We start from the raw sequence: 115,343 nt of genomic DNA on the forward strand, positions 1-115,343 counted from the left end.
GTGGCCTGAATCTGCTGGTGCTCCACCTGCCAGCGCTCCTGACGGATGCGGGCGTAGAACTCCGCATGCCCGGTCTCGACAAAGCGGCCCGGCCAGTCGTAGACGTCGATGCTGCCCGGCTTCGGCGACGCCGGGTTCTGCTGCGCCTGGAACAGCCACGCGTTCGGCTTGCGGAAGTCATAGTCGTCGAGGCTGTAAATCCCCGGCGTCACGCTGTCCTCCAGCGCCCACTGGCTGATGCCCTCTTCGTCCGTGCTGCCGCCGGACGGCGTCTGGTGATACGGAATCACCTCGTAGCCGCTGAACGGCTGATGCTGGGTGGCGGCGTCGGTCAGCACCAGGGTGTGCTTGTCAGCCTCGTGGCTGAAGTAATACGCTATCCCCTCCAGCTCCATCAGGCGGCTGATGAAGTCCAGGCTCGACTCCTGATACTGCACGCAGTAGTCCCACACCCGGTAGCTGCCGGTGAGTTTGTCCTCCACGTTGACCTGATGCTCGCCCAGCAGGGTTTTTACTATCTGCGGCACCGTCTGCCCCTGGAAGATACGCAGGTTGCGGTCGCGCTTCATCGGCCACAGGTCCGGCTCCACCGTCAGCTGGTATACCGCGTAGCGGGTGCCCGTCAGCTCAACGGCGCTCACCGCCACGCGCGTGACTTTGCCGTTGATGTAGCGGGAGGTGAGCAGGTTCTGCGTCGGGATGGTCACCGTGACTGGCTGCCCGAGCAATTTGCTGCGGTCAATGCGCGCATCCGTGCCGAGCAGGGTCAGGGTCAGGGCGAACGACTCGGACATCGCCTCGCGGCCGGAAAGTTTCCAGAAGAGCAGCCCCTCGACCGGGAGCTGGACGGTAATTCGGTTGAGCATAATCTGTATTCCGTATGGTTTATGCTGAAAACGTGTTTGAACGTAAAGCTAATTTTGACTAAGTGGTTTTGGATATGCACCGGTGCTTTTATGCGTCAGAAACGTTAGAGAAAGTTATCCTCAGGTGCACTGTGAAATAGCTCCCCTGCCATGCTGACGAGACGTTCGTGTTGGACCAGTTTATCTTTCCACTTCTGCGGAATACCTGAATAGCCATATAACGCACCGGCCAGTTGACCTGCCGTTGCCGCAACGCTGTCGGCAGCATCCGCCAGATTGGCGGCAAGGAGGATCGCATCACATCAATATGCCTTTAAACCTCAACAAGAGAATCCCTTAATTAATTATTCGGGAGAGGCCACCTTTTCGTATTTATAAACCCACAGAGAATAAATTTTGAGACACTCCGACACACCAAACAAAACACTGCTCAGCCAGACGGTCGCTTCACCCGCGATAGCCAAAAACAGGGGGAAAAGTGCAACAGAGCACCGGAAGGAGACCAGACGCAAAACTTCCTGACAAAGCGCCAGTTTGCTTGCGAAGTGCCTCCTGGTAATAAAGCACCATGCAGAGGCAAAAAATGACAGCAACAATACGAAATCGAGACAAAAGAATAAGATAAGTAGAGCGCTATATCCGCCAGCAGAAAGCGTGTTCACTGCTGTACTAAAGGAGAGCATATCGGCAATAAAGGGGATCCTGTCATGGCGCGCGGACTGAGCACAGTAAAGCACAACAGCCAGCGCATCCATGCATCCCCAGAAAATGAAAACCTTATCTCTGGCTCTCATGGATGCTAATAATTACCTAACAGGCTCAGGTGGCCATTTATCACCTTTCTGGATGAGCTTCTCTTTAATTTCGTTTAATTTCTCGTAGTGCTCGCTGCCTTTTTCAAGCCCACTCAGTGCATCCGCAAGCGCGTTGCTCATTGACCAGCCATTTTTTGCCTTAATTGACGGATCCGCTCCACGGTCGAGCAACAATAAAACATGATCGTATGACTGATTATCCAGCGCGTCGAATACCAGCGTTTTGCCTAATGAATTGGCTGTATTGACGTCAGCACCGCGATCGAGCATCGCTTCCAGCGTCTCCGTATTTTTCGCTTTAATCGACTGGAAGATTATCGGCTCGTGGAAAACCTTATCTTTCACATCGGGCGACAGGCCACCGTCCAGCATCGCGTTAATCCAGTCTGCACTGTCCCCTTTCAGCGCGAATTCTGCGGGGCTGCTTTTCCCTTGTGGCCGAGGCTGTAGCGGATCCGCACCGGCCTCAACAAGCAAAGTGATGACCTTCAAATGGGGAGATGTTTTTTTATCATTAATTGCATTGCCAAGCGCCCAGAAAAGGAGCGTCATATCCTGCTTTCCGGGCTGGTTAAGGTTGCTATCGGGTGCAAGCGTCTTCACCACGTCGACATTGCCTTCTTCAATCGCTCTCGCCAGTTCAAGCTGCTGACCGCTGAAGTAATCCTGTGGATTGAGTTCCATATCCTGCTTACACCCCTGAATCATGATTAAAAAACATAACGCTACAAAAGCCATCAAACGTTTTTTCACAACCGACTCCCGATTATCGAAATATCCTCATCCTTTTGCTGCTCAATGCAATTTATCGCCTGATTAATACCATGCCGGTCGAGCGCGCTTCCGGTCCCACCGGGAAGATCGTGGGCGATACCCGCAGCATTCGGGCTCAGCGCAGAAATTTCCTCTTTGAGAATTAAAGCCGGGACATGCCCCTTCACCGTTTTCAGATCTTCCCAAAGATTAACTTCCTGAATCTTCGTCAGCAGTTCTCCGTTAACCCGATACGCCTGAATATTCTCCGTGCTGCCCAGGATCTTACCGCCGTATTTTTCTACCGTCCCGGCGTTAAGCCCTGCGGCATTAAATGTCCATCCTGCTTTACCACTTCCCATTGAAGCTGCAGACGCGAGACCGCCTCCCAGCGAGTGTCCGGCAATATCAATATTCTGGCCTGACCTTGCCAGCTCCTTACTAATATTCACGGCTTTTTTATAATAATCAGATGCCATCCCCATGCCCTGGGAGAAGTTATTAGACCAGTCTGCACCGTTTTTAACGGGTGCCAGCTCCCCTTTGCTAAGCAACGAGGAAACATTATCAGACAGCGACGCAAAACCCGGCTCCCTCGAACCGCGGAATACCACCGTGGGATTCATATCATTCCCAAACACATCCGGTTTAGGCTGATAGACGCGAGCAAGAAAATTGGGAGAGGTGTCATCATCGAAGAGCATCGATTTATTCAGGCCATACTTGCCCAGGAGCGCATCATCATTACTAATATCCGTCCACCCCTCCGGCACGCCCGGCGTCGTTTCCAGCGGGTTTACGGTCTTATAAACATTTTCCGCAAGCTTCGCTTTCTCCACGGCAATGTTATTCGCCGCTAGCCGTTTAGCCGCGATCTGCGCATCCGGGTAGAGGCTGTTGCTGCCCTTCGCAATCAGGTCCTTACGAGCCTGCCAGCGTTCGGCTTTGGTCATATTTTGCAGCTGTGCCGCATAGGTTTTACCGTCTTTGCCCGGCGTCGGCTGGTCAGGCACCTGCGCCGCTTTGGATTTCACCACCTGCGTCGGGAGCTCTGTAGGCGCAGGGCGGGCACCATAGGTGCGCACCATCGTTTCGTAACGATCGACGATAGTGCTTACCGGGTACCAGCCCAGCCCGGTGAGCGAGGCGGCCTGAAGCCGCCCTTTGGCATTGATGTAAAAGATTTCCGTTACCGATGACCAGCTGCGAAAACTTTCGTCAATTGCAACGATTCTGCCCATATCAAGATCCTGTGCTATCAGCTTGCGCGTATCGCGCCCGGACTGATAGGGATTCGCACCGGTGATGGTTCGCAGCAAATCGTAGCGCGTGAACAGCGAGCGCAGCGAATTGTCGGGCACCGACATAATCCACTGCCCGGCAACGGACGGGCGGATAATTTTCGCAAAAAGCGCTGGCGAGACGTTCTCGCTGAAAAGATAGACAAACTTAATGTTATACATTCGCTCCGTCCTGTTCCCTGTCCCTGCCTGACTTACGGATTCACCAGCCAGGTGCCCGGCTTGGCGATATCCAGCGTCTGGGTACGCGTTCTCCCGTTGCCCTGCAGTTCAATCTTCACCTCGCCGGCTGGCAGCTTGAGCGACGCGTAGCCGTTATTTGCCGGAGGCAGCGCTTTTGGCTCGCCGTTCACTTTCAGCGTTTCGCCGTCGAGAATACGGATATAAACCAACGCAACCGGGCTGGCCTCGACAGGCGGTGGCGTCTGCTGCGCCGCTGCTGGCGCAGTCGCCTGCTCGTTCACCGTCGTCGTTTCTGGCTTCACGTCCGGCGCGTTTGCGGCTGTTTCAGCCGGACGCGTCTCGGCCGGTGCCTGCGCAGTATGCTCAGGCGCGTCATGACTACCGCCGCTGAACAGCATCGCGCCGGCAACAACGCCCACCAGCACGCCCGCGGCAACCATGCCCGGGATCTTGTAGCGACGCCAGTCGAGTGCCGAAGCCGGGCTTTCGTCTTCGACCGGAACCAGCATCGTGCCGGGCTTTTTCGCCGTCAGCACGTCGTTAATACCGGCAACCGGCATCTCAATCAGCGCGGCGAACTCGTCGATAGACTGAGGGCGGTCCTCCATGTGCAGCGCCAGCGCGCGGTCGATGGCCTGCAGCAGCGGAATGGAATAGCCCTGCGGCATCAGTTCGACCAGCGGTTTACAGGTGTCCTGAATGGAGCGCACCACGCTGACCGGCGGCGGCGAACCCACAATCAGGGTACGCAGCACGGCGCCGAGGGCGTAAATGTCCGTCCACGGGCCCTGCTCGCTTTCGTTGTCGTCGGTGTACTGCTCAATCGGCGCAAAGCCCGGGCGCAGCATGGTTTCAGTTTCGTCAGAAAGGTTACCGATCGTGCGGCGCGCGGAGCCGAAATCGAGCAGCACCGGCAGGCCGTTATCCTGGATCTGGATGTTATCCAGAGAGATATCGCGGTGCAGATAGCCTTCGTCGTGGATGGTCTTGATCGCGCCAAACAGCATCGGCAGCGTGCGGCGGATCCAGGCTTCGTTAATCAGCTCCGGCTTTTGTTCGCGCAGGCGCGAAAGCGTGGTGCCGCTGTAAAACAGCGTCCCCATGTAGGCCGTGTCGTTTTGCACCCAGAAACGCAGGACGTGCAGCAGGTTCGGGTGGTTAAAGCGCGCCAGCAGACGCGCCTCCTGAATAAAGCTGTTCAGGCCGGCGGAAAAGGCTTTGCCAAAGCGCTCGCTGCGCAGCACCAGGGTCATGTCGTCGCCGCGCACGGCGAGCGAGGAAGGCATAAATTCTTTGATAGCGATAGTGCGTTCGAGCTGGTGATCCCACGCGCGATAAACGATGCCAAAACCGCCGCCGCCGATCACCTCTTTGATTTCAAACTCGTTGAAGCGGTACCCGACCGGGAGCGCGTTTGGGACAGTCCGATTGTTATCATTATCCGTCATCTTTTACAGTTCTCTTGATGATTATTACGCGGCAAACTGACAGTGAAACTCGCCCTGCTCGCAGGTGACGTGCAGACGTCGGTACTGCTCGTCGCTGCGGCTGGCGGTAAGTAATATCTGGCTCATCTGGGGCAGCAAGGTGTTGGTGAGGATCGCATCTACCATGCGGCCGCCGGACTCCACCTCGGTGCAGCGCTGAACAATTTGTTCCACCACGCTGTCGTCAAACTCAGAAATGATGTTGTGATTCTCTTCCAGACGACGCTGGATGCGCTTGAGCTGCAGGCGAACAATCTGCCCCAGCATATCGTCGCTGAGCGGGTAGTACGGCACCACCAGCAGACGGCCCAGCAGCGCGGGCGGGAACACCTCCAGCAGCGGCTGGCGCAGCGCGCCGCTCAGGGCGTCCGGCTCTGGCATCAGCTCCGGATCGGCACACATGGCGCTAATCAGGTCGGTGCCCACGTTGGACGTCAGAATAATAATAGTGTTGCGGAAATCAATGTGGCGCCCCTCGCCGTCCTCCATCCAGCCTTTATCAAAGACCTGGAAGAAGATCTCGTGAACGTCCGGGTGCGCTTTTTCAATTTCGTCCAGCAGCACTACGCTGTACGGGCGACGGCGAACGGCCTCGGTTAATACCCCGCCTTCACCATACCCTACGTACCCCGGAGGTGCACCTTTTAAGGTGGAAACGGTGTGCGCTTCCTGGAACTCACTCATATTGATGGTGATGACGTTCTGCTCGCCGCCGTACAGCGATTCCGCGAGCGCCAGCGCGGTTTCCGTTTTACCGACGCCGGACGGGCCGCACAGCATAAAGACGCCCACCGGTTTGTTCGGGTCGTCGAGCTTCGCCCGCGAGGTTTTGACGCGGCGGGCAATCAGATCCAGCCCGTGACGCTGGCCGATGACCCGCTGGTTCAGCGTGTCGGCGAGGTTCAGCACCGCGTCGATCTCGTTTTTCACCATCCGGCCCAGCGGGATCCCGGTCCAGTCAGAGACCACCGCAGCGACAACGTTTTCATCCACCGCGGCAAACAGCAGCGGTTCATCGCCCTGTAAGGCGTTCAGCGCCTGCTGCTGCTCCGCCAGCTGGCCGCGCAGTTCGGCGGTACCGTCATCGCCCGCCGCGAACAGCGCCGCGCGCAGGCGAATAATCTCCTGCACCAGGCTGCGTTCTTCTTCCCAGCGCTGGGCCAGGGCTTCGCGTTTGGTTTCATACGCGTCGCGTTCTGCGCGCAATGCCGTGACGCGCCCGGCGTCACCGGCTCCCACGCGCGCTTCGCGTTCGGCTATCTCGATTTCCACGTCCAGCGCGGCGAGATGGCGCAGGCAGTCTTCCAGCTGCGCCGGCGGCGCGCTCTGGCTGACCGCGACGCGGGCACAGGCTGTGTCGAGCAGGGCAACGGCTTTATCCGGCAGCTGACGCGCCGGAATATAGCGATGCGACAGCTTCACCGCCGCGCTGACCGCTTCGTCGAGAAGCAGGACCTGGTGGTGCGTCTCCAGCGGCGACACGGTGCTGCGCAGCATCAGAACGGCTTTCGCTTCGTCCGGCTCGTGAACCTGCACCGTCTGGAAACGACGGGTCAGCGCCGGATCTTTCTCGATGTATTTTTTGTATTCCGCCCAGGTGGTGGCCCCAATGGTGCGCAATTGTCCGCGCGCCAGGGCCGGCTTCAGCAGGTTGGCGGCATCGCCAGTCCCCTGCTGGCCGCCTGCGCCAATCAGGGTGTGGATCTCATCGATAAACAGAATGATCGGCGTGGCGCTGGACTGCACCTCATTGATTAACGCCTGCAGTCGGGCCTCGAACTCGCCTTTCATGCCAGCGCCTGCCTGCAGCATGCCGATGTCCAGCAGCCACAGCTGAATGTTTTGCAGCGGCTCCGGCACATCGCCGTCGGCGATACGCAGCGCCAGCCCTTCCACCACCGCCGTTTTGCCGACGCCGGCTTCCCCGGTCAGCAGCGGGTTGTTCTGGCGGCGGCGCATCAGGATATCCACCATCTGGCGGATCTCTTCATCACGCCCGACAACCGGGTCAATCTTCCCTTCGCGGGCGCGGGCGGTCAGGTCCTGGCCGTACTGGGCCAGCGTCCCCTGCGCAGCCGGGACCGCACCCGCCGGTGCGTCAACCGCGGCTGCGGCCTGCTGCGTCTCTTTGCTGTTGGCGCAAATGGCATCAAACTGCTCAATCAGCACCTCGACGTTAAGACGGGTAAACTGCGCCGAGATGCTTTTCAGCACGTTGGCCAGGTTCCAGGTTTTGAGCAGGCCGATCAGCAGGTGGCCGCCGCGAATACGGCTGACGCCAAACTTCAGCGAGCCATAAACCCAGGCGCGCTCCACGGCGCTGTCGATATGTTCGGAGAGGTCGGAAACGGAACTCGCCCCGCGCGGCAGGGCGTCCAGCGCGGCGACGATATCGCGCGTCAGCTGCTGTTCGTCGAGGGCAAAGTGGCGGATAACCTGCTGCAGATCGCCCTCCTGCTGCTGCATCAGCTGATGCAGCCAGTGCACCAGCTCCACGTACGGGTTGCCGCGCAGCTTGCAAAACGCGGTGGCGCTTTCCAGAGAGGTAAATAACAGCGTATCCAGTTTGCCGAAAAGCACGGCACGGCTAATTTCTGACATGTTAGTTTCCATTAACAATGATTCGGTATACGGAAGGATTACCGCTCTGCGCGATACACCAGATCGCCACGCGGGACAGGCTGGGGCTGGTGGCCCAGCCAGGTGCTATAGCCTAATCGCCCGGCACCGCCGAGCGTGGTGCCCTGCACCGCGTCTTCGCGCAGGATCACCCGCGTTTCCCACTCAAATTCCAGCCCGGCATACTGGCGCACCCAGTCGCGCAGTTCGGTGACCCACGCCTCGCCCGGCAGGAAGCGGTTGTACTCCTCCGCGCTCAGGGGGCCAATCTCGATGCGAAACTTATGCTGCACGTCGCGCACCGCAACGCCCAGAAAGGCGGATTCGCCCATGCGCGGCATGCGGCGCCCTGCTCCCAGCTGCGCCTGCTCGCGCGCGGAGAGCGGCATCCACTGCGGCACGTTACTTACCAGCCTGACCGGAGCCTTAAAATAGTTGCGCAGGATCTTTTCCAGCCCCTCCGGATCCCGCCCGTTACGGGTCAGGTGCCCGGCGTGGGTAAAGCGGGCATGGGCGCTCAGGCTGCCTTTGCTCATCTGACCCGGCTGCCCCATCCCAATCAGCGACGCCAGATATCCCTCAAAGCGCCTGTTGTCGGCGCGGTCAAGGGAGACGGCGGGCTGCGCATCCGCCCAGGCGCGGTAAAACAGCAGCGTCAGGCGATGGTGGAACAGATCGGCAAACGCGCTCAGGCTACTGTCCTGATGATGATGAATACGCTCGCGGGCGTATTCGGTCATGTGGACCGGCAGCGGGCCGTTTGGGCCAAACAGGCCGAAGCTGAGGATAGAGACCTCGTGCAGCCCGCTCTCCTCCCGCTGCCGTACCTGCGCCAGCGTGGAAGGCGCGAAGCTCATCGACGGCTGCTGGCCGATGCGTAACGGCTCAAATTTCGGCAGCGGCGCGCGTCCCAGCGGATAGCGCTCGCCGCCCTGGGCGTCAATGCGCCTTAGCAGCTGGAACAGGTCATAGCGCCACGGCGTCTCGCGCACCCCGCGCCAGAAACTGTCCGGCAGCGGCGTGAGGCGGTGAACGCGCAGCGGTGCGGCAGCAACGTCACTCATAGCAGCGCCCTTTTACCCATTCGCGGCGCCCAGTAGCCGATTTCGCCGCGCTGCTGACTTTTCAGGGTGAATTCCGTGAAGCTGTTAATCGACACCAGCCGGGCAAACAGGCGCTCCAGCACGCTGCCGAAAAGCCAGGGGCTGGCACCGGAAAACGCCCGCTCGTCCACCGTCAGGGTAATGCCAATACCGCGGGCAAAAACGACCGGACCGGGTTCCGGCACGCGGCGGTGAACCGGCTCCAGCACGCAGTGGCGAACGCCCTCCACCTGACGCGCAACCGGCGTTTCGGCCAGGTTGGCGTACAGGCCTAACAGCTGGCGCAGCGCGGCGGCGCCGTCTTCATTTTCGCTGTCCATCAGGCTGAGGTAGTTCATCTGCAGCTGGCTGATGAGCCGCCAGGTGCTGAACCCTTCGGCCAGCGCCGGACGCGGCGGCGTCGGGCCTTTGCGCAGGGTCAGGGACTTCACCGGCATGGAGTCGGCCATGATGAACTGCCCGAGCTCCTGCTGCAGCATCAGCGGCAGATCGCGGCTGGTGCAGAGCACCTCGGCAGAGATGTAGCGCAGGTTTTCCTGCCACGGCGCGTGCTGTTCATCCACCAGCGAGACAAACACCTCCGAGCCGATATAGCCGGTGCGGGTGCCGTAGCGCAGAGCATGTTCAGAGAGCACGCGCTGCTCCCGGCGCAGCGAAAAATAGGCCCCGTAGTTGCCCGCGTCGCCGCTCCAGGTGCTCCAGAAAGGACGAAACGTCTGGTCGTCGCGCTGTCCGTCGGCGCTGCCGAAAATTTTATTCACGGCGTAAATTTCATAGTCCAGCGGCCGGATGTTATCGACCACCAGATGGTATTCATGCTGGCCTTCGTTCAGCTTCTGACGCGCCGCGACCTTTGGGAACAGGTTGATGACCGGCGTACAGTGCAGCGCCAGATGGCTGGCATCGACCACGCGCTCCAGCTGTTCATCCGACTTATCCAGCAGGATGAAAATATCAAAGGCTTTTTCGTTTTCACAACGCTGAATCAGCTTGCTCAGACCGCTGAGGCTGATAAAGCGGAAGCGGGCCGGGAAAGCAAAATACTCCTGCAGCAGACGATAGCCGTCAAAGTTGCGCAGGTCGTCCGGGAGCAGCGCCTGGTCCGGCGCAAAGCCCTCCTGGCGCAGCGCGTCCGACGCCAGCAACTGTCGCTGCGGCTGCGGGCTGACCGTCTGACAGACGATCCCGGCATGGTGCTCCATCACCAGCTCCAGCAGCTTCAGCGCTTCAATGTCCGGGCCGCTGAGGAAAAACTCGAGCCGGTCAAAATCCAGGTGCCCGAGGTTTTGCGGGCCGTCGCAGGCGATGCGGATCCGTAAGGCGCTGTTAATCCCCCGCTGGCTCAGGCCCAGCTGCGCCAGCGGCAGGTCTGCGGGAACGCCGCCCAGCTCAACCTTGTCGATTTTCAGCGGCAGCAGGTTGACGTCGTGCGCCGTCGTATAGCTGCAGGTGACGCCCGTCTTCTTCAGCGCCAGGCTGTCCATCATGGTGCCGCGTGGCACGATAAAGCCTTTACTCAGGTCGCCCCGGCTGCTGTCGGGCTCAATTTGGGCAATCGCCATCGAGGGCGTGGGCGCGAGGTAGTTCGGCGCAATCATCTCCAGCAGGCGCTGGGAGAAGCGCGGAAACTCCGCATCCATTTTCATCTGCACGCGGGAGGTGAGAAAGGCGAAGCCCTCCATCAGGCGTTCAGTGTACGGGTCCGCCACTTCGATACCGCGCATGCCAAGCCGTCCGGCAACTTTCGGATAGCGTTCGGCAAACTCGGCCCCCATTTCGCGCAGGTAGGCCAGCTCGCGGTTGTAATACTCGAGCAGTTTACTTTCCATGATTACCCCGCATCTTTCAGTTCAAAATGGCCGTTTTCCAGATCGACATCGGTGCGAAACAGGAACTCAAGCGGGTACGGCACGCACCACAAGCGCCCTTTTATCTCGATGGACAGCACGTTGTGCAGATCCAGCGAGGAGGTATCCGACACGCAGCGGACCTGCAGCCCCTGCGGCAAAATACGCGGTTCAAAATTGATGATGGCCTCGGTGAGCTTGCGCTGAATATCGTGCCATTCGATATCCGACATTCGCTTCCCGGCCAGCGGCGCGACGCCGAAGTTAACCACCGAGCGGTTCACGTGCGGCAAGGCGCTCAAATCACCGGAGGCATCATGGTTGATGGTGTTAAACAGCCACTGCAGATCACGCAGGACATTGCGGCGCAGCGCGGCGTGGGTGATCAGATTGCTGTTGGCCGACTCGCGCTTTTTTTCCGGGTCGTTATCGGTGAGACGATCCAGCAGCGAGGGCTGCATTTTGTCGCGCGCCCCCACTTTCTCCTGCTTGCTGCGGGCTTGCCAGCCGCTGCGCAGCAGATCGCCTTCGCCAGCGGGATTACTCATCGGCTCCATCCGTCGCAAACGTTACGAGGCTTAGGGTCAGCAGCGGGCTTTCGCTTTGCTCGCTCAGCCAGGCTTTCTGCCCCATCCCTTCGTAAAGGGTGCCGTCCTCGTCGAGCGCACGCCACTCGGTGGTGCGCGCCAGCCTGACCGCATCGGAAGCATTGTCCGCAAAAGGATAGCGCGCCGGGATCTGACACACCTGCTCCGTGCCGTCGGTGAGACGCACCAGCGCATGGCGCCAGACCAGGTCGGTGACGCTGGCCGGAGCCTGGAAGCGGATCTCCGCAATCGCGCTAAACGGCAGCCAGAAATAGCGGCCGTTTACAATGGTTTCGCACACCGGACCGAGACGAGCATCGCCGTCCATCAGCCAGTCAAAAGCCTGCGTCTCCTCGTTTTCGAGGACGATGCGGCCCGGGTTTGCCTGAGCCTGGTCAAGGGCTTCAAGACGCAGCGCCTGCGCGCGATCGCCCTCCTCGCCCAGCGCTGCGGCAAGGGTGGTCAGCCACGGCCACTGGGTTTCAGGCATGGCAGGACGCTGCGCACCGGCCATCACCTGCGCGCGCTGCAGCTCGCCCTGAATGGACTGCTCCAGCAGCGTGACGGTGGGCTTCGCCTGAGGCTTCAGCGCCAGCCAGCTTTTCAGCTGGGTCAGCGCCCGCGTCCAGTTGCCGCTGAGGGTTAAAAACTGCACGAACGCGGCGCGGAGATCGGCATCCGCCGGACGGGCTTTGATTTCTGCTTCAAGACGCGCCAGCGCGTCGCCGAGCGTCTCACCCGCCAGGTGTTGATAGAGCGTATTCATAGCCACTCCTTAATTCGCCGCGCGCCATGCGCCGATTGCCGGATCGCGCAGCTGCGGGCGCAGGGTGTCAATCAGAACGATATTCAGCGGGGTGCCGGGTGCAACCCAGGCGCCCCACGTTTTTTTCACCGCGGCGATACGCGCCTGCAGTTTGGCATCATCGCTGGCTGTTTCACGCGAAATTTCTACCGCCACCGTGCCGTTGCTCTTCCAGCTGTTGAGGGTGGGATCGTAAGGCAGGATCATCCAGCTCTGGTCGCTGTTCGGGGTGCTGAATACCATGCGCTCTTTGTTAACGGAGGTGATCAGCGCGTTTTCCGGGTCGGCGCTTTGGTTCAGCCCCGCCACCGGGAAGCCATGAATGTAGGTCACCGCCATCTCTTTCTGCCCGCCGTTGCGGGACTGAGAAATGACGGTGTGTCCGCTCAGCCAGCTGCCGTTACCGCAGCGGGTGGTGTCAGAATCCGGAATGAAGAGCGCCGGTGCGGAAGCGCCGCCTTCCCAGAAGGTGCGCAGGTGGCAGCCGTCCTGAAGGGTAAACTCCTGCCACGGCGTGCGGTCGGCGGCAACGGTATTGGCTGCCACGTTCTGGTCTGGCGGCAGTAACGCGCCGCTGGCTGTGGTCGCGGTCGGGGTTGCGGCGGGCTCGGCCTGCGCCTGTTTCACCACCAGCGCCCACTCCTGCGCTTTGCCTGCCGTGCCCTGTGCCAGCGTCGTCCCCGCCGGATCGTTAAGCGTCCAGCTGAGCTTATTCACTTTGCTGCACTGGTGTTCCAGCAGTGAGCCAAGACGCGGCACAAAGTTTTCCAGCACGGAGACGTCTTTCTTGCCGTTCGCCACAATACGCAGCGCCACCTCTGGCTTACACCAGCTTTGTGGGGTGTTGTCTTTGATGTTGTCGATCCAGATATCCAGCTTCTGCGCAGGAGACTGCACGATGCGGAAATTTTCAGCCTGCGCGGTGGAGGTCACCGCCAGAATTGCCAAACCCGATAGCCAAAGTTTCATATCGTTCCTTGTGTGTCTAATCAGTTCCGCAGGGAAGAAATTGTGCTGCATCAGAGAGGGTATGCAGCAAAGTGGTGTCCTGAGGGTTGCCCATCCATACCGCCAGGGCAGTATAGTTATCCTGAGCGTTCCCCTCCTGTTCGCCATTCTTTTGAATGATTTGGTTCATTAAGGTCAGCCACTCCTGCGGCGTATTGACCATATGCAGCGACTGCTTCATTTGCTCTTCGCTGACGCCGTGCCAGAAGCCGTCGGTGCAGAGTAAGAACGCATCGCCGTCTTCGACCTGCACCACGTCGCTGTAGCTGGCTTCTGGCCCACCGTTTTCAATCCCCAGCGCCAGATACAGCAGGTTGCTGTTCAGGTTGTCGGTCTGGTGCCCGGCATCCTTCATCTGCTGTACCAGGCTATGGTCGGTGGTGACGTGCCACAGCCATCCCCGGCGGAACAGGTACAGACGGCTGTCACCCGCGTGCGCCCAGTAGGCCAGGCCGTAATCCCGGTCAATGAACAGGCTGACCAGCGTCGTGCCCATCCGACGATAGTCCTGAACGGCCTGCTGTTCACTCAGAATGGTGCGATTCGCGGTCTGCACGTAGTCGCGAATATGCTGCGCATTAAGATGTTTGTCGCCATCGAAGCGGGAGATAATGCTGTTGCGGGCCAGTTCAGCGGCAACCTCACCGCCCGGCAGGCCGGCAATGCCGTCGCAGACGACAAAGCAGGCTGAACGTTCCCCGATGTTTTCTCCCGTCTGATCCTGGTTGCTGGCGCGCGTCCCCTGTCGGGAGAGAGAAGCCGTTGCGATATTCATTTGTCTTCCGATCCGCTCTGTGAGTCTTTGTACTGATTCACCTCCATGTCATACGCATGAAGGAAGGCTTCGCCAAACAGGGTGTGGAAGTCATCTTCAATCTCGCCGGCCGTCTCACCGTAGCTGCGAACAAAATAGTCCCACAGGGCGGCTTTGCGGCTTCCCGGCAGCGCCAGACGAGAGGTCATCCCGTTCTGCTTCGCCTGCTCTTCGAGCTGTTCCGGGTTAAAGGACTGGAGCATCGCGGCAATAATGGCGCGGATACCGGAGATCATACCCAGCTGGTGCGCCTGCAGATCGATCAGCGCGTCGCGCACGGATTTGGTCGGCGGCATAAAGCCCGGCATCGGCGTGCCGAACATCTGGATGAGGACGGTTTTCCCGGTCGGCAACAGCTTGAACGGGTTGTTGGCATCGTCCAGCACCATGGTCATATCGGCTTTTACGCCGCGTTTGAGGATGGAGCGTGACGAAAGCAGCGCCACGGTCCCCTGGGAGAACATGCCCAGGATCTGGCCCAGCTGACGCATATTTTCACGGTCAAACTGCGGAACCGGCTGCATTTCGCTCAGGCCCATGCCTTCCAGCAGCGCCTCCAGCAGCTCGCCCTGCAGCACGTCGCCCTTCTCACCGCTGTTCGCCGTGGCGGTTGGGGAGGCGGCGTTATTGACCGGGTCAATGCGCAGACGGCCCTTAGGCGTCTGAGCGCTACTGCGCGCAACGGCCTGCGGCGTAGGCATGGTGAAACCTACGTAATCCGGACGCGCGGGCTCTTCTTCAGCGCGCGGGGCTTCCGGCGGCTCAGGGGCGAACAGCGGGGAAGCGGCAAGCACGTCCTCCTCCTGCGCTGGCGCAGGCTCCGTTTTCGGCTCCGGCTTTTCATCGGCAATGTCGTCCGGATGGGTCAACGGCGCGCCGCCCATCAGCCCAAGCGGGTCGTCATTACGCGCGGCGGGTGCGCTGGCCTTACCACCAAACAGGGCCAGCGGGTCGAGCTCATCCGCTGCCTCTTCTTCTGGCTGCACGGGAGTTGTCTCGCTCGGCGGCACCAGCGTTGACGGCGTGACGTCGTCAAAAATACTCTCTTTTTTGAACAGCGCCTCATCGCTGAACAGCGTGTCCGGGTCGTCATTCTTACGCTCAAGCTTCGGATCGCTGTCGTTAAACATCGCCAGCGGATCTTCGGCGTTACGCTCCGGCGCCGAGGGCTGGGTGAAGGGATCGTGCGATGCAGCGGGCTGCGGCTTTGTGCGGTTGCTGGAGATGCTGTCGGAGATAGAGAACTCCTGCATCAGGCTATCCCAGATTTCCGTTGGCACGGCTGTCGGCTCGCTCTTCCCGCGCGGGGCTGCGCTTGCCGGTTTCGGCTGCTGAGCGGGCGCTAGCGCTGCTGGACGAGCCTGCTGCTGCATGCTGGCCGCCATGCGGCTCACCGGCTGCGTGTCGTGGATAAGCTCGGTCACTTCGATGCGGTATTCATCAATTCCGAGAATGTCGCCATCCTGCAGCTCAACCTGACGTCCCCGCTCCAGCGGAATGTCATTTAATACCACGCGGGTGACGCTGCCACGGTTGGTGACGCGGCATTCACCCTGGGCGTCAACGTGAACAATGGCCTGCAGACGCGAGATGGTGCGGTCATTGTCCGGCAATACCAGATTGTTATCCGTACCGCGCCCAATGGTGCCGCCCGGGGCGTAAAAATCACAGCTGCTCTGCGGCGGCTGATGACCGGGTTTCGTAGAAATAATCGTGAATCGCATGGCGTATTCCTGCTGGTATGATTAGCGCTCAAACGCTGCCGCTCTCGGGGATGAAAACGGCGGCGTTTGGGATCAACCCCAAAAAGCATTATTTAAGTCTTCAATGTATAATTAAATTTCATTAACACCTGTTAGTATTAAAAGCAGTACAAACAAAGCCGTGGCAATTTTAACCTTTCTGTTATATGAATTAATCCAGGATAATTCGAAGTTAGATAAAACATTGTTGCAAGATTGAGGTTCAAGCCAGCGTGATTCCGTTAACTTTATACGCTTGCCTCGCATAAGCCTTGATAAAATTGTGGTACGAAAACCAAACCCCCAAAACCCAATATTTTCCCAGGGCTGACAATCCTCTTCCTTGAGCAAATCTTTCTGAATTAGCAATTCATAGATTTTATCAACCTGACCGGTATGTTTCCGGTAATCAATATAGAACGTTAGCACAAGGATTATAAAAACGACAAAAACACAAATAATAAAAGCAGAGTACATATTATCAGCAATCACACTATTCTCCGCTAAATATTAAATTATTCATTTGTTCTCCTACAAATCCTCCAACTTTCGTTCCCCCGGCGGCCCCCACTGCGCCGACGACCAGACCACAAACGAGGGTACCTGTTCCCGCTGTTGGAACGCCTAATGCAAGACAAACAGGAGCCGCAAGTGAGGAGCCTAAGGCTGCACCAGCAACGCCGCCCCCAAATTTGCTATATTCGCTTACTGCAACTTTGCCACATTCATGTTCTCGACCAAGAGTGCATGCATGATAGACTTCGTTAGTCGTATTCGCAAAAGAAAAACCTAACGCAACCCATCCACCTGCTTTCATATAAGCTGTAATTCTGGACGCCCGGTCGATATAGGTTGAGTACCCTGGAATCGCACCAATACCAACCGTACTCCATTCATGAACAATTGATTTTGTGGAAAGTCCTAATGCTCTTTTAAGATCCGCATAATCTCTAAATTTGAGCTGTTTTTTCGTTAGTTTGTTTAATAGCGGCTTGAGTTGTGCAAGGAGGGCATTACGTTCTGCATAAAACTGCTGCCCAATAAGAGCGCCTTGTGTTCGATACTGATTTTGATATGTCTTTTCAATTTTAATCAAAATGCTTTCAATTTGTTTAAAGTAAGACTCCCCCGCACTACTTGCATTTCCTACTAAGGTATCCCCCCATGCAGTTATGGCGGCAATATTATCAAAATTATTCTTTAAAAATTCAGCGGTAGAGCCATCAATAGTTGCAAGCGCGTTGTTTACTTTCTGTTTTGCAATAGCTAACCCATTAATCTGATGTGATTGATTATCATTATGTGGATCTGCAACAATTAATATCTGTCCAGGTTTGACCCAAGCTGTATCTTTGTTCAACTGCATGAAATACTCGGATTTTTCATTGCGTGAACTACCAAACAGTTGTCTTGCCTGAAAATCCAGCGTACCCGGTTGCTGTACTACACAGTAGCCCGGAGCAACCTTTGATTGATTTGCCATGAAAGAACTCCCTGTATCTCAACTAAAACGCATATTTAAACGGTGAAATGCTATTTTTGGGCTTTCAGCGAACGAATCGCGTCGCTATTGACGATTAAGCTGCACTTCAAAACCTGATAACCAATTGGTGCGGTACCGCCCGGCTTCGCGATGAGTAATTTATCAATAACCTTGTCTGCTGTTTCGAAATTCCCGGCAGGCTGATTGCTTGCTTCTAGCCATGCGGCAGCGCTGGCCATCGCATCATCTTTCAGACTCTTGCTATCCGCAATCTTGCCGATGCATCGATTTTGCACCCAGTTTTCAAATATCTGTTGCTCAGAGAAACTCGTCAAGTCCGGGAGCGTTTGCGCATACGCACCACTGACAATTGATGCCAAAAAAGGCATCAGCAAACATTTCATTTCAGGTTCCGGTGTCATGTGCCGGGTGGCGCTACGCTTACCCGGCCTACAATCGACAATAATATCAAACCATTACGTCATTAATGTAGGGGAAGAACAGACAGAAAATCTGGAGTGAGCCCTTTCGGGCTCACTACTATTACGCTTCTTTGTTCTCTTTGATGTTCCAGCCAGCGCTGCTTTCAGCACCTTTACCACCGGCAGTGGTCTGCTCCCAGTACTGCTGTTTCACTTTCGCAGCCTGGAATGCATAGGTCACACCAACGGTATCGCCGTTGTCTGCACCGGTGTACTGAACAGAAGTGACCAGCACATCTTCCAGCGTGATGCGGGTATATTCCACCTGCTGGCCGCCGGCTTTACAGACGGACAACTCAACTTTGGTCAGGTGTTTACCGCTGGCGCAGTGTTTCAGGATTGCTGTGGTGGATTTGTCGATCAGGGCGTTTACGTGCAGATCGTTAAAGTTAACTTTACCGGCACCGCCGCCACCGCCAACGCTCATATTACCCGGCTGGGAAGCGCCCCAGGAGAAGGAGGTAATATCAGTCCAGCCGGTGTGGTTAGAATCTTTAGATTCGCCAGTAACACCCTCGACCTTCAGAAACATATCAATAGCCATAATATCTACTCTTCGTGGATGAACAATATTGCTTTCGAAAAAGCACTTATATGGCAAACAGGAAAGCATGGGGCTGAATAAAACCGTCCATATTTTACCTCTGCCTCACATCAAATGACCCGTGTCATTTGACAGTCTTACATTCCCCCTGAATGAACGGAAAGAATGTGAAGTCTTTTACTACTGCGGGTTATCCTGAATCCAGGTACGATCAGGATCGCCAATGATGACTTGCGGAACCAGTTTGTTCAGTTCGTCGCTATGATAAAGACGTAAACAGTTTAAGGTTACGCCTTTGACATCGGGTTTTCGCTCTGAATGAAAACCGTTAATTTGATTTTTATATTTTCCAATGAGGGCATTCACTTTATCAGTTCCATTTTCGGCATCAAAAGGTATCCACTCAATAAATGCACTCGCACTGCGGGCCGCATCAGCAGAAAACTGGCTGCCTTTATCTGCCACCTGCGCGAGACAGCGCGCCAGAACTAAATCTTTTAAAACCTGCCGGTATGTTTGCTGATGATAAAAATCAGGATAGTTATTTCCGGCACACACATAAAAAGTCATAAACGCGAGGAAAAATAAGAAATGTTTCAACTTATATCCTTTGCCCCAGGCCCCGCAGCGCCTCAACCCACTTAAAATACTAGATTTTCTCTTTCCATTTCTCTGCGACAATGTATATGCCTATCGCTAATGAATTAAGGCCAGCACATAAGAACCCATGCATTGCAATTCGCGGGACATCTTCCGGCCAGCTAAAGATAAAAAGATAGTAGCTGGATACCGTCACAAACAGCATGAATGAAATTATTAGCAACGTATAAATGGTTAAATAGCTGATGAATTTCCGTATTAACGCTTTCACAGTCAAATTCATTAGCTATCTCGTATTCCCCGAAAAGTTGCCGGCCCAATGGGCCGGCAATCATCATCACGCGTCTTTCGTCTTCAGCGACGGCAGTTTTGAAACCAGACGCAGGGAAACGGTCAGACCTTCCAGCTGGTAGTGTGGACGCAGGAAGAACTTCGCGGCGTAGTAGCCCGGGTTGTCTTCAATTTCCTGCACCTGCACTTCCGCAGCCGCCAGCGGTTTGCGGGACTTGGTTTCCTGAGAGGAGTTAGCCGGGTCACCGTCCACGTAGTTCATTACCCAGTCGTTCAGCCAGCGTTCCATCTCTTCGCGCTCGCGGAAGGAGCCGATTTTGTCGCGCACGATACACTTCAGGTAGTGGGCAAAGCGGCAGCAGGCGAACAGGTACGGCAGACGGGAGGCCAGGCGTGCGTTAGCGGTCGCATCCGGGTCGTGGTACTCCGCCGGTTTTTGCAGAGACTGCGCGCCGATGAAGGCGGCAAAGTCAGAGTTTTTGCGGTGAACCAGCGGCATAAAGCCGTTTTTCGCCAGCTCGGCTTCACGACGGTCGCTGATGGCGATCTCGGTTGGGCACTTCATGTCCACGCCGCCGTCGTCGCTCGGGAAGGTGTGGCACGGCAGGTTTTCTACCGCCCCGCCGGACTCCACGCCGCGAATCGAGGTGCACCAGCCGTATTCTTTAAAGGAGCGGTTGATGTTGGCGGCCATCGCATAGGCGGCGTTCGCCCAGGAGTAGCTGTTGTGGTTCGCGCCGTCGGTCTGCTCTTCAAAGTCAAAGCTGTCGACCGGGTTCGTGCGAATGCCATACGGCAGGCGCGACAGGAAGCGCGGCATCACCAGACCGAGATAGCGGGCATCTTCGGATTCACGCAGTGAACGCCAGGCCGCGTATTCGGTGTTCTGGAAGATCTTGGTCAGGTCGCGCGGGTTAGCCAGCTCCTGCCAGGACTCCATCTGCATCACGCCCGGTGCGGTACCGGTGATAAACGGACAGTGTGCCGCAGAACCGATGCGCGCCATTTCACCCAGCAGCTCAACGTCCTGCGGGCTGTGGTCGAAGTAGTAGTCGCCGACGATGCAGCCAAACGGCTCGCCACCGAACTGACCGTACTCCTGCTCGTAGATCTTCTTGAAGATCGGGCTCTGATCCCAGCCCACGCCCTTGTAGCGCTTCAGGGTACGGCCCAGCTCCTGCTTGGAGATGCTCATAAAGCGGATCTTCAGCATCTCGTCAGTTTCAGTGTTGTTCACCAGGTAGCTCAGGCCGCGCCAGGCGCTCTCCAGCTTCTGAAACTCGTCGTGGTGAATAATCTGGTTGACCTGCTGCGACAGCTGCTCATCGATACCCGCAATCAGGTTCTGAATGGTGCGGTAGGTATCGTTTGAGAAGGTGACGGTATTTTCCAGCGCCTGCTGCGCCAGGGTTTTCACCGCGCTTTCTACGGCGGAGCGCGCCTGGTCGGTTTTCGGGCGGAACTCTTTGTTCAGCAGCGCGCTGAATTCATCCTGGCTGAACGCCTGACCCGCCTGCTGCTCATGTTGTTGAGTCTGGTTGCTCATCGATTATTCCTCGCTACCTTTCGCGCTTTCGTCATTTTTCGGCAACTGGCTCAGGGATTTGAGCAGCGTCGGATCCTGCAGAATTTTAGCGATCAGCTCTTCCGCACCGTTTTTGCCGTCCATGTAGGTCAGCAGGTTGGAGAGCTGAGTACGCGCTTCCAGCAGCTTGTTCAGCGGCTCTACCTTGCGGGCCACCGCATCCGGCAGGAAGTCGTCCATGCTGTCGAAGGTCAGATCGACGTTGAGCTTGCCTTCGCCGGTCAGGGTGTTATCCACCTGGAACGCCACGCGCGGCTTCAGCGCCTTCATGCGTTCGTCAAAGTTGTCGATGTCGATTTCGAGGAACTTACGCTCATCCACGGCCGGCAGGTTTTCCACCGGTTTGCCGACCAGATCGGCCATGACGCCCATCACGAACGGCAGCTGAATTTTACGTTCTGCACCGTAGATCTCTACGTCGTACTCGATCTGCACGCGGGGGGCACGGTTACGTGCGATGAATTTCTGCCCACTGTTACTCATTGCCATGATGTTCTCCATCAAAGATGCGCGGTGAAGGTGAAACGGCAGGCTCCATGCCTGTCGTCATAATGCCTGGACGCGTTATTCGCGGCGTCCAAAGATGTTTTCCAGTTGGTTAACGCCGTCTGGCGCCAGGTCGCGAATAATGTCCATAAAGTTAAGTTCTGACAGCCGCTGCACCCGTTCAATCATCAGCGGCGCGGGGTGGCTCGGTTCGTACTGTGCAAAATACTGCTTCGCTTTTTCCAGCATCAGCTGGGCGTCGGCGCGGCTGGTGACCTGCACGCTGCGCCAGTCGGTGACCTGCTGAACGGGTTGCGCTGCCGCAGGCTGCGGCTCGGCGTGCTGTTCAGCCTGCGCCTCCCGGTTCGGCAGGAGCTTGCTGATGTCGGTCACCTGACAGGCGCTGGCAACCAGTCCAACGGTTTTCAAAAGCTGCTCCATCTCCGGCACCCCGCTTTCGCCGAGATAGCCGGTGAGCAGATCGCGAATCGCCAGCAGGCGTTCGTTAATGACGATAACCGCTGCGGTTCCCGGCTGGTCGCCGCGGGCCAGCTCGTCAATCAGCCGTGGACGGCCGCCGGGATAGTCCGGGCATTCCGTCTTACTGCCGTCCAGCAGTGCCTGGGCATCCCGGAGCGAAATTTCATCCCCGTTCGAGCGGAGCAGCGAGGCGTTGCGTACCGCGACGGTGAGGTCAGATTTATCGCTCAGCCCGGCGAGGGCGTTGATGCGGTAGAACGGATCGGTTTCGCCATACTCTTCCAGCAGCGGGTAGAGTTGCTCCCAGTAACGGGTCAGGGCTTCCTGCACCAGTAACAGCCCGTCTGCATAGCCCGCGAGTCCACGGCGACGTGTCCAGGCATGGGTTAATGCCAGCAGGACGCGAAGATCTTTGGTGCGGGTCAGCAGGCTGGTAGCGAATTTTTCTACCGTGTTCCAGTCAGCGGGCTCTGCCGGAATAATGGTGTCGCCAAACTGTTGTTCCGCTTTCCCCTGACTTGCCTGATTCATGATCTGGAAATCAGCATCATACTCCAGGTTTTCGCCACAGGGTTTGTCGGGGCTTATTGGCGCGAGAAATTCTTCGATATTCATAAGATCCCTGCTTATTCAAACATAGGCGGATAAAGACCGTGACGGCCCGGGCGAGCGCCTCCTGCCGGATCGAACAGCAGGGTGAAAAGCTGCCCGGTAAAATTACCGCTGTGAACGTGGGTGTACAGCGGGTAGCCGTCGCAGCGGTTGGTCCACCAGTAGCTGGTCTGACGAAGCGGGTCAAAACACTCTGCCGCCTGAGGCCAGCCCAGCGTGCTTTGGCCGTCCTCGTCATAGCCAATCACATCAAGGATATCGGAACGCTTTTGCGGCTCGACGGGCTGAGGGGCCGGAATGGACATCAGCATCTCGTCCAGCTGCGAGGCGGAAAAACTGTTGCGCACCGCGTGCAGCCCCAGGCGTCCAAGCTGCTGATACCAGCTCTCGGCCTGACTGAGCAGATTAGTCGACCACTCTGACGGGGCGAAGCTCAGTTGCAGGCAAACCGGGTACTGTCGGCCAACGCTGTCGCGGCCGGGCAGCAGGCAGCCCATCTGGATCATCTGGCTGCCCAGCATAGGCGGTACAACAAAATTCCAGACCGGCGCTTTGTGGAACTGTCGCTCGCCGCTGCGCAGCTCTTCCTGCTGCCAGGCCAGCAGACCAACCTGGAACCAGTGGGACCACTGGCGCTGTAAGGTGTCAGGAAAGCGGCGCTGCAAAAAATCTCCGGCGCTGGGTAATTTGCCATACCAGCTGTAGCGGTTCATCGCAGGGGTATTCGTCATACGGCTGTCCTTGCGGTTATGGGCATGAGAAACGAGGAAGCTGGAACGGGTTGCGAATGCTGTTTGGCGCAAACTCCAGCGTGACCTGATGTCCGTCAACGTTGAAGGTGGCCTGACGGCTCAGGCTCCCCGCGCCCGGGCTGGTGCTCGCTTTATCGAAGAAGCGGTTCAGCGCCCAGGCACCGTTCGTCACCAGCGTCGCCGTGCTGCCGTTCGCCAGCCCCAGTTGCATACGGACCTGGTTGGTGCCGCCCGGCCCCGGCCAGTTCATGATCTGCACGGCCTGCGGGCCGTGGCTGTAGCGCAGCAGCTGGCCGTCAACGTCCAGCGTCAGGTTCAGAATGGTGTTATCCATCCGCACGGTGCGTACCGTCACCTTGAAAGACGGCGTGGTTGCGCCGTTGGCAAAGAAGGCGTCGCGAATGGACTGGGCCTGCTGGAACGGTCTCAGCAGCCCTTCGCTTCCCGGCAGCGTTTTACCGTCGATGCCCGGCATAAAGCGCCAGTTTGCCTGCGTGGTATCCACTTTATTGGTCAGGTTGTCGCGGAAGAAGGCGTCCATCAGCCCGGTGCCGGGGGCAAACATGCGCGCGAGATCGTCAGGGGTGACCTCGGTGCTGGCGCTGCGCACCAGCGGGTAGCGACCGGCAATCGCCTGGCGACAGAACCCGCCCACTTCAACGTTGATGCGCTTACGCACGTTTTCCAGGTCACGGCGCTGGGTATCGCTGCTGGCGCCCACCGCCATATTGCTGAACATGGTTTGCAGCCCGCCCGGCAGACGACCGGCGCTGGCCTGCAGGCGGCTTATCGCCTCGCCGCCCGGCGCCGGCATGCCGCTGTTGGCGGCGTCCTGCACGGCGGTCAGATAACGGTAAAGCTCGTCCACCTGCTTGAGAAAATCGTCAAATACGATGGTCTTCCCGCCCTTCTCCAGCGGCTGCGCCAGCTCAATCATCGGCGCATAGTGGTCGGTCACCAGCTGCTCCGGCGCCTGCGTGACCACGGCAGCCTGCGTCGGGGCATTGTCATTATTGCTGAACAGCGCTTCCAGCGTACGGGTGGCGCGGTTGCTCTGATCCTGCGCTTTACCCGCATCTTCTGGCGCGGGCGCATTGCGCGACAGCGTCAGCACCTGGCTCAGGTTCTGCACCAGACGGCGCAGCGGCGAGTTTGCGCCCGAAAGCAGGCGCGCGGTGTTGATGCGCTGGGAAAGGTCGGCGCTGTTGTTCAGCTGAATGTCGGCGAGAAAGCGATCCCAGTTAGCGATAAAGTCGCGCATGTAGAGCTGGCGCACGGCGTTATCGATCTGCTGTTTATCTTCCTGCGTCGTGGCGGCCCCCAGCACCCAGGCGTCGTCCTCGTGCAGGGCGGTGGTGACGCTGTCAATCTGGCCGTTAAAGCTTTTCCAGTAGCCGTCCGGCGTATAGAGCCCCGGCACGCCTTCGCTCACCGGCTTGCCGCTTTTGCGTGAAAACACCAGCTCGCTCTGCGGTCCGCCCAGGTCGGAAAGGGAGACCGGCTTCAGGTTTTCATCATGCTCCAGCAGGCGCTTGAGACGACCGTACACCCGCGTGGAGAGCGGCTGCTGGTTGATCATCGCCCTTTCGCGCGCAACCAGGGATTCATCCTGCGCGTACGGGGAGGCCTGAATCTTCGGCTCCAGCAGCTGCGTCAGGTGCCATTCGAGCTCTTGCAGCTGCGCCTTCGTGACGTTCTGCGGCAGGTTACGCTGCAGGTTGAGCATCACCCACGAGTGCAGGAATTTGCCGTCATAGTGCTTCGGCTGATACAGCATCTGATAGGCTTTCAGCGCTTCATAGCTGTATTCCACATCGCTGCCGTTGTCGTTGCGGAGCCATGTGGTAATGTGCATGGCGACGGCGGGCAACAGCATCTGATCCAGCGCTTTCTGGTACAGAGACTGGGAAGCATCGCTGACGTCATCCCCACGATAAAGCCCCATACGGCGGGAAACGGGCGGATCGTTCACGTCAAACGCGTCGCTTTTCGGCAGGTCTACCAGACCGTTCAGCAGCGGCAGCAGATCGAACAGGTCACGCTGGGTCTGGCTCTGCAGCGCTTTGCTCTGCTGGTCCAGCAGCGGCACCTTCGCATCCACCTCTTCCAGATAGGCCTTGTTTTTGGCATAGCTGGTCAGCCACAGCCCGCCCAGAATCACCAGCAGGGCCAGCAGCGCCGCGTAGCCGGACCAGATCACGGCCCGGTTGCGCAGTTCCCACCAGCGGTTTTCTCCGGCGATCCCGGCTTCCTGGAAAATGACGTTTTGCAGCAGGTTCTTAATGAAGAAGCTCTGGCCTTTCGCCCCCGGGATAGGGGCCTCTTTGCTGACCGAATCCCAGCGATCCGCCTCCGCCCCTTCCGGCAGCGACAGCGCACGGTTCAGTTCGCCCATCACGCGGTCGAACGGCATGCCTTCCTGCGTGCCGCTGGCGAAGTAGATCCCGCGCGGGGAGAATTCGGTTTCGAAGTTGGAGCGGGCGAAGACCGTGCTCAGGTAATCCGCCAGCAGCGGACGCAGCGCGGCGAACTCCTGTGGGAAGAGATACGCTTCGGCACGGGCTTTCGCGTCGTGCTCTTTCAGCATCGTTTCCGGTAGCCCGGCATCGAGGCGCTGCTGTAAAAGCGAAAACTCCTGCTGGAAGTTGCCCATCAGGTCGTAGTCGGCGTGTTTGGTTTGTTCCCACGGCAGCGTAAAGCCCCAGATCTGGTCGCGCTGCGCTTTGTCGTAGTCGGCAAACCAGGCGCGGAAGCCTTTAAGCAGGTCGGCCTTGGTCACCATCACGTACACCGGGAAGCGGATGCCCAGCTGTTCATGCAGCTCGGACAGACGCTGACGCAGATTCACCGCCTGCTGGCGGGACGCCTCGGCAGACTGGGTAAGCAGGTCAGAAATGCTGATGGTAATGATGACGCCGTTGATCGGCTGGCGGCGGCGATACTTGCGCAGCAGGTTGATAAACTCCAGCCATTCGCCGGCGTCCTGCACCTGCTCGCTCTCCTGCGTGGTGTAGCGCCCTGCCGTGTCCAGCAGCACCGCCTCGTTGGTGAACCACCAGTCGCAGTTGCGCGTGCCGCCGATGCCCCGCAGCGCGGTCTTACCGAAACGATCCGCCAGCGGGAACTGCAGCCCGGAGTTGACCAGCGCCGTGGTTTTACCCGAGCCCGGCGCGCCGATAATGACGTACCACGGCAGCTGATAGAGATATTGCGTGCTGAAGCGCTGGGTCCACTGGGCACCCTGTCCCGCTTTGCTGAAGTGCGCTTTTTTCAGCATTTGCGCGGCTTCATCAAAGCGGCTGGCGAGGATCTGCTCCTCGCTGTTCAGCCGCTTCTGCGGATCCGCCGCTTCCGGGCTGGCGGTGTTCTCTTTGAGCTTGTCCATCAGCTTGCGGTTCAGCCAGGCATTGTACAGCCGCGGCAGAATGTGGCCCTGCGCCCAGAGCAGATAGACCACGGCGATGCTGATTATGCGGTTCTGTTCGGACTCAAGCGGCCGGGTGTCCACGATGGACAACAGGGGACCAATCATCCAGATCACCGCCGCCAGCGCCGTTACGCCGAGGAAGCTCCACAGAATGCGGTTGGTCAAAATGGAAAGAAGTGTAGTCAGCATCCTTAGTTTCCTTGCGGCAATCCGTTCAGCTCGGCCTGCGTATTTTCAGGCGACACCAGCAGAGTAATTTCCACACGGCGGTTACGGGCGCGGTTTTCCGGCGTCGTGTTCGGCGCCACCGGGTTAATCTCGCCCCGCCCTTCCGCCTTCACGCGGCCAGGCTGAGAGAGGCTTCCCTGCAGCATTTTCTGTACGGAGCGGGCACGTTCCAGAGAGAGCTCATAGTTAGAGGCAAAGCGCGCGCTGCGGATCGGCACGTTGTCGCTGTAGCCCACCACCAGAATTTTGCCGCTGACGTTATTCATCGCCTGCGCAATGCGGTTGATCACCGGCTCATAGCGGTCACGCACCACGGTAGAGGCTGAGGCAAACAGCCCGTCACCCTTCAGGATAACGACGCTGCGATCCGCTTCGTCTTTCACCGCGACGAGGCCCGCCTCGATTTCCGGTTTCAGGAAGCCGCGCAGGTTCAGCACCGCCGGTAGCTGACGAGCCGGCTGCTGAATAGTGGTTTCCGGCAGCTGGGACTGGTAAATCTTCGCCAGCACCGGGCTGGTGTTATCGCCAAGACGCCAGTTAAGCACGATATAAAACAGACAGGCGATAAACCCGGCCAGCGCCACGCAGGCCCACAGGGGAACCATCGGCCGCCAGAGCTTGCGCAGCACCGGACGATCTTCAGGATGGGGTGAAAGCGGCGGCGGGTAGCTGCCGCGCACGCCGCGGATCATCTGCCACAGACGCTGCTTGATGGTCTCAAGCTGGGTGCGGCCATTGTCCAGCACCCGATAGCGCCCTTCGAATCCAAGCAGCAGACAGTAGTTGATCATCTCCAGCAGCAGGATATGTTCGCGCGGGTTCTGCGACAGGCGCGCCAGCAGCTGGAAAAACTTCTCGCCGCCCCAGGTTTCGTTATGGAACGTCACCAGCAGGCCATTGCTTGACCAGACGCCGCTGCTGCCCCAGGGGGTGAGCGCGGCGGCTTCATCAAGCGCCGTACACAGGCAGTAACGCGCCCCGACGATCACCTCATAAGGCAGCCCCGCCTGCTGGCAGCGGACTTCGAAACGGCGGATCTCATCGATCAGACGCTGGCGTAGCGCCACCTGATCGTCATGCGACACCGAATGACGGATCTGCGGGATCGCATTGAGCAGCGGATTGGCGGCCGCCACCAGCTGATTGTTGCTACTGGCTCCGGTAAACCCGGCATCACTGCCGGTGTCCTGTCGTTCCTGCATATTAAGCGCTCGCTTTATTATTCTGTCGGGCTACGGATGGCCCAAAACTCCATATCCAGCCCCGGGAATTCCCCAGCAAGATGCAGGGCGAATGCGCCGGACTTATCCATCTCGTGCCACAGCTCGCTGCCCTTCTCGAGCTCGAAGTAGCTGTAGCCGGCGTGCCACGGGATCTGCGGCGGCGCGACCGGCATGGCGCGCAGCATAATGCCCGGCAGCTGCAGCTGGACCAGATCGCGAATTTTCGACACCGGCGCGACCTTCATCTGCGCCGGGAAATGGGTTTGCAGGTGTTCGCCCGGCACATTGGCTTTGACCGCCAGCACGAAGCCAAACTCGCGTACCATGCTGGTTTCCGGCACCGTGGCGATGTTCAGGCCGTGAGAGCGCTCGTTGAGCGGCAGCTGAATCGCGTGGTCTTCCATCACCAGCGACAGTCCCTGGCGCAGCATCAGCATCAGCTTGCTAAAGCAGTTTGCCAGATCGTCATGATCGTAAATCGGCAGCACGCTTTCAGCGGTGCGTTGCGACGTCCAGGTGGCGAGCTCGGTGGCAAACGGCAGCCAGCTGCGCCAGAGCGTTTCCGGATGCAGCAGCGGGAGGGTTTTTAAATGAGACACCTCGCCCAGATGACGGTTAACCAGCGACAGCAGCGTAAACTCGATCATTTCAGAGGTGTTAAAGCGGCCAGGCTGGCGCAGGCGGCCGCCAATCTGCTGGCTGCGCTGCACCAGTAAGCCGTGCAGATCGTTGATCATGCTGTAGATCTGCGGGCTGTTATTGGCGTTCAGCATCGGCGGGATGTAGCTGTTATCAAGTCGCACGTGGTTGTCGTTGCGTTTCTCAGCCACAAACGCCACGCCGATGGCGGTCCATTCGGCCGTGAGGTCTTTTTCCAGCATCAGGGTCAGACGCAGGCGGCCAAACTGGACGGTGGCGTCCCCCACCGACATGGCGTTATCGTCTTCCACCTCTTGCTCAAACGCGATAAAGCGCGCCAGCGAGGCCGGCTCTTCGCTGAAAATCACCTCTTCTCTCTCGCCGCGGCGAACCGGCAGCGCGAGCACCACCTTTTCATTGGTGAGGTTGTCAGGAATTTTCAGCGGCACAGGACCGTTGCGCCCGTTACGGACCTGGAAAAAGGTGCCGTCCGGCAGCAATCCGCTGCAGTAGCTCAGGGCAATGCATCCCTGGCGAAGCATCGCTTCATCCAGTTCAACGTCCAGAAAGCCCCAGAGATAAGAGCGCTGCAGCGCACCCCATTCACGAACATGGTTGAGCAGATAACTTTCAGTCCGCTGAAAATGGTGTGGACGCAGGAACATGCCTTCGGTCCAGACGACCTTTTCTGCTTTGGTCATGATGATGTGTTTCCTGTTATGAAGCGCGTTACTGGCTGATGACCCGAATGCCGTTCACGTCGAGGAAGACGTTGGCCTGAAGTTCATCTGCGGACCATTTCCAGAACTGGTAGATATGATTTTCGCCAGGCACGGGCAGAGGGAGAGAAACGCGCCATTTTTTGCCATCCAGCATCTGATATTCCGCCATCACGCCGATGTAGCGCGCCTCCGGAGAGCTTTGCCCGCTGAGGGTTTTCGACAGCTGTCCCGGCATCAGGAAGAACACATCGCTGTTCAGCAGATTCGCGCCAAGCGTGGCTGACGCGTTGTTCTGCAGGGAGTAGAAGTCGCTGGACATGAAATCCGCATCGGATTTCAGCAACAGTACCCGGACCTTAAGCGGCGCAGATTCATTAATTTGTGGATGAGCCTGAAACTGCAGATTGTAGCGGGAGGGGTCGCTGTGTGAAGACGACGTACAACCACCAACAAGGGCGAAAATCACCGCGTAAAAGAATAACCACAGCTTATGAAAATTTTTATTATTCATAAAAATGCGCTCATGAAAGCCGTTTAGTTCAGGATCCAGGTACCGTTAGCGCTGTCTTTGCAGGCTTTGCTGTTGCCGTCGACATCAACGCAAGTCGCTTTTTTACGCGCCTTAGGACGAATGGCCTGCTTACGCACGGTGGCTTCGTACTGATCGGCCTTGATAACGGCGCGCATCGGGACGTAACCAATCAGCTGCTCGTTGCCTTCATCGGCAAGGGCCATCCAGTAGTGTTCAACCTGCCCCAGCACCACATACGTTTTTCCGGTCTCGAGGTTGCGGATAACTTTACCGCCAAAGTCAGGACGGCTCATCAGGGAGGCCGGATACATGGCACGATACGGCTCGTTGACCGGCGTGAACTCCGTCGGCGGCGTAACGGCGTGGCGGTGGGTTAAGGTTACGCCGTTGACCTGGCTGGTCTCGATCGTATCGTCGTTGATCACAGGTTTCTGCGGCGCTTTACAGCCCGCCACCGCCATTACAAACAGAAGTGAAAACAGTACGCGCATTTTCATATGCTTTTCCGTAGCGATATTTCGATGATGGAGATAAGGGGATGAAGTTTGACTTAAGTGCTATTGTTAAAATAGCCAGGATATTTTCAGGGCGTTACTATTTTAAGGGCATAGCTACCGCACGAGCCCTCCAGAATAAGGCCCAGCGTCTTCCTGACATATTTTGACAAACGGTAAACAAGTTTACATGAGCTTCATATCAATTCAATATTTACCGCTGCGTAACTGATGGTAAATGAAGCAGTCGGAAGATTATAGGATTAATCTGAGAAAAAAGCTCAACGCGGCCTGCATCCTCTTATTTCCCCGCCTCAGCTTGACGTAACTTCTTGTTTTATAGATTAAAAAACCAAAAGAGAACCACTTTCATTAACGCAATGTCGCTATTATCGCCACTACCATAATTAGTAGAATTCGCGGATTGGTGATGTCAGAAGATTATATCAACGATGAATTATTTGTTGCACTAACAGGGTATCTTTAATATTCGTCGTGATTCATCGCCAAAATGAGATTATTTCACTTAATGCAGCACGGCGTTAATTTCACGCCTCAAAATAACTTTATATTTCACGTTGTGATAATTACCCACCAGGACATAAATTATATCCATTAATCATTAAGCCTGAGTAAACATTCCTGTCACTCTCGCGTTGCCTAATGCGCCAGATCGCCTGCCAGGCGCGGATATTTTCTTTTTCACCGCGCGAAAGCTTCATTCGAAGTTTAACGGGTACTACATTTTCCTGCGCTCGCCACCATCTATCCCACCTACCGGGTGATAGATAAGATTTATTATTAAAATGATAAAATTTCGTTATAATTTCTTTAAATTTTTATGCGGCATAGCTGATAAATTACTGTAATAAAAAGAATTTAAGATATGGCATTTTGCCGTACCGGATGCGCACAGACACCCGGCCGTCATTGCTGTCGCTTATTGTCTTCTTCAGTGATTTATTGGCTTAGTCGCCGTAAGACCGAACAAATCAGGAGTTGGTATGAACAGTAAAAGACGCTCAGTGCCCGGTATCAGACACTATGATGGTCCTGCCGGCGGCTGGGGCGCGTTAAAAGCCACGGCCATTGCGGTACGTACCCAGATGGATACCTTTGATGCCCCCGCGACGCTGCTGCGCACCAATCAACCTGACGGTTTTGACTGCCCGGGCTGCGCGTGGCCAGATAAAGAACACAAATCCACGTTCCAGTTCTGCGAGAACGGCGCCAAAGCGGTGACGTGGGAAGCCACCAGCAAACGCGTGACTCCCGCGTTTCTGGCGGAAAACAGCGTCTCCTCGCTGCTCGCAAAATCGGACTTTGAACTGGAAGGTTACGGTCGGCTGACGCATCCCCTGCGCTATGACCGCGACAGCGATACCTTCCAGCCCGTCGAATGGGACGAGGCGTTTCAGCGCATCGGCGAGGTGTTGCGCGGGCTCGAACCGGACCAGGTTGAGTTCTATACCTCCGGGCGTGCCTCTAACGAAGCCGCGTATCTGTTCCAGCTGTTCGCCCGCGAATACGGCACCAATAACTTCCCCGACTGCTCGAATATGTGTCATGAAGCCACCAGCGTCGGTTTGCCGCGTTCGATTGGTATCGGCAAAGGCACCGTCTCGCTGGACGACTTCGACAAAACCGAGCTTGTGATCTCCATCGGTCACAACCCCGGCACCAACCATCCGCGAATGATGGGTACCCTGCACGAGCTGGCGCGTCGCAATGTACCGATCATCGTCTTTAACCCGCTGCGCGAGCGCGCCCTGGAACGCTTCGCCGATCCCCAAAGCGTGATTGAAATGGCGACCTACGGCTCCACGGATATCGCTTCGACCTATTACCAGGTGAAGGCCGGGGGCGATGCCGCCGCGCTGAAAGGCATCGCTAAACATCTCCTGGAGATGGAGACCGAACGCGGTGACGTGCTCGACCACGCGTTTATTGCGGCGCACACCCAGGGCTTTGCGGACTTTGCCGCCGATATCGCGCAAACCCGCTGGGACGATATCGAGCGCGAGTCGGGCCTGAGCCAGGCGGCGCTCAAAAAGGTCGCAGAAGCCTATGCGAAATCGAAGGCCACCATCATTACCTACGGGATGGGGATTACCCAGCACAATAAAGGCACGGCAAACGTGCGGCTGATCGCTGACGTGCTGCTGCTGCGCGGGAATATCGGCAAGCCCGGCGCGGGTATTTGCCCGCTGCGCGGCCACTCAAACGTGCAGGGAAACCGCACCGTCGGGATTAGCGAGAAACCCACGCCGGCCTTCCTGAACCGTCTGAAGGAGGTGTTCGGCTTTGAGCCGCCGTCTCACCACGGACACGACGCGGTACAGGCGACGCAGGCGATGATCGACGGCCGGGCGAAAGCGCTTATCTGCCTCGGCGGCAATTTTGCGGTGGCGATGCCCGATCATGAACGCGGTTTTCCGGCGATGGGATCCCTCGAACTGAGCGTCCACGTTGGCACCAAGCTGAACCGCACGCATCTGCTGGTAGGCAAAGAGACCTTTATATTTCCGTGTCTCGGCCGTACCGAACTGGATATCCAGGCTACCGGCCGTCAGTCCATCACCGTCGAAGACTCCATGTCGATGGTGCATGCCTCTTCCGGCAAGCTGAAGCCCGCCTCCCCGCTGCTCCGTTCAGAGCCCGCTATCGTCGCCGGCATGGCGAAAGCCACCCTGCCCGCCACCCGCGTGGACTGGTTAACGCTGGTTGAGGATTACGACAGAATCCGCGATCTGATCGAGCAGACCATTCAGGGCTTTGAGAACTATAATGCGCGGATCCGCGTTCCCGGCGGCTTTCGGATGCCGCTGCCGCCAACGCAGCGTATCTGGCCGACGGCGACGGGAAAAGCGATGTTCTCGGTATTCGACGGCGTTCACGAGAACGCCAGCGGTGAAGGCGAACATGTTCTGCGCCTGATCACGCTGCGCAGCCACGACCAGTACAACACCACCATTTACGCCCTGGACGACCGCTACCGTGGCGTGTTTGGCCGCCGCGACGTGCTGTTTATGAACGAAGACGACATGGCGCAGTCAGGACTGGAGCACGGCGACCGCGTGGATATTGAAACCGCCCTGCCCGGTAGCGCGCAGCGTCTGGAAGACATCACCGTGGTGGCCTACAGCATCGCCCCGGGCTCTGTCGGCGCCTACTACCCCGAGGCCAACGTGCTGGTACCGCTCGACTATCTGGATAAGGACAGCGGAACGCCGTCCTATAAATCCGTTCCGGTTCGCATCACCCTGCGCTCAAAAGAGATCCGCATGCTGTAAGGCTGTTCGCGCGGAGAAAACGATGGATATAAAACAGTTAAAATACTTAATCGCACTCGACCAGACCCGGCACTTTGGTAAAGCGGCCTCGCAGTGCAACATCACCCAGCCGACCCTCTCCATGCGCATCCGCAGCCTGGAAGAGGAGCTGGGACTGGTACTGATTGTGCGCGGGCAGCGCTTTGAAGGGTTTACGCCGGAGGGTGAGCGCATCCTCGCGTGGGCCCGCGCCCTGCTGGCCGCACACGACGGGTTACAGGCGGAAGCCGCGCTGTGTAAAGGCCAGGTGGTGGGTGAATTACGGCTGGGGATGGTGCCGCTGGCGAGCGTGGACCCGATGATCTTTATTCGTCTGCTGACGCAAAAATACCCGGAGCTGACCTACAGCCTCTATTCCATGTCCTCAGCGCAGATTGCCGACGGCGTCAGCCGCAACCAGCTCGAACTGGGGATTTGCTACCTTAACAGCATCGACACCAGCCTGTTCGACGTTATCCAGTTGCCCAAAACGAAGATGGGGCTGCTGCACGACATCCGCCACTTCCAGCTACGCCAGGAGAGTTTGACCTGGCACGATCTGATGGATTTTCCGCTGGGGTTCCTGACCAAAGGGATGCACTACCGGGCGCATATGGAGGCCAGCTTTAACGCGGCCGGTATCGAACCGACGTCCGTTTTTGAAAGCGACTCCACGTTCCAGATCATTCAGGCGGTTCAGAGCGGCGTGTGCTGCGCCGTGATGCCGCTGAATAACGGGCTGGAAGATCTGAACGGTCATTTCCGGATAGTCCCCATCGCCGACGCGAATATTGAGGCCCCCGTTGGCCTGATTATGCGCAGGCAAAAACCCGTCTCCTCGCTGGCGCTGCGCTGTTTTACCGACGCGCAGGAGGTTTTTCATTCGCGCAATGAGGCATAAGCCTGACGCGTCACCGCGCTAAAACCGCCGATGAGCACCGCGTCGCAAACGTCCCGGTGTTCTTGCGCATTCACCAGCGCGCGTAGCGCATCGCGAATGGCGCTCAGCGTTTCAGTCGAGGTGTTGCGCGAGGTGATGAGCGGCAGCCCTGGCGTCAGGGGGGTGTGGTCGATGACCGCCAGCCCGGCAAGCCGCTCCGGCTCGTGACGCTGCAGCAGCGCCCAGGTAACACAGTCGATGGCCGCGATATCCCCTGCCCCGCGTTTGATATCAATCAGCGACTGCCGATGGCTGCCGCTAAAGGACGTTTGCGCGAAAAACGGACCGTCAGCGGTCAGGGGAGCCACTTTTTTTCGCAGCGCACGGTAGCCGGACTGCGAGTCCGGGGAATTACAGACCGCCCGGCGTCCGCGAAAATCAGCCAGCGTGAGATGCCGATCCTCCTCGCGCACCGCCAGAACGCTGCGGTAGTGTATCCCTTCGCAGCCCGGTGCCGTGTAGTGAAAACAGCCAACCACCTGCACGTCCGGGAGCTGCGTGACCAGCGGATAGCCGCAGGCCTGGCTGAGGATAAGCCCAGGCTGCTGCCAGTGGGTCAGCAGATCGGACTCCGGCCAGCCGGGATCGCGATCGACGGTCACACCGCGCGCGGCCAGCAAACCCTTTACCGCCAGCCAGAGCGCGCGCGTGTCGGTGCTATCCACGGCGTACATGGGAAACGCCAGCAGGTTACTCATACCCTTCCCCTTGTTGCACTCCGGGATGAACGGTGACGTCGACGGGCCTGGTCCAGAACTGGCGCAGCCATTCACCGTAGCCCCTGACGAGAAAACCGTGGTTTCGCTCCCGGTACGCCTCCTGGTTTTGCAGGTAGATCGCCCGCAGCCCGTACCAGGGAACGCCCGGCAAATCATGATGTACTGAATGGTAGTTGAGATTCAAAAACAGCACCCGCCAGAAGAGCCCCGCCTCGTTAATGACGGAGCGCGCGAGCGGGTCATCCGCCGCGCGATGTTCAAAAAACGATCGGACTTTAGTGAGCGCCAGCGCCGGATAGCTTACCGCCAGCACAAACCAGACGGGTGAAAAACCGACGCGCGTCATCCAGACGAAAAGTGCCGCCAGCAGCACACCGTGCACCAGCCACATCGCCATTGCCCGCAGGTGAAGATGGCGAAACGCCGCCGCGGCGCTGCCCAGCGTCTGAAGAATATCGAGCAGCGGCGCCAGCATCAAACGACCGGCGAAGGTGTTCCGGGCGCGGATCGCGCGCTTCTGCCACGGGGTAAAGCGCGCCCAGCTCTCGTCGGTAAAATAGTAGGACTCCGGGTCATCCACCGGATGGGTCAGGCTGTCGTACCGATGATGGGCCAGATGGGAATCCCGGTACAGGCCGTACGGATACCAGACCGCCAGCGGGAGCGTGCCAAATAGCTGGTTGAGCCAGGCAAAACGCGTGGGGTGTCCGTGGATCAGCTCATGCTGCAGGGACATGTACCAGGCGGTAAACCCGATAAGCAGCAGCGTGGCGGGCAGCAGGCCGAGCGTTTGCCAGAACGCCAGCGTGCCAAACCAGCCAGCATAAATGGTCATAATTAACAGCCATGTGGGCAGTTCGCTTCGCCACAGGAATCCCGATGCGAGATGGTGGATTTGATTGCGTTGTTGCGGATGCAAATAGAGGGAGTTTCGTTTACCCATTCCTTCAGACGCCGTTTCGCCAGAGACAGAGCCCTGACGATCGGGGATTACGCCTGAAATAACAAACAACTTAAATCGCTTTGCTTTGCCAGAAACGTAGTGGTCGCCCGCCACTTGACTTATTCTGTAATAAAGGTACTTTTCAGGACATGAAAAAGATCCTGATTATCGTTCCCGACGGCGGCATGCTGTTTGAAGCCGCCGGTATCGCCGACATTCTGATGCAGGCCAACCGGCTGCACCCGGAAGGGCTTGCCCATCCCCGCTACCGGATTATCATCGCCACGACCCAGCCTCACCAGGTGATCCACGGTCAGTCCGGCCTGAATCTGCTGGCGGATTACCGTCTGCCGGAGCTAGATCCGCGCGAACCGCTGGATACCATAATCATTACCGGACGCGGCATGAACGAGCAGGAGAGCACCGCGGTGGTGGACTGGCTGCACCTTGCTGCGCCGCACGCCCGGCGGGTCGCCTCAATATGCGGCGGCGCGATGCTGCTGGCCCAGAGCGGTTTGCTTGACGGTCGTCGCGCGACTACCCACTGGCGGCTGCTGGAGACAATGCAGGCTCAGTATCCGTCGATCAGGGTCGAAGGCGGTCCGCTGTATATTCAGGACGGTCCCATCTGGACCTCCGGCGGCGTGAGTTCAGGGTTTGATCTGACCCTGGCGCTGGTGGAGGACGACTACGGATTTACCCTCGCCCGCGACGTGGCGCAGGATATGGTGATGTATCTGCGCCGCCCCGGGGGACAGCTGCAGTTTAGCCGCTACAGCCTGCAGCAGCCCGGCACATCGGGCCCGATAAGCGAGCTGCAGGCCTGGATGCTGCAAAACCTCACCGCCGACCTGTGCGTGGAAAATCTGGCCGAAAAAGCGGCGATGAGCCCGCGCAATTTCACCCGCGTATTTACCCGTGAAACCGGCGTCTCTCCTGCCCGCTACGTGACCGAAGCGCGTCTGGCCGCAGCCCGCCAGCTGCTTGAGCAGACCAGCGATTCCCTGGAGCGCATTGCCGGGCAAAGCGGGTTTGGCACCAGTATTAACCTGCGGCGCGTGTTCGAGAAACAGCTCCACCTCACCCCGGGCGAATATCGCCAGCGCTTTCACTGCCGGAAAATGGCGTAATCTGATCCTTTTTTGTCATTTACGCCATTGCGCCTGACGCCTACAGTAACTCCAGACAACGAAAGATAAGGAGTGCACCATGGTTAAGGTCGGTATTAACGGTTTCGGCCGTATCGGACGTAATTTCCTGCGCGCGGCGCTGGGTAACCCGGATCTGCAGATTGTGGCCATTAACGATCTGACGGACAGCAAAACCCTCGCCCATCTGCTGAAACATGACTCCCTGCTGGGCAAACTGCCCGCGCCCGTTGAAGCAACCGACGGCGCGCTGCAGGTAGACGGGCAGCGTATCGCCGTCTTTAGCGAACGCGATCCGGCGAATATTCCGTGGCGCGATGTCGGTGCTGACGTGGTGATTGAAGCCACCGGGTTCTTTACCGAACGGGAAAAAGCGGCAGTGCATATTACCCACGGCGGCGCTAAGCGCGTCATCATTTCCGCTCCCGGGAAGAACGACGACCTGACGATTGTGATGGGCGTCAATCACGAGCAGTACGATCCCGCCCGCCACGCGGTGGTCAGTAACGGGAGCTGCACCACGAACGGTCTGGCACCGGCTGCTCAGGTGCTGCATCAGCAGTTCGGGATTGATCATGGTCTGATGAACACGACCCACGCCTACACCAACAGCCAGGCGCTACACGACCAGCCGGAGAAAGATCTGCGCGGCGCGCGCGCGGCGGCGCTGTCGATTGTGCCTTACTCCAGCGGCGCGGCAAAAGCGCTGGGGAAAGTGATCCCCTCCCTGGACGGCAAACTGACCGGGTATTCCCTGCGCGTGCCGGTTCCGGTGGTGTCGGTTGTGGATTTAACGGTGACGCTGAGCCGCAACGTGACCGCCGAAGAGGTGAACGACGCGTTCCGTCACGCTGCCGCCAGCGGGCCATTGAAAGGCATTCTGGGGTATAGCGATGAGCCGCTGGTCTCCAGCGATTACCAGGGCGACCCGCGCTCCTCGATTATTGACGGGCTTTCCACGCTGGTGATTGGCGGGAACATGGTGAAGATCCTGGCGTGGTATGACAACGAGTGGGGATTCTCAAACCGCCTGGTGGATTTGGCGGTATTTATGGATAAGAAAGGGCTGTAAGTCTTACTTCAATGCCGGGTGGCGCTTGCGCTTACCCGGCCTATAAATTATGTCATTATTCAAAATATCTCTCCCCCCTCGCAGAATTAATAAATTAGGATAATCCTAAGTCTATTCAACAGCTGCTAATTCATCACATCAATTATAAAAAAACACCCATTAACTTAGAAAATAGGTCAGTGGATATTCTTTATTTTACTTTTAAAAATGCGAGTGCGATCGCTGTCCCCATGCGACAACATAGCCCATGATAAACTCTGTACACAACAGGGAAAGGCTATGTATTACAGTAAATCGATTATCGAAAAAATAGGATCCGATAAAGATCTCGCTGTCAGGCTTGATCGTGCCGTGGCTGGTGTGAGGGATGGTGCTGTTGAGTATTTAAATAATCTTGGCGATGCTACAACACGCTTGCTCTATTATACATCTTGCTTCACGGATAATTACTTTGATGTATGCAAACAGTTGGCTTCTGAAGATAAGAGGTTTATGTTTGGTGTTGTAGAACTCGTTAAACATAGAGATTTAATATTCCGTATGGTTACAATATTTATAGAAACAATGCTTAAAAACAAGAATGAAGTTGCGAAGAAAAGTATACTAGAAAAAGTTATACCCATCACAACAAATTATTCAGTTAAGCAAGTTTCGAAATTCGGCCTAATTTATGCTGTTGCAAAGTATATATGCTATAGCAATCAAATGAATGCTGCAGTGCAAAGCGCATTGATGAAAAAAGTTGCCGGAAGAACGGGAAGTGCATTTTTAGCGCTTAACGCTTACGCAATGGTTCAGCGCGCGGCGGACAGCGCCAATAATCTCAAAAAATTCCTTCCGTTATTTTATCATGCATTATATATAGAGAAAATTGAAATGATGTACTTCCTCATCGAACCAGTAATAATGAAAGCCGGTTATCTGAATATTTACACAGCATCAGATCATGATATTACTAATGCCTTTATAAAGATAGCTCAATAATGAGGGGGTTCATAAAGAGTATTTTTAAACTTATTCTGGAAGACTTGAAGAATGATTTAAAAGCATATGCCACGATTTTTGTTATTGTGATTCTATCAATGATACCAGTAACCTTTATTGAAGACGACCAAACAGCAATGCTTATTGTTGGGGCTATAGTAGTAATCGTTTTTTATATAGCCTATTTCTACGAACCTAAAGGATGAATAAATGTCTACACCAGCACATATATGGTTTACAGACGAGAATAACGCCCCTGTTACAGGTGAATGTTTAATGCCCACAAGGCTGGGCTCTACCGAACTAAAATCATTTAACCACTCGGTCTGGATACCGACCTGTTCCAACACGGGTAAATTAACAGGAACACGACTTCATGTCCCCATCACCTTTGAAAAAGAAATAGATCGCATCACACCCTATCTGTTTCGTGCCGTCTGTACAGGAAAAACATTCAAAACGGCATTAATCAAAATGTATAAAATCAATGACGCCGGGATCGAGCGTGAATACTTCAACATCATCCTGGAAAACGTCAAGATAACAAGGATCTCCCCTTTATTGCACCCGCTAGGTATCGCGAGTGCTCATATGGAAGAAGTCGAACTGCGATATGAATCAATCGAATGGAAATATTGTGACGGAAATATAATGTTTAAAGACACCTGGAATGAAAGAGCGACTGCCTAGAATAATAGATATCTATAAATTCCCTCTCCCGCAGGAGAGGGAAAAAGATCACTGCGCCTTAACCTTCACGCCCATAAACACAATCACCATTGCCGTTACCAGCAGAAGGCCGCTGCCGGCGAATACGCCGCTGGCACCGTTGAGGTCAAAGACCGCTCCGCCCCCGGCCGCACCGGCGCTTATCGCCAGCTGGATTGAGGCTACCAGCAGCCCCCCTGCACTTTCGGCTTCATCCGGAACGGTGGTGGCAAGCCAGGTTGACCAGCCCACCGGAACCAGACCAAATGCAAAGCCCCACAGCGCGACCAGGAAACCGTCCAGCATGGCCAGATGGCCAAACGCCACCATCGTGAGGGCGAGAACGCCCATGGCGAACGGCACCAGCGCCAGCGTCAGGCGCAGATTACGCGCCAGAAGATGTCCGGCAACGGAGGTGCCCACAAAATTGGCCAGTCCAAAGCCCAGCAGGATCAGTGAAATGGTCTCTACGCTCGCCTGTCCTACCGTTTCCAGGAACGGACGCAGGTAGGTGAAGAAAGCAAAATGGCCGCTGAAGATCAGAATGGTTGCCAGCATGCCGCCGATCATCCCCGGACGACGCAGCACGCGGAACAGCGTGCTCAGGCTCCCGCTGCTCTCCGGCTTCATGGACGGCAGGACCCAGAGCTGCCACAGGAGCGCCAGCATGCTTGGCAGAATGCAGAGGATAAACACGTTACGCCAGCCGATCAGACTGCCAAGATAGCTCCCCAGCGGCGCCGCAACCACCGTGGCAATCGATACGCTGGAGAAGATCACCGCCAGCGCTTTCGGCACTTTATCCGCCGGCACCAGACGCATCGTCGTGGCCGTCGACATTGCCCAGAATCCCCCAATGGCAACCCCCAGCAGCAGGCGCCCCATCAGCAGGACGTGCAGGTTGGGCGCAAAGGCCACCAGCAGGCTGGAGATGATTTGCAGCACCGAGAAAAACATCAGCACCCAGCGGCGGTCGATACTTTTGGTTGCCGGGGTAATCAGCAGCCCGGTCACCAGCGCCACGAGTGCGGTGGCGGTCACGGCCTGTCCGGCCATTCCCTCGCTCACGCCCAGGCTTGCGGCCATGGGCGTTAACAAACTGGCGGGCAGAAATTCTGCTGTAATCAAGCCAAACACCCCCAGCCCCAGTGAATAGACGGCCCGCCAGGCGGGTTTTGCAGGCGTTACCGCCTCGCTCGCCGCGACACATGAATTCATCTGTTTTTCTCCCGTTATAGAAATGTGACAACTGTCGCAAAAGAATAGAAGGTTCACCCTGGACGATCTATGACATATAATCTCCACTTATTGATTATTCGTCCGGAGTTGCGCCATGACCGTACAGTCACCCGATTTGATCAGCGAACTTTTACGCGGCATGCGCCTGTCAGGGGTGAAATACCGGCGGATTGAGGCCAGCTCGCCGTTTGGCGTTGCGTTCCATCAGGCGCCCGGTAAAGCGCAGTTTCATTTCGTGAGCCACGGCAGCGCCCTGCTGCGAATGGAGAGCGGTGCGACGTTTGAACTGAGCAGCGGGGACGCCCTGTTTATTCCGGGCGGTAATTCCCATGCCCTGCTCTCCGACGAGCAGGCCACCATTACCCCGGTCAGCGACTTTCCCAGCGAACCTATCTGCAGCTCGGTTTGCGCCATTACCTGTGAGCCCTGCCCGGAGAGCGAGAACACCATCATCTTTAGCGGGTGCATGGATTTCGAGCTGGGCGGGATGCAGCCGCTGATCAAGGCGATGCCGGAAGTGATGATGGTCAGCCGCCTGATGTCCACCTGGCCGGAAATTCATCCGCTGCTCGCGGCGATGGAGCGTGAATCAATGACGCGACAGGTCGGGTTCGCCGGGATCCTCGCCCGGCTGGCCGACGTGGTGGCGGCGCTGATCGTGCGCGGCTGGGTCGAGGCGGGTTGTGGAAAAGCGACGGGCTGGGTGCAGGTCTTGCGCGATCCTCGCCTGAGCCGGGCCATCTACGCTATGCACCAGCAGCCCGGCCTGAACTGGAGCGTGGCGGACCTGGCAAAAGAAGCGGGTACCTCCCGCTCCGTGTTTGCCGAACGGTTTCTGGCCGCGACGGGAACCACCCCGGCCAAATATCTCAGCGAGCTGAGGATGCGGCTGGCCATTCAGTACATTCGCCATGAAAATCAGCCCATTGAAACGGTCGCGCTGCGGCTGGGGTACGGATCGCTGGCGGCGTTTAGTCGGGCGTTTAAGCGGATTATCGGGCATGCGCCCGGCACGCTGCGGGAAGCCAGCCAGACCCCGGAAGAGGTCTGACTGGCGTGAGGCATCAGAAATAGTATTTAAAGCGCACGCGTCCGCCGTAGCGATCGTCATTTCGGTCATCGCCGTCTTTCGGATGGGCTTCCACCCAGGACGCATACGCCCCAAGATAAATATTGAAATTCTTCATCTTCATCACGTTTGGGATCAGGTATGAAGCATGAATGGTGTGAATATCATAATCCCCGGGATCGGTCACCCAGCAGTCGCCGTCGCAGTCAGCGTCGAAGTTCGCGGTGTTGAAGTTATCGATCTGGTTATGCGCGTAGATATAGCCCAGCTCAAAATTACGCCATAAGGCATTCACGCCTGCGGTGAAATCCTTCTCGTCCGTGGCATCCATATACGCGGTATTCAGGTTCGCCACGATACCGTCATCCGGATCGGTTTTTTGCCCGTTCCAGGTCATGGTGAAGCCGTAGCCGGTGCGGTCAGACTGGTCTACCCATTTCCCCGATGCATCGCGGTAGCCATAGGCGTTGTTGACGAGGTTGCTCTCCATCGCGACAGCCGTCGAGAAGTTGCCTTCCTGCCAGGCAATGACCGGTCGGACGTAGGCGACGTTTTTTTCATTATCCAGGTCCACGCCGTGATACTGCTGGTCAACAAACAGCGAACTGCCGTCTTCCAGCAGGGTGTTAACCTCGAAATACCAGTTTCCCAGGGTTTTGCTCAGCAGGAAGTTACCGCCGCTGTCGCTACGCCCGCGCCCCTCTTTCATCATGTAGATGTAGCCGTAACCATCGCTGTAGAGATCGTTGGCCGTGTTGCCAGAATATTCAACGAAGGTGTCCTGATTCAGCGGGAACATGTCATAGGCTTCGAAGCGCCCGACTTTCACCTTCCAGTCGTTTTCCGTGCCAAAGAAGAAAACGGCGTCATCAAGGTTCATTTTGCCCGTCAGGTCAGCCAGCGGCTGCACGGAGAAGCCGGCGAAATTGCCGTTCTCCATGCGCTTATATCCGTCAAAGCCCAGCAGCAAACGACCGTTAATATCCCAGCGCTCGTGGCTCCCGGGCGCCCAGTCTTTATTGGCCGTCGTTTTCATGGACGTTAAGCTGCCGGTCTTGCTGGCCGCATCCATATTAAATTCAACGTCGCCATAAAACTTAATATCGCCGTAGCCGGATAACGTCAGCTTCGGTGCCGTTTGCACTGTCGCAGGCTCCGTGGATTCAACGACAACCGGATTCGCGGCCACTGCGGTCTGCTGCTGTTTTTCCAGAACCTGAATTTGTGCTTCCGCTTTTGACGCCCGGTTTTCGGCCTTTTCGAGACGCGCCTCCAGCTGCGCCAGCTTATCCTCCAGACGCTGAGTATCTTTTGCTGCCATTGCTCCGGTAGTACAAAACGCACTGACAATAAGTGCAAGGGTTTTCACTTTCATCGACTCCATCCTCGTGAGTTAATCATTATTTCCTGACGGACACAGAGAACCTCACCGATACTTCGCATGAATTATCGGCTTACTACTTATACCCGCCATACTTCAAGTTGCATGTGCGTTGGCTGCACTCGTTCACCCCAGTCACTTACTTATGTAAGCTCCTGGGGATTCACTCCTTTGCCGCCTTCCTGCAACTCGAATTATTTAGGGTATAAACCATTAAGAGTTAGCGAACTCGCCTTTATTTAAATCGCTCACCACGCCATTCATGACGTTTTCCGTTAATTTATAAAACTTAATTGAAAAGGCGGTGAGTAAATAAAAGAGTGAAGGGATCAGCGTAAACAGCAAAATGACGCCCTGAACGGCGGATTCCGATTGTACCGTGCTGTTGGATTCATAATTATACCAGGCCAGCACCCAGCCGAGAATGGCACCGCCGACAGCGACGCCTAATTTAATCACGAATATATTGGCCGCAACGTTCATACCTGTAATACGACGCTGGGTTTTCCATTCACCGTAATTATTCGCATCGGTGATCATAGACCACTGCAGCGCACCGTTGCCGCCCTGGACAATCTGAATAAGCACGTGGGCGATCAGGGGAATAACCCAGAACTCCAGCGGCAGCCAGAAGCAGGCCACGCCCAATGCCGCATTCAGGATATTGATCCAGAAGGAGAGTTTGACCTTGCAAAAACGGGTGCCGAACGGCTGAGCCAGCACGGAGCCAAACATCGAGGCCAGCATCCCGCCCAGCATAAAGAACGAGATAATGTCCGCCCCTTTGTTCAGCACGGTGTTGACGTAATAGACCACCGCGCCGCCGCGAATCACCACCGCCACCAGCATCATAAAGTTATAGATGGAGAGAATGCGCCACTGATCGTTACGGAAGAGAATTTTAACGTCGCGGGCGATGTTCAGATTCTCCTCTTTGATGGGCTGCACGCGCTCTTTTGTGGTCGCAAAACAGACGATAAACATCAGACAGCCGATCGCGCCAAAAAGCGCCATCGCCACCTGGATACCGGTTGCTCTGTCGCCCGGGTAGAGGTAGTCCGCCAGCGGCAGAATGAGGGCTGTGCCAAGCGCACCGCCAATGGGGGTGATGGCAAATCGCCAGGACTGCAACGACAGATTTTCACGCGGGTCGGACGTGAGCGCCGCCCCCAGGGAGCAATACGGGATATTAATGGCGGTATACATCAGGGTCATAAATATATACGCCCCGACGGCGTAATAAATTTTTCCGGTTTCGGTAAAGTCCGGAATGGAATAAACCAGTACGCAGCTCACCGCAAAAGGAACGCATATCGCCAGCAGCCATGGACGAAAACGCCCCCAGCGCGTTGACGTCGCATCGGCAATTGCCCCCATAACGGGATCGGTAATGGCATCTAATAAACGAACCAGAAGAAACATGGTTCCCATTACGGCAGGCGGTAATCCATAGATATCCGTATAGTAATACGCCAGAATGGCCACTGATGAGTCAAATACAATGTGACTCGCTGCATCTCCCAGGCTATAGCCTATTTTCTCTTTGACCGGAATTTTTTCTGCAACTGACATAGCGTAACTCCTCATTTATGAAACCGGTTTCTGTTATAGCGACAATTTCGCCTGAGAGTGACGCCGCGATCCATTATGTTTTTTCACCAGGAACTTATGTTTTTTGCTTTATGTGATCGTGATGATTAAAAGAAAGAATTCAGCGGGCACATTATGTGCAACGGATCGCAATTTATTTCCCGCGACTTTAAATATTCACAATATCAATATTTCACCGCATCACGTGCGGCATTAAGCGCAACGGTAAATAGTCTGGATTTGTGCAAAATGCGATGTTCGACACGCGAAGCGCGGCATATTCGACTAAGGTTTTCTGGTGATTAAGACAGCGTAACTGCTGCTCAGTGAATAAGGAGAAGCACCAATGATAACCCCTCAAAAGCTGCGCCCTCGCCTCTTACCTCTGGTTCTGGGCAGTGCGCTGCTCGCGGTTGCCGCTTCTGGCGCCGCGGAAGAGATGAGCGCTGGCCAGACGAATTCACCGGATATTTTGCTCGGGCCCCTTTTCAGCGACGTTCAGAGCGCCAAACTCTTCCCCGATCAAAAAACCTTTGCCGATGCGGTGCCTAACAGCGATCCCCTGACGATCCTTGCCGACTACCGCATGCAGCGTCGTCAGTCCGGGTTTGATTTACGCCATTTTGTCGAGGTGAACTTTACGCTGCCGGGTGAAGGCGAGAAATACGTCCCGCCTGCCGGACAAAGCCTGCGTGAACACATTGACGATCTCTGGCCCGTGCTGACGCGCACCACCGATAAAGCCAGCAACAAATGGGATTCTCTCCTGCCGTTACCGAAGCCTTACGTTGTGCCAGGTGGTCGTTTCCGGGAGGTTTACTACTGGGACAGCTATTTCACCATGCTGGGCCTGGCGGAAAGCGGCCACTGGGACAAAATCAGCGACATGGTGGATAACTTTGCCTATGAAATCGACACCTTCGGGCATATTCCCAACGGCAACCGCAGCTATTACCTGAGCCGATCCCAGCCGCCGTTCTTCTCGCTGATGGTTGAACTGCTGGCGACCCACGACAGCGATGCGCTGAAGAAATACCGTCCGCAGATGCAGAAAGAGTATGCCTACTGGATGGACGGCGTTGATGCCCTTCAACCGGGCCAGGCCAACAAGCGCGTGGTGAAGCTGGATGACGGGGCTATCCTCAATCGCTACTGGGACGATCGCGATACCCCGCGTCCGGAATCCTGGCTTGATGATGTGAATACCGCCAAAAGTAACCCTAACCGATCGGCGACCGAGATCTACCGTGATTTGCGTTCGGCGGCAGCTTCGGGCTGGGACTTTAGCTCCCGCTGGATGGATGACCCGCAAAAACTCGGCACCATCCGGACCACCAGCATTGTCCCCGTGGATCTGAACGCCCTGATGTTCAAGATGGAAAAACTGCTGGCGCGGGCAAGCCAGGAGAGCGGCGATGCCGCCAGCGCCAGCAAATACGAGGCGCTGGCTACCGCGCGCCAGAAAGCCATCGAAAGCCACCTGTGGAATGATAAAGAGGGCTGGTACGCCGATTACGATCTGAAGAACAAGAACGTCCGCAATCAGCTCACGGCGGCAGCCCTGTTCCCGCTTTACGTGAAGGCAGCAGCGCAGGATCGTGCCGATAAAGTCGCCGCGGCAACCTCATCACGCCTGCTGCAGCCGGGCGGGATAGCGACCACCACCGTCAACAGCGGCCAGCAGTGGGATGCGCCAAACGGCTGGGCTCCCCTGCAGTGGGTGGCGACGGAAGGGTTGCAGAATTACGGGAAAGATAAGGTCGCGATGGATGTGACCTGGCGCTTCCTGAAGAACGTTCAGCATACCTACGATCGCGAAAAGAAACTGGTCGAGAAGTATGACGTGTCGACAACCGGTACCGGTGGCGGCGGTGGAGAGTATCCGCTGCAGGATGGGTTCGGCTGGAGCAACGGCGTGACGCTGAAGATGCTTGACCTGGTCTGCCCGAAAGAGAAACCGTGCGACAGCGTGCCGGAAAATCAGCCTGCGGCGAATGATGAGGCTGCGCCGGTGAAAGCTGCGGCGCAGTAAGTGTATTGCCGGGTGGCGGCTACGCCTTACCCGGCCTACATTTTGGACTCACAGGGCTTTGCTCAGAAGCTGTAACTCGCCCCGAGCTGATACGTTCTGTCACGCCCAATCCAGCAGTTTGTCGCGTCGTAACAGGTCAGCGTCTCTTTGTTGGTGATGTTCTGCGCGCTGGCTTTAAGCGTTAGCCCTGCCAGCGAAGGCAGTATTTCGCCCATCCGGTAGGATGCTGACAGATCGTACTGCGTGGTGCCGCCCAGTTTACCCGCATCGTTAGCCGGAGAGATTTCCATTGGCCCGGTGTAGCGTGCACCTGCACCCAGCATCAGCCCTTTCAGCGCGGTGTTCTCAAAGGTATAGTCCCCCCAGAGGTTGAAGGCGTTCTCCGGCACCTGCGTTGGGCGTTTACCTTTGTACTTGTCATCTTCCGTATTGATCGCGTGGGTGTAGGCATAGTTGGCAATCAGCGTCAGGTTGTCCGTCGGACGGCTGATGGCAGACAGTTCCGCCCCTTTGGATTCCACTTCCCCGGTCTGACGATAGTTCAGGAAGCCCGGATCGGAGGTGACGACATTTTTCTGACGGATGTTAAACACCGAGGCGGTAAAGGTGGTGGCGTAATCCGCCAGCAGGTATTTCACCCCGCCTTCCACCTGCTTGCTGGTGGTGGGCTTGACGTCTTTCGCCACGAGCGTGCCCTGCGGCGACACCGGCGCAAAACCTTCGGAATAGCTGATAAACGGCGAAATGCCGTTATCGAAGGCGTAAAGCGCGCCCAGACGTTTGGTGACGCGATCCTGCGATACCCAGGCCTTGTCACCGTTTTGCAGATAATTAGTGGTGACGGAGCGGTAATCATCATAGCGCAGGCTACCGAGCAGATTTAAGCCGCCAAATTCCACCTGATCCTGCAGGTAATAGCCGTTCTGCTGATAGCTCAGACGGTTTTTCTGGGCGGTATAGAGCCCCAGCGCGCTATCGTCGATCTGCGAATAGTCCGGATTGCGCATATCAATGCCCGGCGTGGCAGATGCGTAACGGTAGTGGAAATGGGAGTTCAGCTTCTGATAGTCAAACCCGGCCAGCAGGTGGTGTTTCCACTCGCCCAGCGCAACGGTTTTGGTCACCTGGTTGTCAATATTGAAGCTCTTCAGATCTTCATCCGTGGTGTAGGCAAAGCGGTTGAGCTGATAAACCTCGCTCCCCGCGCCCGTTGCATAAACGCTGCGCTGATGCGTGTCGACGTCGAAATAGCGCGCCTTCTGGTTAAAGCCCCAGCCGCTGTCAAACTCGTGTTCAAAGCTGTAGCCCAGCATCCATTGCCGCTGCTTAAACCCGCTCCACTCATCGCCGGCGTAATCGCGCTTGCCCGCGTATTTCGAGCGCAGATAGGCGAGCGGCAACGGGTTCGACGGCGTCAGGCTTGGGGTATTTTGCGCCAGCGCATCGAGGGTGAGGCGAGTTTTGCTGTCGGGCTGCCAGGTGACAGACGGGGCAACCAGGTAGTTTTCATACCGGGTGGTGTGCGGCTGGTCGTCATTTTCCGTGGCCTTACCCAGCAGACGGTAGTTCCAGTCGCTGTCGGCAATCTGCCCGGTCGAGTCGAGATAGCCCTCTTTCAGGTTTCGGGTTCCGGTGTTAACGCCGATCTCGGTTCGGGCTTCCCGCTGCGGTTTTTTACTCTGGATGTTTACCAGACCGCCCGGCGAGCCGCCGCCGTAAAGGACCGATGAAGGGCCTTTCAGGATGTCCACGCTGTCAATCAACAGCGGATCGATGCGGGCTTTGGTATTGCCGGTGACGTTATAGGGCAGCTGCAGCCCGTTGTAGAACTCCTGGTCGACGGTAAAGCCACGAATTTTATATTCGCTCATATAGGAGGTATTTCCCCGCACCTCCGTCGAAACGCCCGGGGCATAGCGCAGGATTTCGTTCACGGAATTCGCGTGACGCTTTTCAATTTCCGGCTCAGAGAGGGTTGTGATGACCTGCGGCGTTTTGCTCTCGGCCACGGCGGATTTCGTGGCGCTGTTTGTCCAGGCCGGCAGCGCGCTGCCCAGCTCTGAGCCCGTGACGACGATGGTGGATTCTTCGGCAAACGCCTGGACCTGCAATGCCAGCGTGACGGCGCCTGCCAGGGCGCATAGCGTGAAACGTGAGGTATTCATAATGTCGTCTTGTTGTTGGATGCAATACGGAACGACAATTATTATCATTTCGATTAACAAATCAATATTCAGGCAAAAAAAACGGCCCTCCGCAGAGAGCCGTTTATGTCATTTCATGCTCGTCGCAGTAACCTGAATATGCCCAACACAACAATGGCACCCACGACAGCGACCAGGAAACTGTGCAGGTCAAAACCACTTATGTTGCCTCCAAAGCCAAACATCGTCGCCAGCCAGCCGCCCACAACCGCACCAACGACCCCGAGTACACAGGTCAAAATAAAGCCGCCGCCATCATTTCCCGGCATGATCAATTTAGCGATAGCGCCAGCAATAAGACCAAAGATAATCCAGGCGATGATACCCATAGCGATGCCCTCTTGCAGGTTTAACGCGTGCGCAGAAAACCTTCTGCGCAACTAACGTAAGTATAGGTCATCGCCGGAAAATCATTTTCATCTCACCGACTTATCTTTGCGTAAACAGGCAAAAAAAACTCACCGGTTTGTATTAAGTTTCATTACAGATTGCCGATAACGCTAAGACAGTCTGTCATCAATCAAGGAGCCATCCGGCGTGAGTCATTACAGTGAGCAGTTCCTCAAGCAAAATCCGCTGGCTGTATTAGGGGTATTACGCGACCTGCAAAAAGGCGAAGTGCCGCTGCGCATCAGCTGGTCGAATAATCAGTTCATCAGCAAGATCCTTGACGCTTCGCAGGAGCGGCTGGTAATTGATTTAGGCAGCCAGGAGCATGAAAACCGCGCGGCGCTGAAAGCGGAGAATGTCGCGGTGATGGCCGAAACGCAGGGAGCAAAAGTGGAGTTTGTTCTGTCGCGGCTGGAACTGAGCGAATACCAGGGACTCCCGGCTTTTGCTACCCCGCTTCCCACCAATCTCTGGTTTGTCCAGCGCCGTGAATATTTCCGCATCAGCGCCCCGCTTCACCCCGCCTATTTTTGCAAGGCCAAAATGCCGGACAAAAAAGAGATCCGCTTTCGCCTCTTCGATCTGTCGCTGGGCGGTATGGGCGCGCTGATGGATACGCCGAAACCTGACGGACTGGTAGAAGGCATGCGTTTTACGCAAATCGAACTGGATATGGGCGGCTGGGGGCGTTTTTATTTCGATGCACAGCTGATTGCCATCAGCGATCGCACCGTCGTGGATAGCAAAAATGAAACCATCACCACGCCGCGCCTGAGTTTCCGTTTCCTGAACGTCGGACCCGGTGCAGAGCGTGAACTTCAGCGCATTATCTATTCGCTGGAGCGAGAGGCGCGCGAACGCGCAAATAAAGTTCTGTAGGGAAAATCGGGCAGCGTGACCGCCGCCCGTCTGCGGCATTACATGGCATCCATCGCTTTCTGTACTTTCCAGATATAACGAGGTGCCTGTGGTGCCGGGTGATTTTTCGCGACATGCTCAAAGAACTCGTCTTTGTCCATGCCGTTAATCTCTTCTATCGCCTCTTTGCGGTCGGAGGAGAAGGTTCTGAGCAAAGCACCGGCACCGTTAACGTAAGAGACCACCAGCGCGTACTGCATCACCTCCGGGTCCTCAATCCCCTTCAGCACGCCATGTTCCATAATGCTCAGATAGGCTGTCCCCATGGAAATGTTGCGTTCCGGGTTCTTCAGTTCGCTGGTCGACGGCTGGCCGCTCCAGCCCATGTAGCGGTAAACCTCTCTGCCCGCCGTTGACGCTTTAAGCTGCATCAGCCCCACCGCGTTGGACTTGCTGACAAGCGTGGGATTACCGCCGGACTCGACCGCAATAATCGCCGTGATCAGACGCGGACTGACGCCCCAGGCCTTTCCGGCCTGTTCACTGATCGGCATCCACTGCATGGCCCGCTTTACCGGCACTTCGGGATTCCAGGGCGGATTTTGATAATCATGCTTTGAACTACAGCCAGCGAGCAACACAATCAAAAAAGCAAACCATCTCAATTTCACGTCATCTATCCTTATAGCCGGTCATCGCAGTGCGCCGCCCCTTGAAGCAGGCGGCGTTTAAGCGGCATGATATAGACAATTAGTTTCTCATTCAGCAAGGAATTGCCATGTCTCAGTTTCATCTCATCGCGCCGTCGGGCTATTGCATTAACCAGGACGCGGCGCAGCGGGGCGTTCAGCGTTTGCTGGAATCCGGCCATCAGGTAGAAAATCAGACAATTATCCCCCGCCGCCAGCAGCGCTTTGCCGGCACTGAAGCGCAGAGGCTGAATGATATCAATAGTCTGGTGAACCTGAAGGGTGAAAACCAGATCGTTCTGGCGGTGCGCGGCGGATATGGCGCGAGCCGGCTGCTGGAGAGCATTGACTGGCAGGGCCTCGCACAGCGCCAGCAGCAGGATCCGCTGCTGATTTGCGGCCACAGCGATTTCACCGTCATCCAGCTTGGGCTGCTGGCCCTGCATAACGTCATCACCTTCAGCGGTCCGATGCTGGCCGGCAACTTCGGCGCGCCGGAGCTGGATACGTTTACCGTAGAACATTTCTGGCGCGCGCTGCGCAATTCAACCTACAGCGTGGAGTGGCAGGGAAATGGACCACACTGGGAGTGTGAAGGCCAGCTCTGGGGCGGCAACCTGGCGATGCTGGTCTCGCTTATCGGAACGCCGTGGATGCCGCACATCGAGGACGGCATTCTGGTGCTGGAAGATATTAACGAACATCCGTTCCGCGTCGAGCGCATGCTATTGCAGCTTTATCATGCCGGTATTCTTGAGCGCCAGTCCGCGATTGTGCTGGGCAGCTTTAGCGGCTCTGCGCCGAATGATTATGACGCGGGTTACACCCTTGAAACCATGGTCGACTTCGTTCGCTCGCGGCTGGATATTCCGGTCATCACCGGTCTGGATTTTGGTCATGAGCAGCAAACCGTGACCCTGGCGCTGGGGGCGCACGCCTCCCTGGTTCATAATGATTCAGGCAGCCGGCTGACCATCAGCGGCCATCCTGTCATAAAGGCATAAAAAAGCCGTTATACCCGCTTAATAAAACGCTGTTGCCGTCGTTAATATGTTAGGGTTTTAGTAACAGCGTTAACATTGAGGTGGGAGTAAGAGAACATTGGATGCCGCAGCGATAATCAGCCTTTTCATTCTGGGTTCGGTCCTTGTAACCAGCAGTATTTTATTAAGTTCATTTTCATCGCGTCTTGGCATACCAATTCTTGTTATTTTTCTTGCCATCGGCATGCTGGCCGGTATTGATGGCATCGGCGGTATCCCCTTCGACAACTACCCCTTCGCGTATATGGTGAGTAACCTTGCGCTGGCCGTGATCCTGCTTGACGGCGGGATGCGCACCCAGGCAAGCTCCTTCCGCGTTGCCCTGGGGCCCGCGCTGTCGCTCGCCACGGTCGGCGTGTTGATTACCTCTGGCCTCACCGGGATGATGGCCGCGTGGCTCTTCCATCTTAATATCATGGAAGGCTTGCTGATTGGCGCCATCGTGGGCTCAACCGATGCGGCAGCCGTGTTTTCCCTGCTCGGCGGTAAAGGGCTTAACGAACGCGTAGGCTCCACACTTGAGATTGAATCCGGCAGTAACGATCCGATGGCGGTGTTTCTCACCATCACGCTGATCGAGATGATTCAGCAGCACGAAACCGGGCTGAGCTGGATGTTTGCGTGGCATATCCTGCAGCAGTTCGGCCTGGGGATCCTCATCGGCCTGGCGGGAGGGTATCTGCTACAGCAGACGATCAACCGCATATCGCTGCCTTTGGGGCTTTACCCGCTGCTGGCGCTGAGCGGCGGCATTCTTATTTTTGCCGTTACCACGGCGCTGGACGGCAGCGGTATCCTCGCCGTTTATCTCTGCGGGTTCCTGATGGGCAACCGCCCTATTCGTAACCGCCATGCCATCTTGCAGAACTTCGACGGCCTGGCCTGGCTGGCGCAAATCGGCATGTTCCTGGTGCTGGGGCTTCTGGTTACGCCATCGGACCTGTTGCCGATTGCCATTCCGGCGCTGCTGCTGTCTGCGTGGATGATCTTCTTCGCCCGTCCGCTGTCGGTATTTGCTGGCCTGCTGCCGTTTCGCGGCTTCAACCTGCGCGAGCGCATCTTTATCAGCTGGGTGGGCCTGCGCGGCGCGGTGCCGATTATTCTTGCGGTCTTCCCGATGATGGCCGGTCTGGATAACGCGCGGCTGTTCTTTAACGTGGCGTTCTTCGTGGTGCTGATTTCGCTGCTCTTCCAGGGCACGTCGCTCGGGTGGGCGGCGAAAAAAGCCAAAGTAGTGGTCCCTCCCGTGGGCTGGCCGGTGTCCCGCGTCGGGCTCGATATTCACCCTGAAAACCCGTGGGAGCAGCTCGTGTATCAGCTGAGCGCCGACAAATGGTGCGTGGGGGCCTCGCTGCGCGATTTGCACATGCCGGCCGAAACGCGCATTGCCGCCCTGTTCCGCGACAATGTCCTGCTGCACCCTACCGGCAGCACCCGCCTGCGCGAAGGGGATATTTTGTGCGTGATTGGCCGCGAGCGAGACCTTCCCGCGCTGGGCAAGCTGTTCAGCCAGTCGCCGCCGGTGGCGCTAGACCAGCGTTTCTTCGGCGATTTTATTCTTGAAGCCAGCGCCAGGTTTGGGGATGTGGCGCTGATTTACGGTCTGGATGAGGGCGCTGAAGACGGTGATAACCAGCAAACGCTGGGCGAAATCATCCAGCAGCGTCTCGGCGCGGCCCCGGTCGTGGGAGACCAGGTGGAGTTTGCCGGGATGATCTGGACCGTTGCCGAAAAAGAAGATAACGCGGTGCGGAAGGTGGGGTTGAGACCGAGGGAAGAGGACGTGGAGTAGCGGTTTTTTTGCCGGGTGGCGCTAACGCTTACCCGGCCTATGCTTACGTGCCTTGTAGGCCGGGTAAGGCGAAGCCGCCACCCGGCACACTGACAAGTTACACTGTCACAACTGGCACTCTCGGTGCCAGCGCGCACATCAGTTCATACCCTACCGTTCCCGCCGCGGCCGCCACGTCATCAATTTTGATTTCGTTACCCCACAGCTCGACCGGTGAACCAATGCCCGCCTGTGGGCATGGCGTGAGGTCAACGGCCAGCATATCCATTGATATAGTGCCCACCGTCCCCGTGCGGACGCCATCTACCAGGACCGGCGTCCCGGTCGGCGCGATGCGCGGGTATCCGTCAGCATAGCCGCCCGCCACGATACCAATGCGCTGCTCGCCCGTTGCCCGGTAGCGGCTGCCGTAGCCCACCGCGTCACCGGCCTTCAGCGTCTGCACGCCAATGATTTCGCTGCGCAGGGTCATGACCGGCTTCAGGCCGCTGTTGGCGATATCCTGCCACTGGCCTGAGGGCGACGCGCCGTACAGAACGATGCCCGGACGCACCCAGTTATAGTGCGCTTCGGGGTGCCACAGCGTTGCCGCCGAGTTTGACAGCGAGCGCGGGCAATCCAGCCCTTCTGCCGCCTGCTCAATGCGCACCATGGCATCGGCAATACCGTCCGGTTTTTCCGCGTCGGCAAAATGCGCCATTAGCGTCATTTCACCCACGTTCTTCAGGGCACGCAGCTGTTGCCAGACCGTATGCACCCGCTCGGGCTGGAAGCCCAGGCGGTTCATGCCGCTGTTGACCTTGAGATAGATATCCAGCGGAGCATGGAGCTTCGCATCCTGGATCGCCTTAATCTGCCAGTTGCTGTGAACGCTGGTGGTCAGCCGGTACTTATCCAGCAGCGGCAGATCGTCGGCGTGGAAGAACCCCTCCAGCAGCAGGATGGGCCCTTTCCAGCCGCGCTCGCGCAGCAGAATGGCCTCTTCCAGATTCAGTAACGCAAAGCCATCGGTGGCGCTCAGCGCGCTCCAGATACGGTCAATACCGTGGCCGTAGGCATTCGCTTTCACCACCGACCACACGCGCGCACCAGGTGCTGCCCGGCGAACAATTTGCAGGTTATCCTTCAGGGCCTGCAGGTTCAGCTGGGCCAGTACAGGACGGGACATGACAACTCCTTAGTTATGCGCGCCGTGCAGATGCTGTGGACGCGAAGGCGTAAACCCCGATTGATAGCGCGCGGCACTTAAATCGTCAAACGGAATTGCCGGGGTGCGCCCGGAAATCAGATCGCTCAGCAGCTGGCCGGACCCGCAGGCCATCGTCCAGCCAAGCGTGCCGTGTCCGGTATTGGTCCACAGGTTTTTGTACGGCGTGCGTCCGACAATCGGCGTGCCGTCTGGCGTCATTGGGCGCAGACCGGTCCAGAAGGTCGCCTGTTCAACGAAACCGCCGCGCGGGAAGAGATCCCCCACCACCATCTCCAGCGTTTCACGACGCGGCTGCAGAAGCTCGGTGTTGAAGCCGACAATCTCCGCCATGCCGCCTACGCGGATACGGTTATCGAAGCGGGTAATGGCGATTTTGTAGGTCTCATCCAGAATGGTCGACACGGGCGCGCCGCTCTCCTCTTTCACCGGAATGGTCAGCGAGTAGCCCTTCAGCGGGTAGACCGGAATATCGAGAATGCCTTTCAGCATCGCGGTGGAGTACGAACCAAACGCCATGACGTAGGCATCCGCTTTGATCACCTCTTCGCCACACTTCACGCCGTAAATTTTTTCCCCTTCCGACAGCAGCTTGTCGACGGAGGTGTTAAAGCGGAATTTCACCCCCGCCTGCTCGCACATTTGCGCCAGACGCTGAGTGAAGAGCTGGCAGTCGCCGGTTTCATCATTCGGCAGGCGCAGGCCGCCCGTCAGCTTATGCGCCACTTCCGCCAGCGCCGGTTCAACCTGCCCTAACTGACTGGCTTCCAGCAGCTGGTACGGCACGCCGGCATCTTCCAGCACGGCGATATCGCGGGTGGCGTTTTCGTACTGCTGCTCGGTGCGGAACAGCTGTAACGTCCCCCCCTGACGGCCTTCGTATTCAATTCCGGTCGACGCGCGCAGTGCTTTCAGACAGTCGCGGCTGTATTCCGCCAGGCGCACCATGCGCCCTTTGTTCTCCATGTAGTGGCGGGTGTCGCAGTTGCGCAGCATCTGCCACATCCACTTAAGCTGGAACTGCGTGCCGTCAAGGCTGATGGCCAGCGGCGCGTGGCGCTGGAACATCCACTTAATCGCTTTCAGCGGAACACCCGGCGCAGCCCACGGCGCCGCGTAGCCCGGAGAGATTTGCCCGGCGTTCGCCGCGCTGGTTTCCAGCGCAGGGCCCGGCTCACGATCGATAACGGTTACGTCATGTCCCGCCTGACTTAAATACCAGGCGCTGGTTACGCCAACGACACCACTTCCCAGTATGACAACACGCATAGCCACTCCATTATGTGCAAAAGAACAATCTTCTAATTACAGATTGATAACCTAGTTGAAAATATTATTCAACATACGACTTTTTTATGGTGACTTACCTCACACATCCCCCAGCATCAGGGGATAGTGCTAATTTGGGATCTCCTGCTGCGCGTTATTTTTAACCAGCATAATGTGCTGTGAGGAACCGTTTTTTTGCCGTATCAAAAACGCGAAATCGCAAAGAAAAAATTTCTGCCCCAGCACGCTTTTTAACACGTTGATCTATGCTTGAAAGGAGGCTCTCCAGACAGAGAGAGCACCCACAACGAGGGCGCGCTAATGGCTACTATTGATTCCCTGAACAAGGACAACACACGTCTGAGCGATGGACCCGACTGGACCTTCGAGCTGCTGGATGTCTACCTCGCCGAAATCGACCGGGTCGCAAAACTCTATCGTCTGGACACCTATCCCCATCAGATTGAAGTCATCACGTCCGAACAGATGATGGACGCCTACTCCAGCGTCGGGATGCCGATTAACTATCCGCACTGGTCGTTTGGTAAAAAATTTATTGAAACCGAGCGGCTGTACAAGCACGGCCAGCAGGGGCTGGCGTACGAGATTGTCATTAACTCCAACCCGTGCATCGCCTATTTAATGGAAGAGAACACCATTACCATGCAGGCGCTGGTGATGGCGCACGCCTGCTACGGGCACAACTCCTTTTTCAAGAATAACTACCTGTTCCGCAGCTGGACCGACGCCAGCTCCATCGTCGATTACCTCATCTTCGCCCGTAAATACATTACCGACTGCGAAGAGCGCTACGGCGTGGACGAAGTGGAAAAACTGCTCGACTCCTGCCATGCGCTGATGAACTACGGCGTTGACCGCTACAAACGCCCGCAGAAGATCTCCCTGCAGGAGGAGAAAGCCCGGCAGAAAAGCCGCGAAGAGTATCTGCAAAGCCAGGTGAACATGCTGTGGCGTACCCTGCCGAAGCGTGAGGAGGAAAAAACGATCGCCGAAGCGCGTCGCTATCCGTCCGAGCCGCAGGAAAACCTGCTCTATTTTATGGAGAAGAACGCCCCGCTGCTGGAGCCGTGGCAGCGTGAAATCCTGCGCATCGTGCGCAAGGTGAGCCAGTATTTTTACCCGCAAAAGCAGACGCAGGTGATGAACGAAGGCTGGGCAACGTTCTGGCACTACACCATTCTCAACCATCTCTACGATGAGGGGAAAGTCACCGAGCGGTTCATGATGGAATTCCTCCACAGCCATACCAACGTGGTGTTCCAGCCGCCCTACAACAGCCCGTGGTACAGCGGGATTAACCCGTATGCGCTTGGCTTTGCCATGTTCCAGGACATCAAACGTATCTGCCAGTCGCCGACGGAAGAAGACAAGTACTGGTTCCCGGATATCGCCGGCTCCGACTGGCTGGAAACGCTGCATTTTGCGATGCGTGACTTCAAGGATGAGAGCTTTATCAGCCAGTTTATGTCGCCGAAGATCATGCGTGATTTCCGCTTCTTCACCGTGCTGGACGATGACCGAAACAACTTCCTGGAGATTTCTGCGATCCATAACGAGGAAGGTTACCGTGAGATCCGCTCTCGCCTCTCTTCCCAGTACAACCTGAGCAACCTTGAACCGAATATTCAGGTGTGGAACGTGGATTTGCGCGGTGACCGCTCCCTGACGCTGCGCTATATCCCGCACAACCGCGCGCCGCTGGATAAAGGGCGTAAAGAGGTGCTGAAGCATGTGCATCGCCTGTGGGGCTTTGACGTGCAGCTGGAGCAGCAGAATGAAGACGGGAGCGTCGAGCTGCTGGAACGCTGCCCGGCGCGGTTGAATACGCTGTAGTGTTTTTTTGCCGGGTGGCGGCTACGCCTTACCCGGCCTACGGGTTTTGTAGGCCCGGTAAGCGAAGCGCCACCGGGCGAAAAAAAAACCTCTCGTATGAGAGGTTTTTTGTTTCAGCGGGTCTGAATCGCCAAATCACCCGGCAGCGTTTTCTGCATACGGTGCCAGATTTCACCGGAATCATGACCGTAGCGGCGCACCGTTTCATAAACCTGATCGTGCAGGCCTTCGGTACAGAGCTTGCTCAGCCTGTGGTAGAAGCCCAGCGCAAGGCTACGCGCTTCCGGATTAGCAAAGTAGTGGCGGCCGATGCGGGTATAGAGCCCTTTCATGCCGTTGAGGATAAGACCGTACACCGGGTTGCCGGAGGCAAATGCCAGACCGCGAAACACGTTGTAATCGAGGGTGGCAAACGCGTCGGCGTGATCTTCCACCTCGTTTGCGGTGGCCAGCACCGCAAGGGCGTCTTCCGGATGCTGACGGAAAGCGGTACGAATAAAGATCGTCGCGATGTTGGTGCGAACGGAGAGCAGGTTATCAATGAGCTGCGGCACGCTTTCATGATCGAGACGCGCCAGCGTTTCAAGAATGTTCAGCCCCGAGGTTTCCCAGAAGTTGTTTACTTTCGTCGGCTTGCCGTGCTGGATCGTCAACCATCCATCACGCGCCAGCCGCTGGAGCACTTCACGCAGCGTGGTGCGAGTGACGCCAATCAGTTCAGAGAGTTCGCGTTCAGCTGGAAGAATGGACCCCGCAGGGAAACGATTATTCCAGATGCTTTCAATGATGTACTCTTCCGCGAAACCCGCCGGGCTCTGCGCCTTAATGACCATAGTGAGATTTCCATTACACAGCTTTAGCAAATTGGACTCATCATACCAGAGGCGTGCAGTGGCAGGTAGCGCGGCAAAGAGAGAAAAGAGGGATCGCCGTTTCATTTTTATGAAATTTACAATCCAGCCTTATCCGCCTCCAGGCCGCGATTTTTGCGTATACTGGTGTTTTGTCTTACTTGACGGGGAAGGACGTCTGTCGTGGAAATTTCTTTTGGGCGCGCGCTGTGGCGCAACTTTTTAGGCCAGTCTCCCGACTGGTACAAACTGATACTTCTGGTATTCCTGGTCGTTAACCCTCTTATCTTTAGCGTGAGCCCGTTCATTGCCGGGTGGCTGCTGGTGGCGGAGTTTATCTTCACCCTCGCCATGGCGCTGAAATGTTATCCCCTGTTGCCGGGCGGGTTGCTGGCGTTTGAAGCTGTGGTCATCGGTATGACCAGCGCTGAACACGTCAAAGCCGAGCTGGCGTCTAATCTTGAAGTGCTTCTGCTGCTGATGTTTATGGTGGCGGGCATCTACTTTATGAAGCAGCTGCTGCTGTTTATCTTCACCCGTCTGCTGCTCAGCATTCCGTCGAAAATGTTCCTCTCGCTGGCGTTTTGCCTGGCGGCCGCCTTCCTGTCGGCCTTCCTGGATGCGCTGACGGTTGTCGCGGTAGTGATAAGCGTAGCCGTTGGGTTTTACGGTATTTACCACCGTGTCGCCTCCTCTCGCCCGGGAGAAGATCTGCAGGATGACAGCCACGTCGAGGCGCATAACCGTGACGTACTGGAGCAGTTTCGCGCCTTCCTGCGCAGCCTGATGATGCATGCCGGCGTCGGTACCGCGCTTGGCGGCGTGATGACGATGGTGGGCGAGCCGCAAAACCTGATCATTGCCAAAGCTGCGGGCTGGCACTTCGGTGATTTCTTCCTGAGAATGGCGCCGGTGAGCGTACCGGTGCTTATCTGCGGTCTGGCGACCTGTCTGCTGGTGGAGAAGTTTCGTCTCTTTGGCTACGGCGCGCAGCTCCCGGACCCGGTGCGTCAGGAGCTGCATAAATTCGATTTACAGAGCCGGAGCCAGCGCACGCGCCAGGAGACGCTACGCCTGATCGCCCAGGGGATTATCGGCATCTGGCTTATCGCGGCGCTGGCGCTCCATCTTGCCGAAGTGGGGCTGATTGGCCTGTCGGTCATTATTCTCGCCACTACCTTTACCGGCGTGACGGATGAGCACGCCATCGGCAAAGCCTTTACCGAAGCCCTGCCGTTTACCGCCCTGCTGGCGGTGTTCTTTGCGGTTGTGGCTGTGATTATCGACCAGCATCTGTTCGCGCCGATTATTGCCTTTGTCTTACAGGCCGCGCCGGACGCTCAGCTGACGCTGTTTTATCTGTTCAACGGTCTGCTCTCGTCAATCTCAGATAACGTCTTTGTCGGGACGGTCTATATAAACGAGGCTAAGGCCGCGATGGAGCAAGGCGTCATCAGCGCCGGACAGTTTGAGCTACTGGCCGTAGCGATCAATACCGGCACCAACCTGCCGTCGGTGGCGACGCCCAATGGACAGGCCGCCTTCCTGTTCCTGCTGACTTCCGCCCTCGCGCCGCTCATACGTCTTTCCTATGGCAGGATGGTATGGATGGCGCTGCCGTATACGATAGTGCTCACGATCGTGGGATTGCTTTGCGTCAAAATTACCCTCATTCCCTGTACGCAATGGTTGATACAAGCGGGTATACTTGCGGCGCAGTAAACAATGCATATCGGGCAGTTCGCTGCCCGTTTGCCTTTTCGCACGATAAACATCCAATTACGTTTTATTTCGCCAGGTACAGGTGGCGCAAAAAACGAATTCGTTTACACTGCGCTTTCTAAGCATGTTCCAGGGAAATGATTATGTTGAGATTTTTAAACCAGTGCTCCCGCGGTCGCGGAGCGTGGTTGCTAATGGCCCTGACCGCCTTTGCGCTGGAAATGGTCGCGCTGTGGTTCCAGCACGTAATGGGACTCAAGCCTTGCGTGCTGTGCATTTACGAACGCTGTGCGCTGTTCGGCATTATGGGTGCAGGCCTGGTCGGCGCCATTGCGCCAAAATCACCGCTTCGCTATGCCGGTATCGCCATCTGGATCTATAGCGCCTGGAAAGGGCTTGAACTCTCCTGGCAGCACACCATGATGCAGCTGCATCCGTCACCGTTTATGACCTGTGATTTTGCCGCCCGCTTCCCGAGCTGGCTGCCGCTGGATAAATGGCTGCCGCAGGTGTTTGTTGCATCCGGTGACTGCTCCGTTCGTCAGTGGGAATTCCTGACCCTGGAGATGCCGCAGTGGCTGGTGGGTATTTTTGCTGCCTACCTCGTCGTGGCGCTGCTGGTGCTGATTGCTCAGCCGTTTAAGCCGAAGAAACGCGATCTGTTCGGAAGGTAAAAGCAAAACGGCAACCTCGGTTGCCGTTTTTAGTGTTTGCGCCCTCTCCCGTGGGAGAGGGTTGGGGTGAGGGCATCAGGCCGCACAAACACAATAAAAAACCCGCTTCGGCGGGTTTTTTTATTCTCAACGGGTCGGGTGGTTCATGATGTGGTCTTCCCAGTCACGCACCTCGGACTCTTTCACCGCAATGTGGCGCACGGAGATACGCTCGCCGTGCATCGCCGCTTTTGAGCCGGTCAGTAGCGGGTGCCAGTCAGGCAGACCTTTCCCCTCCGCCAGCAGGCGATACGCGCAGGTATGCGGCAGCCATTCAAAGGTGGGCAGATTATCCCGGGTTAACTTGATGCAGTCCGGCTCAAATTCAAACCGACGCTCATAGTTGCGGCACTGGCAGGTTTTGATATTTAACTGCTTGCAGGCAACGTTGGTGAAGTAGATCTCGTCCGTATCTTCATCCATCAGCTTGTGCAGGCAGCACTGGCCGCAGCCGTCGCACAATGATTCCCATTCTGCGTCAGTCATGTCGTCGAGAGTTTTGCTTTGCCAGAAAGGGATGTCGTTCATCAGGATGTCCACACGTCAAAAGAAAGCGCACCTTATAACGAGTCTGGCACGTTGTTGCAAGTTTTGCCGCCCTCTTCAGGCGGCAAGATGGGGTTACAGCACGCGGGTTTTCAACGACAGGCCGTTAAACCCGACTTCCAGCTCATCGCCGCTGAGCAGCGGGCCAACGCCTTCAGGCGTACCGGTCAGGATCACATCACCCGGTTTCAGGGTAAAGAAGCGGCTCATGTAGGCAATCAGCGGCACAATCTTATGGATCATATCTGCCGTGGTGCCCTGCTGGCGGATCTCGCCGTTAACCTTCAGGCTGAGCGGCGTGTCCTGCGGGTCGTTGGTGAATTCGCTCACCGGAACAAACGCCGAGATGGGGCAGGAGTTATCAAAGCCTTTGGCCTTTTCCCACGGCTGCCCTGCTTTCTTCATTTTGCCCTGCACATCGCGCAGGGTCAGATCCAGCGCCACGCCGTATCCGGCAATCGCTTTCTGAACATGCTCTTCTGAGGCCTGACGCAGCGTCGCGCCGATCAGCACCGCGAGCTCAACCTCGTGATGCACCGAACCCAGCCCCTGCGGCAGCGCCAGCGGCTGGCGGATATCGCAAAGCGCCGTTTCTGGCTTGATGAACAGGACCGGCTCTTCTGGCGTCGCACTGCCCATCTCCTGAATGTGTTTCGCATAGTTGCTGCCCACGCAAACCACTTTGCTGACGGGATAATCCAGTAATGCACCTTGCCAGTTATGATGTTGATACATGCTCGACCCCTAAACGGTTGATGTGTTGTGACCGAAAACAGTTGAGACTATTTTTTACCGTTCGCCTCAAGATGCTGTTTTAATAAATTCTCGGGTGGCGGTGGAAGCTGTAAATAATAGCCTTGTTCGGCTAATGCCGTTTTCACTTTATCCAGATCGGCATTTATCAGCTTTTTGCGACCATCGAGCGGCAGCAGCATCGCCAGCTGTGGTCGGCCAAAGCTCTTCATTAATTCTTCAGGCACGCGTGAAAAATCGTCTTTCTTTTCGACATAAAGATAGGTCTGGTCACGGCTTGTACTTCTGTAGATCACACAAAACATGTTTTTACTCTGAATTAATGGGTGGTTGCTTGCCTCAATATACTCCTGACTATAACATGCCTGATACTCTTCGGAATATCGCAGCGAGTGGTTGCGGTTAATAGCAAATTGAGTAAGGCCAGGATGTCAAACACGCCCATCGAGCTTAAAGGCAGTAGCTTCACCTTATCAGTGGTACATTTGCATGATGCAAAACCCGAGGTTATTCGTCAGGCGTTAGAAGACAAAATCGCCCAGGCTCCCGCCTTTCTGAAACACGCCCCTGTAGTCATTAACGTCAGCGGTCTTGAGGCTCCGGTTAACTGGAAACTTCTCCAGCAGGCCGTCTCCTCTACCGGGCTACGTATTGTCGGCATCAGCGGCTGTAAAGATACTGAGCTGAAAGCGGAAATTGACCGTGCGGGGCTGCCCCTTCTGAACGAGGGCAAAGAAAAAGCCCCACGTGCGGCACCCGTTGCCGTGCAAACGCCCCCTCCAGCGGTACAAAACGTTACTACCGTCACAAAAACGCGAATGATTGATGTGCCGGTTCGTTCCGGTCAGCGCATTTATGCACCAAACTGTGATCTAATTGTTACAAGCCACGTCAGTGCTGGCGCTGAGCTGATTGCAGATGGCAATATTCACGTATACGGTATGATGCGTGGACGTGCGCTCGCGGGTGCAAGTGGCGATCGAGATGCGCAAATATTTTGTACTCACCTGACGGCGGAACTGGTGTCCATCGCAGGTGAATATTGGCTGAGCGACAAGATCCCAGCCGAATTTTATGGCAAAGCGGCTCGCCTGCTTCTGGCAGACGACGCGTTGACCGTTCAACCGTTGAATTGATCCCTTTTTAACAAGGAATTTCTATGGCACGCATTATTGTTGTTACTTCGGGTAAAGGAGGCGTTGGCAAGACCACCTCCAGCGCGGCCATCGCTACTGGTTTGGCCCAGAAGGGAAAGAAAACCATCGTTATCGACTTCGATATCGGTCTGCGTAACCTCGACCTCATCATGGGATGTGAGCGTCGCGTCGTGTATGACTTCGTGAACGTCATTCAGGGCGATGCCACGCTGAACCAGGCGATGATTAAAGACAAGCGCACCGACAACCTCTACATTCTTCCGGCTTCTCAGACGCGTGACAAAGACGCCCTGACCCGTGAAGGGGTGGAAAAGGTGCTCGACGAGCTGAAAAAGATGGAGTTCGACTTCATTGTTTGCGACTCCCCTGCCGGCATCGAAACCGGTGCCCTGATGGCGCTCTACTTCGCAGATGAAGCAATCATCACCACCAACCCTGAAGTTTCATCCGTGCGTGACTCAGACCGCATTCTGGGGATCCTCGCCTCTAAATCCCGTCGTGCGGAAAATGGCGAAGACCCGATTAAAGAACACCTGCTGCTGACCCGCTACAATCCGGGCCGCGTGAACAAAGGTGACATGCTGAGCATGGAAGACGTGCTTGAGATCCTGCGCATTAAACTGGTGGGCGTCATCCCGGAAGATCAGTCCGTGTTACGCGCCTCTAACCAGGGCGAGCCAGTGATCCTTGATACAATGGCAGATGCAGGTAAAGCTTACGCCGATACCGTTGACCGTCTGCTGGGAGAAGAACGTCCTTTCCGCTTCATTGAAGAAGAGAAGAAAGGTTTCCTCAAACGCCTGTTCGGAGGATAAGTTATGGCATTACTGGACTTTTTTCTCTCGCGGAAAAAGAACACCGCCAACATCGCAAAAGAACGTCTGCAAATTATCGTTGCGGAGCGTCGTCGTAGCGACGCCGAGCCTCACTACCTGCCTCAGCTGCGCAAGGACATCCTGGAAGTGATCTGTAAGTACGTGCAGATTGACCCGGAGATGGTCACGGTACAGCTGGAACAAAAAGACGGGGATATTTCGATTCTGGAGCTGAACGTTACGCTCCCGGAAGCGGAAGAGTCGCGTCCGTAGGTTTGTGATTTTGTAGCCCCGGTAAGCGCAGCGCCACCGGGGGATATGCCGGGCCTATGCCCGGCATATTTTTTATCTCGGATAACCTTCCAGCAGCGTATTCAGGCGTTCGGCCATCAATTCGCCTCGCCATCCCGCCATCATCTCCGGCACGCCATTCTGCGGCTTCAGCTTCCAGTGCCAGTTCAGCAGCTGATTAATCTGCCGACGTGATGCGAGCAGTTCAGCGCTCAGTTTGCTTTCTGTTGCGACTTCCTGCACCAGCGCTTTAATGTCCTTGAAAGCCTTGCGATAGCCCGGCATATCCATCAGATTCAGCAGCGGTTCCGGCAGTACGTCGTCGGGTAATTCCTGCGCCTTTGCGACCAGCGCCAGCAGGGTTTTGCCGTGGAAACGGATCTCGCTACCCGAAAGCCCAATGCTGTCCAGCTCGCCGAGGCTGCCCGGCATATAGCGCGCGACCGCCCAGAGATGCTCTTCGCGAACCACAAAGTTAACGGCCAGATCGCGCTCGCGCGCTTTACGCAGACGCCAGTCCGCTAACAGCTGCAGGCACGCCAGCTGGCGCGTACGCAGCTGCCAGGCGTTGCTGATATCGCGCCAGGCCTCTTTCGGGTCAACCACTTCCTGGCGACGCTGCTGGGTCATACGACACTCGTCCAGCGCCGCGGAGAGCCACCCGGAGGCTTCTGCCTCTTTCATCAGCTGTCCGGCTATTGGCAGCAGGTAAAACACGTCTGCCGCCGCATATTCCAGCTGACGCTCGGTAAGCGGACGCGCCAGCCAGTCGGTACGGGATTCGCTTTTATCCAGCGTCAGGCCCGTATACTCCTCTACCATGGCGGCAAAGCCCCATGAGAGCGGACGATTGCTGAATGCCGCGAGGATCTGCGTATCAATCAGGGGCTGGGGCATGATGCCAAAGGTGTTCAGAAAGACTTCCAGATCTTCACTGCCTGCGTGCAGGTATTTCGTTACGGCGGTATCGAGCAGCAGATCGCGCATCGGCGACCAGTCGGTAATCCCGAGAGGGTCAATCAGCGACACGTGCTTACCGTCGTACATCTGAATCAAACCCAGCTGCGGATAGTACGTCCGGGTACGGACAAATTCGGTATCCAGGGCAATGGCAGGAAAGTCGCGCGTCACTTCGCACAGCGAAGCCAGCTCGTCATTGGTCGTGATCATCTGGTAATTCAAAACGGGTTCTCTTTAGTTTGCGCCCATAAAAAACGCCGGCTTAACCGGCGTCTGGGCGATTAGCGTGAAGCTCAGGCCTTATTGTCTACTTTGCCACGGGCTTCGTCACGTAATTCTCGTCGTAATATCTTTCCGACGTTGGATTTTGGCAGCTCATCGCGGAATTCAACCAGTTTCGGCACCTTGTAGCCCGTTAACTGACGACGACAGAACGTTATCAGCTCCTCTTCCGTCAGTGAAGCGTCTTTCTTGACCACAAATATCTTGACCGCTTCACCGCTGCTGCCGGAAGGGACGCCTACGGCCGCCACTTCGAGCACGCCGCTGTGCTGCATAACCACGTCTTCGATCTCATTCGGATAAACGTTGAAGCCGGAGACGAGGATCATGTCTTTCTTGCGATCGACGATGCGCAGGAAGCCCTCGTCATCCATCACTGCGATATCACCGGTATGCAGCCAGCCGTCTTTGATGATTTCGTCGGTCGCATCGGGACGCTGCCAGTAGCCCAGCATCACCTGCGGACCTTTGACGCACAGTTCGCCAGGCTCGCCCGGCGCGACTTCGTTATCGTTATCGTCGACCAGTTTGGCCTCGGTGGAAGGGACCGGCAGACCAATGCTCCCACTGTGATAGTCGATATCATGCGGGTTAACGCTGACCAGCGGCGCACATTCCGTCAGGCCATAGCCCTCCAGCAAATACTGGCCGGTGAGCTTCACCCAGCGCTCGGCCACCGCCTGCTGAACCGGCATGCCGCCGCCCGCAGAGAGATGCAGCGTGGAGAAATCCAGCTGCTGGAACTCTTTGTTATTAAGCAGCGCGTTAAACAGGGTGTTCACCCCGGTCATGGCGGTAAACGGATATTTCGCCAGTTCTTTCACCAGCCCCGGAATATCGCGCGGGTTCGTAATCAGGACGTTCTGACCGCCCAGCTCAATAAACAGCAGGCAGTTCATGGTCAGCGCAAAAATGTGATACAGCGGCAGCGCGGTGATCACCAGCTCTTTACCCGGGTGCAGCAGCGGCCCGTAAGTGGCGTTAACCTGTTCCAGGTTCGCCAGCATGTTGCGGTGGGTCAGCATCGCGCCTTTCGCCACGCCGGTGGTACCGCCGGTGTATTGCAGGAAGGCCAGGTCTTCGCAAACCACTTCCGGCTTGACGTACTGCATACGATAGCCCGCGTGCAGCGCACGGCGGAAGGAGATAGCATCCGGCAGGTGGTATTTTGGCACCAGACGCTTGACGTACTTGACGACAAAGTTAACCAGCGTGCCTTTGGCTGTGGAGAGTTGATCCCCCATGCGCGTCAGGATGACGTGTTTCACCTGGGTTTTGTCGACCACTTTTTCCAGCGTATGGGCAAAGTTGGACACAATCACTATCGCGGCCGCGCCGCTGTCGTTCAGCTGATGCTCCAGCTCGCGCGGGGTATACAGCGGGTTGACGTTGACGACGATCATCCCGGCACGCAGGATACCGAACAGCGCCACCGGGTATTGCAGCAGGTTTGGCATCATCAGCGCGACGCGGTCCCCCTTTTGCAGCCCCAGCCCTTCCTGAAGATAGGCCGCAAACGCGCGGCTACGCTCCTCAAGCTTACGGAACGTCATCACCTCGCCCATATTCACAAATGCGGGCTGATCCGCGTAGCGCCTTACCGAGTGCTCAAATAATTCCACCAGGGATTGATAACGGTCAGGATTGATCTCCGCAGGCACATCTGCGGGATAACGGTTAAGCCAAACCTTTTTCAATGCATCACCTCTGAACTGAGTGTTCGTCGTCATCACAACCCCGATAATAAACAGTTTGTTAACATTATATTAACTCAGCGTACCAGTTTATTAATTGCCCAGATTTAAGGTTGCGAAGCGCGTCACTCTTTTTTTTCGTTGTAGCCGTAAAAAAACAGAGACAGCGGCTGAGCCGCTGTCTCTTTAGTAATAATAACAGTAAGTTACTCAGTAACGATCGTTTGTACCTGTGCAGGTCCCGGGTTATACCAGCCCCAGCCAGGGTAGCCGTAACGGTAAGGGTGTGGTCCCCACATCCACGGATCGATCGGCTGAGGCGGCATGATCACCTGCTGCGCCAGCCGCCAGCGTTTATAACCGTTGACCTGCATGGTCATGAATTTATACGGCGTGCTGCCGATTTTACCCTGCACGGCGCCGGTAATCGGCCCGACGACGGTCACCAGCTGTCCGCGAAAATCAACCGGGTCGAGGAAACCACCGACGTCCGCATAGATACGTCCCCGGGAGGCTTCGCCCAGTACGGGCCGCGCGCCGCTGTCCAGCGGAACGGTCGCGATCTCCAGGCGGGTTTTCCCCTGCTGGTTTTGCACGTCGATCACCTTACCGCCGAAGCGCGCTTCCTGGCCGACGTACAGCTCAGGCGCATTCATCACCCGAACCAGATCCTGCTGGGGCGTCGGGCTGCTGCCCTTGATCGCATCAGGAACGGAAACGCATCCGCTCAGTGCTATGGCTACCGCGCCTGCCATAATAAGGCGTACTGCTTTAGTCTGAACCGCCATGATGCGACTCCTTTTTCTCAGTTCCTGTTACTGAGATTCACTCGCGGCCCGGAAGTTTCTTCCACGCGACGGTGTTTCGCAAATAAACCGGCTCCGCGTGTTCAACGGCAACGGTTTTTCCTGCTGCAAGCAGCTGACTGGCAATGGGAAGCATATCCTCAGCGGCCGGCAGAAGCATGTTGCCATCCACCAGCGTCACCCCGGTGTCGTTCGTCATATCAGGCCACGCCGGCCAGCCCGTGCCGACGGTCGCCCACTCACCGGAGAGCTGTTTCAGTCGTTCAGTGACCGCTTCCGGCTTAAGCACGGCTTCCGTCTCTTCACCGTGCCACACGCCCTGCTCGTCGCGGGTGTATTCGGCCCAGTAGACTTCGCCCATGCGGGCGTCAATCGCGGCCAGGACGCGGGTTGCTCCAGTCATGCGCCATGCGCCCTGCGCCATAGTGGCGAGTGTAGAGACGCCAATCATCGGCAGCTCGGCGCCCAGCGCCAGCCCTTGCGCAATGCCAATCCCGATGCGTACGCCCGTAAAGCTGCCGGGGCCGCGGCCAAAGGCCAGCGCATCGAGGTCGGTTAAGGAGGTATTGCTCCGGGTTAAGATCTCTTTTACCAGGGGCAGAATGCGCTGGGTGTGTTCCCGAGGGCACTCTTCGAAATGAGCAGAAACAGCGTCGTTGTTCAACAGAGCAACAGAGCAAGCCTCTGTTGCGGTATCAATAGCCAGAATTCGCATGGGTCGTCGCGCTCTCGCAAGGGTCAGTCACAAAATGGCGCGCATCTTAGCACACTCCGGGGTAAATTACTCCGCCGTTGGGTTTGCCAGGAAACGCACCGCGCGTTTTATGTCCCGCGTCCGCGGCGCGGGCGGCAGGCTTGCAAGGAAGGTGGCGCCGTAAGGGCGCATCACCAGCCGGTTATCGCAAATGACCAGCACGCCGCGATCGGTGACGTCGCGGATCAGGCGCCCAACCCCCTGCTTGAGGGTGATCACCGCGTCCGGCAGCTGTACTTCGTCGAACGGATCGCCGCCGCGCAGGCGGCAATCTTCCATCCGCGCCTTCAGCAGCGGGTCGTCCGGGGAGGTAAACGGCAGCTTATCGATGATCACCAGCGAAAGGGTGTCCCCCCGCACGTCGACCCCTTCCCAGAAGCTGCTCGTGGCCACCAGCAGGGCATTACCGGCGCTGACGAACTGCTGCAGCAGCTGTCCTTTACTGGTTTCACCCTGCAGCAGCACCGGCAAGGTCATGGTGGCGCGGAACTGCTCCGCGAGGTCGCGCATCATGGCGTGAGAGGTGCAGAGCATAAAACAGCGGCCGTTGTTGGCCTCGATCATCGGTTTTAGCATCGCCGCCAGGTGGCGCGCCGCGCCCGGCTGATTCGGCAGCGGAAGATTGCGCGGGACGCAGAGCAGCGCCTGCTTTTCGTAATCGAACGGGCTAGGCAGCAACAGCGACTCCGCCTGCTCAATGCCCAGACGCTCGGTAAAGTGGTGCAGATCGTCATTCACCGACAGGGTTGCCGACGTGAAGATCCAGCTTCCCGGCTTTTGCGCCATCACTTCTTTAAACTTATCTGCCACCGTCAGCGGCGTGAGCGCCAGCGTGAAATGGCGTGAGGTGCACTCGTACCAGTAGCTGAACCCCGGCTGGTTAATCTCTTTCAGCCGCTTGAGCCGCCCGCGATAGAGCGTAGCGCGCTCGAAGGCGGCATCCAGCAGCGCGGAACGGCCAAGCGACAGTTTCGCTACGTCGTAGCAGAGCTCCAGGGCATCATCGAGCAGCAGCAGCGCGCGCTGGATATTTTTATCCGCCAGCAGCTCGCGCAGGTTACCGCGATAGCCCGGCTCGCCGAGCTGTAACCGGAAATCCTGCGCGCTTTGCGCCAGGCGGTCGGCACACTTCTGCAGCTGCTGGGTATCTTTCAGTTCGGTTCGGTAAGCAATGGTGAAGTCTTTCGCCAGGTCCTGCAGCTGGCGGCTGGAGAGCGACTGGCCGAAATACTGGCTGGCAATATCCGGGAGCTGGTGGGCTTCATCGAAGATCATGACGTCCGCCTCGGGGATCAGCTCACCAAAGCCGCTGTCCTTGACCACCATATCCGCGAGGAACAGATGATGGTTGACCACGACCACATCGGCATCCATCGCCGTTTTGCGCGCTTTTACCACAAAGCAGTCTTTATATAGCGGACAGTCGCTGCCAAGGCAGTTGTCGTTGGTGCTGGTCACCAGCGGCCAGGCAGGAGAGTCTTCCGGCACGCTCGCGCAGGTGCTGATATCCCCCTCTTCCGTCTGGTTCGCCCAGGCGCGAAGAATAATAACGTCGCTCAGGGTTTGGACCGGCAGATCGCCGCCTGCCAGCGCCTGCTGCTCGAGACGTTCCAGGCAGAGATAGTTGGATCGCCCTTTCAGCAGCGCCAGTCGGCCTTTGTATTTCAGCGCTTTTGCGACGGTGGGCAAATCACGGCTGTAGAGCTGATCCTGCAGCGCTTTCGACCCCGTCGAGATGATGACCTTTTTTTTAGCCCGCAGCGCCGGAGCGAGATACGCGTAGGTTTTTCCCGTGCCGGTTCCGGCCTCCACCACCAGCGGCTGCGCCTTATCAATGGCATGCGCAACGGCGTGCGCCATCTGCCGCTGAGGTTCACGCGGTTTGAAGCCGGGAATGGCCTGTGCTAATTGACCTTCAGGGGAAAAATCGTCTGCCACGGGTGCTCTCTCACTGTATTTTTGCACAGGGATTATGTCAGCCCATCCTCTCCAGTGCCACCCCAAATAGTGACGACGACGGAACAATATGGCAGTCTTGCCGCCTGATGACGAAAAATAACGAGGAAATGTTTATGACGATTGTGCGCATTGATGCCGAAGCCCGCTGGTCTGATGTGGTGATCCATAACCAGACGCTGTACTACACCGGCGTACCGGCTAACCTGGACGCGGATGCCTTCGAGCAAACGGCTAATACCCTGGCGCAGATTGATGCGGTACTTGCTAAGCAGGGTAGCGACAAATCCCGCATTCTGGATGCGACGATTTTCCTGGCAAACAAAGACGATTTCGCGGCAATGAACAAAGCCTGGGATGCATGGGTCGTGGCGGGTCACGCGCCTGTACGCTGCACCGTACAGGCCACGCTGATGAAACCGGAGTATAAGGTTGAGATCAAGATTATCGCGGCGGTTTAAGCCCGGTTACTCTTCTTCATCTTCATCTTCGAATCGCGCCACAATCCGCTCGCCGGTATGACTGGCGCGAATCTCCTGAGCGACAACGGTAATCGCCTCTCCGCTGCTCATACCCTGGGTCATCAGTTCCTGAATGCGTTCAACCGCTTTCTGCTGTTGGTCATGACTGAGAGAAGGTAAACCTGCAAACATCGTCAACTCCTGCTAAATTATTCGCGCTAATTATTTCACGCTGCCCGGTAGTATGCCACACATGAACATGCGCTTCCCCACTGTTATTACCTTGCCCTGGCGCACAGACGCTGCGGAATTCTGGTTTGACCGCCTGAGCCACCTTCCTTTTGCGATGCTGCTGCATTCCGGCCACGCGGACCACCCTTATAGCCGCTTTGATATCCTGGTAGCCGATCCGCTGAAAACGCTGACGACCAGCGACATGTCGTTAACGGACGATCCGCTGATGCTGCTTCAGCAAGAAATTAACGCGCTGGGCCTGGCTGCCACCCCGAACCCGGACCTCCCCTTTCAGGGAGGCGCGCTGGGCCTGTTTGGCTACGATTTAGGCCGTCGTTTCGAAACGCTGCCCGAGCACGCGCAGGCGGATATTTCCCTGCCAGACATGGCCGTCGGGCTCTATGACTGGGCGTTGATTGTTGATCACCAGAAAAAAACGGTTTCACTGCTGAGCCATCGTGACGTGCAGGCGCGTCTGGCCTGGCTTGAGGCGCAGGAGGCTGCTCCGGCACAGCCGTTCACGCTGACCTCCGAATGGCGCTCGAATATGAGCGCAGCGGAGTATGCAGAAAAATTCTCGCGCGTTCAGGCGTATCTGCAAAGCGGCGACTGTTATCAGGTCAACCTTGCGCAGCGTTTTCAGGCAACCTATCAGGGAGATGAATGGCAGGCGTTTACCCGTCTGAATGCCAGCAACAGGGCGCCGTTCAGCGCGTTCGTACGTCTTGAGCAGGGAGCTATCCTGAGCCTGTCACCCGAGCGTTTTATCCATCTGGCGGAGGGCACTATTCAGACCCGGCCGATCAAAGGCACCCTGCCGCGTCTTGCGGATCCCGATGCCGATCGCCAGCAGGCGGAAAAACTGGCCGCCTCGCCGAAAGACCGCGCCGAAAACCTGATGATTGTCGATCTGATGCGCAACGATATCGGACGCGTGGCCGTTCCGGGCAGCGTGCGCGTGCCGGAACTGTTTGTCGTCGAGCCGTTCCCGGCCGTGCATCATCTGGTCAGTACGATTACCGCGCGGCTGCCGGATTCACGCACGGCCTGCGATCTGCTGCGCGCCGCGTTTCCGGGCGGCTCTATCACCGGTGCACCAAAGGTGCGGGCAATGGAGATCATTGATGAGCTGGAGCCGCAGCGCCGCAACGCCTGGTGCGGCAGTATCGGCTACATCAGCCTGTGCGGCACGCTGGATACCAGCATTACCATACGTACGCTGACCGCCTGCGGCGGAAATGTATACTGTTCGGCCGGAGGCGGCATTGTCGCCGACAGCCAGGTCGATGCGGAATACCAGGAAACCTTTGATAAAGTTAACCGTATCCTGAAACAACTGGAGTAATCACGGGTGGAAAAAGAGAACCTGACGCTGGATGACTTTTTATCTCGCTTTCAGCTATTACGACCGCAGGTCAACCGCGAAGCGCTGAATCAACGCCAGGCGGCCGTGCTGATCCCGGTCGTACGCCGCGCGCAGCCGGGCCTGCTGCTCACCCAGCGTTCTCCCCATTTACGCAAGCACGCCGGTCAGGTCGCTTTTCCGGGAGGCGCAGTCGATAGCACCGACGCCTCGCTCATTGCCGCCGCGCTGCGGGAGGCGCAGGAAGAGGTCGCCATTCCGCCGGAAGCGGTTGAGGTCATCGGCGTGCTGCCGCCCGTCAACAGCGTCACCGGCTTTCAGGTTACGCCGGTGGTCGGTATTATCCCGCCGGACCTGCAGTATCACGCCAGCGTCGATGAAGTCTCAGCGGTGTTTGAAATGCCGCTGGAAGAAGCCCTTCGACTGAGTCGTTATCACCCGCTGGATATCCAACGCCGGGGGCATGACCATCGGGTGTGGTTATCCTGGTATCAGCATTATTTTGTCTGGGGCATGACGGCGGGCATTATTCGTGAGCTGGCGTTGCAAATCGGCCTGAAGCCTTGACTATACTTTACATTCCACCCTCTTCTGCCAGGTTTGCGATCCGCGTCGCGCTATTAGCAAAACCCATCGCCAACCATTAGTTTAATTCATGTGAATAGTTAAGCCGAGGTCGGTGTTCCCTCTTACACTATGCGCAGTTATAACATCGTTACTGGAACCCCGGTAACCCTGTCAGGAGTGTGAAAGTGATTAGTATATTCGACATGTTCAAAGTGGGAATTGGCCCTTCGTCTTCCCATACTGTTGGCCCGATGAAGGCCGGTAAACAGTTCGTCGATGATCTGGTCGAAAAAGGATTACTGGAAAGCGTTACCCGTGTCGCCGTGGATGTTTACGGCTCGCTGTCATTGACGGGTAAAGGCCACCACACCGATATCGCCATTATTATGGGTCTGGCAGGCAATATGCCGGATACCGTAGATATTGATGCCATTCCGGCATTCATCCGCGACGTGGAAACACGCGGCCGCCTGCTGCTGGCAAACGGACAGCAGGAAGTCGATTTCCCGCAGGATGACGGCATGCGTTTTCGCAGCGACAACCTGCCGCTGCATGAGAACGGCATGACCATTCACGCTTTTAGCGGTGAAAAAGAGATTTACAGCAAAACGTACTACTCCATCGGCGGTGGCTTCATCGTGGATGAAGAGCATTTTGGCAAAGACAGCGTCGGCGACGTCAGCGTTCCGTATCCGTTCAAATCGGCTACCGAAATGCTGGGTTACTGCAAACAGACCGGTCTTTCGCTGTCCGGCATGGTGATGCAGAACGAACTGGCGCTGCACAGCAAAAAAGAGATTGAAGACTATTTTGCGAACGTCTGGCAAACCATGCGCGCCTGTATCGATCGCGGGATGAACACCGAAGGTGTCCTGCCGGGTCCACTGCGCGTGCCGCGTCGTGCTTCTGCCCTGCGCCGTATGCTGGTGACCACAGACAAATTCTCCAACGACCCGATGAACGTCGTCGACTGGGTGAACATGTTTGCCCTTGCGGTTAACGAAGAGAACGCCGCCGGTGGCCGCGTCGTGACTGCGCCAACCAACGGCGCGTGCGGTATTGTTCCCGCGGTGCTAGCCTATTACGACCACTTTATTGAGCCCGTGACGCCGGATATCTACATCCGTTATTTCCTGGCGGCAGGTGCTATCGGTGCGCTGTACAAAATGAACGCCTCCATTTCTGGCGCTGAAGTCGGCTGCCAGGGTGAAGTGGGTGTGGCCTGTTCTATGGCGGCGGCCGGTCTTGCAGAGCTGCTGGGCGCAAGCCCTGAACAGGTCTGCGTGGCGGCAGAAATCGGTATGGAGCATAACCTCGGTCTGACCTGTGACCCGGTCGCAGGCCAGGTGCAGGTGCCGTGCATCGAGCGTAATGCGATTGCATCGGTGAAGGCCATCAACGCCTCACGTATGGCGATGCGCCGTACCAGTGAACCTCGCGTATCGCTGGATAAGGTGATTGAAACCATGTACGAAACGGGCAAAGACATGAACGCAAAATACCGCGAAACGTCCCGTGGTGGCCTGGCCATTAAGGTGCAGTGCGACTAATACTGCCTTTCGCCCATCTGCAACGGATGGGCGAATTTCCCTCTTCTTCCTCGTCTCCTTCTGCTTTCCCCACTACACTTTTACTGTTGCGTCCGGCTTTTGTGGCTGGTGGCTTATCAGGCGACCGTTCATGCAAACTGCACAAACGATCATTAAAGACTATCGCCGAAAACGCGTTATCGTCTGTGTGGCGGTTGCGCTTCTTACGCTCATCCTGACGTTAGGCATTCGCTTTATTTCACAGCGCAACGTTAACCAGCAGCGGATCCTTGATTTTACCAGCCATTCCGTTCGCGCCCTTGATAACATACTGCTTTCATTAGAAAACCGCCGCAGCGTGCTACAGCCGCTGGTAGGTCAGCCGTGCCCGCAGGCGCACCTGGCCCTGCGAAAGCAGGCCGCCATTTTGCAGACGGTGCGCTCCATCGCCCTGATTAAAGATGGCATCCTGTATTGCTCGAGTATTTTCGGAAGCCGCGATGTGCCCGTCCGCGACTTTTTGACGGAATTACCCGCCAGCACCGCAAAACTGATTTTATCGACCGACCAGTGGCTGCTGAAGGGCAGTCCGATAGTGATCCAGTGGTACCCCGTCTCCGGGAGCGGTGAAGATGGCATCATCGAGATCATCAATATCGATCTGATCACTAAAATGATTCTTGAGCCCCAGCGTCCGCTTATCAATGACGTGGCGCTAAGCGTGGGCGATCGCTTTTTGCGCTATGGTCAACGCGTCACCGACAGCCTGACGTTTGATGAGGATGGCTCCATTTTCCAGCAGTCATCATCCCGAAACCCTTTCACCATTACGGTCAGCGGGCCGGGCCCCGGACAGCTTGCCTTAAAAAGCCTGCCAGCTCAGCTGCCGCTGGGGCTTATGCTCAGCCTGCTGCTGGGCTATCTCGCCTGGCTGGCCACGGCAAACCGGATGAGCTTCACCTGGGAGATCGACATGGGGATCGCGTCGCGGGAATTTGAACTTTTCTGCCAGCCGCTGGTGAATGCCCGTACCCAGAAATGCACGGGCGTTGAGATCCTGCTGCGCTGGAATAACCCCCGTCAGGGGTGGATCTCCCCGGAGGTGTTTATTCCTCTGGCCGAAGAGCACAACCAGATTGTCCCCCTCACCCGTTATGTGATCGCCGAAACGGTGCGCCAGATAGGCTACTTCCCCTCCAGTGCCGGTTTTCACATCGGTATTAACGTCGCCGCCAGCCATTTCCGTCGCGCGGTGCTGTTGCAGGACCTGAACCGCCTCTGGTTCAGCGCCCATCCGCGCCAGCAACTGGTGATTGAATTAACGGAGCGGGATGCGCTGCTGGATGCGGACTATCGCATCGTGCGCGAACTGCATCGTAAAGGGGTAAAGCTCGCCATCGACGATTTTGGCACCGGAAACAGTTCCTTCTCCTGGCTTGAAAAGCTGCACCCGGACGTGCTGAAAATCGACCAGTCGTTTACCACGGCCATTGGCACTGATGCCGTGAATTCAACGGTGACGGATATCATTATTGCTCTGGGTCAGCGGCTGAATATCGAACTGGTGGCTGAAGGGGTCGAGACGGAGGAGCAGGCGCGGTACTTACGCCGCCATGGCGTACCTGTCCTGCAGGGGTTTTTCTATGCGCGGCCGATGCCGCTACGGGACTTTCCAGACTGGCTGGCGGGACGTACTCCCCCGCCAGCGCGTCATAACGGGCACATCGTGCCCTTAATGCCGCTGCGTTAAGCAGACTTACTCATCTTCGTCGTGAGCAGATTGTTCTTTAACAATGCGGACCATATCAACGCGATAGTCGTTGGCTTCGACGATCGTAATGTGCAGCGGCGGCAGCTCGATCACATCACCTACGCGCGGGATTTGCCCGTTAACGGCGATAACCAGACCGGCAACGGTCGCGATGTCTTCTTCATCGTTAACGACGTTTTCCAGCCCCAGCGTGTGCGAGAGCGCGTGCAGGTCGGTCGTTCCTTTAACCAGCCAGCCTTCGCCGTCGGCGACGATCTCCGGCGTTTCGTCGGCATCCGGGAATTCACCGGCAATCGCTTCAAGCACGTCCAGCGGCGTCACCAGACCCTGCACCACACCAAACTCATTGGTAACGATGACAAAGCTACCGCGCGCGCGGCGAAGCACGCCCAGCAGGTTGATCGGATCCAGCGTTTCCGGCACGACAATCGCAGGCGATGCGGCAGCAACGGCTTCGACATTGACGCCCTCTTCCAGGGCGACCAGCATCTCTTTTGCCCGCACGACGCCGATGATCTCATCGAGCTCACCGCGACACACCGGGAACAGGCTGTGCGGTGAAGAGAGCAGCTGCTGACGAATTTCATCCACGCTCAGGTTCGCATCAACCCAGCTGATTTCCCCGCGCGGGGTCATGATCCCGCGCAGTGAACGAGAGGCCAGAGAGAGCACGCCGTTAATCATGTAGCGCTCCTGTTCCACAAACGCCCCTTCCGGGACCGGAACCGGGTTATGATTTTCGGAATCAGACTGAACGTTCACCTGACGACGACCGCCCATCAGGCGCAGAATGGCATCTGCGGTACGTGCACGCAGCGGCTGATTAGACTGCTGCTTAATGAAGTTACGGCGCGCAATCTGGTTGAACAACTCAATCAGGATCGAGAAGCCAATCGCGGCGTACAGGTAGCCTTTCGGAATATGGAAGCCAAAGCCTTCGGCCACCAGGCTCAGACCGATCATCAGCAGGAAGCTCAGACACAGGACCACCACCGTGGGATGCTGGTTCACGAAACGCGTCAGCGGCTTCGAGGCCAGAAGCATGACCGCCATTGCAATAACGACCGCAGCCATCATTACCGGCAGATGGTTCACCATGCCGACTGCCGTGATCACCGCATCCAGCGAGAAGACCGCATCAAGCACCACGATCTGCAGCACCACCACCCAGAAGCTGGCATAGCCTTTGCCGTGCCCATCGTCATGCTGCCGGTTTTCCAGCCGCTCATGGAGCTCAGTCGTCGCTTTGAAGAGCAGGAATATCCCCCCGATCAGCATGATCAAATCACGGCCGGAGAAGGTGTAATCCATGACGGAGAACAGCGGTTTGGTCAGCGTGACCATCCAGGAGATGACGGACAGCAAGCCCAGTCGCATGACCAGCGCCAGCGAAAGACCAATCAGACGCGCTTTATCACGCTGTTTTGGCGGCAGTTTGTCCGCGAGGATGGCAATAAACACCAGGTTATCGATGCCGAGAACAATCTCCAGCACCACCAGCGTGAGCAATCCTACCCAGATTGACGGGTCCATTAAGAATTCCATGACAAGCTCCTGCTAAAGGAATGACGAAACGGTGCCCCACTCAACGTGGGCAAAACAGAGGAAGACAGAGTCGGTACGTGGCGAGGATCGCCGGTGAAAAAGGCGCGAAATGGCCTGGAAGATGACTGACGTCGGTGACGGTCCATATAGTGGGCTGTAGCCCTATACTCCTGAACAATTAAACGGAGGCTAAACATATCAGACACAATGCATTTTTAGCAAAGATTTACGTTCCTTTGCAAAGATCTGTAACACTGGGGCTGTAACCTTAAGATAAATCTGTCACGTGTGGCTAAATTACGGATCTTCATCACATAAATTATTTTTTCACTATCTAAAATAATTCGCGGAAGTCTTAGTTTTTTGAACTCTAACCCTTATCTGAATCGATTCGGTTCGCCAATACGATTCTCAGTACGACTGCCCGGCAGGCGTATTAATGATAATAAAAGGAGGTAGCAAGTGACCATTGCTATTGTCATAGGCACACATGGTTGGGCTGCTGAGCAGCTACTCAAAACGGCAGAGATGCTGTTGGGCGAGCAGGAAAACGTCGGCTGGATCGATTTCGTTCCCGGTGAAAACGCCGAGACGCTGATTGAGAAGTACAACGCTCAACTCGCGAAGCTGGATACCAGCAAGGGCGTGCTGTTTCTCGTTGATACATGGGGCGGCAGCCCGTTCAATGCTGCCAGCCGCATTGTCGTCGATAAAGAGCACTATGAAGTTGTCGCCGGGGTAAATATCCCCATGCTGGTGGAAACCTTCATGGCGCGCGACGACAATCCGTCTTTCGACGAACTGGTGGCCCTGGCCGTTGAAACCGGTCGCGAAGGGGTAAAAGCCCTGAAAGCGCAGCCGGTAGAAAAACCAGCCCCTGCGCCTGCAGCGGCACCGAAAGCGGCGGCGCCGGCAAAACCGATGGGCCCGAATGATTACATGGTTATCGGCCTTGCCCGTATTGATGACCGCTTAATCCACGGCCAGGTTGCCACGCGCTGGACCAAAGAGACCAACGTTCGACGCATTATCGTGGTCAGCGACGAAGTAGCCGCCGACACCGTCCGTAAAACCCTTCTGACTCAGGTTGCTCCTCCTGGCGTTACCGCGCACGTCGTGGATGTCGCCAAGATGATCCGCGTGTACAACAACCCGAAATATGCGGGTGAACGCGTCATGCTCCTGTTCACTAACCCGACAGACGTTGAGCGCATTGTTGAAGGCGGCGTGAAAATCACCTCCGTGAACATTGGTGGTATGGCATTCCGTCAGGGCAAAACGCAGGTCAACAACGCCATTTCAGTCGATGCGAAAGATATCGAAGCATTCAATAAGCTGAATGCGCGCGGTATTGAGCTGGAAGCCCGTAAGGTTTCCACGGATCAAAAACTGAAAATGATGGATTTGATCGGCAAAGTTGGGAAATAAGCCCGCGCCGGTTCTCACATAAAGCTTATGTAATAGGAGAAGTGCAATGGAGATTACCACTCTTCAGATTGTGCTGGTGTTCGTCGTCGCATGTATTGCGGGTATGGAATCCGTACTTGATGAATTTCAGTTCCACCGCCCTCTGGTGGCCTGTACGCTGATTGGGGCCGTTCTGGGTGACATGAAAACCGGTATCATCATCGGTGGTACCCTGGAAATGATCGCCCTAGGCTGGATGAACATCGGTGCGGCGGTTGCGCCCGATGCCGCGCTGGCCTCTATCATTTCTACCGTTCTGGTTATTGCCGGTCACCAGAGTATTGGTGCAGGTATCGCCCTGGCGATCCCGCTGGCAGCCGCAGGCCAGGTTCTGACCATCATCGTTCGTACTATCACCGTGGCCTTCCAGCACGCGGCGGATAAGGCGGCTGACAACGGTAACCTCACGGCACTGTCGTGGATCCACGTTTCGTCCCTGTTCCTGCAGGCGATGCGTATTGCGATCCCAGCCGTCATCGTTGCGATCTCTGTCGGTACCAGTGAAGTCCAGAGCATGCTGAACGCCATTCCTGAAGTGGTCACCGGCGGTCTGAACATCGCGGGCGGTATGATCGTAGTCGTCGGTTATGCGATGGTCATCAATATGATGCGCGCAGGCTACTTGATGCCGTTCTTCTACCTCGGCTTCGTGACCGCTGCATTCACCAACTTCAACCTGGTTGCACTGGGTGTGATTGGTGCGGTGATGGCGATTCTCTACATCCAGCTCAGCCCGAAATATAACCGCGTCGCGGGTGCCCCAGCGCAGGCTGCTGGTAACAACGATCTCGATAACGAACTGGACTAACAGGTGAGCGAAATGGTTGATATGACAAAAACTACCACCGAGAAAAAACTCACTCCGGGTGATATTCGTGGCGTGTTCATCCGTTCTAACCTGTTTCAGGGTTCATGGAACTTCGAACGTATGCAGGCGCTGGGTTTCTGCTTCTCCATGGTACCGGCGATCAAACGCCTGTACCCGGAAAACAACGAAGCGCGCCGTCAGGCGATCAAGCGTCACCTGGAATTCTTTAACACCCATCCTTATGTAGCAGCTCCGGTTCTGGGCGTTACGCTGGCGATGGAAGAGCAGCGAGCGAACGGCGCAGAGATTGACGATGGTGCCATCAACGGTATCAAAGTCGGTCTGATGGGCCCGCTGGCCGGCGTTGGTGACCCTATCTTCTGGGGTACCGTGCGTCCGGTCTTTGCGGCACTGGGTGCCGGTATCGCGATGAGCGGCAGCCTGCTGGGTCCACTGCTCTTCTTCATCCTGTTCAACGCCGTGCGTCTGCTGACCCGTTACTACGGCGTGGCCTACGGCTACCGTAAAGGGGTGGATATCGTTAAGGACATGGGCGGCGGCTTCCTGCAGAAACTGACTGAGGGGGCATCAATCCTCGGCCTGTTTGTCATGGGGGCGCTGGTTAACAAGTGGACGCACGTCAACATCCCGCTGGTGGTATCGACCATCACCGGGCAGGATGGTCAGACCCGCGTCACCACCGTGCAGACTATCCTGGATCAGCTCATGCCTGGCCTGGTCCCGCTGCTGTTAACCTTCGCCTGTATGTGGCTGCTGCGTAAGAAAGTGAACCCGCTGTGGATTATCGTTGGCTTCTTCGTCATCGGTATCGCGGGCTACGCTGTAGGTCTGCTGGGCCTGTAAAGCAATAGCGTTAGACGCCGGGGGCTTGCCCCCGGTTTTTTTATCTGTTTTCTGGAGGATGAATGACTGTCACGGACATCGTACTGGTTTTATTTATTGCAGCCCTTCTGGCTTACGCGATCTATGACGAGTTCATCATGCCCCGCCGTCACGGCGAGACGCTGCTCTCCCTTCCCCTTCTGCGACGCGGGCGCGTGGATGCCTTTATCTTCGCCGGTCTCATCGTCATCCTTATTTACAATAACGTCACCAGTCATGGTGCAATATTAACCACATGGTTATTATGTGCGCTGGCATTAATGGCGATTTATCTGTTCTGGATCCGCACGCCGAAAATCATTTTTAAATCCCGAGGATTTTTCTTCGCCAACGTATGGATAGAATATAACCGTATTAAAGAGATGAATTTATCCGAAGACGGTGTGCTGGTTATGCAATTAGAACAGCGTCGCCTGCTTATCCGGGTGAAGAATATTGACGACCTGGAAAGAATATACAATCTACTTCTTAAAACTCAATAAGTTAGATATATAGCAATGGCTATATTCTGTGTTTATTTTGCGCACGAAATATAGCCGAAGCTATATCCAGAACGTTAATTTTATCTCTATTTTTTAACGCTATTTTCACGCTTAAAGACAAATGAAAATCGTTATCAATAAGCGTTTTAAATAATGCGTTTTCATTGTTGTTTTATATTCTCAAAATATGTTAAGGTTGCGCCCGTCGTTGGGGAGTAGCCGATTTCCTGTTCACAGGAAATGTACGTGTCAACATACTCGTTGAAAAACGTGGCACGTACGGATCGTTTTCAGCACATTTTATGTGCAAAGCGATCAGGCGAGACCATAGATACATCAACTGCTGTTTACTGGGGGCAGTGATGTGTCATATGGATATCCCCGGTCTGGACGCTGTTATGAATATCTCCGCTACGATCCTTCTCGCTTTTGGCATGTCCATGGACGCCTTTGCTGCTTCCATCGGGAAAGGTGCCACGCTCCACAAACCTAAATTCTCAGAAGCCCTGCGCACCGGCCTGATTTTTGGCGCTATCGAAACGTTGACCCCCCTTATCGGCTGGGGCCTTGGCATGCTTGCCAGCCAGTTTGTGCTGGAGTGGAATCACTGGATTGCGTTCGTCCTGCTGGTGTTTCTCGGCGGTCGAATGGTGATTGAAGGTTTTCGCGGCACTGATGATGAAGCTGAGGAGCCGCTGCATCGTCACGGATTCTGGCTGCTGGTCACCACGGCTATCGCCACCAGTCTGGATGCGATGGCCGTCGGTGTCGGTCTGGCTTTCCTGCAGGTTAATATTATCGCCACCGCGCTGGCCATTGGCTGTGCGACGCTGATTATGTCCACGCTGGGAATGATGGTCGGACGGTTTATCGGCCCACTGCTGGGTAAACGCGCCGAGATCCTGGGCGGGATTGTATTAATTGGCATTGGTGCCCAGATCCTCTGGGCACATTTCGCGGGTTAATCTTCGCGCTGCCAGACGTGGATACTGAAATCCGTCTGGCAGCGAAATGCGGAGAGTGCAGCTAACGCTTCCCACACTTCCGGTTTTGCCCGCCACGCGAACGGCGTCATCTGCAGCAGCGCGGTAGCCTCTTCCCCTTTGAGCGTCATGTCATACGCCACGCTTTGCTCCTGCTGCAGGGAAAAACCGGCCAGCTGTTCTGAATGAGGGGCATGCAAACGCACCTCGTCGTAGATAAGCCCTTTAAGCTCCATCAAATGACGCGGCCCTGGCGTAACGGTGATCACCCATCCGCCCGGTTTCACCACGCGTGCCAGCTCTTCGGCCTTACACGGCGCATAAATGCGGATAACCGCGTCCATGCTGGCATCGTCAAACGGCAGCCTGTGGCTGGACGCCACGCAGAACGTCACGTCAGCGTAACGTTTTGCCGCCGCGCGAATCGCCACTTTCGACACGTCCAGACCGAATGTCAGCGCGCCCTTCTCGCGTGCAACCTCCGCAAACCGCGCGGTGTAGTACCCTTCCCCGCACCCGATATCGAGCATGGCGGTTGCTGAGCCTGGAAGAATGCCATCCAGTAATTGCGCCACCGCCTCCCGCAGCGGCAGATAGTGTCCGGCGTCCAGAAACGCGCGGCGCGCCTGCATCATCTCTGCGCTGTCTCCGGGGTCGCGGGAGCGCTTATGCTGCACCGGCAGAAGATTTACGTAGCCTTCTTTTGCCATATCAAACTGATGCCCCTGCGGACAGGTATAACTTTTATCTGAGCGCGTCAGGACCGCGTGGCAAAGGGGACAACTGAAGGACATGGTAACTCCGGAGCATAATCAAAGGGCGAAGTGTACCGCTATTCGCCCTGGTTATAAACGCCAGGTTAGCGCATAACGATGAGGTGATCGGAACCCGCCGGTAACCCGTCAGGCTTCACGTTCTCCAGACGCAGCACGTTACCCATAATCTCGCTGAAGACAGGGGCGGAAACGGCACCGCCGTAGTAGGCCCCGTTTTGGGGATCGTTAATTACCACCACCAGGGCAAAGCGCGGGTCGCTGGCAGGCGCAACGCCCGCGGTGTAAGCCACGTATTTATCAACATATTTCCCGCTATCGTCAATTTTCTTCGCCGTACCGGTTTTAACCGCCACCCTGTAATCACGAACGGCGGCCTTAACCCCGCCGCCGCCGGGCAGCGCCACGCTCTCCATCATGTGTTCCACTTCATGCGCAATCTCTTCCGGCATGACGCGGTGGCCAATGACGGGGGGATCGATACGGGTAATGGAAAGGGGGCGCTCAAGCCCGAAGCCGCCAATGGTGGCGTAGACGTGCGCCAGCTGGAGCGGGGTTACCATCAGCCCGTAGCCGAAGGCAAAGGTCGCTCTGTCGAGCTGGCTCCAGTATTTACGCTGTGGCAACAGTCCCGCACTCTCACCCGTTAAGCCAAGCCCCGTATTGGTGCCAAAGCCAAAGTTTCGGTAGGTATCAATAAGATGCTGAACGGGCATCGCCAGCGAGAGCCGGGATACGCCCGTGTCGCTCGATTTTTGCAGGATCCCGGTCATCGTCAGTTCAGGATAGTAACCCACATCGCGGATACGATGCCCGTCAAGGATATACGGGTGAGTGTCAATCACGCTGTCCGGCTGGACCAGCCCCTGCTGCAGGGCCGTCATCAGCACCAGCGGCTTGACGGTCGAACCGGGTTCGAACGTATCGCTGATGGCGCGATTGCGGAAATCGTTTATCGTCGCGCCTTCCCGATTGTTGGGGTTGAAGTCCGGATAGCTCGCCATGGCGAGTATTTCCCCGGTTGGGATATTAATTAACACCGATGCGCCTGACTCGGCCTTGTTCCAGGCCACGGCATTATCGAGCGCATCTTCGGTAATGGTTTGCAGCCGCTCATCGATACTCAACTGAATGTTGTGCGCGGGCGCGGGAGCAACTTCGGTCAGGTTTTCAACCACGCGTCCATAGCGGTCTTCCCTTACCTGCCGCATCCCGGCCTTGCCCGTCAATTGCGTATTGAAGCTTTTTTCCACACCTTCAATGCCCTGTCCGTCGATATTGGTGAAACCAATCAGGTTCGCGGCCACATGACCGGCAGGATAAAAACGGCGGGACTCATCGCGTAAATTGATGCCGGGCAGATTCAGTTTATCGATCCACTTTGCCTGCGCAGGATCGACCTGACGGGCAAGGTAAATGAAACGCCCCTGTGGACTGGCGTTGATGCGAGCCGAAAGCGTGTCCAGGGAGAGATGCAGCGCATTTGCCAACGCTTGCCAGCGTTCATCAGCGCCGACGCCCCCTTTTGCCAGCACCGTTTTGGGATCGGCCCATACGGCCCTGACAGGCACGCTCACCGCCAGCGGTCGACCTTCACGATCCATTATCATGCCGCGGGGCGCATCAATCGCCAGCTGGCGGAGGGATCGCATATCTTCCTGCTTCACCAGATTGTCAGGCTTGATAATTTGCAGCCAGGCAACGCGGCCCAGCAAAAAAGCCAGACTACAAAAAATAGCTAAACAGAGCAGAGCAAAACGCGCTGGCGTGAAATTGCCAGTGGCCGTTATCAATTTCTTCTTCACCTGAACCCCAGGGCTGTTAAACAACGCCCTGATTTAACGGGAAAAGCCGGAAAGAAGGTGGCGAAACAGTGCTACTAACCTCGCAGCTTTGCAACAAGTTACTAACAAGGCCGCGGATCGTAATATTTTGAAAGATAAGGGGCATAAAAAAGCCCCGCGTTATGCGAGGCTTTATGTCTGAGATTGAAACGCCGTGCGTTTCAGTCAGCAGTGGTTCGATCAGATAGCAGTTACGTTAACTGCAGCAGGGCCTTTCTGGCCATCCTGAATTTCGAACTCAACGTTCTGGCCTTCAGCCAGAGTTTTGAAGCCGTTACCCTGGATTGCAGAGAAGTGCACGAACACGTCTTTGCTGCCGTCAGCAGGAGTAATGAAACCAAAACCTTTAGACTCGTTGAACCACTTAACTTGACCTTTAATCTTTGCCATTTGCAAAATTCCTTAGAGTGTTTTCTTAGCCCGCAGGCATTAACTGAGATAAAACTGAGACATTACTGCATGAGGCACTAATATAAGGTTCGGCAGAGAAGCGGTATTCAACGACAACGTGTTTACTCAGGACTTCTTTACTGAAAATGCCACACATAAACAGAACTGTACCTCGTTTGACCCAAAACGTGTTATCACACACAATGTTTAATATGGCAAGCCATTTTTAAACATGTCTCGATCCGCCGCACAAATTCGAACAGTGCCCGTCAGGTTTTGCACAATTATGCGCATCACATACAGACAGCCCTGCTACGCAACAAAGATCCAACGCTGTTCGCACGGCCGCTGTAATCTAAGACATTTTTAACATAGCTCAATCATTACAAAGCGTCCAGCAACCGGGAAAAGAAATTTTACGCATTGATTGAGTTAGAACAATTTGTGAAAACTTATGCTTAAATCATTGTAACGCGGCCAAATTGTTTCAGAGAAAAAACAGCGTTAATAACGCGCGCCCAACTGTATTAAAATGCATCAGGTAATAAATAGTGTTATGCACCAAAATAATGAAATTTTTATGACTCTGCATCAAAACAAGGCAAGCAAAACGTTTCGATAAAAATAAAACATTCTTAAGCGCGTTTACTTACAGAATATATGCAACAATTTATCGCGTCGTTTATAAGGATAAATATTCGCCAATTTTCAGTATCCTGAAAGAATGGTTAACTGGTGCTAAATTATCTAGCGCGTCAGTTAACTCCTGCACCGGCTCATCCAACGCTTCATCTGCCAGTTCAAACACGCCCCAGTGAATGGGAAACGCCAGAGGGCAACCCAGCTGCTGCCACAATGCCACCGCAGATTGAGGATCCATATGGTGTACAGCCATGAACCATCGTGGGGCATAGGCCCCCACCGGTAACGCGGCAGCATCAACAGGCCCCAGACGTTCAGGTATCAACAGCAGTTCAGGCGAATACCCTGTATCACCGCTAAACCAGAAACGATGATGCCGCCCTTCCATGACCCAGCCACACCATAATGTGCGATTTCGGTTCCACGGCGTGCGCATACTCCAGTGCTGCGCAGGTACGGCGGTCAGCGTCATCCCCTGCCAGGTGAAACTCTGCCACCAGTCGAGCTCCACCACGCGCCTTGCTCCCCGACGTCGAAACCAGGCGGCCAGTCCTAACGGGACAAAGAAACTCACGTCGGGAAAGCGTTTGAGAATACGGCGAATGGTCGCATCATCAAGATGATCGTAATGATTATGGGAAATGACGACCGCATCAAGCTGATGCAGTTTTTCGACAGACAGTGCAGGAGGCGTCTTACGCTGTGGTCCCAGGAAAGGGAGCGGAGAGGCGCGCTGTGAAAAAACCGGGTCGGTAAGGATGATATTGCCGTCTAGCTGGAGTAACACACTCGCATGTCCCAGCCACCACACCCCATCTTCCTGAGGCTGCGTTAGCTCGGCGGGTTGCCACCACTGACGGATAAAATCTTCATAACCCAGCGCGGGTGGTTTCGGCAAACCGGCTTCTTTACGCGCTTTACGCCAGCGGTCCAGGTCGCCAGGTTGATGTTCTGCAGGGTAGGTATTGCGAAAGCCGTTTGGGGTGTGATGTTTCAGGGAGGGGTCATACCAGGGATTTTTCCAGACCACAGCCACCTCCCAGCACGAAAAGATTAACGCTCAGCCACCAGGCGGATAAAGTCGTCTTCGTCTTTGTTATCTTCAGCGACCGCGTCTTTCGGCGCGTCTTTCTCTTCCGGCTCGTTAGCTTCACACAGGCGGCGCAGCAGCGCATTCTGACGTTTTTGCTGATCGAGCAGCGCTTCCAGCAGTTCGATCTGCTCGTTCGTACGCGAACTGGCACGGTTTACGAAAAACCAGATGACCAGCCCCACAAGCAGAACAACCAAAGAAATCATCAGGGATGCCATATTCAGCAGCCCTGAATTCAGTAACTCACCCATTTCACCACCTCAATAAAAACGTCTATTTTACCACTGGCGCGAAGGAAGGAAATCACCTTGAGAAAAAATGCGTGTTACCACGGAATAAACTTATTGATTGCGCAGACGCCGCTAAAAAACTGTACATCCTGATCGCACATTACGTTGATAGTCTGCGTCCATAACACCACGCACGCTATCAGCACGATAATCAGAATCACCCAGCGTATTTTTTTCACTCCACACTCCGTCTAAAGACCTGATGTAACCAGGTTATCACGGTTATCTTAAACAAGGACTAACTGTACCGCCATCGCGCTTTTTTCAGAATCGTGCACTTGTTTCATAGCGTAAACCGTTTACGCTAGCTATATGATAACAACGATAAAAGAGGTAATGATGCGCTTAATCATTCGAACAATTATTGCACTGGCCATCGTCTGGATTGGCCTTCTGTTAACGGGCTATGGTGTGCTCGTGGGAAGCACCGAAAACGCAGCCGGCTTAGGTATTCAGTGTAAGTATTTAACGGCACAAGGACTGAGCACTGCACAGTATCTGCATTCGGACAGCGGGATCATTGGCTTAACGAACTGTCCTGTACTGCGTAAAACGTCCGTCGTCATCGATAATGGCTAATCAACCGGTTTAATCACTGACAAAAACGCCGCAACTTCTGCGGCGTTTTTTTATGCTAACAGAGATTAAAACGGATAGTCGTGATAGCCCATCTGTTCAGAAATCTTACGTGCGGCATTGTGCAGGATAGCCACATACTCGTGCAGACGCTCTTCAGAGAAGCGAAGGGTTGGGAAAGAGATACTTAAGCCCGCGATCACCACGCCAAAGCGGTCAAACACCGGAACGCCGATGCAGCGCAGCCCTTCTTCCTGTTCTTCATTATCTTCGCCATACCCCTGCTCACGCACGCGATCGAGCACCGTTAACAGTTCGTCCGTGCTGGTAATGGTTCGCGCCGTACTGCGTTTGTATTCCACGCCATCGAGGATCTGTTTCACTTCCTCGCGATCGCGCCACGCCAGCAGAACCTTACCAATGGCGGTACTGTAGAGCGGATTGCGACGACCAATGCGCGAATACATGCGCAGATTGTACATGGAGTCGATTTTATGGATGTAAACAATGCTGTCTTCATCCAGCGCACCGAGATGGATGGTCTCTTTAGTCAGGCGCGAGATTTCACGCATCTGAATATCAGCGCTGCGGATCAGGTCAACATTTTGCAGCGCGCGGGCACCGAGTTCGAACAGTTTCAGGGTCAGAGAGTATTTTTCTGACTCGCCTTCCTGTGCAACATAGCCCAGTGACTTCATGGTTTGCAAAAAGCGATAAACGGTGCTTTTCGACATCATCACGCGCTGCGACAACTCTGTAATACCAATTTCACGCTCTTCCCCGAGCGCCTGTAAGATGCCAAACACCTTCAGCACGGAAGAAACAGAATCTGGCTGTTTATCCAAATCCGCAATAGCCATTTACCACCTCATAGAGAGTGTTTTATAAAAATCAGAACCGGTTTTTATTATAAGTTCCCGTCATGTCACCTGCAATCAATCCGCGTTTACTTCGTTACAAATCTGCGACATATCGCGGCAGTAACAATGCTAAAATAGTTACCCTGAGAATAATTTCACGCTGAGCTTTTTTAATCCAAATGGAAAAGAATCTTTCCGATGGCCTGCCGTTACCCCAGCGGTACGGCGCGATAGCGACCATCATTATCGGTATCTCAATGGCCGTCCTTGACGGTGCAATTGCCAACGTTGCCCTGCCAACCATCGCCAGCGACCTGCATGCTTCCCCAGCCAGTTCAATCTGGATTGTTAACGCCTATCAGATTGCGATTGTGGTTTCCCTGCTCTCGTTCTCCTTCCTGGGCGATATGTTCGGTTACCGTCGGGTGTATCAGTGTGGTCTGGTGGTTTTCACCATTACCTCACTGTTATGTGCCCTTTCTGATTCACTGCACACCCTGACGCTTGCACGCATTGCGCAAGGTTTTGGTGGCGCGGCGCTCATGAGCGTAAACACGGCGTTGATTCGCTTAATTTATCCGCAGCGTCATTTGGGGCGCGGCATGGGGATAAACTCGTTTATTGTCGCCGTCTCTTCCGCCGCCGGGCCAACCATTGCGGCGGCTATTCTTTCCGTTGCATCCTGGCAATGGCTCTTCGCCATTAACGTTCCGCTGGGTATCGCGGCCATCTTCTTTGCCCTGCGCTTCCTGCCTGCCAACGGCCCCAAAAGCACCATGCCGCGGTTCGACGTCGCGAGCGCGGTGATGAATGCCCTTACCTTTGGCCTGCTGATTACAGCCCTGAGCGGGTTTGCGCAAGGGCAATCGCTGGTGCTTACCGGAGTGGAACTGCTCGCGCTGCTGGTCATAGGTTTCTTCTTTGTTCGCCGCCAACTCACTCTCCCGGTGCCTTTACTGCCTGTTGACCTGCTGCGCATCCCCCTCTTTTCGCTCTCCATTTGCACCTCTGTCTGCTCATTCTGCGCCCAGATGCTGGCCCTGGTTTCTCTGCCCTTCTTTTTGCAGAGCGTGGTTGGACGTTCAGAAGTGGAGACCGGACTGCTGTTAACCCCGTGGCCGCTGGCCACGATGGTGATGGCACCGCTGGCAGGTTATTTAATAGAGCGCGTGCATGCCGGATTACTGGGCGCGCTGGGACTGGCAGTCATGGCGACGGGTCTGTTTGCGCTGGCGCTGCTTCCCTCGCAACCTACGGATCTGGATATTATCTGGCGCATGATCCTCTGCGGTGCCGGTTTTGGCCTGTTCCAGTCGCCGAACAACCACACCATTATCACCTCCGCACCGCGCCATCGCAGCGGAGGAGCCAGTGGCATGTTGGGTACCGCGCGCCTGCTGGGGCAAAGCACCGGTGCGGCACTGGTCGCCCTGATGTTCAACCTGGCCGGGCAGAATGGTAATCACCTTGCGCTCCTCACCGCGGGTGCACTTGCCACCCTTGCCGCGATCGTCAGCGGCCTGCGCGTCACACAGCCAAGCGTACAGGCATAAAAAAAAGCCGGGCGGAGTTTCCTCCGCCCGGCTCAGACTGCATCTTCAGCGTTACTTAAGGTATTCCCCACTGCGCAGCGCTTCAATACGCTTATCCAGCGGTGGGTGAGACATAAACAGCTCGCTCAGCGATTTCGATTTACCGTTGATGCAAAAAGCCATCATGCTGTTCGCTTCCTGCGGCTCGTAGCTGGTTTTCAGACGCTGCAGCGCCGCAATCATCTTCTCACGACCAACCAGTTTCGCTGAGCCGGCATCCGCGTGGAATTCACGGTGGCGGGAGAACCACATGGTGATGATGCTGGCAAGAATACCGAACACCAGTTCCAGAACCATGGAAACAGCGAAATAGATCAGCGGGTTACCGTTGCTCTCTTCGCCTTCGTCGCGGTTACCACCCATAAAGCCTGCCGCAATCTGCGCCAGAATACGGGAGATAAAGATAACGAAGGTGTTCACTACGCCCTGAATCAGGGTCATGGTTACCATGTCACCGTTAGCGATATGGCTGATTTCGTGGGCAATAACCGCTTCGGCTTCGTCACGGCTCATGTTCTGCAGCAGCCCGGTGCTGACGGCAACCAGTGACGCATCACGACGGGCACCGGTGGCGAAGGCGTTGATATCCGGAGCGTGGTAAATGGCCACCTGCGGCATGGCGATCCCAGCCTGACGGGATTGCTGGGACACCGTATTCATCAGCCACTGTTCCATATCGTTACGCGGTTGTTCGATAACCTCACCGCCTACCGATTTCAGAGCCATCCACTTCGACATCAGCAGGGAAATGAAAGAGCCACCAAAACCAAACAGCAGCGCCATAATCAACAGACCCTGAACGCTGCTCGACTGAATTCCTGTCAGGCTTAGCACGAGCCCGAAAACCACCATTACCGCCAGGTTGGTGAGCAGGAAGAGCGCGATTCGCATCATAATTTTCTTTTTACCTCAGTTTAACAAAACGCACTATGCGATTACCCACATCGTATGGGTATTGCGGCTATTTTCAAGCATCCGGCGGGCGTAAGTCACCAGAAAGACACAACTTTACACAATTGGAAATCAGGCTGACGGAAGGATGCAGAACAAAAAGAAACAGGCACAATTTCTTGTGCCTGTTGGGAGGTTATTTTGCCGGAGCGGGCTGTACGGCAGGCTTATCTTTTTCCAGATTCGCCAGGTCGAGGGCGATATGCACCGTCTCGTCCAGATACGGATCGGGCTCCTGGTAATCTTTAGGCAGATCGTCCAGTTTCTTGAGCAGAGGTTTACCTTCACGCTTGAAGCGATCGTTGATACGCGCCAGACGTGTTGCATCGTCTTCGTTGTTCTCTTTCTCTCGCTGAGCGTAGTTCAGAGAAACAATATTCCGCTTATCTCTCAGGGCATTGAAGCGAGCAATGTCCTTCATGATGTACTGGAATTCCGGATCTTTCGCGATGCGATCGTTATGCGCTTTCAGCAGTTCAGGACCAAACTGCGTCATGTCGCCCGCCTTCACGTACGTCGCGGCATTGATGCTGTCCCACGGCAACGCGTTATCTTCAAACTTCTCGCCGGTTTCAGTCTCTTCCGTGCCTGTTGGCATCATGATATCCGGCGTGACGCCCTTACGCTGCGTACTGCCGCCGTTCACGCGGTAGAATTTCTGAATGGTGTACTGAACCGAGCCCAGTGCAGGCCATTCCGGACGCAGCATCTGGTCGTAAATACGGTTCAGAGAGCGATACTGCTGAACAGTACCTTTCCCGAAGGTTGGCTCACCGACGATCAGCGCACGACCATAGTCCTGCATGGCAGCGGCAAAGATTTCAGACGCGGAGGCGCTGAATCGGTCAACCAGGACCACCAGCGGGCCTTTGTAGTAGACCACACCGTCGTTGTCGGCATCTTCACGCACTTTACCGTTGTTATCGCGCACCTGAACCACCGGGCCAGACGGAATAAACAGGCCAGAGAGAGAAACCGCTTCCGTCAGCGCACCGCCGCCGTTACTGCGCAGGTCGATGATAACGCTGCTGACGTTCTGCTTTTCAAGCTTCTGCAGCTGTACTTTCACATCGTCTGTCAGGCCGACGTAGAAGCCAGGAATGTCCAGGACGCCCACCTTCTCTTTACCCACGGTTTTCACCGACATTTTCACCGCGCGGTCTTCCAGACGGATACGCTCGCGGGTCAGGGTAACGATACGGGTTTTGGTACCTTTTCCAGCCGGCAGAACTTCGAGACGAACCTTGCTGCCTTTCGGGCCTTTGATCAGCGCAACCACGTCATCAAGACGCCAGCCAATCACGTCGACCATGTTCTGGCCGGTTTGTCCTACACCCACAATACGATCGCCTACGCTAATCGCTTTGCTTTTGGATGCCGGGCCACCCGCGACCATTGAATTGATCACCGTGTAATCATCGTCCATCTGCAGCACCGCGCCGATACCTTCCAGAGACAGACTCATTTCGGTATTGAACTGTTCGGTGTTGCGCGGAGAGAGATAGTTGGTGTGCGGATCGATTTCGTGAGCAAAGGCAGTCATGGCCAGCGAGAAGACATCCTCACTGTTGGTCTGCGCCAGACGACGAATGGCAAATTTGTAACGACGCGTCAGCGTGTCACGGATCTCTTTTTCATCTTTGCCGGTCAGCTTAAGGCTCAGTTCGTCGTATTTAACTTTGCTGTCCCACAGCGCATTCAACTCAGCTTCATCTTTCGGCCAGGGTGCTTTACTGCGGTCCAGATTAAAGGTGTCGGTACCGGTGAAGTCCATCGGACGTTCCAGTACTTTCAGCGCATACTGATAGCGTTCAAAGCGGCGCTTTTGCGAAAGGTTGTAGAGATCGTAAAACAGATCCAGCTTGCCTGAACGCAACTCGTCACCCACCTCGGATTTGCGCTTAGCGAACTGCTCGACATCGCTGGCGAGCAAAACGTTATGGCTGTAATCCAGCAAGTTCAGATAGCGGTCAAAGATTTTGGCCGAAAAGGCCTGATCGAGATCGAACTGACGATAGTGCGAACGGGTGAAACGTGAGGTCACGCGCTCGCTCACCGTCGCGTGTTGCGTCTCTTCCTTGAGTACAGGAATTTGATCAACACGGGTGATATCGTCCACTGCAAAAGCATGACCTGTTATGGCAAACAGGCCCGCCAGCGCGGTGAGCTTAAAAAAAGTGTTCATGCCAGGCTTGGCCTCCGTTTCAGAACAACAAGTGTTCTGCGCGTACAATCATTGACATACCAGAAGTCAGCTGTACACGAACGCCATCTTTGGTGATTTCCAGTACGGTGGCGTCCATAGCATTGTTACCCGCTTTTACCTTCAGCGCCTGACCAACGCTCAGGGCGTTAATGTCTGAAACCGGAGTATGGCGCGGCTCTTCACGAGGCGCGCGCGGGGCTTTAGCTGCTGGTTTGTCAGCACGCGGTTTGCGATCGTTATTCTCGTGACGACGCGGTGCAGGACGTGGCTTACGCTCGCGACGAGGCGCTTCTTCCTGACCGTTTGCCGCTGCGGCTTCGCGTTTTTTCGCTTGCTGTTCTGCACGTTGTGCCTGAACGCGTGCTTTGGCTTCTTCCAGCTGTTTACGCGCGTGCTCAACGTGCTGCTCGTCCAGCTCACCACAAGGGTTGCCGTCGAGATCCACACGCGTCGCGCCCGCTTTGATACCGTACAGGTAACGCCAGCTCGAAGTATAAAGACGTAAGGCAGAACGCAGCTGAGTTTTGCTGAGGTTCATTTCCCCCTCAACGCGCGCCACCAGATCCTGAAAAATACCGACTTTCAGGGGACGAGCTTCACCTTCCGCGCTGAAGCACTGCGGGAAACGCTCGGCCAGAAATGCGATAACTTCTTTACTGCTATTCAACTTAGGTTGATTTTCCATGAAATTTCCTGATTACAACGGACGTTGCCAACAAGCGCAGGCATGAACAGGCGTCATTATAATGACGCTATCAGTAAATGCTACGTTATCCGTTGATTATCCTGCGACGCTCGCAAAGAATTTTTGATAATCGGTTGCAGAGAGTACGTTTTCGAGATTCGCTACCAGCTCGCGCAGCCCCTGTTCGTCCTCGGTTGTAAAGCGACTGAAGACCGTACTGTCGATATCCAGAACGCCAATAATCTGATTTTTTACCACCAGCGGCAGAACGATTTCAGAATTACTGGCGGCATCACAGGCAATGTGCCCGTCAAACGCATGAACGTCTTCCACACGCTGTACCTGATTTTCAGCCACCGCCGTGCCGCATACGCCGCGTCCTACCGGAATGCGCACGCAGGCCAGCTTGCCCTGGAACGGCCCCAGCACCAGCGTTTCACCTTCCAGGAGGTAAAAACCGGCCCAGTTCACGTCAGAGAGACGTTCAAACAGCAATGCGCTAGTATTTGCCAGAGTGGCTAAGAAGCTGGTCTCACCCGCCATCAATGCCTTAAAATCGCGGTTCAGATCCGCGTAGAATTCTGTTTTGTTCATTATTCAATCACTTGGTTGTCTTACAAAATTACCGCAGAGCCTATTAAAATAAGCATTAAATGCGCTCATGCTCAAGATGAATCCGTTCATGAGTTATTATAACTTTCAACAATACTTATTTGTGCGCAGCTGATGGCCTTAAAAACAACCAAAATTACGCCGACAAGAAAGATAACTGTCCATACGGTAAGCGAAGCTTTGCCCCGTGCACATTATCAGCGTTGCCCCCAGTGCGATACGCTTTTTATGTTGCCGAAGATGAAATCGCACCAAAGTGCCTTTTGTCCCCGCTGCGACGCCAAAATTCGTGACGGCCGCGACTGGTCGTTAACCCGCCTCGCCGCAATGGCCGTCACCATGCTGCTGCTGATGCCCTTCGCCTGGAGCGAGCCGCTGCTGAAGCTCTACCTGCTTGGCGTACGCATTGACGCCAACGTGCTGCAGGGTATCTGGCAGATGACCCGTCAGGGCGATCCCATCACCGCTGCCATGGTGCTGTTCTGCACCGTCGGCGCGCCGCTGGTGCTGGTCGCCGCCATTGCCTATCTTTGGTTTGGCAATATTCTAGGCATGAATCTTCGCCCGGTGCTGCTGATGCTGGATAAACTCAAAGAGTGGGTGATGCTGGATATTTATCTGGTGGGCGTGGGCGTTGCGTCAATAAAGGTGCAGGACTATGCATTCTTGCAGCCCGGCATCGGGCTCTTTGCCTTCATCAGTCTGGTATTGCTGAGCATCCTGACGCTGATACATCTGAACGTTGAGCAGCTCTGGGAGCGATTTTACCCTCAGCGCCCCGCCACGCGTCCTGATGAAAATCTCCGCGTCTGTCTGGGATGCCACTATACCGGGTTGCCCGACGCGCGTGGACGCTGCCCTCGCTGCCATATTCCATTAAGGCTGCGGCGCAACAACAGCCTGCAAAAATGCTGGGCCGCGCTGATCGCCTCTCTGGTGTTTCTGATCCCGGCCAACATGCTGCCTATTTCCATTATTTACGTGAATGGCGGGCGTCAGGAGGATACTATCCTTTCGGGCATTATCTCCCTTGCGCACAGCAACGTTGGGGTGGCTGCGATTGTCTTTATTGCCAGTATCCTGGTTCCCTTTACCAAAGTCGTGGTGATGATTACCCTGCTTATCAGCATTCACTTTAAGTGTGAACAAGGCTTACGTACCCGTATTCTGCTTCTGCGATTCGTCACCTGGATTGGCCGCTGGTCAATGTTAGATCTGTTTGTGATTTCGCTGATGATGTCGCTAATCAATCGCGACCAGTTACTTGCTTTTACAATGGGACCCGCGGCTTTTTATTTCGGCTCTGCGGTGATATTGACTATTCTTGCTGTGGAATGGCTGGATAGCCGCTTACTTTGGGATGCACATGAGTCAGGAAACCCCCGCTTCGCCGACTGAAGCGAGAATTAAAACAAAACGCCGCATTTCGCCATTCTGGCTGCTGCCCGTCATCGCGCTGATGATTGCAGGCTGGCTTATCTGGACGAGCTATGAAGATCGCGGGAGCACGGTCACCATTGATTTTCAGACCGCTGACGGCATCGTCGCCGGGCGAACTCCCGTTCGCTTCCAGGGGGTTGAAGTCGGGACGGTTCAGGACATCTCCCTTGGAAAGGGGCTGAACAAAATACAGGTGCGGGTCAGTATTAAATCTGACATGCAGGATGCCCTGCGCAGCGAAACGCAGTTCTGGCTGGTGACGCCGAAAGCCTCTCTGGCCGGCGTGTCCGGTCTGGATGCGCTCGTGGGCGGTAACTATATCGGCATGATGCCGGGCAAAGGTGAGCCTCAGGATCACTTTGTGGCGCTGGATACCCAGCCCAAATACCGTCTCAATAACGGCGATTTGATGATCCACCTTCAGGCACCGGATCTCGGTTCTCTGAACAGTGGCTCTCTGGTCTATTTCCGTAAAATCCCGGTTGGCCGCGTGTACGACTACGCGATTAACCCAAATAAACAGGGCGTCACCATTGATGTTCTGATCGAGCGTCGCTTCACTAACCTGGTGAAAAAAGGCAGCCGCTTCTGGAACGTATCCGGCGTGGACGCAGACCTCAGCCTGAGCGGTGCGAAGGTGAAGCTGGAGAGCCTGGCCGCACTGGTGAATGGCGCAATTGCCTTTGATTCCCCGGAAAACTCAAGCCCTGCCACGGCCGATGACACCTTCGGGCTGTACGCTGACCTGGCGCACAGCCAGCGCGGCGTGATCGTCAAACTCGCCCTGCCCGATGCTAAGGGGCTGAAAGCCGGTTCAACGCCGCTGATGTATCAGGGGTTGCAGGTTGGCCAGCTCACCAAAATGACGCTCAACCCGGGCGGCTCGGTCACCGGCGAGATGACGGTCGATCCAAGCGTGGTCGATCTCCTGCGCGAAAAGACGCGCATCGAAATGCGCAGTCCGAAGCTCTCCCTCAACGATGCCAGCCTCAGCACCCTGCTGACCGGAAACACGTTTGAGCTGATCCCCGGCGATGGTCAACCCAGCAATAGCTTCGTGATTGCCCCGGCGGATAAAAGCCTGCTGCAAAAACCGGGTGTAGTAACCGTCACGCTGAATGCGCCTGAAAGCTACGGTATTGAAGCCGGCCAGCCGTTGATTTTACACGGCGTGCAGGTCGGACAGGTGCTGGAGCGCACGCTCTCGGCGAATGGAGTGAGCTTCTCGGTCGCCATCGATCCGCAATACAGCGACCTGGTGCACGGCGACAGTAAATTCGTGGTGAACAGCCGCGTCGACGTGAAGGTGGGCCTGGACGGCGTGGAGTTCCTTGGCGCCAGCGCCAGCGAATGGGTTAACGGCGGCATCCGTATTTTGCCTGGCAATAAAGGCCCCGTGCGCGAGAGCTACCCGCTGTATGCCAACCTGGAGAAAGCGATTGAAAACAGCCTGAGCGATCTCCCTACCACCACGCTAACGTTAAGCGCCGAGGCGCTGCCGGACGTGCAGGCAGGCTCCGTGGTGCTGTATCGCAAGTTTGAAGTCGGGGAAGTCATCACCGTACGCCCCCGTGCGGACGCGTTTGATATTGAACTGCATATCAAGCCGGAGTACCGCAAGCTGCTGACGCCAAACAGCGTCTTCTGGGCCGAGGGCGGCGCGAAGGTTCAGCTTAACGGCAACGGGCTGACCGTGCAGGCTTCCCCGCTCTCACGCGCGCTGCGCGGGGCGATTAGCTTCGATAACCTCAGCGGTGCGGGCGCGAATCTGCGCAAAGGCGATAAACGCATTCTCTTCCCGTCCGAAACCGCCGCGCGTGCCGTGGGCGGGCAAATTACCCTGCACGCGTTTGATGCCGGCAAGCTGGCGGAAGGTATGCCAATCCGTTACCTGGGCATTGATATCGGCCAGATCCAGAAGCTAACGCTGATCACGGCGCGTAACGAGGTCCAGGCCACCGCCGTGCTTTACCCGGAATATGTGCAGACCTTCGCCCGTACGGGTTCGCGCTTCTCGGTGGTCACGCCGCAGATTTCGGCCGCAGGCGTTGAGCATCTCGACACCATCCTGCAGCCGTACATCAACGTTGAGCCCGGCCAGGGCAATGCCCGCCGTGATTTTGAGCTGCAGGAAGCGACGATCACCGACTCGCGCTACCTTGGCGGCCTGAGCATTGTGGTGGAAGTGCCGGAAGCGGGCTCGCTGAACATCGGCACGCCGGTACTGTTCCGCGGCATTGAGGTGGGTACGGTCACGGGCCTGACGCTCGGTACGCTCTCTGACCGCGTGATGGTGGCATTACGTATCAGCGAACGGTACCAGCACCTGGTCCGTAATAACTCGGTATTCTGGCTGGCATCCGGCTATTCGCTGGACTTCGGCCTCACGGGAGGCGTGGTGAAAACCGGCACCTTCAACCAGTTCATTCGCGGCGGTATCGCGTTTGCCACACCGCCGGGCACGCCGCTGGCACCGAAAGCGCAGTCGGGTAAACACTTCCTGCTGCTCGAAAGTGAACCGAAAGAGTGGCGCGAATGGGGAACGGCCCTGCCGCGTTAATCTGAAAGGCTCCGGTGTCAACGCGCCGGAGCCTTTATGTTACACTGCGCACCTGAACTTTTCCCTGTGGTGTGCCCGTGGCTCAAAACTCCGTATTTCTTCCTGAACAATTCCTGGCGCAGATGCGCGAGGCGCTTCCCTCTCACCTCTCGTTAGACGATTTTATTGCCGCCTGCCAGCGCCCGCTGCGCCGGAGCATTCGCGTCAACACGCTGAAAATCAGCGTCGAGGATTTTCTGACGCTGGTCGCGCCATACGGTTGGCAGCTTACGCCAGTCCCGTGGTGTGCTGAGGGGTTCTGGATCGAACGCGATGATGAAGACGCCGTGCCGCTGGGCAGTACCGCAGAACATCTGAGCGGTCTGTTCTATATTCAGGAAGCGAGCTCGATGCTGCCGGTTGCCGCCCTGTTTGCAGAGGGCAATGCGCCTGAACGCGTGATGGACGTCGCGGCGGCACCCGGCTCGAAAACCACGCAAATTGCCGCCCGGATGGGTAACCGCGGAGCGATCCTCGCCAACGAGTTTTCCGCCAGCCGCGTGAAAGTGCTGCATGCCAACATCAGCCGCTGCGGCATTCATAACGTCGCCCTGACGCACTTCGATGGACGCGTGTTTGGTGCCGCCTTACCGGAAGCCTTTGATGCCATTCTGCTGGACGCCCCCTGCTCCGGCGAAGGGGTGGTGCGTAAAGATCCCGATGCGTTGAAAAACTGGTCTGTGGAAAGCAATCTTGAGATCGCCGCCACGCAGCGAGAGCTGATCGAGAGTGCCTTTCACGCCCTGCGCCCCGGTGGCACGCTGGTTTATTCAACTTGTACCCTCAACCGCGATGAAAACGAAGACGTCTGTCTGTGGCTGAAAGCGCAGTATCCGGATGCAGTCGAGTTCCTGCCGCTTAACGATCTGTTTGCCTCAGCGCGTGAAGCCGTCACGCCTGAAGGTTTCCTCCATGTGTTCCCGCAAATTTACGACTGCGAAGGGTTCTTTGTGGCGCGTCTGCGCAAAACGCAGGCGGTTGCTCCCCTCCCAGCCCCTAAATTCAAGGTCGGCAATTTCCCGTTCGCGCCGCTAAAAGGTCGTGACGCCGGGCAGGTCACTCTCGCCGCGGGTAAAGCAGGGCTTAGCTGGGATGAAACGCTCCATCTCTGGCAGCGAGATAAGGAGATTTGGCTGTTCCCGGCAAATATTGAGCCGCTTATTGGCAAAGTTCGCTTCTCCCGCATCGGGATCCGCCTTGCGGAGGCCCATAATAAAGGCTATCGCTGGCAGCACGAGGCCGTCATCGCGCTTGCCGGGCACGAGAATACCTTTGCCCTGACGCATCAGGAAGCCGAAGAGTGGTATCGCGGTCGCGATGTTTATCCTGAAAGCACGCCGTCAGGCGATGAAGTGGTGGTGACGTATCAGGGATATCCGCTGGGACTGGCAAAAAAAGTCGGCTCCCGCCTCAAAAACAGCTATCCGCGCGAGCTGGTTCGTGATGGCCGGCTGTTTACCGGTAACGATCGCACGACCTGAAAAAAAGCGCATTTTTTTACTGGCGATTTTGCTCTCCTTGTCTACGATCAAAAATGGGTGATCGCACTGGTCATACCAGATTTTGACAACCGACCCGGAGAGCACTATGACGAAAACCAGCGTGCGTATTGGCGCTTTTGAGATCGACGACGCAGAATTGCGCGGCGAAGCACAAGGCGATCGAACGTTAAGTATTCCCTGCAAATCCGACCCGGATTTGTGCATGCAGCTCGATGCATGGGATGCAGATACCAGCGTCCCGGCAATACTTGATGGCGAACATTCTGTCCTTTACCGTGAGCATTACGATAGCAAAACCGATGCCTGGGTCATGCGCCTTGCCTGACCTAAAAAGAACCCGCCCGAAGGCGGGTTATTTATTACTGAAGCTGTGCCAGCGTAAAGTAACCGTCGAAAACAGCCCCCGTATCAATGTAGTGGAGATTATCAAAATCATATCGTCTGTCGACGGGCGTATGACCAAACCAGAAATGATCCGCGCCGCTAATGCCCTGCCCTTTACCTACCATAAACCCCATTAACCTATCGCGGTCCCATAAAACGCGATGGGCGCTGACCGGTTTTTGCCAGCGATATTCGGCTGCCGGATAATCGGCATGAGCTATCACATTCAAACCGTTAGCACAGGTTATCTCAATGATATGCGGTAAATGGCGACAGTTATTAAGCAACCCCAGCGCGAGCTGTTTTTGGTCGCGTTCAAGTTGCGCAAACCACATTCCGCCATTCATCGTCCAGAGCACAAAATCGTTATTATCCAGACTGTCGAGAGCCATTTGCTCGTGGTTGCCGCGCACGGCGCGAAACCATTTTTCGTTCATTAACTGCAGGCATTTCACGCTGTCAGGGCCACGATCGATCATATCGCCTACAGAAATGAGTAAATCCTCATACGGGTTAAAGTGATGGCGTTTAAGCTCATCCATAAGCCACTGATAACAGCCATGTATATCGCTGACGACCCAGACGTGACGCCACTTCCCACTTTCGATTCGCTGATACATAGAACCTCCCACAGGGAGTATAATTGCAGATGGCATACGCGCAGATACGCTCCTCAGGAGCGCTTTTCACAAAGCTAAACAAACAGTAAACTAAGGATAAATAAATATTTCACCAGTATTAATCCACTTTTGCATGCCCCCTAAACTATGCATTGCATAAACTTTGAGGTTTTCCCGTGTCAAATACGCGCCTGCAAGACGATGCGCCACATTCGCATCGTACCCATATCATTTCCGAACTGGTGAAAGGTAAACTCGTCCCAGGCCCTATCTGGCAAAAACGCGAGTACCGTCTCAAATTTCTGTTACGTTCACTGCTGTTCTGGTCTTCAACGCATCGCATGCTCGATGCACTGGCTCGTCGTAACGATTTCGACCAGTTGCTGGCCTCGCAAATCACCCTGCCAAGTAAAACACATCGCCAGTATCTGATGCGGGGTATGAACGCCAACGCACGGGCTGATGCCATCATCAGCCATTATCAGTGGATTGACTCCCTGAAAGATGCCGGGCTAATCGCCGCTTTAACCGGACCGCAAGAGCAATCCATTGTTGAGTTTCATGCCAAAGATGGCGTGAGCTATAACGTGAATGCCATGAACGCCAGCAAAGCAGAGCGTGAGGGGGAGTGTACGCTCTGGTTGCGTGATAACGAAAATACCCTGCTTGCGAGCGTGACCTTTTGCGTTGCCCGTGAAAACGGAGAATATGTGCTAGTGATTGGCGGTCTTCAGGGTCCACGCCGCAGCGTATCCCGTGATGTGATCAAACAGGCAACCCGTGCCTGCCATGGACTTTTCCCGAAGCGCGTGCTGATGGAAGTGCTTTTCCACTTGGCTACGCTTTCCGGCATCAAAGCTATTTATGCGGTCAGCGATGAAGGCCACATTTTCCGTGCGCTGCGTTATCGTCTGAGTAAAGGCCGTCATTTTCATGCAAGCTACGACGAGTTTTGGGCCTCTATCGACGGTCAAAAACACTCAACCTTCAGCTGGCAACTCCCCTTGCAGATGGAACGCAAATCCCTTGAAGACATTGCCAGTAAAAAGCGTGCCGAATACCGCCGTCGCTTTGAACTGCTTGATGAAATTGAGGCGTCCGTGAAATCCCGCTTTTAAGCGCGGATCCTGCTTTTGCTGACTGCACACAAAAATTTAACAAAACAGGCAAAAAGGGCTGGACTTACGCATGCTGTGTTGTGTTATGTTTTAACAGGACGTACAGGATGTGCGCGCTGTATGGGAAAGATAGCGTTGGGATTTCGCCTTTACTTTCATACAGATAAAAAGAGACCGAATACGATTCCTGTTTCCGCTACAACCAGCCATTTTTGATATAATTCATGTAGTTACATACCAGAAACCCGTTAAATACGGGTTTTAATGCTTACCAATACATCCATTCAAGATCAAACCGTTGCTATCTTTTTCGAGTGAGCGACGAGTGAACTTCGGGATCGCTCCGATCCGAAAAATTCCCCCTCTTTTGCGTAGCTCCTTCCAGTTTCGCAACACACCGCTTTACGCATTTCATCCTCATCAGCATAATCACCCCGAATCCGTTTGTAAGACTTAACCAGCGCGCTACTTTTTCTCCCTGCCCTATACTTTCAGTCTGACTGACTGGAGGTTTCTATGTGTGGACGTTTTGCACAAGCCCAAACCCGTGAAGAATACCTGGCATATCTCGCCGACGAAGGCGATCGCGATATTGCCTATGACCCGGAACCTATTGGCCGGTACAACGTGGCGCCCGGCACCAAAGTCCTGTTGCTGAGCGAGCGAGACGAGCAGCTGCATCTCGACCCGGTTCTGTGGTCCTACGCGCCCGGGTGGTGGGATAAAGCGCCTTTGATTAACGCGCGCGTCGAGACGGCGGCCACTAGCCGCATGTTCAAACCTCTCTGGCAGCATGGCCGGGCTATCTGTTTTGCGGATGGATGGTTTGAATGGAAGAAGGAAGGCGACAAGAAACAGCCTTACTTCATTCACCGTGCCGACGGCCAGCCGATATTCATGGCTGCGATCGGCAGTACGCCTTTTGAGCGTGGTGATGAAGCAGAGGGTTTTCTGATAGTGACGTCTGCAGCTGACAAAGGTCTGGTCGATATTCACGACCGCCGGCCGCTGGTTCTGTCGCCTGAAGCGGCGCGCGAGTGGATGCGTCAGGATGTAGGCGGGAAAGAAGCTGAGGAGATAATTGCCGACGGTACAGTGCCCGCCGACAAGTTTATCTGGCACGCCGTTAAGCGCGCCGTGGGCAATGTGAAGAACCAGGGGCCCGAGCTGATCGAGCCGCTTTCGTGAGTTGCCGATTTATATCGGGAGTTCGTCATCCCTCGCACGGTTGATGAAGAACGTCACCCGCCCCATTACCTCAACCTCTTCCAGTGCCGGGCCTTCTATCGCCTCGCCATCGTCCGTGATTAACGCTTTACCCATCAGTTTGGCAAACTGCGTATGCCCGTCGCACAGGATTAGTAACACATCGCCTGGCGTCTTTTTCATAGCCGGCTCTATTACTGCAAACCCCGTATCAGTTTCGAGAACCCTGCTCTCCGGCTTTATATGACACAGAACAACCGGGGAGAGCTGGCGCTCGACGTAATCCATCGCCGGTGAAGGAAACCCCATCAGTGAACCCTCCCCATGTTGCGCAGGATCCAGTAGTGGTTGTCTGTCCCGTCAGTCGTCTTATCCGTGAAGTCTGGCTGATAGCGCTCTATCCAGGAATTGGCGTCATCCCGAGTAAAGTGCCAGTTGAACTCCCGCAACTTCTCGATGAAGCTGTCTGTGCTCAGATAGCGATAGCCCTTAGGGTTGAGCTGTATGACCGCAACGAAGGCGGCGTGTATGTCTGCTGTGCGTGGCATAATCACCTCACTCCACCTACTGTATATACATACAGTATTATCATTTGTGGGTTCAGATCAAGCGAAGCGAGTGAACAGTTTTATAAGTGGTGGATGGATCTGGAAATTTAGTTGTAAAAAAGCCCACCGGAGTGGGCTTCTGTTACTTGGTTATGCTTGTTGGTAGGTGGCTTTTAATTATGTGTTTGCCGATGAATACGGACCCTTCATCAGTAGGGTGACCGTAATCCATGGACATAAGCGTAAAACCACTGTCTACCCTTGACCTACACTTCAGTTCTGTACCTTCACGTGTACATAAGCCATCAAGTATGTCGACAAAATCATAGCCTTCATTGTTTTTTGATATCGTCTTCATTTTGTTATTCGTCGCGACAATCTGATTATCCAAAAATCTTTTATCAATGTAAATATCATTCGGATTGTAGTTTTTCGCAACAATTAGCGGCAGACTCCCTTTCCACTGAGGAACAGGACCAAGGACTATAACTTTCTTAACACCCAGTGAGTGTATTTTATCAGCGATGCTTTGCCAGTCTGTTTCTTCATGCTGGAATCGCTGAGCCAATACCACAACATCAGGTTTAACAATATTTATATCTTCAATTGCTTTTTCATTGGATAGATTACATCCAATTGTAGCACTTATAACTCCAGGGAATTTATGGAGGCTCGGTTTACAACTTGAAGCAGCAAGTTGATAGAATGGTACCCCCTCTCGTAGAAGCGTTCTTATACCTAAAGAAAGAGCTCCCGCGTGAGAGTCTCCCCATAAAAAGACACCTCCCCTTTTAGCAGTGTCGACACATGATTTATCGATGTGATCAAGTTTTTCACTACTGTTACACTTATCCCACATCCCATTATTATCAAAACGATATCCATCGTAATGCACCACAGTTTCATTACCTGTAGTTTTTGTGATGCTTCGCATGTCAGTATCAGCGCCATTTGAAATATAAATGCTAACAGCTAAAATTAACGATGCAAAGTATAGTAGTTCCTTTTTAACGCCGCCCTTTCTTTTGAAAACGCTTTCTATATATTTAAATGACAGCATCCCCATCGCCACTGACGCAATAATTCCAATGAGCGTTGTTACGATAGAAACGCCACCATATGTGTTATATATATATAGATAGATAGGCCAGTGCCACAAATAAATTGAATATGAATACAACCCAATCTTTTGTGCAAAAGATGAATCAAGGATAAAGTTATCAGAACGCGCCCACAAAATTATCATTGTACCAATGATAGGCAGCAACGCATTGTAGCTAGGCCAGTAGGATTCCTCGCTAAATATAAAGCAGGATGCTAAAATTGCAGCAATGCCAATATATGGGAATATCTTTCTTTTAAAGAATGAAGAAGGGAAAAGATATACCACTGCTCCAGCAATCATCTCCCACGCCCTTGTCGGGAGCAAGAAATAGGATGAACTGACTAAAATCCTAGATGCATAAATACTCAACGCAAGGCTCAACAATCCTACAATAAGAATTAAAACTCTAGATATCTTTAAACTGAAAGCCTTGCTGATAATATAAATGGCTAACGGATATATAATATAGAATTGCCATTCTACAGATAGAGACCAAGTGTGAAGTAACCATTTTTCTTCTGCACCTGGAGCAAAGTAGCTTGACTCCTTCCAATATACAATGTTTGAAATAAAAAGAAGGCTTGATGCAGCGTGCTTCGCAAGCGTCTTAAACTCTGGAGTGTACATTTTGTACCATCCGTAAACCATTACACAAATTAGCATAACGGCAAGCGCAGGAACTATCCTTCTGGCGCGCGCTTTATAAAAACCCCACAGAGTAAATTTATTTCCTTCTAAACCGCTAAATATTATTGATGTCATTAAAAAACCAGAAATGACAAAGAATACATCTACGCCAACAAATCCACTCGGAACCCATCCCCTGTTGAAATGGAAAAGGACCACAGCAAGAACTGCTATAGCCCTAACGCCATTAATATCCTTCCTGAACTCCATGCCTCAATGCCTCACACAGTTACGATACGAGGCATGTTATACATTTAGACATTGGATTTCACCATTTACGCATAAGTTAGTTTGGATCGTTCAAGCATTAAGCTATCACCTTAAGGGTGAGTTTATAGCTCAAACTTACTCCTGATGCTGATATCGGCGTCTGTAGTAACACAAACGAATTGCTTGACGAAACCACTGCTAGTGGAGCGCTTGAGCCAGCTGATGATTGCGAGCTTGCAACAACATGCGCCGTGTAGTCATCGATCCTGAACCCTGTTGGTGCGTCGAGTTGCACCCTACCATCCCCAGCATTGATAACTTTTGTTTGCCATGCGTTATGCCTGCTGTACCCATTACGAATGTAGTCGTACGTCTCATCGGCCTTCATGTATCTTTCCATATACATGCAACCAATCGATTCAATGCACTGATAGTTTGCTGGAGCCAGCTTAAGGTTTGTTGATGCCCCGCCAAGTCTTGAAGCACCTCCAAGATGCATTCCGCATTGCTCGAAAGTGATCTTAGAGGTTGGGTCTACAGTAACTACGTATGGTGCAAAGGTGCTATCTGTGTACTTGGACAGAACCGGCGCATAATGTTTTACAGATATGTTACTAAACTGACCGACATATATTAAGCTTCGATTTGAAGATGCAATAGCTGTTTCATCAGCAGCGCCCATAATAGTTCGCATCACCTTAGCAACACCTTGCGTGCCTAGTCCCTTTATTAAAATCCCATCCGTGGAGTCTTGAAGATAATGAAGTTTAAACTCAGCTTCAACGCTACCAATACAGTTAATGTGAGCCCCTTCCCACGCCTCTATCCCCATATCGAATGACACATTACTGCAGGTATCTAACGTTATACCCATCGCTGTTTCATTTGCGCTATCGTAGTTACCATATTGCGCAAGCCCGCCCTCAAACCATCCATGGAATTTTGCATAGTTGCAATTCTTCAGGTAAATAGGGAAAGGAGTATGGTCCGCCTGAATCTCAATATGATGAGAAGTTGTTGACCCTCCTACAGTTGGTTTTTCAGGGGATGTACTTACCGCATCGAAGTAAAATCCTTTATGACACGAATCGAAACGGATAATCCCCTGAGTACCCCAAGCGCTATATCCAAAACATGCATACTCAGCGCCAAACATACTAACATCAAGGTTGCTTTTTATTGCCATGTTAAGATGCAAAGCGATAGTTCCAAGGCCTTTACTAGCAACATGTCTAGCGGTATCCCATTTGAATGTTAACCCCTTGATAGTTAGATCTCTAAAGAAAATATCGGAACTGCCAGCATCGTCTGCATCCATAACGCGGCCAACACATAATTGCCCAAAAGCGTAAGAGGAGTAATTAATTGGGACAGACCGCAAAAAACCAGTGCTGAAATCGAACCCACTCAACGGCGGCGCTATCCATGCCGTCTGCTGCCCAAACGCTATATAATCAGTTGATCCTAAATGGTATCTCTGATTTTTCTTGACGTGTACCTCACATTTACCACGAGCATAGTTTTCCGCCGCCTGGCATGCGGCCCAGTCAATGGTTTGCGTCAAGGATGTCACGAATGGGTATACGGCCTGAGCTGCAGAAAGAGTTGCATAACGCTCAGATAAAGGATGCGCTGTACCATCACCAATTGCCCCGAACTGCTCAGGGGTTACCCAAGTGATCGCCTGCTGAAGATTACCACCTGGCTGCAGGCCGATTGATGCAGCACCAGCCACAGTAGCCAGATAAGCCCGAAGTGAAGCATCCCCAACACCCACCCATGCGCCAACCCCAATACCACCTGATGACGCTGGCGTAGATCCAGCATCAACATGCTTTGGAAGTGGGCCATCCCAGCGATAATATTCTCCGCTCGCTTCATCACGCAGCGCCTGGTTGGGTAGTGTAATGTCGGCCCCGTCCTGGAATGAGTCAATTAGCACCCATCCCATAGATGAAATAGCCTGCTGAATAAGCCAGCGAAGCCCTTCTATCGTGTAATGCTGACCACCAAACCGATCGATGTACTTCAGCTCAAGCGAGGTAGCAAACTCGTCAATTTTACCAGCGTTGAACTTCAGGTCGCGAGGTGATTCGCTTGGAACAGGCAAGTTTGTAGGTTGCGTAGCCATATTGATTCCATAAAGAAACCCGGCACGGTGGCCGGGTCTGGTTGGTCGGGGACGGTTCTTATTGGTAGATGGCGTCGCTATATTCTGCGACGGTCAGAGATACCGTGTTATCTGTGTTCGGTTTGATGCTATTGACCGTCCATAGTTGGCTGTTCAGCTCCTCTACCGTTGCTATGAGGTAGCGCGACGGGAGCTGTACAGTGTCTCCGTTCCAGATATTGAGTTGAATGTCGGGTATTGCCGCGGTGAATCCGTACTTCGTGTCGGTGCGGGTGGTGGCCGGATAGCGCAGAGTCGGGTTGCCCAGGCTGTCTGTGACCAGGACATACATTGAGCCGGTAAACGCGATTGGCTCGCTTGTATCAAAGTTATTCCCGGCGCGGCCGGTGATGTAACCCTGCTGCTGGTTGCTGTCGTAGATATCCGCTATCTGCACGACGCTACCGACCTGCATGATTCCATCCTCAAAAACTTTGGCGTTCATCTTCACCCGGGAGTAGATAAGGCGCTTCGTTTCGCGCAGCGCGCGTTCCCGCGCCTGATACTCGTTACGGAAGCCGACTATTTCTATCTTGTTCGGGTTCTCCGCTTCCTGCTCGACGATAGCGCCGTTCAGCACGCGGTAGTTGATGTAAGTCTTGTTGTTCGTGGTTGGATGCACGTAGGACACCTGCACGCCGTCGTAGCCGCCAGGAAGAGTGGCCTCGTACGTCATTTTGTACTCGTCCGTCTTCATGTTGGCGCGGTTGAATACGGCCGCCGGGTAATCAACCTTCTGATCACGGGTAAACGTCAGCACGCCGTCGTCCCAGTACGCAATGACAGACGCAGCATTGCAGATCGCCTGCACGCGGTCGCCGAGAGAATCATTCTCGTCGTCAAACGTGTAGTCGAAGTAACCCAGCCGATCATCGGGCAGGCTTTCAGCGATCGAGTACAGCCCGTACAGGTCAATACTGCTTACCGGCTGCTCGCCCATAATCAGCCAGGTGTGCGCCACCGCATCAGCGAAAGAGCGCGAGGCCCGCAGGGTGTAATCCACCGATTGCGTCGTCAGGTTGTAACTGATGGTCTGACGCGTCACCAGGGCGTTATATTTGCGGTCACGGCTGCCCAGGGCGTTCTCTGTCGCTCTTACCTTCACACGTACCAGCGTATCGGTTGGATGCACGACGTTGGTTCTGACGTTGACCGAGTGGATCTCCTCAACCTTCAGGATAGAGGCATCACTCGAGTTATCTGTGCGCTGGAAGTTAATGGCGTACTTGCCAAAACCGCCGGTCGGCGTCAGCTTGTCAGTGCGATAAAACACTTCGCTGGATGATTTGTGCGGCGTCCCCTGGTGATACGTGAACGTCTGCTGAGTACCCGGCACCTGGTTGTAGTCATCGTCAATTTTCCAGATCGTAACCTTCCAGTCGGCTGACTTTTTGCCGCCCAGTTGTACCTGAGTGTGCAGCCACAACTGAGAGGACTCTACTGGCGAGAAGAACGGGCCTACCACGAGCGCTTCGTTATCATTGAGGATGAACTTCGTCGTGTTGATTGTCGCCACTGCCGGCACATCAGGAGGGCCAATCAGATCCCCCATCGTGAATGTGTACCACCGGACCGGGTTAACCACCGCGCCGTCGTTTGTTTCGACAGCCGATATCAGCGTGCCGGAGAAATCGACATCCTGCGTTACGTTGCCGGTTGGCGTGCTGTAGGTGACGTTAATCGTAAAGGTAACGGCGTGCGGCAGGACCAGGCCCATGAAGTAATCAAAATCAGCCTGCTTGATGATTTTTACCGCAATCTGCCCGCCGGAATAAGTGCCACTCACAACCGTGGTGGCCGTGGCTGTCTCGATCGGGAAATTATCCGATTCGTTTTGCCCGGGCACCTCCTGGCCGTCCACATCGTCGAAACCGTACCCTTCGTTGATGGTGGGTATCACCTCGCCCGGCTGGTAAAACTGGAACTCTGCACCGGCCATGCTTCCGAGGCTGGACTCTGAATAACGCACAGACTCGTAATCGTATTTACCGATCCCGATGCACATCCACTCAGTAACGTACTTCAGGCCGCCATCCGTGTCGCTCTGGCGCACGTATTCGAACAGTGATTCCTGAATCAGGTCCGGGAACGAACGGATTTGCCCGTAGATGTCCGGCTTTGCTTTGTAGACGCGCGCCGTATTCGTCTGACCGGTCAGGCTATTGTTTGGCGAGTCAATCGTGTTGCCGCCTGTATTGGCGATCGCCGGCTTGGGAGCAAGGAACGAGAAGACCGCGCCGACAACTTTGAAAATAGGGCTGAGAATGTCGCCAATGATACCCTTCGGCTGGTCGAATATCTGGACGGTGTCCAGTTCGCATAGCTCAAACGCCAGCTCATCATCTTCGACCAGCTTTACGCCGTTGCGGACGATCAGCAGATCGCGATGAAAGTTAGCGTCATTGGCCGCCAGCCAGTCATAAAAAAGGGTGCCATTTGGCACCCTGTAGCGTTTTTTTGGCGTTCCCGGGAAACGCTGGAGTTCAATCAACGCCATATTCGAAAAACTCCACTTTAGTGAATGCCCGCTGAATGACCAGCAATGAATCCATGCGTACGCTTCCATTCTCGCCGCGCGAGTGCAGCGCCTGCCTGTTCAGTACCAGGCCAACATGTGCCGGCTGCGCGCCGCGATACCCGACGAATATCCCGCCCTCGACGGGCTTATCCACCCGGCACCAGAAAACGACATCACCCTGATAGCAGGTGAAGAAGTCCTCACCGGCTTCGTAGTCCGGCGTCTGATGCAGTTCTATGCCGAGGGCATGGCGGTAATACAGCACCACCAGCCCCCAGCAATCCACCTTCTCGAACGAACAGGCCCGGTTAGACCACGGCACGCCGATCACCTTCCGAACAAAATCAGAGGTATTCATGTTCCGTGCCTACCAGTTACATCGCCGCTTCTCACTTCAGCAATAATTCTCGCCTCGCAAGCTGAAGGGAAGTCAGGAAACCAACCAAGATGAGTATTTGCAAATCTTGCGCGCCACTCATTTCTTCTCTTCAAGAAATCAACGCCAGTAACACCTGATGTATTACCAGTGAGTTTTCTTTTATTCCTTGAGTTGACAGCCCTGCTAACCGCCCTGAGGTTATCTATGTTGTTATTTTTTTTATCACCATCAATATGATCAATTTCATGACCGTTAGGTATTTCACCATGGTGCATCTCATAAATAATTCTATGAACAAGCAATTGCTTTCCGTCAACGATTACAGTGAGATATCCTTGTGTAGTAGTCTTGTTTGGTGACTTTCCGTATCTGACGCCACTCCTTCTTATATTCCAATATATCTTTCCATCATCATATCTGAAAAGTTCATGCCAATTCATATAGAGACCTCAACCAGAAGACACAAATATATTTAATACGAGCAAGAGGAGTAACGCGCCTAATAATTATACCACTTCATAAATATTGAAGCCCAGTATATTCGCGTGGGTCGTATAATCGCCCAATATTATTATTGAGCGGATTCGTGACGGACAGAGTGACCGACGCGGAGTCAGCGTCGATGTCCACTGTCTTGACGTATAACTGCCACGACTTAATCGGCACCGAAACGTCGCCGCTGTCGAAGATCTGCCTTGTGGCCGTGATGGCCGTCAGCCGGGCCGCACCCTTCCACTGCTTCATCAGCGCTTTGATGTCCGACGAAAGCCGCCCTAACTTCACCGTCGCGTCGATCACCGGCGTGCCGCTCTGCTGGCTCTCTTCGATTTCAAAACGCGCTGGTGTGTACGTCTGGCCGCCGAGCGTCTTCGGGAAGAACTGCTTATCGACCAGGCGGACGTAGCCAAAGGATGGATGGTAGAACGTAATGGTGTCGTAAAGCCCGCGCGTCGGCCGCTGCTGCTTATACTCCCTGAAGCTCGGCATTACGGCACCCTCGGTAGTGATTCCGGATCACGCCCGTCCGGATAGCCAGTGACAACGATATCCAGCCAGGAATCCCACGGCGGCGGCAGCTCAACAATGATGTCGTCAAATTCGTCGTCGGCGTTGTAGAGGTGGTTCGCAATAACGGTCCCCGTCCAGGTCACCACCCCGCCGTCGATACTGGTTTGCACCGGCATCTGCGTGAAGTGAAGCTCCTGAAGCTGCAGCCCACTGCCGCCCAGGTTGATATTCATCCGAAACCAGTTCAGGCCCCGGTTGAGATAGTTCGGGCTGCGCAGCCACTGCTGGAATGCGCGCTCCTGCGCCAGGGTGAATATCCACGTCAGCGACCAGGTCACTTTCAGGTCGTCGGTTTGATTCTCGAAGATGGCCGGACCGACCGCGGGTTGATCGGTCTGGAAACCGGTATCGAGAGTCATGTTTTTGCTGGCCTTCTGCGCCAGCGGCAGCCAGTCGGGATAGTCGATAATTGGCATCAGCCCTGCCCCCTTGGCGTGCGTTTAACGTTCATGTTGCTGGTTATGGCGTTGCTTGCCGGTCCGCCGTTATTCATGTCAGCTATAAAAGCTTCAAGCGTCCATGAACCATCGCCGTTCTGCGTAGCCTGAGCATCAACAGACGCGGATGAGTAGTTGTAGATGTTGAGAATTGGAGCCCCGCCTCCACCACCTGAAGTAATGTCCTTGTTACTGAGCATGGTTCCATTATCGCCAGACACCATGTACTGGCTGCCATTATTGGCGCGGAAGATTTCAGGCTTATCGCCCTCACCTACCTGATACATGCCGCCAGCTTGAATTGGCCCGCCGTTCTTACGCTTGCCGGACAGCGCCAGGATGCCAGCCATAGCTCCGATACCGATCGCCACGGCACCACCGAATGAGGCGATGGATGACATGATTGCTGCAGGTGTCCATGCCGCCGTGGTGGCCGCCGCTGCTGCCGTCGACGTCGCCGTCGTGGTGGCTAT

The 115,343-nt window shown here is 55.5% G+C and carries 106 protein-coding genes, 2 pseudogenes and 1 riboswitch (1 of these 109 running past the window's edge); of the genes and pseudogenes, 35 read left to right on the plus strand and 73 right to left on the minus strand.

Annotated elements, in window-relative coordinates:
- The 28 genes and pseudogenes from ABR39_RS03460 to ABR39_RS03595 form a co-directional block, all read right to left on the minus strand.
- Positions 1–866, minus strand: an 866-nt coding sequence (locus tag ABR39_RS03460) for a type VI secretion system Vgr family protein (protein ID WP_047345784.1), incomplete at its 3' end; no start/stop codon positions are given.
- A 104-nt stretch (positions 867–970) separates the two neighbouring features.
- Positions 971–1,165 (minus strand): annotated as a pseudogene (locus ABR39_RS24615) (ADP-ribosylglycohydrolase family protein); the annotation flags it as partial.
- A gap of 45 nt (positions 1,166–1,210) precedes the next feature.
- Positions 1,211–1,621, minus strand: a complete 411-nt coding sequence (locus ABR39_RS03465; RefSeq protein WP_240477051.1) for a hypothetical protein — start codon at positions 1,619–1,621, stop codon at positions 1,211–1,213.
- 51 nt (positions 1,622–1,672) lie between these two features.
- The gene (locus ABR39_RS03470) at positions 1,673–2,434 is read right to left on the minus strand and encodes an ankyrin repeat domain-containing protein (protein WP_082132620.1); all 762 of its coding nucleotides are present in this window, start codon (positions 2,432–2,434) and stop codon (positions 1,673–1,675) included.
- The gene (locus ABR39_RS03475) at positions 2,431–3,897 is read right to left on the minus strand and encodes a hypothetical protein (RefSeq protein ID WP_047345786.1); all 1,467 of its coding nucleotides are present in this window, start codon (positions 3,895–3,897) and stop codon (positions 2,431–2,433) included. The genes ABR39_RS03470 and ABR39_RS03475 overlap by 4 nt, the downstream gene beginning before the upstream one ends.
- A 32-nt stretch (positions 3,898–3,929) precedes the next feature.
- Complete coding sequence (locus ABR39_RS03480; protein ID WP_047345787.1) at positions 3,930–5,366, minus strand: serine/threonine protein kinase; 1,437 nt, start codon at positions 5,364–5,366, stop codon at positions 3,930–3,932.
- Between the two features lie 24 nt (positions 5,367–5,390).
- Positions 5,391–8,006 carry a type VI secretion system ATPase TssH gene (tssH, locus tag ABR39_RS03485; RefSeq protein ID WP_047345788.1) on the minus strand — a complete coding sequence of 872 codons (2,616 nt, stop codon included), beginning with the start codon at positions 8,004–8,006 and terminating at the stop codon, positions 5,391–5,393.
- A gap of 38 nt (positions 8,007–8,044) precedes the next feature.
- Positions 8,045–9,088 (minus strand): type VI secretion system baseplate subunit TssG, encoded by a 1,044-nt coding sequence (gene tssG, locus ABR39_RS03490; RefSeq protein WP_047345789.1) that lies wholly within the window; start codon positions 9,086–9,088, stop codon positions 8,045–8,047.
- Positions 9,085–10,956, minus strand: coding sequence for a type VI secretion system baseplate subunit TssF (gene tssF, locus ABR39_RS03495; RefSeq protein WP_047345790.1), 1,872 nt, complete (start codon positions 10,954–10,956; stop codon positions 9,085–9,087). The genes tssG and tssF overlap by 4 nt, the downstream gene beginning before the upstream one ends.
- A 2-nt stretch (positions 10,957–10,958) precedes the next feature.
- Positions 10,959–11,522, minus strand: coding sequence for a type VI secretion system baseplate subunit TssE (gene tssE / locus ABR39_RS03500; protein ID WP_010432861.1), 564 nt, complete (start codon positions 11,520–11,522; stop codon positions 10,959–10,961).
- Positions 11,515–12,327, minus strand: a complete 813-nt coding sequence (locus ABR39_RS03505; RefSeq protein ID WP_047345791.1) for a type VI secretion system accessory protein TagJ — start codon at positions 12,325–12,327, stop codon at positions 11,515–11,517. Before ABR39_RS03505 ends, tssE begins: the two co-directional genes overlap by 8 nt.
- 9 nt (positions 12,328–12,336) lie before the next feature.
- Positions 12,337–13,335 (minus strand): hypothetical protein, encoded by a 999-nt coding sequence (locus tag ABR39_RS03510; RefSeq protein WP_047345792.1) that lies wholly within the window; start codon positions 13,333–13,335, stop codon positions 12,337–12,339.
- Between the two features lie 16 nt (positions 13,336–13,351).
- The gene (locus ABR39_RS03515; RefSeq protein ID WP_047345793.1) at positions 13,352–14,149 is read right to left on the minus strand and encodes a PP2C family protein-serine/threonine phosphatase; all 798 of its coding nucleotides are present in this window, start codon (positions 14,147–14,149) and stop codon (positions 13,352–13,354) included.
- Entirely contained in the window at positions 14,146–15,912 is a 1,767-nt protein-coding gene (tagH, locus tag ABR39_RS03520; RefSeq protein ID WP_047345794.1) for a type VI secretion system-associated FHA domain protein TagH, read from the minus strand. The genes ABR39_RS03515 and tagH overlap by 4 nt, the downstream gene beginning before the upstream one ends.
- A 111-nt stretch (positions 15,913–16,023) precedes the next feature.
- Positions 16,024–16,422, minus strand: a complete 399-nt coding sequence (locus ABR39_RS03525) for a hypothetical protein (protein ID WP_047345795.1) — start codon at positions 16,420–16,422, stop codon at positions 16,024–16,026.
- A 1-nt stretch (position 16,423) separates the two neighbouring features.
- Positions 16,424–17,413 (minus strand): hypothetical protein, encoded by a 990-nt coding sequence (locus ABR39_RS03530; RefSeq protein WP_047345796.1) that lies wholly within the window; start codon positions 17,411–17,413, stop codon positions 16,424–16,426.
- Positions 17,414–17,463: 50 nt separating this feature from the next.
- On the minus strand, positions 17,464–17,817 hold the full coding sequence (locus tag ABR39_RS03535; protein ID WP_047345797.1) for a T6SS amidase immunity protein Tai4 family protein: 354 nt from the start codon (positions 17,815–17,817) through the stop codon (positions 17,464–17,466).
- Positions 17,818–17,956: 139 nt separating this feature from the next.
- Positions 17,957–18,439 (minus strand): Hcp family type VI secretion system effector, encoded by a 483-nt coding sequence (locus ABR39_RS03540; RefSeq protein ID WP_014884229.1) that lies wholly within the window; start codon positions 18,437–18,439, stop codon positions 17,957–17,959.
- 180 nt (positions 18,440–18,619) lie between these two features.
- Entirely contained in the window at positions 18,620–19,009 is a 390-nt protein-coding gene (locus ABR39_RS03545; RefSeq protein ID WP_047346082.1) for a T6SS amidase immunity protein Tai4 family protein, read from the minus strand.
- A 367-nt stretch (positions 19,010–19,376) separates the two neighbouring features.
- On the minus strand, positions 19,377–20,876 hold the full coding sequence (gene tssC / locus ABR39_RS03555) for a type VI secretion system contractile sheath large subunit (protein WP_028018712.1): 1,500 nt from the start codon (positions 20,874–20,876) through the stop codon (positions 19,377–19,379).
- 3 nt (positions 20,877–20,879) lie between these two features.
- On the minus strand, positions 20,880–21,404 hold the full coding sequence (gene tssB / locus ABR39_RS03560; protein ID WP_008502644.1) for a type VI secretion system contractile sheath small subunit: 525 nt from the start codon (positions 21,402–21,404) through the stop codon (positions 20,880–20,882).
- Between the two features lie 75 nt (positions 21,405–21,479).
- Complete coding sequence (gene tssA / locus ABR39_RS03565; protein WP_047345799.1) at positions 21,480–22,496, minus strand: type VI secretion system protein TssA; 1,017 nt, start codon at positions 22,494–22,496, stop codon at positions 21,480–21,482.
- 11 nt (positions 22,497–22,507) lie between these two features.
- On the minus strand, positions 22,508–23,224 hold the full coding sequence (tagF, locus tag ABR39_RS03570) for a type VI secretion system-associated protein TagF (RefSeq protein ID WP_047345800.1): 717 nt from the start codon (positions 23,222–23,224) through the stop codon (positions 22,508–22,510).
- Between the two features lie 16 nt (positions 23,225–23,240).
- On the minus strand, positions 23,241–26,861 hold the full coding sequence (gene tssM / locus ABR39_RS03575; protein WP_047345801.1) for a type VI secretion system membrane subunit TssM: 3,621 nt from the start codon (positions 26,859–26,861) through the stop codon (positions 23,241–23,243).
- Positions 26,862–26,863: 2 nt separating this feature from the next.
- Positions 26,864–28,102 carry a DotU family type VI secretion system protein gene (locus ABR39_RS03580; RefSeq protein WP_023336032.1) on the minus strand — a complete coding sequence of 413 codons (1,239 nt, stop codon included), beginning with the start codon at positions 28,100–28,102 and terminating at the stop codon, positions 26,864–26,866.
- A 17-nt stretch (positions 28,103–28,119) separates the two neighbouring features.
- Positions 28,120–29,463, minus strand: coding sequence for a type VI secretion system baseplate subunit TssK (gene tssK / locus ABR39_RS03585; protein ID WP_047345802.1), 1,344 nt, complete (start codon positions 29,461–29,463; stop codon positions 28,120–28,122).
- Between the two features lie 28 nt (positions 29,464–29,491).
- Positions 29,492–29,995, minus strand: a complete 504-nt coding sequence (tssJ, locus tag ABR39_RS03590; RefSeq protein ID WP_047345803.1) for a type VI secretion system lipoprotein TssJ — start codon at positions 29,993–29,995, stop codon at positions 29,492–29,494.
- A 23-nt stretch (positions 29,996–30,018) separates the two neighbouring features.
- Positions 30,019–30,513 (minus strand): hypothetical protein, encoded by a 495-nt coding sequence (locus ABR39_RS03595; protein WP_047345804.1) that lies wholly within the window; start codon positions 30,511–30,513, stop codon positions 30,019–30,021.
- A gap of 1,001 nt (positions 30,514–31,514) precedes the next feature.
- On the opposite strand from ABR39_RS03595, the gene ABR39_RS03600 reads away from it, so the two are divergent.
- Positions 31,515–33,803 (plus strand): FdhF/YdeP family oxidoreductase, encoded by a 2,289-nt coding sequence (locus tag ABR39_RS03600; RefSeq protein ID WP_047345805.1) that lies wholly within the window; start codon positions 31,515–31,517, stop codon positions 33,801–33,803.
- A gap of 22 nt (positions 33,804–33,825) precedes the next feature.
- Positions 33,826–34,722 carry a LysR family transcriptional regulator gene (locus tag ABR39_RS03605; protein WP_047345806.1) on the plus strand — a complete coding sequence of 299 codons (897 nt, stop codon included), beginning with the start codon at positions 33,826–33,828 and terminating at the stop codon, positions 34,720–34,722.
- Here ABR39_RS03605 and ABR39_RS03610 read toward each other — a convergent pair.
- Both ABR39_RS03610 and ABR39_RS03615 read right to left on the minus strand, forming a co-directional pair.
- Complete coding sequence (locus ABR39_RS03610) at positions 34,701–35,459, minus strand: phosphate/phosphite/phosphonate ABC transporter substrate-binding protein (RefSeq protein ID WP_047345807.1); 759 nt, start codon at positions 35,457–35,459, stop codon at positions 34,701–34,703. The two genes, ABR39_RS03605 and ABR39_RS03610, sit on opposite strands and share 22 nt — an antisense overlap.
- Positions 35,452–36,423 (minus strand): fatty acid desaturase, encoded by a 972-nt coding sequence (locus tag ABR39_RS03615; protein ID WP_047346083.1) that lies wholly within the window; start codon positions 36,421–36,423, stop codon positions 35,452–35,454. Before ABR39_RS03615 ends, ABR39_RS03610 begins: the two co-directional genes overlap by 8 nt.
- Positions 36,424–36,572: 149 nt before the next feature.
- Between ABR39_RS03615 and ABR39_RS03620 the strand changes: the two genes are divergently transcribed.
- The 4 genes from ABR39_RS03620 to ABR39_RS03640 all read left to right on the plus strand — a co-directional run bounded on the left by ABR39_RS03620 (position 36,573) and on the right by ABR39_RS03640 (position 40,317).
- The gene (locus tag ABR39_RS03620; RefSeq protein ID WP_047345808.1) at positions 36,573–37,553 is read left to right on the plus strand and encodes a GlxA family transcriptional regulator; all 981 of its coding nucleotides are present in this window, start codon (positions 36,573–36,575) and stop codon (positions 37,551–37,553) included.
- Between the two features lie 79 nt (positions 37,554–37,632).
- Positions 37,633–38,643 (plus strand): type I glyceraldehyde-3-phosphate dehydrogenase, encoded by a 1,011-nt coding sequence (gene gap, locus ABR39_RS03625; protein WP_047345809.1) that lies wholly within the window; start codon positions 37,633–37,635, stop codon positions 38,641–38,643.
- Positions 38,644–38,922: 279 nt separating this feature from the next.
- Entirely contained in the window at positions 38,923–39,627 is a 705-nt protein-coding gene (locus ABR39_RS03630) for a hypothetical protein (RefSeq protein WP_047345810.1), read from the plus strand.
- 210 nt (positions 39,628–39,837) lie between these two features.
- The gene (locus ABR39_RS03640) at positions 39,838–40,317 is read left to right on the plus strand and encodes an Hcp family type VI secretion system effector (RefSeq protein ID WP_047345812.1); all 480 of its coding nucleotides are present in this window, start codon (positions 39,838–39,840) and stop codon (positions 40,315–40,317) included.
- A gap of 48 nt (positions 40,318–40,365) precedes the next feature.
- Here ABR39_RS03640 and ABR39_RS03645 read toward each other — a convergent pair whose 3' ends face one another.
- Complete coding sequence (locus ABR39_RS03645) at positions 40,366–41,553, minus strand: MFS transporter (protein WP_047345813.1); 1,188 nt, start codon at positions 41,551–41,553, stop codon at positions 40,366–40,368.
- Between the two features lie 115 nt (positions 41,554–41,668).
- Between ABR39_RS03645 and ABR39_RS03650 the strand changes: the two genes are divergently transcribed.
- Complete coding sequence (locus tag ABR39_RS03650) at positions 41,669–42,625, plus strand: AraC family transcriptional regulator (RefSeq protein ID WP_047345814.1); 957 nt, start codon at positions 41,669–41,671, stop codon at positions 42,623–42,625.
- Positions 42,626–42,638: 13 nt separating this feature from the next.
- On the opposite strand, the gene ABR39_RS03655 is transcribed toward ABR39_RS03650, so the two are convergent.
- Together ABR39_RS03655 and ABR39_RS03660 are read right to left on the minus strand one after the other, a co-directional pair.
- Entirely contained in the window at positions 42,639–44,018 is a 1,380-nt protein-coding gene (locus ABR39_RS03655; RefSeq protein ID WP_047345815.1) for a carbohydrate porin, read from the minus strand.
- Between the two features lie 219 nt (positions 44,019–44,237).
- Positions 44,238–45,596 carry a glycoside-pentoside-hexuronide (GPH):cation symporter gene (locus ABR39_RS03660; RefSeq protein WP_047345816.1) on the minus strand — a complete coding sequence of 453 codons (1,359 nt, stop codon included), beginning with the start codon at positions 45,594–45,596 and terminating at the stop codon, positions 44,238–44,240.
- 364 nt (positions 45,597–45,960) lie between these two features.
- Between ABR39_RS03660 and ABR39_RS03665 the strand changes: the two genes are divergently transcribed.
- On the plus strand, positions 45,961–47,646 hold the full coding sequence (locus tag ABR39_RS03665; RefSeq protein WP_047345817.1) for an alpha,alpha-trehalase: 1,686 nt from the start codon (positions 45,961–45,963) through the stop codon (positions 47,644–47,646).
- Between the two features lie 62 nt (positions 47,647–47,708).
- On the opposite strand, the gene ABR39_RS03670 is transcribed toward ABR39_RS03665, so the two are convergent.
- Together ABR39_RS03670 and ABR39_RS03675 are read right to left on the minus strand one after the other, a co-directional pair.
- Positions 47,709–49,811 carry a TonB-dependent siderophore receptor gene (locus ABR39_RS03670; RefSeq protein ID WP_047345818.1) on the minus strand — a complete coding sequence of 701 codons (2,103 nt, stop codon included), beginning with the start codon at positions 49,809–49,811 and terminating at the stop codon, positions 47,709–47,711.
- A gap of 113 nt (positions 49,812–49,924) precedes the next feature.
- A complete protein-coding gene (locus ABR39_RS03675; protein WP_008502662.1) occupies positions 49,925–50,179 on the minus strand; it encodes a GlsB/YeaQ/YmgE family stress response membrane protein in 255 nt (84 codons plus the stop codon).
- A 208-nt stretch (positions 50,180–50,387) separates the two neighbouring features.
- Here ABR39_RS03675 and ycgR point away from each other — a divergent pair, with 208 nt between their 5' ends.
- Positions 50,388–51,119 (plus strand): flagellar brake protein YcgR, encoded by a 732-nt coding sequence (ycgR, locus tag ABR39_RS03680; protein ID WP_047345819.1) that lies wholly within the window; start codon positions 50,388–50,390, stop codon positions 51,117–51,119.
- Positions 51,120–51,157: 38 nt separating this feature from the next.
- Here the strand turns inward: ycgR and emtA are convergent, their stop codons facing one another.
- A complete protein-coding gene (gene emtA / locus ABR39_RS03685) occupies positions 51,158–51,769 on the minus strand; it encodes a membrane-bound lytic murein transglycosylase EmtA (RefSeq protein ID WP_047345820.1) in 612 nt (203 codons plus the stop codon).
- A 107-nt stretch (positions 51,770–51,876) separates the two neighbouring features.
- Here emtA and ldcA point away from each other — a divergent pair, with 107 nt between their 5' ends.
- Positions 51,877–52,791: a muramoyltetrapeptide carboxypeptidase gene (gene ldcA / locus ABR39_RS03690; RefSeq protein WP_047345821.1), complete on the plus strand. Its 915-nt coding sequence runs from the start codon at positions 51,877–51,879 to the stop codon at positions 52,789–52,791.
- 97 nt (positions 52,792–52,888) lie between these two features.
- Complete coding sequence (locus ABR39_RS03695; protein ID WP_047345822.1) at positions 52,889–54,622, plus strand: potassium/proton antiporter; 1,734 nt, start codon at positions 52,889–52,891, stop codon at positions 54,620–54,622.
- Positions 54,623–54,719: 97 nt separating this feature from the next.
- Here ABR39_RS03695 and dadX read toward each other — a convergent pair whose 3' ends face one another.
- On the minus strand, positions 54,720–55,790 hold the full coding sequence (dadX, locus tag ABR39_RS03700) for a catabolic alanine racemase DadX (RefSeq protein WP_047345823.1): 1,071 nt from the start codon (positions 55,788–55,790) through the stop codon (positions 54,720–54,722).
- Between the two features lie 9 nt (positions 55,791–55,799).
- Entirely contained in the window at positions 55,800–57,098 is a 1,299-nt protein-coding gene (locus ABR39_RS03705) for a D-amino acid dehydrogenase (RefSeq protein WP_047345824.1), read from the minus strand.
- Between the two features lie 321 nt (positions 57,099–57,419).
- Here ABR39_RS03705 and ABR39_RS03710 point away from each other — a divergent pair, with 321 nt between their 5' ends.
- The gene (locus tag ABR39_RS03710; protein ID WP_047345825.1) at positions 57,420–58,952 is read left to right on the plus strand and encodes a SpoVR family protein; all 1,533 of its coding nucleotides are present in this window, start codon (positions 57,420–57,422) and stop codon (positions 58,950–58,952) included.
- A gap of 113 nt (positions 58,953–59,065) precedes the next feature.
- On the opposite strand, the gene fadR is transcribed toward ABR39_RS03710, so the two are convergent.
- Positions 59,066–59,785, minus strand: coding sequence for a fatty acid metabolism transcriptional regulator FadR (fadR, locus tag ABR39_RS03715; protein WP_047345826.1), 720 nt, complete (start codon positions 59,783–59,785; stop codon positions 59,066–59,068).
- Positions 59,786–59,986: 201 nt separating this feature from the next.
- Between fadR and nhaB the strand changes: the two genes are divergently transcribed.
- Both nhaB and dsbB read left to right on the plus strand, forming a co-directional pair.
- Complete coding sequence (gene nhaB / locus ABR39_RS03720) at positions 59,987–61,525, plus strand: Na(+)/H(+) antiporter NhaB (protein WP_047345827.1); 1,539 nt, start codon at positions 59,987–59,989, stop codon at positions 61,523–61,525.
- Between the two features lie 143 nt (positions 61,526–61,668).
- Positions 61,669–62,199, plus strand: a complete 531-nt coding sequence (dsbB, locus tag ABR39_RS03725; protein ID WP_047345828.1) for a disulfide bond formation protein DsbB — start codon at positions 61,669–61,671, stop codon at positions 62,197–62,199.
- Positions 62,200–62,325: 126 nt separating this feature from the next.
- On the opposite strand, the gene ABR39_RS03730 is transcribed toward dsbB, so the two are convergent.
- From ABR39_RS03730 to ABR39_RS03740, 3 genes are all read right to left on the minus strand, one after another.
- Positions 62,326–62,766 (minus strand): YcgN family cysteine cluster protein, encoded by a 441-nt coding sequence (locus ABR39_RS03730; protein ID WP_024909872.1) that lies wholly within the window; start codon positions 62,764–62,766, stop codon positions 62,326–62,328.
- Between the two features lie 93 nt (positions 62,767–62,859).
- Entirely contained in the window at positions 62,860–63,519 is a 660-nt protein-coding gene (locus ABR39_RS03735; RefSeq protein ID WP_047345829.1) for a fumarylacetoacetate hydrolase family protein, read from the minus strand.
- Positions 63,520–63,566: 47 nt separating this feature from the next.
- A complete protein-coding gene (locus ABR39_RS03740; protein WP_032641206.1) occupies positions 63,567–63,842 on the minus strand; it encodes a YcgL domain-containing protein in 276 nt (91 codons plus the stop codon).
- A gap of 123 nt (positions 63,843–63,965) precedes the next feature.
- On the opposite strand from ABR39_RS03740, the gene minC reads away from it, so the two are divergent.
- The 3 genes from minC to minE are packed head-to-tail and all read left to right on the plus strand — an operon-like array spanning position 63,966 to position 65,782.
- Positions 63,966–64,673 (plus strand): septum site-determining protein MinC, encoded by a 708-nt coding sequence (gene minC, locus ABR39_RS03745; protein ID WP_047345830.1) that lies wholly within the window; start codon positions 63,966–63,968, stop codon positions 64,671–64,673.
- 23 nt (positions 64,674–64,696) lie between these two features.
- Positions 64,697–65,509, plus strand: coding sequence for a septum site-determining protein MinD (gene minD, locus ABR39_RS03750; protein WP_047345831.1), 813 nt, complete (start codon positions 64,697–64,699; stop codon positions 65,507–65,509).
- A 3-nt stretch (positions 65,510–65,512) separates the two neighbouring features.
- The gene (gene minE / locus ABR39_RS03755) at positions 65,513–65,782 is read left to right on the plus strand and encodes a cell division topological specificity factor MinE (protein WP_008500504.1); all 270 of its coding nucleotides are present in this window, start codon (positions 65,513–65,515) and stop codon (positions 65,780–65,782) included.
- Between the two features lie 72 nt (positions 65,783–65,854).
- Here minE and rnd read toward each other — a convergent pair whose 3' ends face one another.
- From rnd to ABR39_RS03780, 5 genes are all read right to left on the minus strand, one after another.
- On the minus strand, positions 65,855–66,982 hold the full coding sequence (gene rnd, locus ABR39_RS03760) for a ribonuclease D (protein WP_123156765.1): 1,128 nt from the start codon (positions 66,980–66,982) through the stop codon (positions 65,855–65,857).
- 71 nt (positions 66,983–67,053) lie between these two features.
- Positions 67,054–68,739, minus strand: coding sequence for a long-chain-fatty-acid--CoA ligase FadD (gene fadD, locus ABR39_RS03765; RefSeq protein WP_074164683.1), 1,686 nt, complete (start codon positions 68,737–68,739; stop codon positions 67,054–67,056).
- Between the two features lie 203 nt (positions 68,740–68,942).
- A complete protein-coding gene (locus ABR39_RS03770) occupies positions 68,943–69,524 on the minus strand; it encodes a Slp family lipoprotein (protein ID WP_047345833.1) in 582 nt (193 codons plus the stop codon).
- Between the two features lie 37 nt (positions 69,525–69,561).
- Positions 69,562–70,257 (minus strand): tRNA (adenosine(37)-N6)-threonylcarbamoyltransferase complex dimerization subunit type 1 TsaB, encoded by a 696-nt coding sequence (gene tsaB, locus ABR39_RS03775; protein WP_047345834.1) that lies wholly within the window; start codon positions 70,255–70,257, stop codon positions 69,562–69,564.
- Positions 70,258–70,323: 66 nt separating this feature from the next.
- Positions 70,324–72,234 carry an ATP-dependent DNA helicase gene (locus ABR39_RS03780; RefSeq protein WP_047345835.1) on the minus strand — a complete coding sequence of 637 codons (1,911 nt, stop codon included), beginning with the start codon at positions 72,232–72,234 and terminating at the stop codon, positions 70,324–70,326.
- A gap of 134 nt (positions 72,235–72,368) precedes the next feature.
- Here ABR39_RS03780 and ABR39_RS03785 point away from each other — a divergent pair, with 134 nt between their 5' ends.
- Complete coding sequence (locus tag ABR39_RS03785) at positions 72,369–72,713, plus strand: RidA family protein (protein ID WP_047346085.1); 345 nt, start codon at positions 72,369–72,371, stop codon at positions 72,711–72,713.
- A gap of 6 nt (positions 72,714–72,719) precedes the next feature.
- Here the strand turns inward: ABR39_RS03785 and ABR39_RS03790 are convergent, their stop codons facing one another.
- Entirely contained in the window at positions 72,720–72,905 is a 186-nt protein-coding gene (locus ABR39_RS03790; RefSeq protein WP_047345836.1) for a YoaH family protein, read from the minus strand.
- A gap of 61 nt (positions 72,906–72,966) precedes the next feature.
- On the opposite strand from ABR39_RS03790, the gene pabB reads away from it, so the two are divergent.
- The 4 genes from pabB to ABR39_RS03810 all read left to right on the plus strand — a co-directional run bounded on the left by pabB (position 72,967) and on the right by ABR39_RS03810 (position 78,156).
- The gene (gene pabB / locus ABR39_RS03795; RefSeq protein ID WP_047345837.1) at positions 72,967–74,292 is read left to right on the plus strand and encodes an aminodeoxychorismate synthase component 1; all 1,326 of its coding nucleotides are present in this window, start codon (positions 72,967–72,969) and stop codon (positions 74,290–74,292) included.
- A 6-nt stretch (positions 74,293–74,298) separates the two neighbouring features.
- Positions 74,299–74,877 carry a CoA pyrophosphatase gene (locus ABR39_RS03800; RefSeq protein ID WP_047345838.1) on the plus strand — a complete coding sequence of 193 codons (579 nt, stop codon included), beginning with the start codon at positions 74,299–74,301 and terminating at the stop codon, positions 74,875–74,877.
- 185 nt (positions 74,878–75,062) lie between these two features.
- Positions 75,063–76,427 (plus strand): L-serine ammonia-lyase, encoded by a 1,365-nt coding sequence (gene sdaA / locus ABR39_RS03805; RefSeq protein WP_025756887.1) that lies wholly within the window; start codon positions 75,063–75,065, stop codon positions 76,425–76,427.
- 130 nt (positions 76,428–76,557) lie between these two features.
- Positions 76,558–78,156, plus strand: coding sequence for an EAL domain-containing protein (locus ABR39_RS03810; protein ID WP_047345839.1), 1,599 nt, complete (start codon positions 76,558–76,560; stop codon positions 78,154–78,156).
- A gap of 6 nt (positions 78,157–78,162) precedes the next feature.
- On the opposite strand, the gene yoaE is transcribed toward ABR39_RS03810, so the two are convergent.
- The gene (gene yoaE / locus ABR39_RS03815) at positions 78,163–79,722 is read right to left on the minus strand and encodes a CNNM family cation transport protein YoaE (RefSeq protein ID WP_047345840.1); all 1,560 of its coding nucleotides are present in this window, start codon (positions 79,720–79,722) and stop codon (positions 78,163–78,165) included.
- On the minus strand, positions 79,710–79,919 hold the full coding sequence (locus tag ABR39_RS26360) for a protein YoaL (protein ID WP_072059210.1): 210 nt from the start codon (positions 79,917–79,919) through the stop codon (positions 79,710–79,712). Before ABR39_RS26360 ends, yoaE begins: the two co-directional genes overlap by 13 nt.
- A 265-nt stretch (positions 79,920–80,184) precedes the next feature.
- Between ABR39_RS26360 and manX the strand changes: the two genes are divergently transcribed.
- The 5 genes from manX to mntP all read left to right on the plus strand — a co-directional run bounded on the left by manX (position 80,185) and on the right by mntP (position 84,347).
- Positions 80,185–81,150 (plus strand): PTS mannose transporter subunit IIAB, encoded by a 966-nt coding sequence (gene manX / locus ABR39_RS03820; RefSeq protein WP_032641236.1) that lies wholly within the window; start codon positions 80,185–80,187, stop codon positions 81,148–81,150.
- Positions 81,151–81,196: 46 nt separating this feature from the next.
- A complete protein-coding gene (gene manY / locus ABR39_RS03825) occupies positions 81,197–81,997 on the plus strand; it encodes a PTS mannose transporter subunit IIC (RefSeq protein WP_024909729.1) in 801 nt (266 codons plus the stop codon).
- 12 nt (positions 81,998–82,009) lie between these two features.
- Positions 82,010–82,861 carry a PTS mannose transporter subunit IID gene (locus tag ABR39_RS03830; RefSeq protein ID WP_006810994.1) on the plus strand — a complete coding sequence of 284 codons (852 nt, stop codon included), beginning with the start codon at positions 82,010–82,012 and terminating at the stop codon, positions 82,859–82,861.
- A gap of 62 nt (positions 82,862–82,923) precedes the next feature.
- Entirely contained in the window at positions 82,924–83,382 is a 459-nt protein-coding gene (locus ABR39_RS03835; RefSeq protein ID WP_047345841.1) for a DUF986 family protein, read from the plus strand.
- Between the two features lie 198 nt (positions 83,383–83,580).
- Positions 83,581–83,770: riboswitch (yybP-ykoY riboswitch) on the plus strand.
- Between the two features lie 10 nt (positions 83,771–83,780).
- Positions 83,781–84,347 carry a manganese efflux pump MntP gene (mntP, locus tag ABR39_RS03840; protein ID WP_047346086.1) on the plus strand — a complete coding sequence of 189 codons (567 nt, stop codon included), beginning with the start codon at positions 83,781–83,783 and terminating at the stop codon, positions 84,345–84,347.
- On the opposite strand, the gene rlmA is transcribed toward mntP, so the two are convergent.
- The 7 genes and pseudogenes from rlmA to mgrB form a co-directional block, all read right to left on the minus strand.
- Positions 84,344–85,159, minus strand: coding sequence for a 23S rRNA (guanine(745)-N(1))-methyltransferase (gene rlmA / locus ABR39_RS03845; protein ID WP_047345842.1), 816 nt, complete (start codon positions 85,157–85,159; stop codon positions 84,344–84,346). The genes mntP and rlmA overlap by 4 nt on opposite strands.
- A gap of 65 nt (positions 85,160–85,224) precedes the next feature.
- Positions 85,225–86,943: a peptidoglycan glycosyltransferase FtsI gene (gene ftsI / locus ABR39_RS03850; protein ID WP_047345843.1), complete on the minus strand. Its 1,719-nt coding sequence runs from the start codon at positions 86,941–86,943 to the stop codon at positions 85,225–85,227.
- Positions 86,944–87,162: 219 nt separating this feature from the next.
- Positions 87,163–87,372 (minus strand): transcription antiterminator/RNA stability regulator CspE, encoded by a 210-nt coding sequence (gene cspE, locus ABR39_RS03855; RefSeq protein WP_001062678.1) that lies wholly within the window; start codon positions 87,370–87,372, stop codon positions 87,163–87,165.
- A gap of 12 nt (positions 87,373–87,384) precedes the next feature.
- A pseudogene (locus ABR39_RS24090) lies at positions 87,385–87,529 on the minus strand (DUF2627 domain-containing protein).
- A gap of 525 nt (positions 87,530–88,054) precedes the next feature.
- A complete protein-coding gene (locus ABR39_RS03860; protein ID WP_047345844.1) occupies positions 88,055–89,044 on the minus strand; it encodes an MBL fold metallo-hydrolase in 990 nt (329 codons plus the stop codon).
- 23 nt (positions 89,045–89,067) lie between these two features.
- The gene (locus tag ABR39_RS03865) at positions 89,068–89,358 is read right to left on the minus strand and encodes a YebO family protein (protein WP_008500484.1); all 291 of its coding nucleotides are present in this window, start codon (positions 89,356–89,358) and stop codon (positions 89,068–89,070) included.
- A gap of 74 nt (positions 89,359–89,432) precedes the next feature.
- Entirely contained in the window at positions 89,433–89,576 is a 144-nt protein-coding gene (gene mgrB / locus ABR39_RS03870) for a PhoP/PhoQ regulator MgrB (protein ID WP_006175995.1), read from the minus strand.
- A gap of 160 nt (positions 89,577–89,736) precedes the next feature.
- On the opposite strand from mgrB, the gene ABR39_RS03875 reads away from it, so the two are divergent.
- Complete coding sequence (locus ABR39_RS03875) at positions 89,737–89,976, plus strand: YobH family protein (RefSeq protein ID WP_047345845.1); 240 nt, start codon at positions 89,737–89,739, stop codon at positions 89,974–89,976.
- 65 nt (positions 89,977–90,041) lie between these two features.
- Here the strand turns inward: ABR39_RS03875 and kdgR are convergent, their stop codons facing one another.
- Complete coding sequence (gene kdgR / locus ABR39_RS03880) at positions 90,042–90,833, minus strand: DNA-binding transcriptional regulator KdgR (RefSeq protein ID WP_047345846.1); 792 nt, start codon at positions 90,831–90,833, stop codon at positions 90,042–90,044.
- Between the two features lie 179 nt (positions 90,834–91,012).
- On the opposite strand from kdgR, the gene ABR39_RS03885 reads away from it, so the two are divergent.
- Positions 91,013–92,386 carry an MFS transporter gene (locus ABR39_RS03885; protein ID WP_047345847.1) on the plus strand — a complete coding sequence of 458 codons (1,374 nt, stop codon included), beginning with the start codon at positions 91,013–91,015 and terminating at the stop codon, positions 92,384–92,386.
- Between the two features lie 51 nt (positions 92,387–92,437).
- Here ABR39_RS03885 and htpX read toward each other — a convergent pair whose 3' ends face one another.
- From htpX to ABR39_RS03905, 4 genes are all read right to left on the minus strand, one after another.
- On the minus strand, positions 92,438–93,319 hold the full coding sequence (gene htpX / locus ABR39_RS03890) for a protease HtpX (protein WP_047345848.1): 882 nt from the start codon (positions 93,317–93,319) through the stop codon (positions 92,438–92,440).
- Between the two features lie 193 nt (positions 93,320–93,512).
- Positions 93,513–95,561, minus strand: coding sequence for a carboxy terminal-processing peptidase (prc, locus tag ABR39_RS03895; protein ID WP_047345849.1), 2,049 nt, complete (start codon positions 95,559–95,561; stop codon positions 93,513–93,515).
- Positions 95,562–95,580: 19 nt separating this feature from the next.
- Positions 95,581–96,267 carry an RNA chaperone ProQ gene (gene proQ, locus ABR39_RS03900; protein ID WP_047345850.1) on the minus strand — a complete coding sequence of 229 codons (687 nt, stop codon included), beginning with the start codon at positions 96,265–96,267 and terminating at the stop codon, positions 95,581–95,583.
- 96 nt (positions 96,268–96,363) lie between these two features.
- Entirely contained in the window at positions 96,364–96,861 is a 498-nt protein-coding gene (locus tag ABR39_RS03905) for a GAF domain-containing protein (RefSeq protein ID WP_047345851.1), read from the minus strand.
- A 132-nt stretch (positions 96,862–96,993) separates the two neighbouring features.
- Here ABR39_RS03905 and yebS point away from each other — a divergent pair, with 132 nt between their 5' ends.
- The 4 genes from yebS to ABR39_RS03925 all read left to right on the plus strand — a co-directional run bounded on the left by yebS (position 96,994) and on the right by ABR39_RS03925 (position 102,745).
- Positions 96,994–98,277 (plus strand): membrane integrity lipid transport subunit YebS, encoded by a 1,284-nt coding sequence (gene yebS, locus ABR39_RS03910; protein WP_047345852.1) that lies wholly within the window; start codon positions 96,994–96,996, stop codon positions 98,275–98,277.
- The gene (locus ABR39_RS03915; protein ID WP_047345853.1) at positions 98,246–100,879 is read left to right on the plus strand and encodes a PqiB family protein; all 2,634 of its coding nucleotides are present in this window, start codon (positions 98,246–98,248) and stop codon (positions 100,877–100,879) included. The genes yebS and ABR39_RS03915 overlap by 32 nt, the downstream gene beginning before the upstream one ends.
- 77 nt (positions 100,880–100,956) lie before the next feature.
- Positions 100,957–102,399: a 16S rRNA (cytosine(1407)-C(5))-methyltransferase RsmF gene (gene rsmF, locus ABR39_RS03920; RefSeq protein WP_047345854.1), complete on the plus strand. Its 1,443-nt coding sequence runs from the start codon at positions 100,957–100,959 to the stop codon at positions 102,397–102,399.
- Positions 102,400–102,505: 106 nt separating this feature from the next.
- The gene (locus ABR39_RS03925; protein ID WP_008500472.1) at positions 102,506–102,745 is read left to right on the plus strand and encodes a YebV family protein; all 240 of its coding nucleotides are present in this window, start codon (positions 102,506–102,508) and stop codon (positions 102,743–102,745) included.
- 34 nt (positions 102,746–102,779) lie between these two features.
- Here the strand turns inward: ABR39_RS03925 and pphA are convergent, their stop codons facing one another.
- The gene (pphA, locus tag ABR39_RS03930) at positions 102,780–103,424 is read right to left on the minus strand and encodes a protein-serine/threonine phosphatase (protein WP_047345855.1); all 645 of its coding nucleotides are present in this window, start codon (positions 103,422–103,424) and stop codon (positions 102,780–102,782) included.
- Positions 103,425–103,600: 176 nt separating this feature from the next.
- Between pphA and ABR39_RS03935 the strand changes: the two genes are divergently transcribed.
- Both ABR39_RS03935 and ABR39_RS03940 read left to right on the plus strand, forming a co-directional pair.
- Positions 103,601–104,542 carry a VirK/YbjX family protein gene (locus ABR39_RS03935; RefSeq protein ID WP_047345856.1) on the plus strand — a complete coding sequence of 314 codons (942 nt, stop codon included), beginning with the start codon at positions 103,601–103,603 and terminating at the stop codon, positions 104,540–104,542.
- 516 nt (positions 104,543–105,058) lie between these two features.
- A complete protein-coding gene (locus tag ABR39_RS03940; RefSeq protein ID WP_047345857.1) occupies positions 105,059–105,730 on the plus strand; it encodes an SOS response-associated peptidase in 672 nt (223 codons plus the stop codon).
- A 9-nt stretch (positions 105,731–105,739) separates the two neighbouring features.
- Here the strand turns inward: ABR39_RS03940 and ABR39_RS03945 are convergent, their stop codons facing one another.
- From ABR39_RS03945 to ABR39_RS03990, 10 genes are all read right to left on the minus strand, one after another.
- Complete coding sequence (locus ABR39_RS03945) at positions 105,740–106,057, minus strand: hypothetical protein (RefSeq protein WP_047345858.1); 318 nt, start codon at positions 106,055–106,057, stop codon at positions 105,740–105,742.
- Entirely contained in the window at positions 106,057–106,296 is a 240-nt protein-coding gene (locus ABR39_RS03950; RefSeq protein WP_047345859.1) for a hypothetical protein, read from the minus strand. Before ABR39_RS03950 ends, ABR39_RS03945 begins: the two co-directional genes overlap by 1 nt.
- A gap of 142 nt (positions 106,297–106,438) precedes the next feature.
- The gene (locus ABR39_RS03955) at positions 106,439–108,298 is read right to left on the minus strand and encodes an acyltransferase family protein (RefSeq protein ID WP_047345860.1); all 1,860 of its coding nucleotides are present in this window, start codon (positions 108,296–108,298) and stop codon (positions 106,439–106,441) included.
- A gap of 97 nt (positions 108,299–108,395) precedes the next feature.
- A complete protein-coding gene (locus ABR39_RS26155; RefSeq protein ID WP_047345861.1) occupies positions 108,396–110,429 on the minus strand; it encodes a hypothetical protein in 2,034 nt (677 codons plus the stop codon).
- A gap of 58 nt (positions 110,430–110,487) precedes the next feature.
- Positions 110,488–112,965 (minus strand): host specificity factor TipJ family phage tail protein, encoded by a 2,478-nt coding sequence (locus tag ABR39_RS03965; RefSeq protein WP_047345862.1) that lies wholly within the window; start codon positions 112,963–112,965, stop codon positions 110,488–110,490.
- A complete protein-coding gene (locus ABR39_RS03970; RefSeq protein ID WP_047345863.1) occupies positions 112,952–113,344 on the minus strand; it encodes an NlpC/P60 family protein in 393 nt (130 codons plus the stop codon). Before ABR39_RS03970 ends, ABR39_RS03965 begins: the two co-directional genes overlap by 14 nt.
- Positions 113,341–113,805 carry an HNH endonuclease signature motif containing protein gene (locus ABR39_RS24640; protein WP_047345864.1) on the minus strand — a complete coding sequence of 155 codons (465 nt, stop codon included), beginning with the start codon at positions 113,803–113,805 and terminating at the stop codon, positions 113,341–113,343. Before ABR39_RS24640 ends, ABR39_RS03970 begins: the two co-directional genes overlap by 4 nt.
- A gap of 76 nt (positions 113,806–113,881) precedes the next feature.
- The gene (locus tag ABR39_RS03980) at positions 113,882–114,352 is read right to left on the minus strand and encodes a hypothetical protein (RefSeq protein ID WP_047345865.1); all 471 of its coding nucleotides are present in this window, start codon (positions 114,350–114,352) and stop codon (positions 113,882–113,884) included.
- Positions 114,352–114,849 carry a hypothetical protein gene (locus tag ABR39_RS03985; protein WP_016245414.1) on the minus strand — a complete coding sequence of 166 codons (498 nt, stop codon included), beginning with the start codon at positions 114,847–114,849 and terminating at the stop codon, positions 114,352–114,354. Before ABR39_RS03985 ends, ABR39_RS03980 begins: the two co-directional genes overlap by 1 nt.
- A protein-coding gene (locus ABR39_RS03990; RefSeq protein WP_047345866.1) for a tail protein (tape measure) crosses the window boundary here: on the minus strand, positions 114,849–115,343 show its 3' portion. It continues 2,439 nt past the right edge of the window; only the last 495 of its 2,934 coding nucleotides appear in the window; its start codon lies beyond the right edge, outside the window; it ends in the stop codon at positions 114,849–114,851. Before ABR39_RS03990 ends, ABR39_RS03985 begins: the two co-directional genes overlap by 1 nt.

This window comes from Enterobacter genomosp. O, assembly GCF_001022965.1.
Taxonomy (GTDB): Bacteria; Pseudomonadota; Gammaproteobacteria; order Enterobacterales; family Enterobacteriaceae; genus Enterobacter; species Enterobacter cloacae_L.

What these genes read in the sequence shown, in the direction of transcription:
- ABR39_RS03465 (WP_240477051.1), bottom strand. Translation starts at nt 1,621, where the DNA reads ATGGATGCGCTGGCTGTTGTGCTTTACTGTGCTCAGTCCGCGCGCCAT.
- ABR39_RS03475 (WP_047345786.1), bottom strand. Translation starts at nt 3,897, where the DNA reads ATGTATAACATTAAGTTTGTCTATCTTTTCAGCGAGAACGTCTCGCCA.
- ABR39_RS03480 (WP_047345787.1), bottom strand. Translation starts at nt 5,366, where the DNA reads ATGACGGATAATGATAACAATCGGACTGTCCCAAACGCGCTCCCGGTC.
- tssH (WP_047345788.1), bottom strand. Translation starts at nt 8,006, where the DNA reads ATGTCAGAAATTAGCCGTGCCGTGCTTTTCGGCAAACTGGATACGCTG.
- tssG (WP_047345789.1), bottom strand. Translation starts at nt 9,088, where the DNA reads ATGAGTGACGTTGCTGCCGCACCGCTGCGCGTTCACCGCCTCACGCCG.
- tssF (WP_047345790.1), bottom strand. Translation starts at nt 10,956, where the DNA reads ATGGAAAGTAAACTGCTCGAGTATTACAACCGCGAGCTGGCCTACCTG.
- tssE (WP_010432861.1), bottom strand. Translation starts at nt 11,522, where the DNA reads ATGAGTAATCCCGCTGGCGAAGGCGATCTGCTGCGCAGCGGCTGGCAA.
- ABR39_RS03505 (WP_047345791.1), bottom strand. Translation starts at nt 12,327, where the DNA reads ATGAATACGCTCTATCAACACCTGGCGGGTGAGACGCTCGGCGACGCG.
- ABR39_RS03510 (WP_047345792.1), bottom strand. Translation starts at nt 13,335, where the DNA reads ATGAAACTTTGGCTATCGGGTTTGGCAATTCTGGCGGTGACCTCCACC.
- ABR39_RS03515 (WP_047345793.1), bottom strand. Translation starts at nt 14,149, where the DNA reads ATGAATATCGCAACGGCTTCTCTCTCCCGACAGGGGACGCGCGCCAGC.
- tagH (WP_047345794.1), bottom strand. Translation starts at nt 15,912, where the DNA reads ATGCGATTCACGATTATTTCTACGAAACCCGGTCATCAGCCGCCGCAG.
- ABR39_RS03530 (WP_047345796.1), bottom strand. Translation starts at nt 17,413, where the DNA reads ATGGCAAATCAATCAAAGGTTGCTCCGGGCTACTGTGTAGTACAGCAA.
- ABR39_RS03535 (WP_047345797.1), bottom strand. Translation starts at nt 17,817, where the DNA reads ATGAAATGTTTGCTGATGCCTTTTTTGGCATCAATTGTCAGTGGTGCG.
- ABR39_RS03540 (WP_014884229.1), bottom strand. Translation starts at nt 18,439, where the DNA reads ATGGCTATTGATATGTTTCTGAAGGTCGAGGGTGTTACTGGCGAATCT.
- ABR39_RS03545 (WP_047346082.1), bottom strand. Translation starts at nt 19,009, where the DNA reads ATGACTTTTTATGTGTGTGCCGGAAATAACTATCCTGATTTTTATCAT.
- tssC (WP_028018712.1), bottom strand. Translation starts at nt 20,876, where the DNA reads ATGAGCAACCAGACTCAACAACATGAGCAGCAGGCGGGTCAGGCGTTC.
- tssB (WP_008502644.1), bottom strand. Translation starts at nt 21,404, where the DNA reads ATGGCAATGAGTAACAGTGGGCAGAAATTCATCGCACGTAACCGTGCC.
- tssA (WP_047345799.1), bottom strand. Translation starts at nt 22,496, where the DNA reads ATGAATATCGAAGAATTTCTCGCGCCAATAAGCCCCGACAAACCCTGT.
- tagF (WP_047345800.1), bottom strand. Translation starts at nt 23,224, where the DNA reads ATGACGAATACCCCTGCGATGAACCGCTACAGCTGGTATGGCAAATTA.
- tssM (WP_047345801.1), bottom strand. Translation starts at nt 26,861, where the DNA reads ATGCTGACTACACTTCTTTCCATTTTGACCAACCGCATTCTGTGGAGC.
- ABR39_RS03580 (WP_023336032.1), bottom strand. Translation starts at nt 28,102, where the DNA reads ATGCAGGAACGACAGGACACCGGCAGTGATGCCGGGTTTACCGGAGCC.
- tssK (WP_047345802.1), bottom strand. Translation starts at nt 29,463, where the DNA reads ATGACCAAAGCAGAAAAGGTCGTCTGGACCGAAGGCATGTTCCTGCGT.
- tssJ (WP_047345803.1), bottom strand. Translation starts at nt 29,995, where the DNA reads ATGAATAATAAAAATTTTCATAAGCTGTGGTTATTCTTTTACGCGGTG.
- ABR39_RS03595 (WP_047345804.1), bottom strand. Translation starts at nt 30,513, where the DNA reads ATGAAAATGCGCGTACTGTTTTCACTTCTGTTTGTAATGGCGGTGGCG.
- ABR39_RS03600 (WP_047345805.1), top strand. Translation starts at nt 31,515, where the DNA reads ATGAACAGTAAAAGACGCTCAGTGCCCGGTATCAGACACTATGATGGT.
- ABR39_RS03605 (WP_047345806.1), top strand. Translation starts at nt 33,826, where the DNA reads ATGGATATAAAACAGTTAAAATACTTAATCGCACTCGACCAGACCCGG.
- ABR39_RS03610 (WP_047345807.1), bottom strand. Translation starts at nt 35,459, where the DNA reads ATGAGTAACCTGCTGGCGTTTCCCATGTACGCCGTGGATAGCACCGAC.
- ABR39_RS03615 (WP_047346083.1), bottom strand. Translation starts at nt 36,423, where the DNA reads ATGGGTAAACGAAACTCCCTCTATTTGCATCCGCAACAACGCAATCAA.
- ABR39_RS03620 (WP_047345808.1), top strand. Translation starts at nt 36,573, where the DNA reads ATGAAAAAGATCCTGATTATCGTTCCCGACGGCGGCATGCTGTTTGAA.
- gap (WP_047345809.1), top strand. Translation starts at nt 37,633, where the DNA reads ATGGTTAAGGTCGGTATTAACGGTTTCGGCCGTATCGGACGTAATTTC.
- ABR39_RS03630 (WP_047345810.1), top strand. Translation starts at nt 38,923, where the DNA reads ATGTATTACAGTAAATCGATTATCGAAAAAATAGGATCCGATAAAGAT.
- ABR39_RS03640 (WP_047345812.1), top strand. Translation starts at nt 39,838, where the DNA reads ATGTCTACACCAGCACATATATGGTTTACAGACGAGAATAACGCCCCT.
- ABR39_RS03645 (WP_047345813.1), bottom strand. Translation starts at nt 41,553, where the DNA reads ATGAATTCATGTGTCGCGGCGAGCGAGGCGGTAACGCCTGCAAAACCC.
- ABR39_RS03650 (WP_047345814.1), top strand. Translation starts at nt 41,669, where the DNA reads ATGACCGTACAGTCACCCGATTTGATCAGCGAACTTTTACGCGGCATG.
- ABR39_RS03655 (WP_047345815.1), bottom strand. Translation starts at nt 44,018, where the DNA reads ATGAAAGTGAAAACCCTTGCACTTATTGTCAGTGCGTTTTGTACTACC.
- ABR39_RS03660 (WP_047345816.1), bottom strand. Translation starts at nt 45,596, where the DNA reads ATGTCAGTTGCAGAAAAAATTCCGGTCAAAGAGAAAATAGGCTATAGC.
- ABR39_RS03665 (WP_047345817.1), top strand. Translation starts at nt 45,961, where the DNA reads ATGATAACCCCTCAAAAGCTGCGCCCTCGCCTCTTACCTCTGGTTCTG.
- ABR39_RS03670 (WP_047345818.1), bottom strand. Translation starts at nt 49,811, where the DNA reads ATGAATACCTCACGTTTCACGCTATGCGCCCTGGCAGGCGCCGTCACG.
- ABR39_RS03675 (WP_008502662.1), bottom strand. Translation starts at nt 50,179, where the DNA reads ATGGGTATCATCGCCTGGATTATCTTTGGTCTTATTGCTGGCGCTATC.
- ldcA (WP_047345821.1), top strand. Translation starts at nt 51,877, where the DNA reads ATGTCTCAGTTTCATCTCATCGCGCCGTCGGGCTATTGCATTAACCAG.
- dadX (WP_047345823.1), bottom strand. Translation starts at nt 55,790, where the DNA reads ATGTCCCGTCCTGTACTGGCCCAGCTGAACCTGCAGGCCCTGAAGGAT.
- ABR39_RS03705 (WP_047345824.1), bottom strand. Translation starts at nt 57,098, where the DNA reads ATGCGTGTTGTCATACTGGGAAGTGGTGTCGTTGGCGTAACCAGCGCC.
- ABR39_RS03710 (WP_047345825.1), top strand. Translation starts at nt 57,420, where the DNA reads ATGGCTACTATTGATTCCCTGAACAAGGACAACACACGTCTGAGCGAT.
- fadR (WP_047345826.1), bottom strand. Translation starts at nt 59,785, where the DNA reads ATGGTCATTAAGGCGCAGAGCCCGGCGGGTTTCGCGGAAGAGTACATC.
- dsbB (WP_047345828.1), top strand. Translation starts at nt 61,669, where the DNA reads ATGTTGAGATTTTTAAACCAGTGCTCCCGCGGTCGCGGAGCGTGGTTG.
- ABR39_RS03730 (WP_024909872.1), bottom strand. Translation starts at nt 62,766, where the DNA reads ATGAACGACATCCCTTTCTGGCAAAGCAAAACTCTCGACGACATGACT.
- ABR39_RS03735 (WP_047345829.1), bottom strand. Translation starts at nt 63,519, where the DNA reads ATGTATCAACATCATAACTGGCAAGGTGCATTACTGGATTATCCCGTC.
- ABR39_RS03740 (WP_032641206.1), bottom strand. Translation starts at nt 63,842, where the DNA reads ATGTTTTGTGTGATCTACAGAAGTACAAGCCGTGACCAGACCTATCTT.
- minC (WP_047345830.1), top strand. Translation starts at nt 63,966, where the DNA reads ATGTCAAACACGCCCATCGAGCTTAAAGGCAGTAGCTTCACCTTATCA.
- minD (WP_047345831.1), top strand. Translation starts at nt 64,697, where the DNA reads ATGGCACGCATTATTGTTGTTACTTCGGGTAAAGGAGGCGTTGGCAAG.
- minE (WP_008500504.1), top strand. Translation starts at nt 65,513, where the DNA reads ATGGCATTACTGGACTTTTTTCTCTCGCGGAAAAAGAACACCGCCAAC.
- ABR39_RS03770 (WP_047345833.1), bottom strand. Translation starts at nt 69,524, where the DNA reads ATGGCGGTTCAGACTAAAGCAGTACGCCTTATTATGGCAGGCGCGGTA.
- tsaB (WP_047345834.1), bottom strand. Translation starts at nt 70,257, where the DNA reads ATGCGAATTCTGGCTATTGATACCGCAACAGAGGCTTGCTCTGTTGCT.
- ABR39_RS03785 (WP_047346085.1), top strand. Translation starts at nt 72,369, where the DNA reads ATGACGATTGTGCGCATTGATGCCGAAGCCCGCTGGTCTGATGTGGTG.
- ABR39_RS03790 (WP_047345836.1), bottom strand. Translation starts at nt 72,905, where the DNA reads ATGTTTGCAGGTTTACCTTCTCTCAGTCATGACCAACAGCAGAAAGCG.
- pabB (WP_047345837.1), top strand. Translation starts at nt 72,967, where the DNA reads ATGAACATGCGCTTCCCCACTGTTATTACCTTGCCCTGGCGCACAGAC.
- ABR39_RS03810 (WP_047345839.1), top strand. Translation starts at nt 76,558, where the DNA reads ATGCAAACTGCACAAACGATCATTAAAGACTATCGCCGAAAACGCGTT.
- yoaE (WP_047345840.1), bottom strand. Translation starts at nt 79,722, where the DNA reads ATGGAATTCTTAATGGACCCGTCAATCTGGGTAGGATTGCTCACGCTG.
- ABR39_RS26360 (WP_072059210.1), bottom strand. Translation starts at nt 79,919, where the DNA reads ATGTTTAGCCTCCGTTTAATTGTTCAGGAGTATAGGGCTACAGCCCAC.
- manY (WP_024909729.1), top strand. Translation starts at nt 81,197, where the DNA reads ATGGAGATTACCACTCTTCAGATTGTGCTGGTGTTCGTCGTCGCATGT.
- ABR39_RS03830 (WP_006810994.1), top strand. Translation starts at nt 82,010, where the DNA reads ATGGTTGATATGACAAAAACTACCACCGAGAAAAAACTCACTCCGGGT.
- ABR39_RS03835 (WP_047345841.1), top strand. Translation starts at nt 82,924, where the DNA reads ATGACTGTCACGGACATCGTACTGGTTTTATTTATTGCAGCCCTTCTG.
- mntP (WP_047346086.1), top strand. Translation starts at nt 83,781, where the DNA reads ATGAATATCTCCGCTACGATCCTTCTCGCTTTTGGCATGTCCATGGAC.
- rlmA (WP_047345842.1), bottom strand. Translation starts at nt 85,159, where the DNA reads ATGTCCTTCAGTTGTCCCCTTTGCCACGCGGTCCTGACGCGCTCAGAT.
- cspE (WP_001062678.1), bottom strand. Translation starts at nt 87,372, where the DNA reads ATGGCAAAGATTAAAGGTCAAGTTAAGTGGTTCAACGAGTCTAAAGGT.
- ABR39_RS03865 (WP_008500484.1), bottom strand. Translation starts at nt 89,358, where the DNA reads ATGGGTGAGTTACTGAATTCAGGGCTGCTGAATATGGCATCCCTGATG.
- ABR39_RS03875 (WP_047345845.1), top strand. Translation starts at nt 89,737, where the DNA reads ATGCGCTTAATCATTCGAACAATTATTGCACTGGCCATCGTCTGGATT.
- kdgR (WP_047345846.1), bottom strand. Translation starts at nt 90,833, where the DNA reads ATGGCTATTGCGGATTTGGATAAACAGCCAGATTCTGTTTCTTCCGTG.
- ABR39_RS03885 (WP_047345847.1), top strand. Translation starts at nt 91,013, where the DNA reads ATGGAAAAGAATCTTTCCGATGGCCTGCCGTTACCCCAGCGGTACGGC.
- htpX (WP_047345848.1), bottom strand. Translation starts at nt 93,319, where the DNA reads ATGATGCGAATCGCGCTCTTCCTGCTCACCAACCTGGCGGTAATGGTG.
- prc (WP_047345849.1), bottom strand. Translation starts at nt 95,561, where the DNA reads ATGAACACTTTTTTTAAGCTCACCGCGCTGGCGGGCCTGTTTGCCATA.
- proQ (WP_047345850.1), bottom strand. Translation starts at nt 96,267, where the DNA reads ATGGAAAATCAACCTAAGTTGAATAGCAGTAAAGAAGTTATCGCATTT.
- ABR39_RS03905 (WP_047345851.1), bottom strand. Translation starts at nt 96,861, where the DNA reads ATGAACAAAACAGAATTCTACGCGGATCTGAACCGCGATTTTAAGGCA.
- yebS (WP_047345852.1), top strand. Translation starts at nt 96,994, where the DNA reads ATGGCCTTAAAAACAACCAAAATTACGCCGACAAGAAAGATAACTGTC.
- ABR39_RS03915 (WP_047345853.1), top strand. Translation starts at nt 98,246, where the DNA reads ATGAGTCAGGAAACCCCCGCTTCGCCGACTGAAGCGAGAATTAAAACA.
- ABR39_RS03925 (WP_008500472.1), top strand. Translation starts at nt 102,506, where the DNA reads ATGACGAAAACCAGCGTGCGTATTGGCGCTTTTGAGATCGACGACGCA.
- pphA (WP_047345855.1), bottom strand. Translation starts at nt 103,424, where the DNA reads ATGTATCAGCGAATCGAAAGTGGGAAGTGGCGTCACGTCTGGGTCGTC.
- ABR39_RS03940 (WP_047345857.1), top strand. Translation starts at nt 105,059, where the DNA reads ATGTGTGGACGTTTTGCACAAGCCCAAACCCGTGAAGAATACCTGGCA.
- ABR39_RS03945 (WP_047345858.1), bottom strand. Translation starts at nt 106,057, where the DNA reads ATGGGGTTTCCTTCACCGGCGATGGATTACGTCGAGCGCCAGCTCTCC.
- ABR39_RS03950 (WP_047345859.1), bottom strand. Translation starts at nt 106,296, where the DNA reads ATGCCACGCACAGCAGACATACACGCCGCCTTCGTTGCGGTCATACAG.
- ABR39_RS03955 (WP_047345860.1), bottom strand. Translation starts at nt 108,298, where the DNA reads ATGGAGTTCAGGAAGGATATTAATGGCGTTAGGGCTATAGCAGTTCTT.
- ABR39_RS26155 (WP_047345861.1), bottom strand. Translation starts at nt 110,429, where the DNA reads ATGGCTACGCAACCTACAAACTTGCCTGTTCCAAGCGAATCACCTCGC.
- ABR39_RS03965 (WP_047345862.1), bottom strand. Translation starts at nt 112,965, where the DNA reads ATGGCGTTGATTGAACTCCAGCGTTTCCCGGGAACGCCAAAAAAACGC.
- ABR39_RS03970 (WP_047345863.1), bottom strand. Translation starts at nt 113,344, where the DNA reads ATGAATACCTCTGATTTTGTTCGGAAGGTGATCGGCGTGCCGTGGTCT.
- ABR39_RS24640 (WP_047345864.1), bottom strand. Translation starts at nt 113,805, where the DNA reads ATGAATTGGCATGAACTTTTCAGATATGATGATGGAAAGATATATTGG.
- ABR39_RS03980 (WP_047345865.1), bottom strand. Translation starts at nt 114,352, where the DNA reads ATGCCGAGCTTCAGGGAGTATAAGCAGCAGCGGCCGACGCGCGGGCTT.
- ABR39_RS03985 (WP_016245414.1), bottom strand. Translation starts at nt 114,849, where the DNA reads ATGCCAATTATCGACTATCCCGACTGGCTGCCGCTGGCGCAGAAGGCC.